Annotated in this window: 106 protein-coding genes (1 of these 106 only partly in view); 56 read left to right on the top strand and 50 right to left on the bottom strand. The window is 72.3% G+C overall.

Going from position 1 to position 111,765, the window contains the following annotated elements; genetic code table 11:
• From ABD371_RS03065 to ABD371_RS03055, 3 genes are all read left to right on the top strand, one after another.
• Positions 1 to 1,298 carry the 3' portion of an MFS transporter gene (locus tag ABD371_RS03065; RefSeq protein ID WP_344472387.1) on the top strand. Its footprint begins 193 nt before the window's first position, so only the last 1,298 of its 1,491 coding nucleotides appear in the window; its start codon lies off the left edge, out of view; the stop codon is at positions 1,296 to 1,298.
• Complete coding sequence (locus ABD371_RS03060) at positions 1,295 to 1,807, top strand: cupin domain-containing protein (RefSeq protein ID WP_344472385.1); 513 nt, start codon at positions 1,295 to 1,297, stop codon at positions 1,805 to 1,807. The genes ABD371_RS03065 and ABD371_RS03060 overlap by 4 nt, the downstream gene beginning before the upstream one ends.
• An 83-nt stretch (positions 1,808 to 1,890) precedes the next feature.
• Positions 1,891 to 2,934 carry a hypothetical protein gene (locus ABD371_RS03055; RefSeq protein ID WP_344472383.1) on the top strand — a complete coding sequence of 348 codons (1,044 nt, stop codon included), beginning with the start codon at positions 1,891 to 1,893 and terminating at the stop codon, positions 2,932 to 2,934.
• 23 nt (positions 2,935 to 2,957) lie between these two features.
• Here the strand turns inward: ABD371_RS03055 and ABD371_RS03050 are convergent, their stop codons facing one another.
• From ABD371_RS03050 to ABD371_RS03010, 9 genes are all read right to left on the bottom strand, one after another.
• Complete coding sequence (locus tag ABD371_RS03050) at positions 2,958 to 3,659, bottom strand: HAD family hydrolase (RefSeq protein WP_344472381.1); 702 nt, start codon at positions 3,657 to 3,659, stop codon at positions 2,958 to 2,960.
• 108 nt (positions 3,660 to 3,767) lie between these two features.
• Positions 3,768 to 5,327, bottom strand: coding sequence for an FAD-dependent monooxygenase (locus ABD371_RS03045; protein ID WP_344472379.1), 1,560 nt, complete (start codon positions 5,325 to 5,327; stop codon positions 3,768 to 3,770).
• A 1-nt stretch (position 5,328) separates the two neighbouring features.
• Positions 5,329 to 6,072 carry an SDR family NAD(P)-dependent oxidoreductase gene (locus ABD371_RS03040; protein WP_344472377.1) on the bottom strand — a complete coding sequence of 248 codons (744 nt, stop codon included), beginning with the start codon at positions 6,070 to 6,072 and terminating at the stop codon, positions 5,329 to 5,331.
• A 10-nt stretch (positions 6,073 to 6,082) separates the two neighbouring features.
• Complete coding sequence (locus ABD371_RS03035) at positions 6,083 to 7,069, bottom strand: 3-oxoacyl-ACP synthase III family protein (protein ID WP_344472375.1); 987 nt, start codon at positions 7,067 to 7,069, stop codon at positions 6,083 to 6,085.
• 126 nt (positions 7,070 to 7,195) lie between these two features.
• Positions 7,196 to 7,933, bottom strand: coding sequence for a 3-oxoacyl-ACP reductase FabG (fabG, locus tag ABD371_RS03030; protein ID WP_344472373.1), 738 nt, complete (start codon positions 7,931 to 7,933; stop codon positions 7,196 to 7,198).
• The gene (locus ABD371_RS03025; RefSeq protein ID WP_344472371.1) at positions 7,930 to 9,195 is read right to left on the bottom strand and encodes a beta-ketoacyl-[acyl-carrier-protein] synthase family protein; all 1,266 of its coding nucleotides are present in this window, start codon (positions 9,193 to 9,195) and stop codon (positions 7,930 to 7,932) included. Before ABD371_RS03025 ends, fabG begins: the two co-directional genes overlap by 4 nt.
• Positions 9,192 to 9,434: a phosphopantetheine-binding protein gene (locus ABD371_RS03020; protein ID WP_344472369.1), complete on the bottom strand. Its 243-nt coding sequence runs from the start codon at positions 9,432 to 9,434 to the stop codon at positions 9,192 to 9,194. The genes ABD371_RS03025 and ABD371_RS03020 overlap by 4 nt, the downstream gene beginning before the upstream one ends.
• A 91-nt stretch (positions 9,435 to 9,525) precedes the next feature.
• Positions 9,526 to 10,584 carry a beta-ketoacyl-[acyl-carrier-protein] synthase family protein gene (locus ABD371_RS03015; RefSeq protein WP_344472367.1) on the bottom strand — a complete coding sequence of 353 codons (1,059 nt, stop codon included), beginning with the start codon at positions 10,582 to 10,584 and terminating at the stop codon, positions 9,526 to 9,528.
• Positions 10,581 to 11,633, bottom strand: a complete 1,053-nt coding sequence (locus ABD371_RS03010; protein ID WP_344472365.1) for a ScbA/BarX family gamma-butyrolactone biosynthesis protein — start codon at positions 11,631 to 11,633, stop codon at positions 10,581 to 10,583. Before ABD371_RS03010 ends, ABD371_RS03015 begins: the two co-directional genes overlap by 4 nt.
• Before the next feature lie 299 nt (positions 11,634 to 11,932).
• Here ABD371_RS03010 and ABD371_RS03005 point away from each other — a divergent pair, with 299 nt between their 5' ends.
• Positions 11,933 to 12,751 (top strand): eCIS core domain-containing protein, encoded by an 819-nt coding sequence (locus ABD371_RS03005; protein WP_344472363.1) that lies wholly within the window; start codon positions 11,933 to 11,935, stop codon positions 12,749 to 12,751.
• A 29-nt stretch (positions 12,752 to 12,780) separates the two neighbouring features.
• Here ABD371_RS03005 and ABD371_RS03000 read toward each other — a convergent pair whose 3' ends face one another.
• Entirely contained in the window at positions 12,781 to 14,190 is a 1,410-nt protein-coding gene (locus tag ABD371_RS03000; protein ID WP_344472361.1) for a COG1470 family protein, read from the bottom strand.
• A 213-nt stretch (positions 14,191 to 14,403) separates the two neighbouring features.
• Between ABD371_RS03000 and ABD371_RS02995 the strand changes: the two genes are divergently transcribed.
• From ABD371_RS02995 to ABD371_RS02980, 4 genes are all read left to right on the top strand, one after another.
• A complete protein-coding gene (locus ABD371_RS02995; protein ID WP_344472359.1) occupies positions 14,404 to 15,036 on the top strand; it encodes a helix-turn-helix transcriptional regulator in 633 nt (210 codons plus the stop codon).
• Positions 15,037 to 15,197: 161 nt separating this feature from the next.
• Positions 15,198 to 17,396: a VWA domain-containing protein gene (locus ABD371_RS02990; protein ID WP_344472357.1), complete on the top strand. Its 2,199-nt coding sequence runs from the start codon at positions 15,198 to 15,200 to the stop codon at positions 17,394 to 17,396.
• Between the two features lie 31 nt (positions 17,397 to 17,427).
• Positions 17,428 to 18,144, top strand: a complete 717-nt coding sequence (locus ABD371_RS02985) for a Pvc16 family protein (RefSeq protein WP_344472355.1) — start codon at positions 17,428 to 17,430, stop codon at positions 18,142 to 18,144.
• Positions 18,141 to 20,195 (top strand): ATP-binding protein, encoded by a 2,055-nt coding sequence (locus ABD371_RS02980; protein WP_344472353.1) that lies wholly within the window; start codon positions 18,141 to 18,143, stop codon positions 20,193 to 20,195. The genes ABD371_RS02985 and ABD371_RS02980 overlap by 4 nt, the downstream gene beginning before the upstream one ends.
• A 12-nt stretch (positions 20,196 to 20,207) precedes the next feature.
• On the opposite strand, the gene ABD371_RS02975 is transcribed toward ABD371_RS02980, so the two are convergent.
• From ABD371_RS02975 to ABD371_RS02960, 4 genes are all read right to left on the bottom strand, one after another.
• Complete coding sequence (locus ABD371_RS02975; protein WP_344472351.1) at positions 20,208 to 20,354, bottom strand: hypothetical protein; 147 nt, start codon at positions 20,352 to 20,354, stop codon at positions 20,208 to 20,210.
• A gap of 86 nt (positions 20,355 to 20,440) precedes the next feature.
• Positions 20,441 to 21,103, bottom strand: a complete 663-nt coding sequence (locus ABD371_RS02970) for a leucine-rich repeat domain-containing protein (RefSeq protein WP_344472348.1) — start codon at positions 21,101 to 21,103, stop codon at positions 20,441 to 20,443.
• Between the two features lie 14 nt (positions 21,104 to 21,117).
• Positions 21,118 to 24,909 carry a phage tail protein gene (locus ABD371_RS02965; protein WP_344472346.1) on the bottom strand — a complete coding sequence of 1,264 codons (3,792 nt, stop codon included), beginning with the start codon at positions 24,907 to 24,909 and terminating at the stop codon, positions 21,118 to 21,120.
• A gap of 603 nt (positions 24,910 to 25,512) precedes the next feature.
• Positions 25,513 to 26,478 carry a DUF4232 domain-containing protein gene (locus ABD371_RS02960; RefSeq protein ID WP_344472344.1) on the bottom strand — a complete coding sequence of 322 codons (966 nt, stop codon included), beginning with the start codon at positions 26,476 to 26,478 and terminating at the stop codon, positions 25,513 to 25,515.
• A 239-nt stretch (positions 26,479 to 26,717) separates the two neighbouring features.
• Between ABD371_RS02960 and ABD371_RS02955 the strand changes: the two genes are divergently transcribed.
• The 13 genes from ABD371_RS02955 (at position 26,718) to ABD371_RS02895 (ending at position 38,509) form a co-directional block, all read left to right on the top strand.
• The gene (locus ABD371_RS02955; protein WP_344472342.1) at positions 26,718 to 28,271 is read left to right on the top strand and encodes a phage tail sheath family protein; all 1,554 of its coding nucleotides are present in this window, start codon (positions 26,718 to 26,720) and stop codon (positions 28,269 to 28,271) included.
• 35 nt (positions 28,272 to 28,306) lie between these two features.
• Positions 28,307 to 28,750, top strand: coding sequence for a phage tail protein (locus tag ABD371_RS02950; protein ID WP_190123253.1), 444 nt, complete (start codon positions 28,307 to 28,309; stop codon positions 28,748 to 28,750).
• On the top strand, positions 28,750 to 29,181 hold the full coding sequence (locus tag ABD371_RS02945; protein WP_344472339.1) for a hypothetical protein: 432 nt from the start codon (positions 28,750 to 28,752) through the stop codon (positions 29,179 to 29,181). The genes ABD371_RS02950 and ABD371_RS02945 overlap by 1 nt, the downstream gene beginning before the upstream one ends.
• Entirely contained in the window at positions 29,178 to 29,321 is a 144-nt protein-coding gene (locus ABD371_RS02940) for a DUF6760 family protein (RefSeq protein ID WP_344472337.1), read from the top strand. The genes ABD371_RS02945 and ABD371_RS02940 overlap by 4 nt, the downstream gene beginning before the upstream one ends.
• Positions 29,322 to 29,335: 14 nt before the next feature.
• Positions 29,336 to 30,970, top strand: coding sequence for a hypothetical protein (locus tag ABD371_RS02935; protein WP_344472335.1), 1,635 nt, complete (start codon positions 29,336 to 29,338; stop codon positions 30,968 to 30,970).
• Positions 30,971 to 30,999: 29 nt separating this feature from the next.
• Positions 31,000 to 31,437 (top strand): phage tail protein, encoded by a 438-nt coding sequence (locus tag ABD371_RS02930; RefSeq protein WP_344472333.1) that lies wholly within the window; start codon positions 31,000 to 31,002, stop codon positions 31,435 to 31,437.
• A 5-nt stretch (positions 31,438 to 31,442) separates the two neighbouring features.
• Complete coding sequence (locus tag ABD371_RS02925) at positions 31,443 to 32,264, top strand: CIS tube protein (RefSeq protein WP_344472331.1); 822 nt, start codon at positions 31,443 to 31,445, stop codon at positions 32,262 to 32,264.
• A 3-nt stretch (positions 32,265 to 32,267) separates the two neighbouring features.
• The gene (locus ABD371_RS02920) at positions 32,268 to 34,139 is read left to right on the top strand and encodes a VgrG-related protein (RefSeq protein ID WP_344472330.1); all 1,872 of its coding nucleotides are present in this window, start codon (positions 32,268 to 32,270) and stop codon (positions 34,137 to 34,139) included.
• A gap of 45 nt (positions 34,140 to 34,184) precedes the next feature.
• Positions 34,185 to 34,460 (top strand): PAAR domain-containing protein, encoded by a 276-nt coding sequence (locus tag ABD371_RS02915; RefSeq protein WP_344472328.1) that lies wholly within the window; start codon positions 34,185 to 34,187, stop codon positions 34,458 to 34,460.
• Positions 34,461 to 34,466: 6 nt separating this feature from the next.
• Positions 34,467 to 34,916, top strand: a complete 450-nt coding sequence (locus ABD371_RS02910; RefSeq protein ID WP_344472326.1) for a GPW/gp25 family protein — start codon at positions 34,467 to 34,469, stop codon at positions 34,914 to 34,916.
• Positions 34,913 to 36,922 carry a putative baseplate assembly protein gene (locus ABD371_RS02905; RefSeq protein WP_344472324.1) on the top strand — a complete coding sequence of 670 codons (2,010 nt, stop codon included), beginning with the start codon at positions 34,913 to 34,915 and terminating at the stop codon, positions 36,920 to 36,922. Before ABD371_RS02910 ends, ABD371_RS02905 begins: the two co-directional genes overlap by 4 nt.
• A gap of 4 nt (positions 36,923 to 36,926) precedes the next feature.
• Positions 36,927 to 37,499 (top strand): phage tail protein, encoded by a 573-nt coding sequence (locus ABD371_RS02900; protein ID WP_344472322.1) that lies wholly within the window; start codon positions 36,927 to 36,929, stop codon positions 37,497 to 37,499.
• Between the two features lie 212 nt (positions 37,500 to 37,711).
• A complete protein-coding gene (locus ABD371_RS02895; RefSeq protein ID WP_344472321.1) occupies positions 37,712 to 38,509 on the top strand; it encodes a discoidin domain-containing protein in 798 nt (265 codons plus the stop codon).
• Positions 38,510 to 38,527: 18 nt separating this feature from the next.
• Here ABD371_RS02895 and ABD371_RS02890 read toward each other — a convergent pair whose 3' ends face one another.
• The 7 genes from ABD371_RS02890 to ABD371_RS02860 form a co-directional block, all read right to left on the bottom strand.
• Positions 38,528 to 39,544, bottom strand: coding sequence for a CHRD domain-containing protein (locus ABD371_RS02890; RefSeq protein WP_344472319.1), 1,017 nt, complete (start codon positions 39,542 to 39,544; stop codon positions 38,528 to 38,530).
• A gap of 206 nt (positions 39,545 to 39,750) precedes the next feature.
• Positions 39,751 to 40,473: an anti-sigma factor family protein gene (locus tag ABD371_RS02885; RefSeq protein ID WP_344472317.1), complete on the bottom strand. Its 723-nt coding sequence runs from the start codon at positions 40,471 to 40,473 to the stop codon at positions 39,751 to 39,753.
• On the bottom strand, positions 40,470 to 41,036 hold the full coding sequence (locus tag ABD371_RS02880; RefSeq protein WP_344472315.1) for a sigma-70 family RNA polymerase sigma factor: 567 nt from the start codon (positions 41,034 to 41,036) through the stop codon (positions 40,470 to 40,472). Before ABD371_RS02880 ends, ABD371_RS02885 begins: the two co-directional genes overlap by 4 nt.
• 79 nt (positions 41,037 to 41,115) lie before the next feature.
• Positions 41,116 to 41,967 carry a DUF1996 domain-containing protein gene (locus tag ABD371_RS02875; protein WP_344472313.1) on the bottom strand — a complete coding sequence of 284 codons (852 nt, stop codon included), beginning with the start codon at positions 41,965 to 41,967 and terminating at the stop codon, positions 41,116 to 41,118.
• Between the two features lie 369 nt (positions 41,968 to 42,336).
• Positions 42,337 to 42,909, bottom strand: coding sequence for a rhodanese-like domain-containing protein (locus ABD371_RS02870; protein ID WP_344472311.1), 573 nt, complete (start codon positions 42,907 to 42,909; stop codon positions 42,337 to 42,339).
• A gap of 25 nt (positions 42,910 to 42,934) precedes the next feature.
• Complete coding sequence (locus tag ABD371_RS02865; RefSeq protein WP_344472309.1) at positions 42,935 to 43,702, bottom strand: sulfite exporter TauE/SafE family protein; 768 nt, start codon at positions 43,700 to 43,702, stop codon at positions 42,935 to 42,937.
• A complete protein-coding gene (locus ABD371_RS02860) occupies positions 43,699 to 45,081 on the bottom strand; it encodes an MBL fold metallo-hydrolase (protein ID WP_344472307.1) in 1,383 nt (460 codons plus the stop codon). Before ABD371_RS02860 ends, ABD371_RS02865 begins: the two co-directional genes overlap by 4 nt.
• Before the next feature lie 103 nt (positions 45,082 to 45,184).
• On the opposite strand from ABD371_RS02860, the gene ABD371_RS02855 reads away from it, so the two are divergent.
• The gene (locus ABD371_RS02855) at positions 45,185 to 45,472 is read left to right on the top strand and encodes a metal-sensitive transcriptional regulator (RefSeq protein ID WP_425575801.1); all 288 of its coding nucleotides are present in this window, start codon (positions 45,185 to 45,187) and stop codon (positions 45,470 to 45,472) included.
• Between the two features lie 108 nt (positions 45,473 to 45,580).
• A complete protein-coding gene (locus ABD371_RS02850) occupies positions 45,581 to 46,861 on the top strand; it encodes a DUF308 domain-containing protein (RefSeq protein WP_344472305.1) in 1,281 nt (426 codons plus the stop codon).
• Positions 46,862 to 46,867: 6 nt separating this feature from the next.
• On the opposite strand, the gene ABD371_RS02845 is transcribed toward ABD371_RS02850, so the two are convergent.
• The 4 genes from ABD371_RS02845 to ABD371_RS02830 all read right to left on the bottom strand — a co-directional run bounded on the left by ABD371_RS02845 (position 46,868) and on the right by ABD371_RS02830 (position 51,267).
• Positions 46,868 to 48,079, bottom strand: a complete 1,212-nt coding sequence (locus tag ABD371_RS02845) for a glycosyltransferase (protein WP_344472303.1) — start codon at positions 48,077 to 48,079, stop codon at positions 46,868 to 46,870.
• A 197-nt stretch (positions 48,080 to 48,276) separates the two neighbouring features.
• Positions 48,277 to 48,612, bottom strand: a complete 336-nt coding sequence (locus ABD371_RS02840; RefSeq protein ID WP_344472301.1) for a hypothetical protein — start codon at positions 48,610 to 48,612, stop codon at positions 48,277 to 48,279.
• A gap of 246 nt (positions 48,613 to 48,858) precedes the next feature.
• A complete protein-coding gene (locus ABD371_RS02835; RefSeq protein ID WP_344472299.1) occupies positions 48,859 to 50,361 on the bottom strand; it encodes an alpha/beta fold hydrolase in 1,503 nt (500 codons plus the stop codon).
• A gap of 105 nt (positions 50,362 to 50,466) precedes the next feature.
• A complete protein-coding gene (locus tag ABD371_RS02830; protein WP_344472298.1) occupies positions 50,467 to 51,267 on the bottom strand; it encodes a TSUP family transporter in 801 nt (266 codons plus the stop codon).
• A gap of 272 nt (positions 51,268 to 51,539) precedes the next feature.
• Here ABD371_RS02830 and ABD371_RS02825 point away from each other — a divergent pair, with 272 nt between their 5' ends.
• On the top strand, positions 51,540 to 52,430 hold the full coding sequence (locus tag ABD371_RS02825; protein WP_344472296.1) for a putative RNA methyltransferase: 891 nt from the start codon (positions 51,540 to 51,542) through the stop codon (positions 52,428 to 52,430).
• Here ABD371_RS02825 and ABD371_RS02820 read toward each other — a convergent pair.
• Positions 52,415 to 52,843 (bottom strand): RidA family protein, encoded by a 429-nt coding sequence (locus tag ABD371_RS02820; RefSeq protein WP_344472295.1) that lies wholly within the window; start codon positions 52,841 to 52,843, stop codon positions 52,415 to 52,417. The two genes, ABD371_RS02825 and ABD371_RS02820, sit on opposite strands and share 16 nt — an antisense overlap.
• A gap of 109 nt (positions 52,844 to 52,952) precedes the next feature.
• Between ABD371_RS02820 and ABD371_RS02815 the strand changes: the two genes are divergently transcribed.
• From ABD371_RS02815 to ABD371_RS02805, 3 genes are all read left to right on the top strand, one after another.
• Positions 52,953 to 53,336 carry a winged helix-turn-helix transcriptional regulator gene (locus ABD371_RS02815; RefSeq protein ID WP_190123229.1) on the top strand — a complete coding sequence of 128 codons (384 nt, stop codon included), beginning with the start codon at positions 52,953 to 52,955 and terminating at the stop codon, positions 53,334 to 53,336.
• Positions 53,337 to 53,465: 129 nt separating this feature from the next.
• Positions 53,466 to 54,074 (top strand): GNAT family N-acetyltransferase, encoded by a 609-nt coding sequence (locus ABD371_RS02810; RefSeq protein WP_344472291.1) that lies wholly within the window; start codon positions 53,466 to 53,468, stop codon positions 54,072 to 54,074.
• A gap of 327 nt (positions 54,075 to 54,401) precedes the next feature.
• Positions 54,402 to 55,220, top strand: coding sequence for an AfsR/SARP family transcriptional regulator (locus tag ABD371_RS02805; RefSeq protein WP_344472289.1), 819 nt, complete (start codon positions 54,402 to 54,404; stop codon positions 55,218 to 55,220).
• 46 nt (positions 55,221 to 55,266) lie between these two features.
• Here the strand turns inward: ABD371_RS02805 and ABD371_RS35820 are convergent, their stop codons facing one another.
• Positions 55,267 to 55,965, bottom strand: coding sequence for a nitroreductase/quinone reductase family protein (locus ABD371_RS35820; protein WP_381732935.1), 699 nt, complete (start codon positions 55,963 to 55,965; stop codon positions 55,267 to 55,269).
• A 20-nt stretch (positions 55,966 to 55,985) separates the two neighbouring features.
• On the opposite strand from ABD371_RS35820, the gene ABD371_RS02795 reads away from it, so the two are divergent.
• Both ABD371_RS02795 and ABD371_RS02790 read left to right on the top strand, forming a co-directional pair.
• Positions 55,986 to 56,570, top strand: a complete 585-nt coding sequence (locus ABD371_RS02795; protein ID WP_344472287.1) for a TetR/AcrR family transcriptional regulator — start codon at positions 55,986 to 55,988, stop codon at positions 56,568 to 56,570.
• Positions 56,571 to 56,619: 49 nt separating this feature from the next.
• Positions 56,620 to 57,507 (top strand): hypothetical protein, encoded by an 888-nt coding sequence (locus tag ABD371_RS02790; RefSeq protein ID WP_344472285.1) that lies wholly within the window; start codon positions 56,620 to 56,622, stop codon positions 57,505 to 57,507.
• Positions 57,508 to 58,174: 667 nt separating this feature from the next.
• On the opposite strand, the gene ABD371_RS02785 is transcribed toward ABD371_RS02790, so the two are convergent.
• The 9 genes from ABD371_RS02785 to ABD371_RS02745 form a co-directional block, all read right to left on the bottom strand.
• Positions 58,175 to 59,101, bottom strand: coding sequence for a class I SAM-dependent methyltransferase (locus ABD371_RS02785; RefSeq protein WP_344472283.1), 927 nt, complete (start codon positions 59,099 to 59,101; stop codon positions 58,175 to 58,177).
• Between the two features lie 23 nt (positions 59,102 to 59,124).
• A complete protein-coding gene (locus ABD371_RS02780; RefSeq protein ID WP_344472281.1) occupies positions 59,125 to 60,276 on the bottom strand; it encodes an endonuclease/exonuclease/phosphatase family protein in 1,152 nt (383 codons plus the stop codon).
• On the bottom strand, positions 60,273 to 61,277 hold the full coding sequence (locus ABD371_RS02775) for a glycosyltransferase family 2 protein (protein WP_344472279.1): 1,005 nt from the start codon (positions 61,275 to 61,277) through the stop codon (positions 60,273 to 60,275). Before ABD371_RS02775 ends, ABD371_RS02780 begins: the two co-directional genes overlap by 4 nt.
• A 32-nt stretch (positions 61,278 to 61,309) precedes the next feature.
• Positions 61,310 to 62,230 carry a UbiA prenyltransferase family protein gene (locus tag ABD371_RS02770; RefSeq protein ID WP_344472277.1) on the bottom strand — a complete coding sequence of 307 codons (921 nt, stop codon included), beginning with the start codon at positions 62,228 to 62,230 and terminating at the stop codon, positions 61,310 to 61,312.
• Positions 62,231 to 62,241: 11 nt separating this feature from the next.
• Entirely contained in the window at positions 62,242 to 63,264 is a 1,023-nt protein-coding gene (locus ABD371_RS02765) for an NAD-dependent epimerase/dehydratase family protein (protein WP_381732939.1), read from the bottom strand.
• Entirely contained in the window at positions 63,258 to 64,658 is a 1,401-nt protein-coding gene (locus ABD371_RS02760) for an aspartate aminotransferase family protein (protein WP_344472275.1), read from the bottom strand. Before ABD371_RS02760 ends, ABD371_RS02765 begins: the two co-directional genes overlap by 7 nt.
• Positions 64,645 to 65,646: a lysylphosphatidylglycerol synthase domain-containing protein gene (locus tag ABD371_RS02755; RefSeq protein ID WP_344472273.1), complete on the bottom strand. Its 1,002-nt coding sequence runs from the start codon at positions 65,644 to 65,646 to the stop codon at positions 64,645 to 64,647. Before ABD371_RS02755 ends, ABD371_RS02760 begins: the two co-directional genes overlap by 14 nt.
• Positions 65,643 to 66,662 carry a glycosyltransferase family 2 protein gene (locus ABD371_RS02750; RefSeq protein ID WP_344472271.1) on the bottom strand — a complete coding sequence of 340 codons (1,020 nt, stop codon included), beginning with the start codon at positions 66,660 to 66,662 and terminating at the stop codon, positions 65,643 to 65,645. Before ABD371_RS02750 ends, ABD371_RS02755 begins: the two co-directional genes overlap by 4 nt.
• 141 nt (positions 66,663 to 66,803) lie before the next feature.
• A complete protein-coding gene (locus tag ABD371_RS02745; RefSeq protein WP_344472269.1) occupies positions 66,804 to 67,748 on the bottom strand; it encodes an aldo/keto reductase in 945 nt (314 codons plus the stop codon).
• 215 nt (positions 67,749 to 67,963) lie between these two features.
• Between ABD371_RS02745 and ABD371_RS02740 the strand changes: the two genes are divergently transcribed.
• The 3 genes from ABD371_RS02740 to ABD371_RS02730 all read left to right on the top strand — a co-directional run bounded on the left by ABD371_RS02740 (position 67,964) and on the right by ABD371_RS02730 (position 72,834).
• A complete protein-coding gene (locus ABD371_RS02740; protein WP_344472267.1) occupies positions 67,964 to 71,299 on the top strand; it encodes a S8 family peptidase in 3,336 nt (1,111 codons plus the stop codon).
• A 171-nt stretch (positions 71,300 to 71,470) separates the two neighbouring features.
• Positions 71,471 to 72,511, top strand: a complete 1,041-nt coding sequence (locus ABD371_RS02735; RefSeq protein ID WP_344472266.1) for a VanZ family protein — start codon at positions 71,471 to 71,473, stop codon at positions 72,509 to 72,511.
• 11 nt (positions 72,512 to 72,522) lie between these two features.
• Positions 72,523 to 72,834: a hypothetical protein gene (locus tag ABD371_RS02730; protein WP_344472265.1), complete on the top strand. Its 312-nt coding sequence runs from the start codon at positions 72,523 to 72,525 to the stop codon at positions 72,832 to 72,834.
• Positions 72,835 to 72,849: 15 nt separating this feature from the next.
• On the opposite strand, the gene ABD371_RS02725 is transcribed toward ABD371_RS02730, so the two are convergent.
• Entirely contained in the window at positions 72,850 to 73,290 is a 441-nt protein-coding gene (locus ABD371_RS02725; RefSeq protein ID WP_344472264.1) for a VOC family protein, read from the bottom strand.
• Positions 73,291 to 73,361: 71 nt separating this feature from the next.
• Entirely contained in the window at positions 73,362 to 74,423 is a 1,062-nt protein-coding gene (ku, locus tag ABD371_RS02720; RefSeq protein WP_344473173.1) for a non-homologous end joining protein Ku, read from the bottom strand.
• A gap of 49 nt (positions 74,424 to 74,472) precedes the next feature.
• Between ku and ligD the strand changes: the two genes are divergently transcribed.
• From ligD to ABD371_RS02675, 9 genes are all read left to right on the top strand, one after another.
• Positions 74,473 to 75,348 carry a non-homologous end-joining DNA ligase gene (gene ligD / locus ABD371_RS02715; RefSeq protein WP_344472263.1) on the top strand — a complete coding sequence of 292 codons (876 nt, stop codon included), beginning with the start codon at positions 74,473 to 74,475 and terminating at the stop codon, positions 75,346 to 75,348.
• Entirely contained in the window at positions 75,345 to 76,316 is a 972-nt protein-coding gene (locus ABD371_RS02710; RefSeq protein ID WP_344472261.1) for an ATP-dependent DNA ligase, read from the top strand. The genes ligD and ABD371_RS02710 overlap by 4 nt, the downstream gene beginning before the upstream one ends.
• Positions 76,317 to 76,371: 55 nt before the next feature.
• Positions 76,372 to 77,103, top strand: a complete 732-nt coding sequence (locus ABD371_RS02705; RefSeq protein WP_344472259.1) for a class I SAM-dependent methyltransferase — start codon at positions 76,372 to 76,374, stop codon at positions 77,101 to 77,103.
• A 243-nt stretch (positions 77,104 to 77,346) separates the two neighbouring features.
• Complete coding sequence (locus tag ABD371_RS02700; RefSeq protein WP_344472257.1) at positions 77,347 to 79,521, top strand: PBS lyase; 2,175 nt, start codon at positions 77,347 to 77,349, stop codon at positions 79,519 to 79,521.
• Positions 79,518 to 79,880: a zinc ribbon domain-containing protein gene (locus ABD371_RS02695; protein WP_344472255.1), complete on the top strand. Its 363-nt coding sequence runs from the start codon at positions 79,518 to 79,520 to the stop codon at positions 79,878 to 79,880. Before ABD371_RS02700 ends, ABD371_RS02695 begins: the two co-directional genes overlap by 4 nt.
• 108 nt (positions 79,881 to 79,988) lie before the next feature.
• A complete protein-coding gene (locus tag ABD371_RS02690) occupies positions 79,989 to 80,753 on the top strand; it encodes a hypothetical protein (RefSeq protein WP_344472252.1) in 765 nt (254 codons plus the stop codon).
• Between the two features lie 92 nt (positions 80,754 to 80,845).
• Positions 80,846 to 82,072 (top strand): histidine kinase dimerization/phospho-acceptor domain-containing protein, encoded by a 1,227-nt coding sequence (locus tag ABD371_RS02685; RefSeq protein WP_344473170.1) that lies wholly within the window; start codon positions 80,846 to 80,848, stop codon positions 82,070 to 82,072.
• 45 nt (positions 82,073 to 82,117) lie between these two features.
• Positions 82,118 to 83,497: an FtsW/RodA/SpoVE family cell cycle protein gene (locus ABD371_RS02680; RefSeq protein WP_344472250.1), complete on the top strand. Its 1,380-nt coding sequence runs from the start codon at positions 82,118 to 82,120 to the stop codon at positions 83,495 to 83,497.
• The gene (locus ABD371_RS02675) at positions 83,494 to 84,954 is read left to right on the top strand and encodes a penicillin-binding transpeptidase domain-containing protein (protein ID WP_344472248.1); all 1,461 of its coding nucleotides are present in this window, start codon (positions 83,494 to 83,496) and stop codon (positions 84,952 to 84,954) included. The genes ABD371_RS02680 and ABD371_RS02675 overlap by 4 nt, the downstream gene beginning before the upstream one ends.
• Positions 84,955 to 84,957: 3 nt before the next feature.
• Here the strand turns inward: ABD371_RS02675 and ABD371_RS02670 are convergent, their stop codons facing one another.
• Together ABD371_RS02670 and ABD371_RS02665 are read right to left on the bottom strand one after the other, a co-directional pair.
• On the bottom strand, positions 84,958 to 85,563 hold the full coding sequence (locus tag ABD371_RS02670; RefSeq protein ID WP_344472246.1) for a Uma2 family endonuclease: 606 nt from the start codon (positions 85,561 to 85,563) through the stop codon (positions 84,958 to 84,960).
• Positions 85,564 to 85,668: 105 nt separating this feature from the next.
• The gene (locus ABD371_RS02665) at positions 85,669 to 86,565 is read right to left on the bottom strand and encodes an ADP-ribosylglycohydrolase family protein (protein WP_344472244.1); all 897 of its coding nucleotides are present in this window, start codon (positions 86,563 to 86,565) and stop codon (positions 85,669 to 85,671) included.
• A gap of 226 nt (positions 86,566 to 86,791) precedes the next feature.
• On the opposite strand from ABD371_RS02665, the gene ABD371_RS02660 reads away from it, so the two are divergent.
• Together ABD371_RS02660 and ABD371_RS02655 are read left to right on the top strand one after the other, a co-directional pair.
• A complete protein-coding gene (locus tag ABD371_RS02660) occupies positions 86,792 to 87,727 on the top strand; it encodes an AurF N-oxygenase family protein (RefSeq protein ID WP_344472242.1) in 936 nt (311 codons plus the stop codon).
• A gap of 49 nt (positions 87,728 to 87,776) precedes the next feature.
• A complete protein-coding gene (locus ABD371_RS02655) occupies positions 87,777 to 88,505 on the top strand; it encodes a TetR/AcrR family transcriptional regulator (RefSeq protein ID WP_344472240.1) in 729 nt (242 codons plus the stop codon).
• Between the two features lie 232 nt (positions 88,506 to 88,737).
• Here ABD371_RS02655 and ABD371_RS02650 read toward each other — a convergent pair whose 3' ends face one another.
• Complete coding sequence (locus ABD371_RS02650) at positions 88,738 to 89,271, bottom strand: DinB family protein (protein ID WP_344472238.1); 534 nt, start codon at positions 89,269 to 89,271, stop codon at positions 88,738 to 88,740.
• A 45-nt stretch (positions 89,272 to 89,316) separates the two neighbouring features.
• Positions 89,317 to 90,522: an MFS transporter gene (locus ABD371_RS02645; protein ID WP_344472236.1), complete on the bottom strand. Its 1,206-nt coding sequence runs from the start codon at positions 90,520 to 90,522 to the stop codon at positions 89,317 to 89,319.
• A 67-nt stretch (positions 90,523 to 90,589) separates the two neighbouring features.
• On the opposite strand from ABD371_RS02645, the gene ABD371_RS02640 reads away from it, so the two are divergent.
• The 3 genes from ABD371_RS02640 to ABD371_RS02630 all read left to right on the top strand — a co-directional run bounded on the left by ABD371_RS02640 (position 90,590) and on the right by ABD371_RS02630 (position 92,690).
• Entirely contained in the window at positions 90,590 to 90,976 is a 387-nt protein-coding gene (locus ABD371_RS02640; protein ID WP_344472234.1) for a MerR family transcriptional regulator, read from the top strand.
• A 51-nt stretch (positions 90,977 to 91,027) separates the two neighbouring features.
• The gene (locus ABD371_RS02635; RefSeq protein WP_344472232.1) at positions 91,028 to 91,339 is read left to right on the top strand and encodes a hypothetical protein; all 312 of its coding nucleotides are present in this window, start codon (positions 91,028 to 91,030) and stop codon (positions 91,337 to 91,339) included.
• 130 nt (positions 91,340 to 91,469) lie between these two features.
• Positions 91,470 to 92,690: a C40 family peptidase gene (locus tag ABD371_RS02630; RefSeq protein ID WP_344472230.1), complete on the top strand. Its 1,221-nt coding sequence runs from the start codon at positions 91,470 to 91,472 to the stop codon at positions 92,688 to 92,690.
• Here ABD371_RS02630 and ABD371_RS02625 read toward each other — a convergent pair.
• From ABD371_RS02625 to ABD371_RS02605, 5 genes are read right to left on the bottom strand one after another with little or no spacing between them, the layout of a single operon-like run.
• Entirely contained in the window at positions 92,618 to 93,874 is a 1,257-nt protein-coding gene (locus ABD371_RS02625) for a styrene monooxygenase/indole monooxygenase family protein (protein WP_344472228.1), read from the bottom strand. The two genes, ABD371_RS02630 and ABD371_RS02625, sit on opposite strands and share 73 nt — an antisense overlap.
• A gap of 29 nt (positions 93,875 to 93,903) precedes the next feature.
• Positions 93,904 to 94,569, bottom strand: coding sequence for a GTP-binding protein (locus ABD371_RS02620; protein ID WP_381732952.1), 666 nt, complete (start codon positions 94,567 to 94,569; stop codon positions 93,904 to 93,906).
• Positions 94,550 to 94,975 carry a DUF742 domain-containing protein gene (locus ABD371_RS02615; protein WP_344472226.1) on the bottom strand — a complete coding sequence of 142 codons (426 nt, stop codon included), beginning with the start codon at positions 94,973 to 94,975 and terminating at the stop codon, positions 94,550 to 94,552. The genes ABD371_RS02620 and ABD371_RS02615 overlap by 20 nt, the downstream gene beginning before the upstream one ends.
• The gene (locus tag ABD371_RS02610; protein ID WP_344472224.1) at positions 94,972 to 95,457 is read right to left on the bottom strand and encodes a roadblock/LC7 domain-containing protein; all 486 of its coding nucleotides are present in this window, start codon (positions 95,455 to 95,457) and stop codon (positions 94,972 to 94,974) included. Before ABD371_RS02610 ends, ABD371_RS02615 begins: the two co-directional genes overlap by 4 nt.
• The gene (locus tag ABD371_RS02605) at positions 95,454 to 98,261 is read right to left on the bottom strand and encodes a sensor histidine kinase (RefSeq protein ID WP_344472222.1); all 2,808 of its coding nucleotides are present in this window, start codon (positions 98,259 to 98,261) and stop codon (positions 95,454 to 95,456) included. Before ABD371_RS02605 ends, ABD371_RS02610 begins: the two co-directional genes overlap by 4 nt.
• Positions 98,262 to 98,635: 374 nt before the next feature.
• Here ABD371_RS02605 and ABD371_RS02600 point away from each other — a divergent pair, with 374 nt between their 5' ends.
• Complete coding sequence (locus tag ABD371_RS02600; RefSeq protein ID WP_344472220.1) at positions 98,636 to 99,421, top strand: hypothetical protein; 786 nt, start codon at positions 98,636 to 98,638, stop codon at positions 99,419 to 99,421.
• 31 nt (positions 99,422 to 99,452) lie between these two features.
• Here ABD371_RS02600 and ABD371_RS02595 read toward each other — a convergent pair whose 3' ends face one another.
• The gene (locus tag ABD371_RS02595) at positions 99,453 to 99,935 is read right to left on the bottom strand and encodes a MarR family winged helix-turn-helix transcriptional regulator (RefSeq protein ID WP_381732956.1); all 483 of its coding nucleotides are present in this window, start codon (positions 99,933 to 99,935) and stop codon (positions 99,453 to 99,455) included.
• A gap of 232 nt (positions 99,936 to 100,167) precedes the next feature.
• On the opposite strand from ABD371_RS02595, the gene ABD371_RS02590 reads away from it, so the two are divergent.
• A complete protein-coding gene (locus ABD371_RS02590; RefSeq protein WP_344472218.1) occupies positions 100,168 to 101,019 on the top strand; it encodes a lysozyme in 852 nt (283 codons plus the stop codon).
• 81 nt (positions 101,020 to 101,100) lie between these two features.
• Here the strand turns inward: ABD371_RS02590 and ABD371_RS02585 are convergent, their stop codons facing one another.
• Positions 101,101 to 101,937: a pentapeptide repeat-containing protein gene (locus ABD371_RS02585; protein ID WP_344472217.1), complete on the bottom strand. Its 837-nt coding sequence runs from the start codon at positions 101,935 to 101,937 to the stop codon at positions 101,101 to 101,103.
• Between the two features lie 82 nt (positions 101,938 to 102,019).
• Positions 102,020 to 104,431: an endopeptidase La gene (gene lon / locus ABD371_RS02580; protein ID WP_344472216.1), complete on the bottom strand. Its 2,412-nt coding sequence runs from the start codon at positions 104,429 to 104,431 to the stop codon at positions 102,020 to 102,022.
• A 222-nt stretch (positions 104,432 to 104,653) separates the two neighbouring features.
• Between lon and ABD371_RS02575 the strand changes: the two genes are divergently transcribed.
• The 8 genes from ABD371_RS02575 to ABD371_RS02540 all read left to right on the top strand — a co-directional run.
• On the top strand, positions 104,654 to 105,223 hold the full coding sequence (locus tag ABD371_RS02575; protein ID WP_344472214.1) for an RNA polymerase sigma factor: 570 nt from the start codon (positions 104,654 to 104,656) through the stop codon (positions 105,221 to 105,223).
• Complete coding sequence (locus tag ABD371_RS02570) at positions 105,220 to 106,095, top strand: zf-HC2 domain-containing protein (RefSeq protein WP_344472212.1); 876 nt, start codon at positions 105,220 to 105,222, stop codon at positions 106,093 to 106,095. The genes ABD371_RS02575 and ABD371_RS02570 overlap by 4 nt, the downstream gene beginning before the upstream one ends.
• A complete protein-coding gene (locus tag ABD371_RS02565) occupies positions 106,092 to 106,946 on the top strand; it encodes an ATP-binding cassette domain-containing protein (protein WP_344472210.1) in 855 nt (284 codons plus the stop codon). Before ABD371_RS02570 ends, ABD371_RS02565 begins: the two co-directional genes overlap by 4 nt.
• A complete protein-coding gene (locus tag ABD371_RS02560) occupies positions 106,943 to 108,346 on the top strand; it encodes a hypothetical protein (protein ID WP_344472209.1) in 1,404 nt (467 codons plus the stop codon). The genes ABD371_RS02565 and ABD371_RS02560 overlap by 4 nt, the downstream gene beginning before the upstream one ends.
• Positions 108,347 to 108,460: 114 nt before the next feature.
• A complete protein-coding gene (locus ABD371_RS02555; protein WP_344472207.1) occupies positions 108,461 to 109,165 on the top strand; it encodes a spermidine synthase family protein in 705 nt (234 codons plus the stop codon).
• Positions 109,166 to 109,266: 101 nt separating this feature from the next.
• A complete protein-coding gene (locus tag ABD371_RS02550) occupies positions 109,267 to 110,004 on the top strand; it encodes a response regulator transcription factor (protein ID WP_190123181.1) in 738 nt (245 codons plus the stop codon).
• Positions 110,001 to 111,089, top strand: a complete 1,089-nt coding sequence (locus tag ABD371_RS02545) for a HAMP domain-containing sensor histidine kinase (protein ID WP_344472203.1) — start codon at positions 110,001 to 110,003, stop codon at positions 111,087 to 111,089. Before ABD371_RS02550 ends, ABD371_RS02545 begins: the two co-directional genes overlap by 4 nt.
• Positions 111,090 to 111,366: 277 nt before the next feature.
• The coding region (locus ABD371_RS02540) for a 2-oxoglutarate dehydrogenase E1 subunit family protein (protein ID WP_425575800.1) at positions 111,367 to 111,765 on the top strand (399 nt) is incomplete at its 3' end.

The raw sequence follows: 111,765 nt of genomic DNA, 5'->3' as shown, positions 1-111,765 counted from the left end.
CGCTGCCGTCCGGCGGCTTCCTGCTGCTCTTCGGGCGCACCGCCGATCTCTTCGGCCGGCGGAAGCTGTTCATCGCCGGTATGGCGCTGTTCACCGTCGCGTCGCTGGTCGGCGGTCTGGCCACCTCCCCCGGCATGCTGCTCGCGGCCCGCGCCGGACAGGGCTTCGCCTCCGCGATGCTGACGCCGGCCGCCATGTCGCTGCTGACCACGTCCTTCCCCGAGGGGAAGCTGCGTGATCGCGCGCTCGGCATCAACGGCGCGCTGCTGTCGCTGGGCTTCCTCACCGGCGTCGTGCTCGGCGGTGTCATCACCGACCTGACGAACTGGCGTTTCACCCTCTTCATCAACCTGCCCATCGGCATCCTGGCCCTGATCGCCGCTCCGGCGCTCATCAAGGAGAGCCGGGGCGCGGACGCCCCCCGGCTCGACATCCCCGGCGCGATCACCGTCACCGGCGGTCTGCTGTCGGTGATCTTCGGCATCACCTCCGCCGAGCGGAACGGCTGGGGCAGCCCGGTCACCCTCGGCTCGCTGATCGCGGGCGTGGCGCTGCTGCTGCTCTTCCTGCTGATCGAGTCCCGCACCGCGCAGCCGCTGATCGATCTGAAGGTGCTGCGCCGCCGTTCGGTGGTCTGGGGCAATGTGACCGGTCTGGTCACCTTCTCGATGGTCACCGGCGCGGTCTTCCTGCTGACGCTGTACATGCAGCAGGTACGGGGGATGTCGCCGCTGGACACCGGTTTCTCCTTCGCCGCGCTGGGCGTCGCCGCCGTGATCGGCGGGGTGTTCGCCGCGCGGATCGTCGGCAAGCTCGGGGTGCAGATGACCCTGGTCGCCGGTCTGGCCCTCCAGGCGGTCAGCACCGGTGTGCTCTATCTGCTGAAGGCCGACGACGGCATGCCCATGCTGCTGGTCGCCACGGCGGCCGTCGGCTTCGGTCATCTCCTCGCGGTCGTCGGCTACATGATCACCGGCACCTCCGGGCTCGCGGACGGCGAGCAGGGCATGGCGACCGGCCTCACCTACACCGCCCAGCAGGTCGGACTGACCGTGGGCACCCCGGTGATGTCGACCATCGCCGCCACCCAGATGGACGGCGACGGCGTCGCGAGCGCCGCCCAGACCCTCGACGGCGTACAGCTCGGCCTGGTGGTCAACGCCGGTGTGGTGGCCGTGGCCGCCGTGATCGCCCTGCTCCTGCTCCGGCCCCGGCCGGCCGCCCCCGCCGCCGCCAACGCCCCCGCCGCCGCCGAGAACGCGCGGATCAACAACGTGCCTCAGGAGGCCACCCGATGAACCGAACCACCTCCCCGAAGACCGCTCGCCGGGGCGCGTTCGCCGCCGCGCTCGGCCTCGCCGCCGCGATGACCCTCACCGGGGCCACCACGACGTCCGCCGCCCCGGAGGAGACCCGGGCCAAGCCCGCGCCCGCGCCGGTGGTGAGCAAGACCCTCTCCGAGGGCGACACCTCGCTGCCGTTCGCCATCAAGGCCGACGACAACCGGCGCTTCGTGTACCGGAAGCTGACCGTCCAGCCGGGTGCGACGGGCGGCTGGCACACCCACGCGGGCGAGCAGGTCGCCGTCATCAAGTCGGGCGTGCTGACCCGTTACGACAAGGACTGCAAGCCGCATGTGTACCGGGCCGGCGACGCGCTCGTGGAGCCCGCCGAGCCGACCGACGTCCACATAGGCATCAACGAGGGCAAGAAGCCCCTCGTCCTCTATGTGGTCGACCTGCTGCCGCAGGGTGCGCCGGTGGCCACGCCCGCCGCCAACCCCGGCTGCGCGAACCTGCCGAACTGACCCCCGAGGTTCGGTTTCCCAGCGGCCGGTGGGCGGAGTTCTGGACTCCGCCCACCGGCCGCCTTCGTACATCTGGAGCAGAGTTGAACACCCCCCCGCTGGTCACCGCTCTCCTGTCGGCCGCTCTCCTGTCCACCGCGCTCGCGGCCACCACCCCGCACACCACGGTCTCCCCCTCCCTCTTGCCGCAGGCCTCCCTCTCGCTCGCCGTCACGGCCGGATCGCCCCCGCCCGCCGTGGTGCGGGGAACCCCGGCGCTCGTGCCGGAGGGAGCCGACTGGGATCCCCACCGCCGGGCCTTCGTGGTCGGATCGGCCCTGCACGGCACCGTCTCCCTGGTGGACGCCCGGGGCCGGGTCCGTACGCTGGCGAGCCCGCCGGGTCTCGTCTCGACCTTCGGGGTACGGGTCGACGCGGCGCGCCAGCGGCTGCTGGCGGCGTACTCCGACCCCGGCATGGGCACGGCCAGCGCGCCGGCCACCCGCGGCCGGCTCTCCGGGCTGGCGATCATGGACCTGCGCTCCGGCCGGCTGCTGCGCAAGGTCCCGCTGGATCTCGGGCCCGGCCCGCACGGCGCGAACGATGTGGCGCTGGACCCGGCCGGGCGCGCCTATGTCACGGACTCCCTCACCGGCACGGTGTACCGGGTCGACCTCCGGGGCCGGGTCTCGGTCGTGGTGCGGGACGGACGGCTCGCGGGCACGGGCGGCGCGCCCGGACTCAACGGCGTGGTCTGGCATCCGGACGGGCATCTGATCGTCGGCCAGTACGGGAGCGGCCGGTTCTACCGGGTGTTTCCGCACAGTCACCGGCGCGTCGGCGAAGTGGCGCTCGACGGTGCGGTGGTGGGCGCCGACGGCATGACGGTGCGCCCCGACGGCTCACTCCTCGTCGTGGCGAACGCGCTGGCCGCGCCGGACGGCCGGGCGGCGGTGTGGGTGCTGGAGTCGGAGGACGGCTGGCGGACCGCCCATGTCGAGTGCGAGGCCGGCCCCTGGACCGACGCCGCGCCGACGGCGGCCGTGCCCACCCCGTACGGCGTCTACGTCCTCGACGGCGGCCTGGACGCACTGGGCGGCCCGGAACCGGCGGGGTTCGTCCTGCGCCGGTTCGGGCCGCCCGAGTGACTCTCGTCCGGTCAAAGGTCCGTTCAGACGGGCTGGGGAACGCTTCCGGGGACCACGGTCGCCGGGAGCGTGGGCCAGCCGCGTTCGGCGGCCAGCCGGCTCATCGCCGGGTGGCCGCCGACCACGGTGGGGTGGCCGACGAGTTCGAGCATCGGCAGATCGCCCGGGTCGTCGGCGTAGGCGAAGCAGTCCTCGGCCGCGGCGTCGTAGGCGTCGAGCACCCGGTGCACCGCGAGGGCCTTGGCCGGGCCGAACATGGCTCCGGCCACCTCGCCGGTGAGCAGGCCCGCGCCGTCGACGGCGGGTTCGGTGCAGAGCACCACATCGACGCCGAGGTGGTCGGTGATCGGCTGGAGGCTCGCCCGCCAGGCTCCTGAGATCACGGCGATGACATGGCCGGCGGCCTGGTGGGAGCGGAGCGCGTCCAGGGCCGCGGAGACGAACGGCACTCCCCTGCTGTCGAGCTGGGCGTACCACTGCCGTCCCTCGGCCATCAGCTCGGCGACCGGGATCCCGGCGAGCGCCCGGTAGTACATCGCGCTGACCTCGGCCGGGGCCCCGCCCTGCCGTGCGTGCCGGCGCAGGGGTTCGACCAGGCGTTCGTACTCGGTGCCGTCGTCGCCGAGGCGGGCGAGGCGGTGCCGGAGGAGGGCGAAGGGGCTCTTCATCGCGACGAGGGTCTCGTCGGCGTCGAAGAACGCCACCACCCTGCGGGAGTGCGCCATGGTGTCTGGGTCCCTTTCGGGTCGTTCGGATCGGCGGGGGTACGACGCGGCCGAGGCAGGCCCGGGGTGGGCCTGCCTCGGACGGCGCCGGGGGGATTGCGGTGGCTTTCAGGCGGTACGGGTGCGGTGCGTGAGGTGGTGGGCGGAGCGCAGGGCGGCCCGGATCTCGTCGTCGCGGGCGTCCTTGAGCCGGGCCGCGAGATGGCCGTCGGGACGGACCACCGCCGCCGTCGGTCCGGGGCCCAGCGCCCGGGCGAGCGCGGGCGGGACGGGCCGGTCGAGTTCGAGTACGGCGGTGTTCCCGGGCAGCGCGGCGAGCAGCCCCGCGCCGGCCCGGTGGCCGCCGTGCAGCAGCAGGGTGTGCCGGTCGCGGGCGACCGCGGGCCAGCGGCCGTGCCAGCCGGGTTCGTCGGTGGCGGAGACCAGCAGCGGCAGCCGGGCCCCGGCCGGCGCCGGGCGGCCGGGGCGGGCCCGGGTGCCGTAGCTGATGTCGGTCTGGGCGAGCTGGGGCGCGACATGGCGCTGGAGCATGCCGGTGAGTCCCGCCGCCCGGAACGCCGTGTCGCGCACCGCCGTGCGGAGCGGGGTGGTCGCGAGACCGACCCTGGTGAGCAGCGCGGTGTTGCGGGAGACCTGGTGGGAGATCTGGCGGCGCTCGGAGTCGTAGGTGTCCAGCACGGTCTCGCCGAGCCGGCCGTGGATGACTCCGGCGAGCTTCCAGGCGAGGTTGAACGCGTCCTGCATGCCGGTGTTCATGCCCTGCCCGCCCGCCGGGCTGACGATGTGGGCGGCGTCGCCCGCGAGGAAGCAGCGGCCGGACCTGAAGGTCTCGGCGACCCGGCAGCGCACCCGGAAGGTGGCGCTCCACAGGAGTTCCTCGATGGTGCTGCCGTGCGCGCCGCGCTCGTCCACGACGCGCTGGAAGAGTGCGCGCGAGGGCGGCGGGTCGCCGTCCTCGGCGTGGGGGACGTTGACCGCGAGCCGGAAGACGCCGTCGCCCATGGGTCCGACGGCCATCGCGCCGCGCGGCGACCAGAGGTAGTGGGAGAGGTCGTCGGCGAGGCGGGTGGTCATGGCGGCGTCGGCGATGGCGAAGGTGACGTCGACCGTGGTGCCCGCGTAGCCGATGCCGAGCCGCTCCCGGACGGTGCTGTGCGCGCCGTCCGCGCCGACGATCCAGTCGGCCTCCGCGCTCTCGTGGCGTCCGCCGGGGTGTTCGAGTACGGCGACGGGTCGCGGGCCGCCGGGTTCCGCTGGGGAGCCGGTGCCCTCGGTGTGCAGCGAGGTGAGGCGTACGCCGTCCTCCACCGTGCCGCCGAGTTCGGCCAGCCGTTCGCGCAGGATCCGCTCGGTGTCGTTCTGGGAGATCATCACGGCGAACGGGTACGGCGCGCCGGGCATTCTGCTGACGTACGCGGTGCCGATCCGGCGGCCGGCGGAGTGGAACGCCGTGCCGCCGATGCGGTGGCCGCTCGCGATCAGCTTCTCGCTGACGCCGATTCTGCGCAGGAGTTCGAGGTTGCGCGGCCAGACGACATTGGCGCGGGAGTGGGCGGTGGCGCGGCGCTCGGCGTCGACGATCCGCACCCGGATGCCCTGCTGGAGCAGTTCGCAGCCGAGCACCAGACCGACCGGTCCGGCACCGACGACGATCACGGTGTCGGTCATCTCAGGCCGCCCACATCAGACCGCCGTTGACCTCCAGGACATGGCCGTTGACATAGGAGCTGTCGTCGCCCGCGAGGAAGACGGCGGCGGATCCCACCTCGTCCGGGCGGCCCAGCCGGCCGGCGAGCAGTCTGCGGCGGTAGGTCTCCCAGACCCGGCTGTCGGCGGCGACCTTCTTGCCCATGCCCTCGTCGATGTAGCCGGGCGAGAGGCAGTTGACGGTGATGCCCTTGGGGGCGAGTTCCACGGCGGAGGTACGGGTGAACATCTCCACGGCCGCCTTGCTGGCGCTGTAGGCGGCTGCTCCGGCGGCGGTTCGGGTGGCGACGCAGGAGGAGACGTTGATGATGCGTCCGCCGCCGCGCTCGGCCATGACCCGGATCACCGCGCGGGTGCAGAGGAAGACTCCGGTGAGGTTGGTGCCCACGGTGGCGTTCCAGTCGGCGGCCGAGAGCCGGCTGATGCTGCCGTCCCGGCTGAGCCCCGCGTTGCTGACCAGGATGTCGAGGGCCCCGAACGCCTCCAGGGCGACCTCCACCAGCTCGGCCACGGAGTCCTCGTCGGTGACGTCGGTCTCCTGGTAGCGGACCCGGCCGGGATAGACGTCGGCGAGTTCCTTGATGTCGTAGGGGTTCCGCGCGGCGCAGACCACGGACGCCCCCTCGGCGAGATAGCTCTCGGCGATGGCCCGGCCGAGGCCCCGGGTGCCGCCGGTGACCACGGCGGTTCTGTCCTGAAGTCGCATGAGGGTTCTCCTAGTACCAGGTGAGCAGGGCTGCTCCGGCGGTCATTCCGCCGCCGATGGAGGCGAAGAGAATGTGTTCGCCGCGCTCCAGCGGCCGGGTGCGGTGGGCTTCGTGGAGGGTGAGGGGTACGGAGGCCGCGGCCGTGTTGCCGAGGTGGGGGGCGGTGAGGACGACCTTGGCCGGGTCGATGCCCGCCTCGGCGGCGAAGGCCTCCAGCAGCCGGCGGTTGGCCTGGTGGAAGACGAAGCGGTCGATGTCGCCGAGGTCCGCGCCGCAGTCGGCGAGGGTCTCGCCGACGATCTTGTGGAGGGTGGTCATGGCGTACTCGCGCACGGAGCGGCCGTCCATCCGGAACAGCTGCTCGCCCGATTCCCTGGCGCGCCGGTCCAGCGCGGTCCGGGTGCCGCCCGCCTCGACGCCGACGTAGTGGTGGAGGTGGCCGTCCGTGCGCAGACTGCTGGCCCGGATGCCGTACCCCTCGGGCACTTCGCCGAGGACGACCGCGCCCGCGCCGTCGCCGAAGAGGCTGACCGTCCTGCGGTCGCCGCGGTCCATGATGCGGGAGAACATGTCGGCCCCGACGAGCAGCGCGTACGAGCCGGCCGCGCGGCCGGTCAGCAGTCCTTCGGCGACGGTGAGGCCGTAGAGGAAGCCGCTGCACACGGCGTTGAGGTCGAAGGCCGGGAGCGCGGGCAGGTCCAGCTTGTGCTGGAGGATGGCGGCGGTCGAGGGCTGCGGGTGGTCGGGGGTGCAGGTCGCGACGATGAGCGCGGCGAGCTTCTCCCGGGCCTCCGGGCCCAGCGCGTCGAGGGCTTCGCGGGCGGCGGGCAGGGCGAGATCGGAGGTGGCGTCGGTGTCCGCCGCGTAGCGCCGCTCCAGCACTCCGGTGCGGCTCTCCAGCCACTCCTCGGTGGTGTCGGCCCAGGCGGCGATCTCCCGGTTGGACACGATGCGTTCGGGGACGTGGGAGCCGATGGATATCACGCCTATGGGCACGTCTGGGCCTCTCTGTGATCGTGGGCATCGCGGGGTGGGGGGCGGATTTCCGGGGCGGGGGTGCGGGTGCGGGGGTACGGGTGCGGGGGGGGGGGACAGGTACGACGGAGGTCGGTCAGGTGCGGGTCAGAGGCCCATGCCGAGGCCGCCGCTGACCGGCAGGACCGCGCCGGTGATGTACGCGGCCCCGTCGCCGGTGAGGAAGCGGACGGCGGACGCGACCTCCTCGGGGGTGCCGGGGCGGCCCAGCGGCGTCCGGCTCAGATACTCCGCGCGGCGCTCGGGCCGCAGCCCGCTCGTCATGTCGGTCTCGACGAGTCCGGGCGAGACGACGTTGACGGTGATGCCGCGCGGTCCCAGCTCCCAGGCGAGCGAGCGGGCCAGACCGACGAGTCCGGCCTTGGCCGCGGCGTAGTTGACCTGCCCCGGCGAGCCGGTGAAGGCCGCGGAGGAGGAGATCAGCACCAGCCGGCCCCAGCGTTCGGCCAGCATGCCGCGCGCGGCGTGCTTCGCGAGCCGGATCGCTGCGCGCAGATTGGTGTCGATGACCTCGTCGACGAGGTCGTCGCCCATCCGCAGCAGCAGGGCGTCCCGGGTGATCCCGGCGTTCGCGACGAGGATCTCCACCTCGCCCTGTTCCTTCCGTACGGTGTCGAAGGCGTTCTCGACCGCCGCCGGGTCGGTGATGTCGCAGGCGACCCCGTACAGACCGGGGGGCGGCTCTCCCGTACGGAAGGTGACGGCCACCCGGTCGCCCCGCGCGGCGAGGTCGCGGGCGACGGCGAGGCCGATGCCCCGGTTGCCGCCGGTGACGAGGACGGAGCGGCCGCCGGCGGGCCGGTCGTTCACAGGGCGGTCGCTCACGCCGCGGTCACCACCACGACGGCGTTCTGCCCGCCGAAGCCGAACGAGTTGGAGACCGCGGCCCCGATGGCCGTCGGGCGCGCCTCCTTGGCGACCACGTCCGCCTCGATCTCCGGGTCGACGCCGCCGAGGTTGGCGGTGGGCGGCACGGAGCCCCGGGCCACGGCGAGCACCGTGTAGGCGGCCTCGACCGCGCCGGCCGCGCCGATCAGATGGCCGATGACGCCCTTGGCCGAGGTCACGGCGGGCGGGCGCTCGCCGAAGACACGGCCGATCATCCGGGACTCGGTCACATCGTTGAGCGGGGTGGAGGTGCCGTGCGCGTTGACGTGCGCCACTTCCCGGGCGGGGAGGCAGGCGTCGGCGAGCGCGGCGCGCACGGCCCGCTCGGCCCCCTCGCCGCCGGGGTGCGGCGCGGAGGGGTGGTGGCCGTCGGCGGAGGCTCCGAAGCCGCTGATCCGGGCGTGGATCCGCGCGCGCCGGGCCCGGGCGTCCGCGAGCCGTTCCAGGACGAGCACCCCGGCCCCCTCGCCGGCGACGAATCCGTCGCGGTCGGCGTCGAAGGGGCGGGACGCCTCGGCGGGGGCGTGCCCGCGCCGGGAGAGCGCGCCCATACGGTAGAGGCTGGCCATGCCGGTCGGGGTGAGCGCGGCCTCCGCGCCGCCGGCCAGCACGATGTCGCAGGCTCCGCTCTCCAGCAGCATCCGGCCGTAGCCGATGGCGGTGGTCCCGGAGGCGCAGGCGGAGGAGACCACCTGGTTGGGGCCGAGCGCCTGGCAGTCCATGGCGATGTATCCGGCGGTCATGTTGACCGGGGCCTTCACCATGAGCTGGGGCGAGACGACGGAGGCGCCGCCCTGGACGAAGGAGTCGTACTCCCGCTCGAAGCTGGCCGCGCCGCCGAACGAGGTGCCGATCACCACGCCGACCCGCGCGCCGTCCCAGGCCGCCGGGTCGAGCCCGGCGTCGGCGACGGCCTGCCGGGCCGCCGCCACACCGAGCTGGCTGACCCGGTCCATACGGAGCGCGTTGCGGCGGCCGAGCAGGGCGACGGGGTCGAAGCCGGGCACCCGGCAGGAGAAGTCGACCGGCAGACCGGCGAGGGCCTCGTCGCGGGTGGCGGTGGACTCGCCGGACCAGACGCGTGCCTCGTTGGCCGCGACCCCGATGCCGGCCGGGGTGAGCAGTCCGAGCCCGGTGACGGCGACGTCGTACCGCTCGGCACGGGTGGTGCGGATGGTGCGGGTGGTCGCCCCGGTCATGCCTGCACCGCCAGCTTTTCGTCGAGGGTGGCGAGGACGTCGCCGAGGGTGCGCTCGACGCTCAGCTCGGTCTCGTCGACGACGACGCCGAACTCCTTCTCGACGGCGACGCTCAGCTCGATGAGGAGGAGGGAGTCGAGGTCCAGCGATTCGAGGGTGGCGTCGGGGACGAGAGCGGCCGTCTCGATGCCGATCTTGTTGGCGAGGAGGCCGAAGAAACGATCCTGAACGCTGCTCATGGTGTTCTCTCCTGTCGGGTGACATGGGACATGTGCGGTGTGTGCGGCTCCGTGTGGGGGGAGGAGCCGCGGGATCTCCGTGGGGGGGAGTTCAGGGGCGGGCGGCGTCGCGGGACGCCTGCTCCGGGCGGCTGACGACGGCGGCGGTGAAGGTGAACCCGCCGCCCCCGTTGAGTACGACGGCGTACTGACCGGGCTCCAGCCAGGGGCCGGTGGCGAGATCGGCGAGGGAGGCGTTGAGGTCTCCCGCGCCCACGTGTCCGGTGGCCCGGCCCAGGTCCAGCGGCTCCGCCGGGGTGGACTGCACCAGCGGCGGGGTGTACGCCTCGGCCATGGCCTTGGCTCCGAGCCGGGGCAGCACCGCGTACCGCAGCCGCGGGTCGTCCGGGGCCACTCCGGCGTCGGCGAGCGCCTCGGTCACGGCGGCCCGGATCCCCTCGTGCGCGGCCTTGGTGAAGCGCTCGACGCCGAACGTGCGGATGAAGTGCCGCTTGGTGCGGCGGACGTCGATCATCGGACTGTGCCCGAGCGGCGTCGCGTTGAGCCCGTCGTCGCCCCGGTGCATGACTTCGAGTCCGGCGGCGACGGTGGTGGCGAGCGCGTGCAGGACGAGCTCCGACGGAAGTACGTCGCCCCGGTGCACGAGCACCGCCGTGCCCGCGTCGCCCGCGGCCATGCCGTAGTCGGTGCGCCAGCGGTGCCAGCTCGGCATCAGGAAGCGGTCGCCGGTGGTGACCAGCGCCGGGCCGGCCTGCGGATCGCCCTGGAGCCGGGTGACGGCCAGCTCCACGCCGATCGCTCCGCCGTTGCACTGCTGGAGCAGCCCGATCGGCACCGCGCCGTCCGCGCCCAGCTCATGGGCGATGTAGTGGGGCGCGGACCAGGCGTCGTGCCCCTGGTGGTGCACGCTGGCGTGCAGCACCGTCGAGAGCGCCCCGGCCGGGCAGTCCGCACCGGCCAGCGCCTCGCGGCCCGCCGCCACCGCCATGTCCGGCGGCGCGGTCTCCTCGCTCACCGGAAGCTCGGTGTAGCCGAGGTCGGCCGCCGTGCGCGCGTCGACGTCGCCCGCCGCCAGGGCCTCGGCCACGGTCTGCCGCGCGCTGGGGTACCAGGCCCTGGCCACCAGGCCGTACGGGGTGCGCAGCCTCATCGCCGGCCCTTTCCGCCGGGGCCGGACAGGGTCACTTCGGCCGTGCAGACCACCCCGTCCGACTGCCGGAACTCCACGGCCACGACATGGTCGTCGCCGTCGGCCGGGCGGGCGGTGGCCGGGGCGGCGGTGACGGTGGCCGGGGCGTCGTGCTCCACGAACCGCTGGAAGCGGGCCGTGACGGCGGTGACGTGTCCGGGCCCCCCGGCCGCCTCTCCCTCCGAGAAGATCGCGGCCTGGCGCGCGGCCTCCAGCAGGGCCATCGCGGGCACATGGTCGAGCGGGTGGTCGTAGAAGACCGGGTGGGCGACGGGCACATCGAGGACCGCCCTGCTCCGCCCGGCGTTCCGCTCGCCGTCCGCGAGGACGACGTTCTCCGCGCGCCGACGGCCGACGGCCCCCGGCGCGAGGGGCGATCCGGGCCCGCGCGCGGGCATCGCGTCCGAGAGCGGTGCCGGTGAGCTGCGCCGCAGCGTACGGAAGCCCGCGTACGCCTCCTTGTTGGGGTATCCCGCGCCGACGGTGCCGCGGGCCACCAGCTCGCCCCCGAGATACATCTCGGCCACCAGGGTCGCCCCCAGCAGTCTGCCGGCGCGCCGGTTGAGGTTCCTGGCCTCGATCGTCAGCAGAAGCCGGGCGGGGCCGTCGCCGTGGCTGCCGTGGCTGCCGTCACCGTCGCCGTCGCCCGGGGGCAGGGCCGCGGCGGCGGTGAGCCGGATGCCCCACTCCGTGATGAGGAACGCGGTGTCCATCGGCACCCCGAGATGGCGGTGGGCCACCACGGTTCCGGCCTGGCGGAAGCACTCCAGCAGCAGCAGGGGATCGACGGGTCCGGCGGCACCGGCGTGGTCGCCGAAGCAGGCGTGCGCCCGGGGGAGCAGCGCGGCCACCGCGTACCGGCCGGGGCCGGTCGCGGCGGAGTCGGTGACGAAGACCTCCGCGTCCGCGTGCCGGTGGACGACGGAACGCTCGACGGGACGGTCGTACGCGAGCACCGGGTCCCCCGGTCCCGCGGTGTCCGCCGGATGCTCCTGGCCCGTGATCGTCATGCCTGCCCCCACCTGATTCCCCTGCTCGGTCGTCTCACAGGCCAATCTGGCAGGCGGCACGCGCGAATCGGCTCAGGGAATGAGCAGGCCCGGACGAGCTCTCGCCCCGAACGCCTCTACGTTCACTCAAGAACCGCCAGTGACCGGCCGATGACCGACCGGTGACCGGCACGGTGACCGTGCCGGCGGCTGCCCGAAGAGGCAACACGGGTGCCCCCGGCGGGCGGGGCCCCGGGCTGGACGGGGCCGGGCGGGCGGGTCGAAGGTGGTGGGGCGGGGCCGCGGGCAGGGGGACGAGGATGGACGGGCACGAGCATCAGCAGGAGCATGAGCGGGAGTACGACCGGGAGTACGACCGGGGTCGTCCGCTCGACGGCGAACGGCGGGAGAGGGAGAGCGCCCCGGGGCCGGACGCGGGCACCGCGCATCTCTACCGGGCGGCGGCAGCCGGACGGGCCGATGTCGCCGGGGCGGCGGGGCTGAGCGCCCTTCAGCGGGCGGTGGGAAACGGCGCGGTGGGCACGATGGTCCAGCGGCAGAAGCGGGCCGGGGCCCCTGAGCAGGCGGAACCGGTCGGTGATGAGCAGCGCTCCCCGGTCCGCGATGTCATCGCCTCCGGCGGCGGAGCGCCGCTCGACGCCGGGGTGCGCGCCGATCTGGAGGGCCGGATGGGCGCGGACTTCTCCGATGTGCGCGTACACACCGACACGGCGGCGCACGAGTCGGCGAAGGGGGTCGGCGCGCACGCGTACACCGTCGGCAACAACGTGGTCTTCCAGCGCGACGCCTACGATCCGTCCTCGCCCCAGGGCCGTACGACCCTCGCCCATGAGCTGACCCATGTGATCCAGCAGCGGAACGGGCCGGTCGACGGCTCGGAAGCGCCCGGCGGGATCCGGGTGAGCGACCCGTCCGACCGCTTCGAACGGGAGGCCGTCGCCAACGCGGACCGGGTGCTGTCGGCCCCGGCGACCGCTCCCCCGGCCGCCGCCGGGCCCTCGGTGCAGCGCGCGGCGACGGAGGACGAGGAGGAGCGGCCGGCGGATGTGCAGGGGTCCTTCGTCCAGCGGACGGCCTCGGCGGGGGCCGAGGAGGAGGAAGAGGCCCCGCCCTCGTGACGAGCCCTTCCCTGGTTCCCCCAGCTCCCCTAGTTCCCCCGGTCGTCGCCGGACTGCATCGTTCCGCCGAGGAAGAGCGATTCGGCGCACCGCGAGGGCGTCGGCGCGTTCACCGGTTTGCCCACCTTGCGGCAGTTCACGGTCATGGTGACCCGGCCGCCCTCGGGTACGAGGATGGGCGTGACGAAGTGGTAGTCGGAGTCCCGGAAGTTCTCCAGGGCGAGGCTCAGCACGGTGCCGCTCTCACCGGCGGAGACGGTGACGGTTCCGGCGTCGCCCTGGGGGTTCTGGATCACGATGTCGGTCAGCCGGAAGGTCTTGCCGTCCGGCACCTCCAGCGCGGCCGCGGTGTTCGAGCCGCCTCCCACCGAATCCCTGACCTGGACCTGAGCACTGGTGGGGGCAGGTCCGCCGGATCCCTCGCCGGATGAGCCGTCCGGCGGGGAGGGGCTGGGCGAAGGATTCGGCCCGCCGGTGGCACCGGAGTTCGCGCCGCTGCTCGCACCACTGCTCGTGCCCGTACCGCTGCCCGGACTCGCGCCGGGCTGCCCTTCGGCGCCGCTGCTCGCGCCCGGCTCACCGCTCGCGCCGGAGTTCGCCTCCCCGCCCGGCGTCGGCATCCCCTGGGCGGTCGCCGACGCGATCGCCTCGGGGGTGATCGCCTCCCTGGCCGCCGACTTCACCGCCGGCCGGAGCAGCGCGTACCAGAGTCCGATCAGCGCGACGACCAGGAGCGCCGCGATCACGGCCGCCCTCGGCAGCCAGCGCGGCAGGAGCGCCTCCTGCTGGTACGAGCCGTCCAGGACCACCGGATCGAGCGCTTCCACCCCCTCCGGCGCGGCCGGGGTGACGAGCGCCTGGAAGGGGTGGGTGACCGGGGTGCCCCACCACAGCCGTTTGACCGGGGTGATCCGCAGTCCGCCGAACTCGGCCCGGCCGGGCTCGATCCGGAGTTCGGGCTCGTCGAAGGAGACACGGGCGCGCTCGGTGCCGGAGCGCGATCCGAGCCCCGCGACGATCGGTGTGTTGCCCCGGTTGTCCACGGCGAGCCGGTGTCTGCCCCGCAGGGCCCCGTGCGAGCTGTTCGGCACCAGCTCGGCGGTGACCTCGGTGAACGGCAGGACGATCACCCGCCCTTCGGGCACCACCGGCTCGCCCTGCCCGCTGGTCGGCACGACCCTGACGCCGAACGGCGTCTCGCCCGCCGGCACGGACGGATCGCGCGGCGGGCGCAGGGTGAGTGTCGCGCTCTCGGAGCTGCCGGGGTAGAGGGAGAGCGCGGCCGGTTCCACCGTCGCCCAGGCCGCGCAGGCTCCGACCACCTCGAACCGGTATTCCTCCACGGTGTCACCGGAGTTGAGGACCCGCAGGGGAAGGCCCGTCTCCTCGCCGGGTACGGCGGTGACGAACGGCTCCTGGAGACTTGCGGTGAGACTCATACCGCGCACCGTAGGGTCGTCGCCGATCCTCGGACATGGACCGCGCAGGAACACTTTCGGGCAGATCGCCTGCCCGCGGAAGCGTTCGAGTTTCCCTCTCCGGATACCCGGGAATCTTCTGTCCGCCTCGTACCATCTGAGGCCAACGAACGCAGCCGTGATGGTTGTGCCTTCCGTGACGCGACCCGGCTGTTGCTCAGGGGGAGCTTTGCCATGGAGCGTACAAGCGTCGCATTACGTGCCCAGGACCCGATCTCGCAGGCCGGAGTGGCCAGTCAGTTACGGTCCCGCCCCGAGGTCAGCATGACCGAGTGGAGCGAGGGCGAGCCTCCGCCACCGGTCGATGTGGCCGTGGTGGTCGTGGACACGGTGGACGAGACGGTGTTGCGGATGCTCCGCAACATCCAGCGGACCAGCCCTTCGCGCACGGTGCTGGTCACGACCGACATCGATGAACAGAAGCTGGTCAGCGCGGCGGAGTGCGGTGTCGCCGGGGTGGTCCGGCGGTCCGAGGCGACGCCGGAGCACCTGGTGCAGGTGATCGGGACGGTGGCGCGCGGCGAGGGTCATCTGCCGTCCGATCTGCTGGGGCGGCTGCTCGAAGAGGTGGGCCGGCTCCAGGGCCAGGTGCTGGGGCCGCGCGGGCTCCATTTCACCGGGCTGGCCTCCCGGGAGGTCGATGTGCTGCGGCTGGTCGCCGAGGGATACGACACCGCCGACATCGCCACCAAACTGGCGTACTCCGAGCGCACGATCAAAAACGTGCTGCACTCGGTCATGACACGTCTTCAACTGCGCAATCGCTCGCATGCGGTGGCATACGCGATGCGCCAGGGCCTGATCTGAGCCGAGCCCGGCCGACCCACGCGGGCCCGGCGGCCGGATCGGCTGCCCGAAAGGGCATCGGTGGCTTCCCACGCGTGTGGCCGCGCTCCCCTGTGGGGCCCGGGGCGGTACGGCACGGTGAACTGCGGCAGGCCGGCGCCGGTCTGAGGGGGAGGGATTCCGTGCGGGTTTTTCAGCCATTCCGACGGTCACCACAATCCCGGACGGAGCGGCCCCCGGGCCCCCTTGGAGTACCCGGCACCGCCCTCCGCCACCCGGCCGTCGCCCTGCTGCTTCTGGTCTCGGCCGTCGTCGCGCCCGGCTCGGGTCCGGCCGCCGCCGGTGCGGGTGCGGTCGCCGCCGGTGCGGGTGCGGTCGCCGCCGGTGCGGGTGCGGTCGCCGTCCCCGCGGACCCGGTCACCCCGGCCGTGGTGGAGGAGGCGGTCGACCCCGGCGGCTCGATCGGGGTGGACAAGGAGGTGCGTACGCCCGCGATTCCGCCCAAGCCGGATGTGATTCTGCTGGTGGACGGCACCTTCAGCATGACAGGCAGCATTTTGAACATAAAGGAAAATCTACGAAAAATCACCGAAAAGATTCGCGAGGCCCAGGAGGATTCGCGCTTCGCCGTGGCCACCTTCGGCGACCAGGAGGCCGACCCGGTCAACGCGCAGTTCAAGGTGTTCCAGGGGCTGACACACGATCTCGCCGCCGTACGGGAAGGCGTCAACCGGCTCGACTCCAACCTGGGCCGGCCGAGCCGCGGCCCCTCCGAGGACTGGATCAACGGGCTGTGGCAGATCGCCGATGGGGCCGGCGGCGAGACCGTCTTCCGTGAGGGAGCCAGCCCGGTCGTCGTCCTGGTCGGCGACGCCTCCAGTCACAACCCCAGCAACGGCCACACCATCGGCGACACCATCTCCGACCTCCAGGCCAAGAACGTCCGGGTGATCGGTGTGGATGTGGAGACCGAGATCGGCGACGGACTCAACGGCAATGGCGACGCCGGCGACCCCGACTATGTCGAGGACCCTCCCACCACCCCCGGACAGGCCACCCGGATCATCACCGCCACCGGCGGCAGACTGCTGACGGGCATCAAGGAGGACGAGGTGGCCGAGGCCATTGTCGAGGGCTTCGACAACCTCCCCACCAGCGTCGGCCACCAGCTCGCCGACTGCGACCCCGATCTGGCCGTCTCCCTCGAACCGCCGGTCCGCAAGGTCACCAGCGGTGCGGTCGCCGCCTTCGCGGAGACCGTCGACGTCGCCGCCGACGCGCCCCAGGGCGCGACGCTGACCTGCACGGTCCAGTTCCTGCTGGGCGCCCGGGCCCCCGGCGACGAGGAGATCGGCCCGGCCGCCGTGGCCGATCCCGGCTACCAGCAGAAGATCAGCGTCAAGGTGAACGACGTCAGCGGCCCCGAGGTCGTCGTGGACGACCGTACGGTCCGGGCCGAGGACGAGAAGGGCGCGCGGGTCGAATACCGGGCGACCGCGCGGGACGACATCGACGGCACGCTGCTCCCCCGCTGCTTCCCCGCCTCGGGATCGCTGTTCCCGATCGGCACGACGACCGTCGTCTGCACGGCCGTCGACTCCCGGGGGAACGCCGGCCGGGACACCGCCGTGGTGGAGGTGCTCGAAGTGCCGGAGGTGCCGGAGGATCCCCCGGGCGAGAAGCCCCCGGGGTCCCTGAAGCCCCCGAAGCCTCCGAAGCCCTCCGAGCCGCTGGCCGACGTGGCCGTGAGCGTGGACGTCAGCCCCGACCGTACGTACACCACCCGCCCCGCCCGTACCCGCTTCACCCTCACCAACGCGGGCCCCGACACGGCGACCGGTGTCGTCCTCCGCCCGGTCTGGCCCGAACCGGCCCGCGCGAAGGACCGCACTCTGCGCGCCCTGAACCGCTGCACGGCGGCCGTCCCCTGCACCATCCCGGCGGGTGAGCGGCTCCAGGTCACCCAGACCGGGACGTACCGTACGGCGGTGAACAGCGAGGTACGGGCCACCGTGCGCGGCGTCCGGACCGACCGCCGTCCGGTCAACAACAAGGACAGCGACCGGCTGCGCGTCCTCAAGCCCTCGCTGACCGTGACCCCCGAGGTCGCCAGGCCCGGCCAGCCGGTGCTGGCCCGGGGCAAGGACTATCCGCCGGGCACGGCCGTACGTCTCACCTGGAACGTGGGCATCACCGCGAGCACGGCCGCCGTGACCGTCGGACGGGACGGGACCTTCGAGGCGCAGGTCCTGGTCTTGCGCAAGGACCGTCTCGGCCCGCGCGAACTCCGGGCCGCCGCACGGAATCTGGCCCGGCTGAAGAGACCGGTGCTGGTGGTGCAGCGGAATCTCCAGCCGCCGGACTTCGCGGGCCGCTCATGAGCGGGCGGGTGCACGGACCGGGGGTGCTCAAGTGATCCATGAGGTGGACGACGTACTGCGCACCCTGATCAGGTCCGAGGTGCTCGAAGGCGGCCAGATCTCGGTGGTCTTCGACGCCCCGACCCGGGAGTGGGCGGCGAAGGTCAACGCGCCGATGGTCAATCTCTATCTGTACGACATCCGCGAGGACATGCGGCGGCGCGAACGCGGTCTGCACAATGAGTACGACGAGCGCGGCACGGTCGTCGCGCGCCGCCGGCCGCCGCGCTTCTTCAAGCTGTCGTACCTGATCACGGCCTGGACGAAGCGGCCTGAGGACGAACACCGGCTGCTCTCCTCGTTGTTGGCCTGCCTGCTGCGGTACGAGGCGCTGCCGCCGGAGCGGCTGACCGGCTCGCTGGCCGAGATCGGACTCTCCGTACCGATGTCGATCGCGCTGCCGCCGCCGGAGGACCGCTCCTTCGCCGATGTGTGGAGCGCGCTCGGCGGCGAGCTGAAGCCCTCGCTCGACCTGGTGATCAGCGTCCCGGTGACCGCCTCGCCCGTCTACACGGCGGGTCCGCCGGTCGAGGACGAGGGGATGCGGGCACGGTTCGGGGACGCGCCGGGGAGGCCGGAGGGGCGGAAGGGGCCGCCGGTGTACGGGGGCAAGGGCGATGAGCGGGTGCGTTCCGGCGCATCGCGCGCTTCCGGCGCGGGGCTCTCGCGGCGGATCGTGGAGGCGCGCGGAACGGAGACCGCCGAGTGACGGACCCGGCCGGGAGCCTGCGCCAGCTGCTCGACCGGGCGGTGGCCGTGGAGCGGCGGGTGCGGCGGGCGGTCGAGGCACGGTCGGCGACGGATCCGGATCCGGAGGACGCCTTCCGAGGTCTGTATCTCACGGAGGAGAACATCGCCCGGCTCCTGGACGACCAGGACGCCCGCGCCTTCCCGGGCCCTGGCCCTGCGCCTGGCCCTGCCGATCCGCCGCCGGAGGCGGAGCCTTCGCGGCTCACCGACCTGGTCCGGGAGTTCGAGCTCACGCCGCTGGACACGGAGATCCTGCTGATCGCCCTCGTACCCGATCTGGACGACCGTTTCGAGGCGTTCTACGGGTATCTCAACGACGATGTGACCCGTCGGCGTCCCTCCATCGGCCTGGCCCTCGGGCTGTGCGGGCTCTCCCCCGCCGACCGGGAGGCCCGCGCCCGGCTGAGCGCTCAGGCACCGCTGCGGGCGGGTCGGCTGCTGCTGGTGGAGGATCCGGAGCGGCCGTTCCTGAGCCGTGCGCTCCGGGTGCCGGACCGGGTCGCCGCGCATCTGCTCGGCGACGACACCCCCGATCCCCGGCCGGCCGATCTGCTCGCGCCCTGGCACCCGGCACCGGGTGCCGGCGACCCCGCGCCGCTGGCCGGGGCCCTCGCCGAGGGCGTCGCGCTCGCCTACCTCCGCGAGGACCAGGGCGGCGCGGGCACCGCGCTCGCCGCCTCGGCGCTCGGCCTCGCGGGCCGCCGGGTGCTGGGGCTGGATCTGGCCCGGCTCGCGGAGGACCCCGCTCCGGCGGAGGCGGTGCGCGCGCTGGTGCGCGAGGCCCGGCTGACCGGGGCCGGTCTGGTCTGCGCCCCGATCGACGCGGTGGCCCGCGAACACCCCCGGCTGCTGCGGCTGCTGACGGCCACTCCGGTGCCCGTGATCCTGGTCGGGCGGGTGCCCTGGGACGCGTCCTGGTCGGCCGCCCCACCGCTCGCCCTGCACGCCCCGAGGGTGGAACCGGCGGCGCGCGCGGCCCTGTGGACCCGGGCGTACCAACGGCTGGCGACCGCGCCGGTCCCCGATTCCATCGACGCCGGACGGCTCCTCTCCCCCTTCCTCCTCACCCCCGAACAGATCACCGGCGCGGCCCACTCCGCCGCCCAGACGGCCCGGCTGCACGGCGGCGTCCTCACCCCCGACCAGGTCCGCCACGGCGCCCGCGCCCAGAACGCGGCCGGGCTCGACCGGCTGGCCCGCCGTATCGAACCCACCGTGACCTGGGACGACCTCGTCCTCCCCGCCGACACCCACGCCCAGCTCCGCGAACTCACCGCCCGCGCCCGCCACCGCGACCAAGTCCTCGGAGCCTGGGGCATGCGCCCCGGCGGCGGTCGCGGCCGAGGTGTCTCCGCGCTCTTCGCCGGGGACTCCGGTACGGGAAAGACCATGTCCGCCGAGGTGATCGCGGCCGATCTGGGGCTGGACCTCTACACGGTCGACCTCGCCACCGTGATCGACAAATACGTCGGCGAGACCGAGAAGAACCTCGAACGGATCTTCTCCGAGGCGGCCGGCGTCAACGGCGTCCTCCTCTTCGACGAGGCCGACGCCATCTTCGGCAAACGCTCCGACGTCAAAGACGCCCACGACCGCTACGCCAACGTCGAGAGCGCCTACCTCCTCCAGCGCATGGAGTCCTTCGACGGCCTCGCCATCCTCGCCACCAACCTCCGCGCCAACCTCGACGACGCCTTCACCCGCCGCCTCGACCTCGTCATCGACTTCCCCGTCCCCGCCCCACCCCAACGCCTCCTCCTCTGGCACCACTCCCTCGGCCCCCACCTCCCCCGCGCCCCCGACCTCGACCTCCCCTTCTGCGCCGACAACTTCGAACTCGCCGGCGGCAACATCCGCTCCATCGCGGTGACAGCCGCGTATCTGGCGGCGGAGACGGGGGAGCCGGTGTCGATGGGGACACTGATCCATGCGATCCAGCGGGAGTATCAGAAGCTGGGGAGGCTGACGCTGGCTTCGGAGTTCGGGCCGTATCTGGGGTTGCTGAGGTGAGCCGGGGGGCGGTCAGACTTTGATGATCCGTACGCGGTCGCCGCAGAACATCGCCAGATCCTCCGGGTCCGAGGTGACGACCACGGCCGCCGTGCTCCACACTTCATGCTCCGCGGTCAACTCGGCGATGTTGCCCGTATAGACGCTGTCGTCACTCACAAAGCCATTCCAATACATGAAGCATGAGAGCGCTTTTCAAATCCGACAGTTCATACGATCGAAGGCGAGGGGAATCGCCTGCGCGATTATACGAGTCTTGGCCGGCCCTCGAAATACCGATGCGCCGCCGATGGATCTCCGGCCAAGAGTTCGCGGACATCTTCAAGGGAGACGATCGGGTGTGCATATTGAGGTAAATCCGTCAGGCCGAGCCCAGGACGACAGAGTCGATAATCTTCCGAATTCTTGTAGCAGGAGATGCGCACCCCGGCAGAGTGGAGGTGGACCGTAAGCCTCCATTCCAGTTCACCCGAGGCCTTGACACGGCAGCCCGAGTCCCTCATCGCCGGAATCACATGGCGCCACGAATGCTCTGACAGTGGATTTCCAGTGACATCGATCTGGAGAAGAGTCGACATATTCAGTACCGGACTGATATCAGTCACCCAGTTCCTGGGAATGGCGAGACTCAGGAGCGACAGAGATTCAATGCCCGAGAGATCGGAGAACCCACTGTCCTCCAATGTCAGAGTGCGCAGCCCTTCAATCATCGAGAAGTGACCGACCGAGACCGGATCGGATCCGGTGATGATGAGACGCTGAAGTGATGTGAACAGCCCGAGGTCAGTGATCTCTTTGGCATTTCTGAGATTGAGACTGTCGACGGATTCGCGCTCTTCTTCAGTCACTGGAAGGCCATGACCGACCGCCCGACGAATTGCCTGATCTACCGCTGGATCGATCCTCATCCGCAACGCTCCCATCATGGCGCTTGCAGGATTTTCTTTACACTCGATTCGGCCTCTAAGAAATCTTGCTCGATTCGTGCATACGAGTCCTTCTGGAAAACGCTTAGATCCTCAACGGTAATGGGATCAATCCGCTGCTCCTCTTCAGTTATTTTTCCGCGTATGTGAATGGACTTGTAAATCGCCCTGATCGGAAGAGCGCACTGCTCCGCGCTGAAGTTAGAGACATCCCCGTCCCACATCAACTTACCGGACTGAAGAAGTCCCCTGAGTTCCGCCAGATACTCAAGTGGCGTGCCCATCGGATTTTTCTTTATGAAGTTATCAAAATATTCCCTCAACGGCTTGTGCCACTTCTGGTCCCTGCCGTTGTAGATAGGGTTACCGTCATAGTTAACAAAAGCCCCCACATGGGCATCCATGTCATGACTACGGATCTCCGTCATGTTTCTCGTTACACGCAGATCCCAGATGACATCCGTAGTGAATGAGCGAAGCTTGTCCTGAAGCTCTATCCAGGCGACAGCCGTGCCCAGCCCCTCCTTCTTTTGCCTGACGCCCGTATCAAGCATTTTGATCATCTGATTTGTCGGGATCCACTCATGGAGCCCTCCAGCCCCTCTGAACTCGTCCTTCAGCCATGCTCTGTGCGGGTTCCTGCCTGCACCCGGCTCATCCCAAAGTTCCACAAGTCTCTCCATTGCCATTTCTTTCGACTTTCCATACTCAGCCATCTCCTTGAGGAATTCCACAACCCGTCCGCCAGCCGCCTGCTTCAACTGGGGGTCGAGCTCTCTTTCCGGCACCGGAAGGGACGAGAACCTGCCGAACTGTTCGTTTGTATGGAAATCTAGACTGTTTAGCTTGCCGGCCAGTTCGCCAGCTTTAACCTCCGGCTTGGCGTTCTCCTTCAGGTTCGCCTTTGCCTTGTTTCCAATCTTCTCGTAGAAGCCATCCCTGATCGAATGCTTGGGGCTCGGACGAAGTTCGTGCAGGGCATATTTTCTGAATGAATCCGATGTCGCTCCCTCCAGGCGCCTCCTGGAGCGGTTCGATCCGTCTACAAAGAACCCCTTCAGATCCTCACGCGTGCCATCCGTTCCCAGTTCATCGATCGCATCAATTTCAAATTCACCTAGAGCATCTTTACTCTCCCACGCCCCAGTGGCTTTCAGCTGGCCTTCCCACCACCTGTTGGACACCCTCTCCGAGAGATGCTTCCCATAGGGCGGAAGGTGTACCGAGATGCCTTTCACATAGTCCTCGTCAACCTTCCTCTTTTTGGGATTATCTCGACCGGTGGAATTGCTGCCAGATTCATCCAATTGGGCCTGGCTGCGCTTTTCACTCTCCGGGTTGATCTTCCCGCGCACCCCCCACAGGGATCCCATCGGCACAGGCTCCAGCTGTCGGAGGCCGTACCTCACACGGATGGCAGCCAGAATGGGGGCCACAAAACTCCGCGCCACCGGTCGGCCGCGGTATCGGTTGAGAGATGTGACTGCGGCATCCAGAGCGCTCTCCAGTCGCTGCCTCTTTTCAGCGGAAGTGGCGCCCTCATCCCTGGGCTTTCCCTTGAGCCTCCCGCCAAGGGCTCTTCCTTTTCCGGCAAGGAAGTCGACGATTTTGTCGATGGCGCGGTTGACAGGACGGGCCGCTGCCTGGAAGACGCTTCTGACCTTGTTGGCCAGGCCGCCGATCCCGAGAAGAGCCGCCAGGAAGCCGATGAGGAGCGGGACGCTCGCGGCGAGGGCGGCTTCGATCATTTTGGGGACGCCGGCCTGGCCGCCGTTGGCGATGGCGATGACGGCGTCGAGGACGGCGTGGACGAAGTCGGCGAGTTGGGCGCCCTGGGTGACGACGAAGGTGGTGATGTCGATGATGGCTTTGACGGCGCGGACGAAGGCGGAGGCGGGGTTGAGGAGGGAGAGGATCCAGGTGATGCCGGCGATGAGGACGGTGGGGACGAGGTAGGTGGTGAGTTTGGTGAGGATGGTGGATTTGAGGTCGCCGGTTTCGGCCTGGATTTCCTTCGCCGCGCCGGACGGGCCCTCGCGGGCGAGGGATTGGGCCAGTGGGACGGAGGACTCGACCTTGGTCATGGCTTGGTCGGGGACGCCTTTGCGGGTGACGCGGGCGCGGATGGTGTCCCAGGTCAGGCCGAGGAGGGAGGCGATGATGTGGATGATGCCTCTGAGGTCGAAGCGCGGGGGGAGGTCGAGGCCGGCGCGGAAGGCGGTGCCCAGGAGCCAGGAGACGAGGCCGGTCTTGAGGTGGTCGCCGATGTTGGTGATGAAGAGCTGGAGGCCGGCTCCGACGGCGCGGACGAGGTTGCCGAGGAAGCCGATGGGATCCTTGAGGATCTTCATGACGGCGGTGGCGGCCTTGGCGAGGATGCCGAGGAGGAGGTTCTTCAGCTCGTTGATGGTCTTGATGGCGCCGACGATCGCGTCCTTGGCCTTGCCGATGAGCCCCTTGTTGGCCTCCTGGAGCTTGGTGATCTCCTCGTCGATCTTGTTCAGGGCGGCCGTGTACCGCTGGGCGAGGTCCTGGACGAGCTGCTCGGACTTCTCGTTCACGGTGGTTTCGAGGTCGTCGAACTTCCCCGCGAAGTCCTTGGCCGCCTCTTCGCCGTAGGCCTTCAGCTCGGCGGGGAGCCTGTCGACCTCCGCCTTCAGCTCGGTGCGGCCCTGAGCGATACGGGCCTTGGCCCGGCCCAGCTCCGCGCCGATGATGTCGGCGACCGAGGAGATGACGGTCCGCATCCGGGAGACGTAGAGCTTGCGGGCCTCCTGGTAGAGGCTGTTGGCCTCGTCGGGCAGACCGGCGAGCTTGTCCTTCACCCAGCGGGCCTTGCCCATCAGACCCGAATAGCGCTTGTCCTTGTACTTCTTCATGCGGCGCTTGTGGTCCGCAGTGAAAGCGTCCCGCGCGGCCTTCTCCCCCGAGGTGAAGGCCGCGTCGACCTTCTTGTCCAGCCCGGAGAGGATGGACTCGACATCCGTCTTCGTCCCGTCGAAGACCTTCTGGAGCTTCGCGGTGACCTCGGCCCGCTTCTTCTCGTCCTTGGACCTGGTCTCGCCCTTGCCCCCGTCGACCTCCTGGCCGGCCGCCGCACGGGTGGCCGTCAGACCGGCCATCGCCTGAGCGCCCGCGCCCGCAGCGCCCGCCTTCGCCGCAGAGAGCTGCCGGTCCTCGGCCGCCAGCCCCTGGGCGGGGGCCTTCGCCGAGTCCGCCTCGGAGGTTCTCTTCGCGGACAGCGCCTCGTCGAACTGAGGCTCGTTGCCCTTCGCCAGCTGCTCCTCGGTGACCTCGGCGTCCGCCATCGCCCGGTCGTTCTCCGCCGGGCCCTCGGAGAAGTCGGTGACCTCGGCGGGCTGCCTGGCCGGGACCGCGTCCGCCGCCGGGGGCGGACCGGGGTCGCCGGGGGGACGGTCGGGGGTGAGCGGGGTGACCGGTTTCTCCACCGCCGCCGAAGTGTCCGGAGGAGCTTTGGTGGTGGATTCGATGTCCTTGGCGGACGCCTCACGGCCGTCGGTGACCTTCCCGTCCACCTCGGCCCGGACCCGGTCCGCCTTCCCGGACGTGGAGAACTTGTCGGCCTCGTCGAGGTTCTTCGGGGCCTGCGCGTCGACCGCCCGGTCCACCGCCGCGATGAACGCCGCCCTGTCGAACTCCCCCGCCTTCGCCGCGTGCATCTTCTCGGCGTTCGCCGCCTTGCCCTGCGCCTCCCGGTCGTCCGGCGGCGCGACCGCCGCGTCCTGCGCCGCCCGCGCCTCACCCGCCGCCGGGGGATGCGCGGCCACACGCGACTTCTTCGCCGCGACATCGGCCCTCACCCTGCGGAAACCGACCGCCTGAGACGGAGGCGGCTTCACCGGGGCCATCAACCGCTGCGCCATCAGCCGGGACACCGCCGCGTTGCCCGCCGCACGCTGAAGCCGCTGAAGGCCGTGCCGCTCAAGAGCCGGGGACCCGTTGGGCCGGGCCGGCGCGGGGGCGGGGGTCGGCCGGTGCGGCCGGTCGCTGTCGGGGGCCTTCTCCGGCACAGCCTTCACCGCGTCACCCCCTCACCCCGCTCACCCAGCCGTGCGCCCACTCAGAGTCCGGGGCGATGAGGAGTCCGGACAGCACCACTCAGGCAGCGAGAAGGGCAGAGACAGTTGCCTGTTGGGGAAGATCACGCGGTGCGGCACCGTGAGGAGAGGCCCGGGGCACGCCCTCGGCATTTCTGCGATATATTGATCATGTGCTCGCGACCGGGACTCCCGGTGGTGGGACCGGCGTTGGTGGTCCAAGGAAAGACACCCCACTTCCCGTGGGGGGATGCAGGTGCAAGGCCTGCCCAGCGCTCGAACAAGGCCCCGGCCTCCTCACGGAGACCGGGGCCTTTCGCATGGAGGCGACTCCTAGCGCCCCGCCTTTCCCCAGGGCCTGACCCCCAGCTTCCCGGTGGTTCCGAGGTCGAGCTTCGGGGTCACGGTCACAGGGTCGGCGCCCGCCTTCGCCCGGACCTGCACATAGGGCACGTTCACGGGGGTGCCGGACTCGGTCGTGTTGCGCCACACCAGGCCGGCGGTCGCCGATTCGCCGGGGGCGAGCGTGATGTGCCGGGGCGGCTCGTCGGGCCCGGCGCCGGTGGTGATCTCGCCGCTGCCGTCGAGGATCTCGATCCCGTCGACGGGCTCGCGGTCCTCGTCCAGGAGTTCCAGCAGCGGGTAGCCCTTGACGGTGTAGGGGCGGGTGCCGCAGTTGTCGAGGCGCAGACCGACGACGCGCAGTCCCATCGCCGCGTCGCCCTGGTCGGCGCTGACGCGGATCCCCGAGGCGGGGCAGGTGCCTGCCTCGGCCGGAGCCTCACCCGCCGGGACCTTGGTCACTTCGAGCACCTTGGCCTGTGTCACCCTCGGCGTGGTGGGCGGCAGCGCTCCGGCCAGGACCGTGCCTCGCACGGTCTTCCCGGGGCCGACGTCGCGCACGGTCACGGTCTGGTTGGCCATCGCTCCGCCGTCACCGCTCATGAAGGTGAAGATGACCGTGTAGGTCAGAGCCCCGGCACCGTGGTTGGTGACCTCGTAGGCGGCCGAGATCCCCGAGTCCGAGCCGAGACGGTCGGCCGAGGGGAAGGGACCGCCGGTGGGTGAGGGGGAAGCGGGCGGGAGGGTCAGCGAGGTGACGCGTACGCCGTCCTTGCCCGGGTCGTCGACCTGAGTGGTGGAAGCCGACGGCGCGGGCGCACTCGCGCCGGAGTGCCCCGCGTCGGGGCGTTCGGTCCCGCAGGCGGTGAGCAGCAGAGCGATCGCGGCCAGGGACACGGGCAGGGGCAGGGGTGCGGTCACGGCAAGGGCCGGGCGGCGAAAGGCCAGTCTGCTCATTCGGCCATCTCATCAGGGCGTTGACCCGGCGCGCGTGATGGCGGTCACAGTCCCGAGTCACAGGGGTGTCACAAGGGGGGCCGGACCGCGGCGGGTTCAGGCCCGGCACGGTTCGAAGAGAACATCGGGGCTGCCCCATCGGGCAGCTCCCGGTGCCCGGCGGGGCGACCGAGTATCCGTTCCCGGTGATCGGTTCGATGACGACAATTGCCCGCGTTCCCCGGTGAAAGCGAGCTGATATGCCGTCGTACCTGTCCCCGGGCGTCTACGTCGAAGAGGTCGAGTCCGGGTCGCGGCCGATCGAAGGGGTGGGCACCTCGATCGCCGCCTTTGTGGGCTTCGCGCAGAAGGGACCGTTCGACGAGCCGACGCTGATCACGAACTGGAGCCAGTTTGTGAGCCGGTTCGGTGACTTCATGGAGGGTGCTTATCTCGCCGCCTCCGTCTACGGGTTCTTCGCCAATGGCGGCGGCACTTGTTATGTGGTGCGCATCGGCGATGGAACAGCGGTCGAAGCAGCAGTCGATGCAGCGGCCAATGAGGGGGGAAATGAAGAGGCGGGGGCGGAGACGCTCCTCGGGCCGTACGCCGTGACCGCCCGCCCCGGAGTCAGTGGTGAGATCACGGTCGAGGTCGCGGACGCCGAGGGCGACGATCCGCCGTCCGACGTCTTCCGGCTGATCGTGAAGCGGGACGGCCGGGTCGCGGAGACGTATCCCTCCGTCACGACGAAGCGCAGCAAGGAGAATGTCGCCACCCGGGTCAATGCGCAGTCGGCGCTGATCGAGGTGAGGGAGACGGGTCAGGGGGCGGCTCCCGCCCGGCCGGCGGCACAGTCGGTGACGCTCGCGCCCGCGGGGCCGGCGGTCGGCGGGGCGCCGGGGCTGGTGCCCGAGGTGTATGTGGGCGACCCCGACCGGAGGACCGGCTTCGGCGGGCTGGAGGCGGTCGAGGACGTCACGATGGTCGCGGTGCCGGATCTGATGAGCGCGTACCAGCGCGGGCTGCTCGATCTGGACGCGGTGGTCGCGGTGCAGCACGGGCTGATCAGCCACTGTGAGCTGATGGGCGACCGGGTCGCCATTCTGGACCCGCCGCCGGGGCTCAGCCCCCAGCAGGTCAGGGGCTGGCGTACGGACCGGGCGAACTTCGACTCCAAGTACGCGACGCTCTACTACCCGTGGATCAGTGTGGCGGTGCCGTCGTCGGCGCGGGCGTCCCTCGTACCGCCGAGCGGGCACATCGCCGGTGTCTGGGCGCGCAGCGACGCTTCGCGCGGGGTGCACAAGGCCCCGGCGAACGAGGTGGTGCGCGGGGCGGTGTCGCTTCAGACGCAGCTGACGAAGGGGGAGCACGATGTGCTCAATCCGATCGGTCTGAACTGCATCCGCTCCTTCCCGGGCCGGGGCATCCGGGTCTGGGGGGCACGGACGCTCGCCTCCGGGCAGGAGTGGCGTTATCTGAATGTGCGGCGGCTCTTCAATTATCTGGAGGAGTCGATCCTGGCCGGTACGCAGTGGGTGGTGTTCGAGCCGAACGACGACGCGCTGTGGGCCCGTATCCGGCGTACGGTGTCGGCTTTCCTGGTCAATGAGTGGCGCAAGGGGGCGCTGTTCGGGCTGACCCCGGACGAGGCGTTCTATGTCAAGTGCGACCGCGAGACCAATCCGCCGGAGAGCGTGGACGCGGGCCAGGTCATCTGTGAGATCGGGGTCGCGCCGGTGAAACCGGCGGAGTTCGTGGTTTTCCGGCTCTCGCAGCTGACCGGCGGCACGGGCGGAATCGACGAATGACCGGTCAACTCTTCAGCGTGCGTTAGGAGTCTGTTGTGCCACTGCCCGATCTCGACAGTTCCGTGGGGCATTCCTTCGGCCTTGAGTTCGACAGCGTCGTCATCAAGCAGATCACCGAGGTGAGTGGTCTGAAGATGGAACAGGACGTCATCGAGTTGAAGCAGAACACCGCGGACGGAAAATACGCCATCAAGAAGCTGCCCGGCCGGCCGAAGGCCGGAGAGGTGACGGTGACGCGCGGTCTCACCGAGGACAACAGTTTTGAACTCTGGATCAGGGACTCGCGGTTCGGCCGGATGACGGACGCCCGCCGCAATGGCGCGGTGATCGTGTACGACTACGAGGGAGTGCCGATCAAGCGGTACAAGCTCATCAACGCGTGGCCGAAGTCGCTGGAGATCGGCACGCTCAAGGCCGGGGACACCTCGGTGCTGACGGAGAAGCTCTCGATCACCTACGAGAGCATGGAACTCGACTGATGCGCCGTACGGTCCAGACCCCGGAACGGCCGCCGAACGACCGGGAGGAGTCCCGGGACACCCTGCGGACCGAGTTCGCCTTCGAGCTGCCCCGGGGCTATGTGGACGATTCGGGCACCGTGCACCGCTCGGGCGTGATGCGGCTGGCGACCGCCCGGGACGAGCTGGTGCCGCTGCGGGACGACCGGGTACGGGAGAACTCCGCCTATCTGTCGGTGGTGCTGATCGCCCGGGTGGTGACCCGGATCGGCGCGGTCGATGATGTCCACCCGGGGATCATCGAGGATCTGTTCGCCTCCGACCTGGCCTTTCTCCAGGATTTCTATCGGCGGATCAATGCCGAGGGGCACACTCGCGCCGCTGTCACCTGTCCCTCCTGCCAGGAGGAGTTCGCGGTGGATCTCGCCGGTGGACGCCTGGGGGAATCGTGACGTACGCGGCCGACCTGCTCTACGAGGAGGTCGCGTACCTCGCCCATCACTTCCACTGGCCGCTGGCTGAGCTGCTGGACCTGGAACACCCGGAGCGGCTGCGGTTCGTCGCCGAGGCCGCTCGCCTCAACGGGCAGTAAGGACGGGGGAAACCATGGGTCTGATGTCCTGGCTGCGCGGCGCGGGGTGTACGGAGCGGGAGACTCCGGGGGTACGGGGGGAGGCGGCCGGGCCCGTGGCGGTACGGCGGCCACGGCTGGATCTCGGCGCGCTGCCGCCGCTCCAGCGAAGCCTGGGCGGCCAGGAGCTGATCAGCGATCCCGCCGCCTTCCGCGGTTCGCTCACCACCCGGCGCGACACCGCGCTCACCACCCCGCTGGGGCATCTGGTCAGCGCTGACGCCCCGACCGGGATCGTGCACGGGATCACCGCGCCCGTGCGGGAGGTGCGACCGGCGCAACCGGCGCAACCGGTGCGGTCGGTTCAGCTCGTAGGCGCTCCGGTGCAGCGGTCCCTGGGACCCGCTGTGTCCGTGCGCCCGGGGAACGGGGGCGACTCGCCGCCCCCGGTGTCGCCGCTCCTCGTGTCGCCGTCCCTGGTGTCGGCGGGCGGGAGTACGGCTGTCGCCGCGTCGGAGTCGCCGGTGCGGCGGCTCGTGGGCGAGCGGCCCGTACTGCCTCCGGACGCCCCGCAGGTCCAGACCGAGATCCAGCCCCGGCCCCGGGCCCAGCCCCAGGTGCGGGCCGAGGCGCAGAGGGCGGCGGAGCCCTCTCGTACCCCGCCCGCCGGGCGGGCACCCGGGCTCGGGGCTCCGCTGCCCGCGCTGCCGCCCACCGCGCAGCGGCGGACGGCAGCCACCTCGGCCCCGGGGGAACGGCCTCCGGTGGCACGGACGGAAGCAGAACCGGAAGCAGAACCGGAAGCAGTGCAGGCGGCGGCGGCGGAAACCGAGCCGGAGACGGCAGCCCCCACCGCGCCCCTGCTGGGGGACGACCCGCTGCTCCCCGCACCGCAGGTGCCCGTGCCGGTACCGGAGCCGGAGCCCGGACCGCCGGTCCGGCTCCAGGCCTCGCGGTCACCGGTTCCGGCACAGGCGAGAGCGGTGCCGCTGCTCGGGGACCGCCCCCTGCCGCTGCAACTGACCGAAACCGGAAGAGCGACGGCGGTGCCGCGCACACCCGGTCCCCAGGTGCCCGCACCGGCGGCCCCCGTGCCCGTCCGATGGGCCCCGGCCGGACCGGGCGCGGCAGGGACCTTCGTACAGCGGACGGCCGTACCCCTGAGTGGCACAGCCCCGGCCCCGCCCCCACCCCCGGCCCCCGTACAGCGGCGGCGGTCGCCGGCCGCCGCCGGGCCGCCGGTGCCGCGTTCGGTCGCGGCGCCCTCGTACGCCGTACCCCCGCTCTCCGCAGGGGAGGTCGCGGTGGCCGCCGGGGTGGCGCAGCGGATGGCGGACGGGAGTGTGGTGTTCGGGGCTCCGCCGGAGCCCGCCGTACGGCCGCCCGTGCTCGTCCAGCGTGGGACGGAGACCGCCGGGCCCCCGCCGCCCGACCCGCCCCCGGCCCCCGATCCGGAACCAGAACCAGAACCGGAGCCAGGACCAGGGCCAGGGCCAGGGCCCGAACCGGAGCAGGGCGCGGGTGCGGGGCCGGGGGCTTCGAAGGCGGCTTCGCCTCAGGTCACGGATGAGCTGGTGCGTGCCCTGTACGCGCCGCTCAGCCGGCTGTTCAAGGCGGAGCTGCGGCTGGAGCGCGAGCGCGCCGGCTTTCTCATCAACACCAGGCACTGATCGATCCCCGAGACCGAAAGGCAGGTGTCATGGCCGGCGTCCAGGACGACGACCCCGCCGTCAGCGTCAGTTTCGTCGTCACCGTCGACGACATCGAGCTGGGTTCCTTCAACACCTGTGAGGGGCTCGGCTGCGAGGTCGTGCTCGAAACGCGGGAGGAGGGCGGGAACAACGGGCATCTGTGGCAGCTGCCGACCCGGCTGAAGTACTCGCATGTGAAGCTCTCCCGGCCGCTGACGCGCGAGACGGAGAAGGTGGCCCGCTGGTTCGCCACCATGACCACCGGTTTCAGCCGTAAGACGGCCCATATCGAGGCGCGCACCGGGGACGGCCGGAAGGTCGCCCAGTGGGGGCTGCTGGAGGTCGTGCCGGTCCGCTGGACCGGTCCTTCCTTCAGCCCGGAGTCGCCGAAGGTGGCGATGGAGACGATCGAGATCGCCCATCACGGCTATGTGATGGAGGGCTGAGCGCGATGAGCGGCGCGGGACCCATCGCCTTCAGCGCCGCCGGTACGCCGGGGGTCGCGGCGGCCGGCAGGGGCGGCGCGGGGCGGCCCAAGCTGGAGCACGCCTATCTGGAGCTGCGGACTCCGCCGACCGGCGGCGGGCTCACCCCCGGCGGCCCCTGTGGACGGATCGACTTCCAGTTCAACCCGAAGGAGCTGAGTCTGACCAAGGCGGCTTCGTGGAAGCGGACTCCGGCCAAGGGGGCGAAGAGTTCGGGGCCGCCGGAGTACCAGGGCTCGCAGCCCAGCAAGCTCACGGTCGAGATGTTCTTCGACGCGAGCGACACCCAGGACACCCGGGTGGTGACCTCGGTGGAGCAGCTGTTCGCGTGCTGTGTGCCGACCAGCGAGACCCGGCAGCGGCAGCGCGCCTCGCCGCCGTGGGTGGTGTTCCACTGGGGCGGGCTGACCGGCTTCCCCGGCTATGTGAGCCAGGTGCAGGCGAAGTACACGCTGTTCACCACCTCGGGGGTGCCGATCCGGGCGATCTGCCAGGTCACCATGGAGGAGATCAGCGGGGAGACGCCGGGGCAGAATCCGACCTCGGGCGCGCTGGCGGCCCGGCGGGTGCACCGGGTGGACGCGGGCGACTCGCTCCAGTCGCTCGCGCAGCGCGAGTACGGGGACCCGGCGGCCTGGCGGGTGATCGCCGAGGCGAACGGGATCGACGATCCGATGCGGCTGGCCCCCGGCCGGCAGCTGCTGCTGCCCGCGCTGGACGAGCTGGGCAGACTGGGCGGGGCGGGCGGACCGAACGGGCCGGCCGGACCCGTCGGCCGGGGGGTGTGAGGGATGGCCGGGCAGGGCGTCGCGTCGGCGCTGGTGGTGGAGTTCGGCGGCACACCGCTCCCCGCCGAGCTGGCGAACACCCTGGTCGAGGGGTATGTGGACGACAGCCGTACGCTCCCCGACCTCTTCGTGCTGCGCTTCCGCGACCCCGGCCGGGTGCTGCTGGCGCGGACCGGTCTCGCGATCGGCGGCGAGGCGCGGCTGCTGGCCCGCGCGGGCGGCGACAGTGCGCCGAACCCGCTGCTGACGGGGGTGGTGACCGCGCTGGAGGTGGAGCTGGACGAGACGGGCACCTTCACCGTCGTGCGGGGCATGGACGAGTCGCACCGGCTCTTCCGGGGCCGCCGGGTGGCCAGCTACCAGAACATGACGCTCGCCGACGTCTGCGCCCAGGTCGCCCGGCGCGCCGGGCTGAAGCCGGGGCCGGTGGACGTGGCCGGGCCGGTGCTCGAACACCTCGTACAGCCGAATGTCACCGACTGGGAGTTCGTGCGCGGACTCGCGGAGGAGGCCGGGGCCCAGGCGTATGTGCGCGACGGGAGCCTGCACATCACCCGGCCCACCGGGGCGGGCGGCGCGCCCGGCGGATCGGCGCGGGCCGAGCGCGATCCGCTGGTGCTGGAGATGGGGGCCAATCTGCTGCGCTGCCGGGCGGGGGTGTCCTCCGCCGAGCAGGTCTCCGAGGTCGAGGTGCGCGGCTGGGACGTGCGGACGAAGGAGCCGCTGGTGGGGCGGGCCCCGGCGGGCAGGTCCGCCACCCTGGAGCTGGGGGTGACGGCGGCCGAGGTGTCCGCGCCCTTCGGCGAGGCGCGGTTCGTGGTGACGGACGCGGCGTACGGGACACAGGAGCAGGTGGATCTGGCGGCCAGGGCGCTCGCCGAGCGGATCGCCGGGTCGTTCGCGGAGCTGGAGGCGGTGATCCGGGGGAACCCGGAGGTCAGGGCGGGCAGTGCGGTGGCGCTCAACGCGGTGGGCGCGCCCTTCGAGGGGCGGTACACGGTCACGTCGACGCGCCATGTCTTCGACCCGGTACGCGGTTACGAGACCTGGATCACCGTCTCGGGTCAGCAGGAGCGCTCGCTGTTCGGGCTGACCGGCGGCGGCGCGCCGGGCGGCGGCTCGCGCCCGCAGGGGCTGGTGAACGGGACGGTGACGGACACCCAGGACCCGGAGGGGTCGGGGCGGGTGAAGGTGCGGTTCCCGTGGCTGTCCGACGAGTACGCGAGCGACTGGGCGCGCACCGCGCAGTCCGGCGGGACCGGCGGCGGGGAGGCGTTCATTCCGGAGGTCGGCGACGAGGTGCTGGTCGGCTTCGAGCACGGGCGGCTGGACCGGCCGTACGTCCTCGCCGGGCTCTACAACGGGAAGGACCGGCCGGGCGGAGGGTCCCCCACCGCGGGGAAACCGGGCGGCGATCTGGTCGACCCCACCACCGGCGCGGTCAACCGCCGCGCCTTCGCCTCCAAGAGCGGGAACCAGCTGGAGATCCTGGACCACGCCGACGGCCCGCAGGGCGTCCGGCTGCTCACCGGCGACGGCAGGCTGACCATCGATCTCGACCGCCGGGGCACCGTGATCGTCATCAACAGCGACGGCGGTGTGACCATCGAGGCCAAGGAGAAGGTCTCCATCAAGGCGGCCCGGGGCGTCGCCCTGGACGCGGGCGAGGGGCCGCTCGAACTCGCCGGGCAGAGCCTCGCGCTGACCTCCCGCACCGGGGTGGTGGTCGACGGCGGCAGCGGCCGGGTACGGCTCGCGACCGGCGGCACGGTCGAGGTGCAGGGCGCGCGGGTGGCGGTCAACGGCACCCAGAGGACCGACATCAAGGCAGGCGGCTCGCTCTCCGTCAACGCCCCCATGGTGCGCATCAACTGAGACAGCTGAGATCGACCGAGACCGAACCCCAGGAGGAGGAACGTCATGTCGGCAGCAGCCGCCCGCGTCGGCGACCCCACCGGACACCCCGGCACGATCGGGCCGCCCGGTGTCCCGTCCGTACTGATCGGAGGACGGCCCGCCGCCACCGTCGGCGGCGCGCACCAGTGCGCGGCCCCGGGCCATCCGCCGTCCGCGCTCGCCCCGCCCGGCAGCTCCACCGTGCTGATCGGCGGGCGGCCCGCCGCCCGTGCCGGTGATCTCGCGGGCTGCGGCTCCCCGGTGGTCTCCGGCTGCCCGACCGTGCTGATCGGGGGCTGAGCGGCGATGGGACAGCAGTTCATCGGCGCGGGCTGGGCCTTTCCGCCGCGTGTGGACGCCACCGGCTCGATCGCGCTGGTACGCGGGGAACACGAGCTGGAGGAGTCGATCCGGCTGATCCTGGCGACCTCGCCGGGCGAGCGCCCGATGCGGCCGGAGTTCGGCTGCGCGATCAACGACTATGTGTTCGCGCCCGCCGACGCGGGGACGGCCGGGCAGCTCGCGTACGAGGTGCGCCTCGCGCTGGAGCGCTGGGAGCCGAGGATCGAGGTGACCGAGGTGGCCGTCCGCTTCGACGCGGCGGACCAGGGGGTGCTGTACATCGACATCGGCTATACGGTCCGGGGGGCCAACGACCCCCGGAATCTCGTCTTCCCGTTCTATGTGATCCCGCAGCACGAACAACCGCAGTCGTACGGCGAGTACGGCGGCCACGGCGAGGGGGCGGGCGCGTGAATCTGCCCAGCCCGCATCTGGACGACCGGCGGTTCCAGGATCTGGTGGACGAGGCCAAGCGCCTGGTGCAGCAGCGCTGCCCGGAGTGGACCGACCACAATGTGTCGGACCCCGGGGTGACCCTGATCGAGGCCTTCGCGACCATGGTGGACCAGTTGGTCTACCGGGTGAACCGGGTCCCGGAGAAGAGCTATCTGACCTTCCTCGACCTGATCGGGGTCCGGCTCCACCCGCCCACCGCCGCGCGGACGCGGGTGACCTTCCGGCTCTCCGCGCCCCAGCCGGAGCCGGTGCGGGTGCGGGCGGGCACGGAGGTCGCCACCGTCCGTACCGCGACCGAGGAGGCGGTGGTCTTCACCACCGTCGGCGAACTGTCCGTGGTGCCCTGCGCCTACGCCCATCTCGCCACCCGGCCGGTGTCGGGGGAGGCCGTGGACCGTACGGAGGAGCTGGCGCTCGGCCACGACGTACCGTGCTTCGGCACCGGCACCGGCACCGGCACCGGGAGCGGCCCGGCCCCCGGGGACGCGCTCTACGTCGGTCTGTCGGCGGCCGTGCCGTCCGGGGTCGTCGCCCTGCGGCTGGACTGCACGGTGGAGGGCGTGGGCGTTGACCCGCTGCGACCGCCGCTGGTGTGGGAGGCCTGGGACGGCGAGGCCTGGCGGGTCTGCGAGGTCGAGAAGGACGACACGGGCGGCTTCAACAAGTCCGGGGAGCTGATCCTGCATCTGCCCCGGGCCCACGCCCCGACGGCCGTCGCCCGGCGCACCGGCGGCTGGCTGCGCTGCCGGCTGACCGAGGCCGAGCCGGGGCAGCCGACGTATGTGGCATCGCCGGTGGTGCGCGGGGTGACCGCGTTCACGATCGGCGCGACCGTCGGCGCGGAACACGCGGAGACCGTCACGGACGAGGTGCTCGGGGCGGCGGAGGGGGTGCCGGGCCAGGTGTTCGCCGTCGCCCGCCCGCCGGTGGTCCCCGGGGAGTTCGTCGTCGAGATCTCCGAACCGGCGGCCGGAGCGGAAACCGGTTCCGGCAGCGGTGCGGACGGTACACGGGAGTGGACCCGGGTCGACGACTTCGCCCACTCCGGCCCCGAGGACCGGCACATCACCCTGGACCCCAACTCGGGCCGGGTCGAGTTCGGCCCCGCCGTGCGCGAACGGGACGGCGGGATCCGCCACTACGGCGCGGTGCCGCCGAAGGGCGCCACCGTACGCGTGCGGTCCTACCGCACCGGCGGCGGGCTGCGCGGCAATGTCGCCCGCTCCACCCTGCGGGTGCTGCGCGGCGCGATCCCCTATGTGGCCCGGGTGGAGAACCGCGTACCGGCGCTCGGCGGCGTCGACGGCGAGAGCGTGGAGAGCGCGCGGGTGCGCGGGCCGATGACGCTGCGCACCCTGCACCGGGCCGTCGTGCCGCACGACTACGAACTCCTCGCCCGGGAGGTCGCGCCGGACGCGGCCCGGGTGCGCTGCGTGCCCGCCGGGGAGGAGCCGGGGGCCGAGGCCGGGGTGGTACGGCTGCTGGTGGTGCCGGCGGGCAGCGGGGACGAGCGGGGCCGGATCGCGTTCGACGAACTGATCCCGCCGGAGTCCACCCTCGCGCGGATCGCCCGCCATCTCGACGAGCGCCGGCCGATCGGGGCCCGGCTGGTGGTCGAACCGCCCTTCTACCAGGGCGTCACCGTCGTCGCCACGGTGCTGGCCCGCCGGGGCGCGGTCCCGGAGCGGGTGCGGGAGACGGCCCTGGCGGCGCTGTACGGCTACTTCAACCCGCTGACCGGCGGCCCGGCCGGGCAGGGCTGGCCGTTCGGCAGACCGGTCCAGTCGGGCGAGGCGTTCGCCGTGCTCCAGCAGGTGCCGGGGGTCGATCTGGTCGAGGACGTACGCCTCTTCCCCGCCGACCCGGTGACCGGCCGGCGCACCGAGGCCGCCACCAGGATCACGCTCGACCGGCACGCGCTGGTCTTCAGCCATGCCCACCAGCTCCGGGTACGGGAGGGCTGAGGCCGTGCGAAGGGCCGTGCCCGGACTGCCGAGCCCGCACCCGCTGATCGACCGGCTCCCCGCCGTCTATCTGGAGCAGGACTTCCTCCGGCGCTTTCTGGGGGCGCTCGACGAGGTGCTCGCGCCGGTCCTGCTCGCCATCGACAACCTCCCCGCCCATCTCGACCCGCGCAGCGCGCCCGAGGACTTCCTCGACTGGCTGGCCCGCTGGGTGGCGGTCGAACCGCGCGCCGAAGGACCGCCGGAGCAGCGCCGGGCGGCGGTGCGCGGCGCGGTCTCCCGGCACAGCGCGCGCGGGACGGCGCGCGGGCTCGCGGAGGCGGTGCGGCTGGAGACCGGCGTCGAGCCGGAGATCGTCGAGAGCGGGGGTACGGCGTGGTCCACGCGGGCCGGGACCGCCGCGCCGGGGGCGGCCCGCCCCTGGGTGACGGTCCGGCTCCGGCTCGGGGCGACCCCGGTCGAGCGGGTGCGGCTGGAGGAGTTGCTGCGTACGGAGGTGCCCGCGCATGTCGGCTTCGATCTGGAGCTGCTGCCGGACGGCAACGGGGACGGAGACGGGAACGGGGGCGCGGAGTGATCTGTGAGGCGTGCGGGCAGCGGAACGCGCCGGGGACGGCGTTCTGCACTTCGTGCGAGGCCTTCCTCGACTGGGAGCCCGCGCGGGGTACGGGCGCGGGCGCGGCCACACGTACAGAACCGGAACACGAACCGGAGCCGGAACCGAATACCCCGGGCGATGACCCGGTAGCGCCGAGGCGGCCCGGGGACGAGGAGGGGCCCCTGCCGCCGGTGGCCGGCGCGGGGGCGGACGCTCCCGCCCCCGCCCCCGCGCCGCCGGGGAGGAGTGTCCGCTGCCCGGCCTGCCGGGCCGAGAACCCCCCGGGCCGTACGCTCTGCGTCCGCTGCGCGCTGCTGCTCGACCCAGGACCCGGGCCCGGGCCGGCGGTACGCCTCCCCCGGTGGCGGCGGGTGCTGCGCCGTAGGCCCCGGGCGGCTCCGGTCGCCGGGACCAGACCGCGCCGGAGGCTGTGGCGGCGGCCGGGGCTCGGGCTGCCGCTGGCGCTGGCCGTGGTGGCGGCGGCGGTGTGGTTCGGGCTGCCGCACCTCCCGTGGGCGATCGGGTTCGCGAAGGAGGAGACCGGGGCCCAGGAGCCGCTGCCGCCCGCCGTGTTCCGGGCCTCCAGCAGCGCGCCGGGGCATCCGGCGAGCGCCGCCTTCGACGGCTTCAGCAACCGCTACTGGGCCCCGGGGAGGGCCGGGCAGGACGTCGGCGAGTTCGTGGAGTGCGACTTCGAGCAGCCGGTGAAGGTCAGAAAGATCATCGTCTTCTCCGGCACGTCGGCGCGGCGGGACGAGTTCCTCACCCGGGCCCGCCCGGCCAGGATCACCGTGACGCTCGTCGCCGAGTCCGGTGGGCGGACGACGAAGCGGATCCGGCTCAAGGACCAGCCGGGCGAGCAGACCTTCGAGGTGCGGGGGGACCGGGTGGTCGGGGTCCGGCTGACGACGGACGCGGCCTACGGGACCGGGGCCGGCGGACGGCCGGCGATCGCGGAGGTCGAGTTCTTCGGCAGCCGGCACCACTGACCACCGGCGGCTGTCCGATCAGCGGAAGAACTGGCCGCGTACCGCCCCGTCGCGGAAGTCCTCGGTGTGCAGACTGGCGTAGAACGCCTCGGGGTTCGAGGTGAGCTGCTGGATCAGCTCGGCGCGCGGCACCGGGACCGTGCCCGACACGGCGAAGATGTTCGGGGGCATCGGGGTGCCGAGGAGCGAGAGCGCCATCGGGCCGTTTCTGCCGAGCGCGCCCCTGTGGAGGTGGACCGAGAGCGGGGGCGTGATGTTGACCCAGGTCAGGGAGTAGCCGATGGATCCGCTGCCGGGCCGGAGGAAGACGACGGCGTGACCGTCGGGGTCGGCCACGGCGCGCGCCCCGGCGGCCGGGACCTCCTGTCCGCCGTCGGCCTGGGCGCGCGGCTCGCCGCCCCGGATGACGCCGAGCGGGTTGATCTCCCGGTCGTACGGTTCGAGCTGGGCCCGGACCGCGCCGCCGGGGAACTCGTCGGTGTGGAGGCTGACGTAGTGGCCGCCGGGGTCGGTGCGCAGCAGTTCGGCGAGGTCGGCGTCGGTGACGGTGGTCTGTCCCGCCGCGGAGTGGACGCCTTCGGGCATCGCCTTGGTGAACAGCCCGGCGACGAGGTCGCCGTTGGCGCCCGCCTCGCCCCGGTGGATCCGGGCGAGGGTCGGGTTGGAGAGCCCGCTCCAGGTGAGGGAGAAGGTGATCCGGTCGCCCTTGACCTCGGCCTTGACGACGGCGCGGCCGTCGCGGTCGCCGCGGTCGCCGCCGGCCGGGCCGCCCCCGACCGGTACGTGCCCGGAGCCGTCGAGCCGGGCGATCAGGGATACGGGGGTCTCGCCCGGGAGGTTCTGGAGGGCGCTCGCCCCGCCCCCCGGCGCCGCCGGCGGGGCGGGCGTGGTCCGGTCCGAGCCCGCCGGGCTGGGGATGCCGTGGACCGGCCGCGCGCCGCCCCCGCCGCCGGCCACCGGGGCGGGATCGGTGCAGGCCGCCGCCCCGACGGCGAGTGAGACGGCGGCAGTGGCGGCCGAGAGGAGTCTGCGCATCGTGGGCGTCCTTTCGCGGACGGGTGCGGGGCGGGTACGGGGGCGGGGTGCGGGTGCGGGCCGGACCGTCGGGTAGGAGGTAGGGGGCTGGGGCGCGGAGCGGGAGTGGGAGCGGGGGCGGGAGTGAAAGCCGGCGCAACCGGTCCACGTACGAAAGGGCCGGACGGTTCACCGCCCGGCCCCTTCAAAAAGGAGGACCTCACCCTTCAGGTCCTGAGGGGTGTGGCCACATAGGTTTTGCCCGCCTCGTTCTCCACCACGATCGAGGCGACGTCCTCCCGGGGGACGGCGGCGGAGCCGTCGAGATTGGCCCCCTTCTCCGCGCTGCCGACCAGCCAGCTCCCGGCCACTTCACGGGTGCCGTCCCTGCTCACCACCACGATTCTGCACCGCTCCCCCGCCGGGATCCCGCTGACGGAGACATTGAGCCGCACCCACTCGGCGGCCGGGGTCATCCGTACCGCCATCCTGGCCCCGGTGCCCCGGTCCCGGGCGGAGGCGACCACGACCCCGGTGGGGGCCGGAGCGGCCGGCGCGGACGAGACGGCGGACGGGCGGGCGGCCGGTGGCGTACGGTCCTCACCGGTCGAGCGGCCGAGGACGAATCCGCCGCCGAGGACGGCCGCCGCCGCGACGACCGCGGCGGCGGTCAGGAGGGAGCCCCGCAGACGCTCGGCCGTGCCGCGCTCCTCGCGGGCCTGCCGCAGGGTCCGCCGGAGCAGCAGTTCGCCGTCCTGGGGGGGACCGTCGAGAAAGGCCTCGGGCGGGACCTCGCCGAGGGCCGTCTCCCATTCCCTGAGCACGGAGACCTCTTCGCGGCAGATCTCGCAGGATTTGACGTGCTCTTCGACGGCCTGTGCCTCCCGTTCGTCCAGAGCGCCGAGCACATAAGCGCCCAGCATTTCATTGTCGTGCTGCCGGGTGCTCATGCCGCCGCCTCCTTCACCATGACGAGCTTCGCCGTTCCGGGCTTCTCCGTGTACAGCTCTCTCAGGGACTTCAGCGCGTAGTGGGAACGGGACTTGACGGTCCCGGCCGGTATTCCGAGGGTGGTGGCGGCTTCGGCGACGGTGTGTCCGCGGAAGTAGATTTCCAGCAGCACCTCCCGGTGGTCGGGCGAGAGCCGGTCGAGGGCCTCCATCACCATCATCGAGTCGACCACGGCCTCGGCGTGGTCCGCCTCCACCGGCCCGTTGGTGGGCGACGGGGCGACCTCGGGCGGACGGGCGGCGCGGGCGCGGAAGCGGTCGGTGACGATGTTGCGGGCCACCGTGAGGAGCCAGCCCCGTACCGATCCCTTGCCGTTGACCAGCGCGTCGGGGTGTTTCCAGGCCCGGATCAGAGTCTCCTGCACCACGTCCTCGGCGGCGCTGCGGTCTCCGGTGAGCCGCTGCGCGTAGGCGAGGAGGGCTCTGCCGTGTTCCTCGTAGAGGGCCCGTATCAGCACTTCGTCACTCGCCTTCTGACGAGTGCGGGACCATAGTGCCGCCATCCACTCACTCCGTCCTCTGCTTGGCCATGCGCTCAACACGGCCCTGGTGCGGGGTCGGTTCAACGGCGGGGCGAAGGCTTCAGGAGTCGGTGCCGCAGCGGCGGCCCTCGTTCAGACACGCGGTCAGCCGGGCCTGCTGTCGTTCCGTCATCACGTTGATGAACATCGCGTGGTCGGTCTTGGGGTGACGCTTCTGCGCGGGGAAGGAGTCGAGCGCGAAGGGCACGGAGCGCGGCAGCTCGTAGCCGAGGACGATCCTCAGCCGGGGCACCGGGAAGGTGGCGGCCGGGCAGCCGCCGCCCGCCCCGGGGAAGGCCACATGCGCCCGGTGTCCTTCGCTGTCGGTGTGCAGTCCGTTCCAGCAGCTGGGGAAGTCGAGCGTACGGGTGGGCCCGTGGCCGGCCGGGCAGACCGGGTACTTCACGGTGAAGCGGCCGGGGTGGCCCGCGCATCCCCACTGGGCGCGTACGCGCGCGTCGCCGCCGGTCGCCGCCACCGGGTCGCCGGTGACCATCCGCAGGAAGCGCGGCATGGGGATCACCCGGCTCACCGGGCTGCCGTGGTACTCCAGCCGTACCGAGGAGGGGGTGAGGATCTCGCCCGTGTTGCCGTGCGCACCGCCGCCGTGGGCATCGCCGTCGGTCCCGGCGCGGTCCAGCCTTCGCAGCACCGGCCAGAAGTAGGTGGAGAGGTCGCCGTTCGCGCACGTGGTGCCTGCGGCGGCCAGACTCCGGTCGGTGGAGCGGGCGTTGGTCGAGGTGTTGCCGACATAGTCGTGGGTGTGGTGTGCGCCGCCGACGATTCCCGGCGAGGTCACCACATTGTCCGTGTTGTACTGCCGTCTCTCATTGCGCCCGCATTCCTCGGTGAAGACACCGGTGGAGGCGTCGGGGCCCGGCGGGGGATCCGAGGCGAGCGAAAAGTCGGCCAATTCGGCATATTCCCCGGCCGCTGCCGAAGAGCCGGGTGAAGAGCCCGGCGAAGAACCGCTCTCCGTCGCGGTCAGGGCGACGACAACCCCGATGACCAGAGTAAGACACAAGGTCAATAAGAGCGGCGGGGTCTGCATCAGTGCGGCTCCCTGACGGCGCGGATTTTTCACCACGGGGTCAGAATCCCAGCACGGACCCGCATCTTCAATATCAACGCGTTGAACCGTTCCCGCCCTCCTTCCGTGTGCGGGGGGCGGGAAGAGCAATGGATCTTATAGCGGCCGGGGCGACCGCCGGCCGCTATGGGAAATTCGCGCGGGAGAAGGGGACGGCGGCCGTTCGCGGTTCACCCGCTACTGTGCCGCCGGTCAGCCCCGCCGCAGGTTCGCGAGGGTGGTGTCCAGATCGGCCCGGCCGGGGCGGTTGTGGGGCAGCTTCCCGAGGAGGGCGGCCATCGCGCAGGTGTTGGAGAGGGCGGAGAAGACGAGTCCCGCCGCGATGCCCGCCGAGAGCAGCTGGAAGGCGGGGTGCACGAGCAGGGCGAGGAGCAGACCGAGGAGTACGAGGGAGCCCGCGGTGAAACGGACCTGACGGTCCATCGCCCAGACGGTCCGGCCCGTGGTCGCGGGCCGGTGGATCTCGCCTCCGGCGGCGGCCCAGGCCGTGGTCCCGCCGTCCAGGGTCGCGGCGGTCACACCGTCGCGGGCCAGCAGGGCGCAGGCGTTGAGCGAGCGCGCCCCGGAGGCGCAGACCATGAGGAGTTCGCCCCGGCCGGCGGCTTCGCGCAGGGCGGGCAGGGCGCGGCCGAGGGCGTCGAGGGGGATGTTGTGGGCGGTGGGCAGGTGTCCCGAGGCGTACTCGCCGGGGGTGCGCACATCGATGACGGTCAGGGTGTGCAGACGCTCGCGGGCGGTGTCGGTGGTGAGGGCGGTGGTGCTCATGGCTGGTTCCTTTTCGGGGTGGTGACTAGGAGGTTCGGAGGAGGACGTCGAGGAGCATGAAGGCGGCCACGGCGAGCAGGACGTACGCGAACACGCGCCGCAGCCGGTCGCCGGAGAGCCGGGCGGCGAGGCGCTTGCCGTCCCACGCGCCGAGGATCGCGGCCCCGGTGAAGGGGGCGACGACGGCCCAGTCGAGGCCGTCGGCGGTGCCCGCGCGGGTGGTGAGCGCGGCGGTGGAGGTGATGGCGATGACCAGCAGGCTGGTGCCGACGGCGGCCTTCATCCGCAGCCCGACCACGCTCACCAGCGCCGGCACGGCGAGAAAGCCGCCGCCCACGCCGAGTACGCCGGTGACCGCGCCGAGACCGGCCCCCGCACCCAGGGCACGGGCCGGCCGCACGGGAGGGCTCTCACGGCCCTCGTCCGGATGGCCGCCGGGCGCGGACGGCCGGAGCATGCGCCAGGCCGCGAGGGCGGCGATCACGGCGAAGGCCGCGGTCAGGACGGGGCCGGGGACCCGGCCCGCCGCGTACCCGCCGAGCGCGGCGGGGCCGATGCCCGCGCCCGCGAAGAGCAGCCCGGCCCGCCAGCGGACCTCGCCGTCCCTGGCACGGGCGACCAGCGAGACGAGCGAGGTCACGGCGACGATGATCAGACCGGCGGTGGTGGCGGCGGCCGGGCTGAAGCCGAGCAGATAGATCAGCGCGGGGACGGCCAGCACACCGCCGCCCCCGCCCAGCCCGCCGAGGGCGAGACCGACCACGGCCCCGGCCGCCAGGGCGAGGACGGTCATATGGCGTCCGCGGCGGTTCGGACGACGGTCAGACCCGCGTCGACGGCGCGGTCGAAGCCGTCGTCCACGGCGACCACGTCCCGGCCGGCCGCGTCCAGCAGCGAGGCCGCGATCCCGGCCCGCATGCCGCCCGCGCAGTGCACCCAGACGGTCCCGGCGGGCACCTCGTCGATCCGCCGGTGCAGCGCGTGCACCGGGATGTGGACCGATCCCCCGACATGTCCGCCCGCCCGCTCGGAGTCCCGGCGCACATCCAGGACCACCGGCCGCTCCCCCGCCCCGCGCAGCTCCTCGGCCAGCTCGGCGAAGCCCGCCCGGCGGAACGAGACCGGGGCCTCGCCGGGGCGCACCCAGTCCGCCGGGCCGCCGGTCGCGGCGGCGGCGGGCCGGTCGATGCCGACCCGTACCAGCTCGCGCTGCGCCTCGGCGAGCTGCCGCGGGGAGTCGGCGAGCAGCGTGACGGGCTTCCCCCACGGGATCATCCACGCCAGATACGTGGCGATCTTGCCGTCGGCCTCGAAGTTGAACGATCCCGCGACATGCCCCTCGGCGAACGCGACCCGGTTCCGCAGATCCACGACCCACTCCCCGGCCGCGAGCCGCGCCGCGATCTCCTCCGCGTCGGCGCGTGCCGGCGCGGTCAGATCGACCGGGGCGGGGCCCGCCGCGTTGGCCGGGCCCATGTGCGCGTAATAGGCGGGTACGTCCTCCAGCCCGGCCAGCAGTCCGGCGACGAAGGTGTCGACGTCCTGGGCCAGCGCCGCGTTGAACGTCTTCTCCCGTCCGATGGTGCTCGCGTCGCCCCCCGCCTGACCCGAGGAGCAGAAGCTCCCGAAGCCGTGCGTGGGCAGCACCGAGGCGCTGTCGGGCAGCTCCTCGGCCAGCCGCCGCGCCGAGGCGTGCTGCGCGCGCGCCAGCCGCTCGGTCAGCCGGGGCTCGACCAGATCGGGCCGGCCCACCCCGCCGATCAGCAGCGAACCGCCCGTGAACGCCGCGACCGGGGAGCCGTCCTCCTGGAGGACGTACGCGGTGTGATGCGGGGTGTGGCCCGGGGTGGCCAGGGCCCGCACCGTCACTCCCTCGTCGACGTCGATCACATCTCCGTCGCGGACCGGCACCCGGGCGAAGGAGACCTGCGCGGCGGCCGGCACCAGATAGGCGGCCCCGGTCAGCCTCGCCAGCTCCAGCCCACCGGTCACATAGTCGTTGTGGATGTGGGTCTCCACGACATGCGTGATCCGCACTCCCCGGCGGGCCGCCGCCGCGATCACCTGATCGATGTCGCGCGGCGGGTCCACCGCGACCGCCGTACTGAGGCCTCCGGCCAGGTAGTGCCGGTTGCCCAGCCCTTCGATCTCGATGGTGTCGACGAAGAACACGTGCCGCTCACTTCCTCACAGATTACCCCCCGGGGTATTAATTCGACCGTAACAGATTACCCCCCGGGGTATGCTGGAGACCCCGCACCGAGGAGCCCGCCCCATGGACACCGCCGCCATGACCCCCGACGAGGAAGCCGCCGCCCGCGCCGTCCTCAACCGCCTGCGCCGCGCCCAGGGCCAGCTGACCGCCGTCATCTCCATGGTCGAAGAGGGCCGCGACTGCCGCGACATCGTCACCCAGCTCGCCGCCGTCAGCCGCGCCCTGGACCGCGCCGGCTTCAAGATCATCGCCACCCGTATGCGCGAATGCATGACCACCCGCGAAGAGGGCGGCGAGCCCAAGATCAACGAGGAAGAGCTGGAGAAGATCTTCCTCACCCTGGCCTGACCGAGGCCGGGGCGACCGGGCCGGGCCGGGGTCGCCGGGGCCGGGCGGGATCCTCTGCTTGGAGCAGCCCGGGAAGCGCGTCCTCCGCCTCCGGTCGACCCTGCTCCCATGAGCCACCCCAGAGCGACCACGGAAGCCCCGGACGGCGACGGCCCGTGCGAGGTCCGCTTCAGGCGGGCCGTCACCGCGCTCATGATCGCGGGCCTGCTGGGCTCGATGATCCTGCTCATCGTCATCGGCAGCGCGGACGCCTTCGCGGCCCTGACCTTCGCCGGGCGGGTCACCGGATTCCTCTTCGTCGCCTCGGGCCTGGTCCAGGGGGCGGCGGCGGCCGCCGCCTTCGACTACTGGGGAAAGCGCCGCTGGAGGCACTCCGGCGCGGTGACGCTGATCGGTGCGCTCATCGCGCTGTTCACGAGCGGGCTCCTGGTCCTCCTGTGGTTCCAGGAGAGGGAGTACACGCCTTACGCGCTGGCCTACTTCCCGCTGCTCTGCTGGTCGCTGTGGGCGCTCCGGCTCCTGGGCGGGGAGAGGGCGTGGCGGGGGATCCCGCACCCCAAGGGGTTCGCGGCGGGGGTGACGGCCACGGCGCTGCTGGCCAGTACGAACCTGGCGTACTCCGCCGTTTACCAGCCCTACTCCCTGCCCGTCCAGTTCGCCGTTGACATCACATTCGGCAATCCGGTGATGGACCCCGGAAGGAAGATCGTCAACCTCCCGGTGACCATCCGCACAGAGAATACCGGGAAGGTCGCTTCCTATATCCTCAACAGTTCCTACCAGGTCATGGGGCGGTCGGCCGCATTCGAGGAGAAATCTCGGGATCTGACGGGCTGGAAAACCGATGTGAAACGCAGGTTCGACGCCGAGCGTTACGTCGGACCCGCCAGGGAGGAGATCATCAACACCGGCCCGGTGATCCGTGCCGGCACCTGGCTGGAGACCGGAGACGTGCAGGTCGAGCAGAGAGTCGCGCAAATCCCGGCGAATGCCGGATACGACCTGGTGCGGGCCACCACCGTGATCGCCCTGCTGCGGAAGGACCGCGGGAAGATCGGCCCCGAGTTCGAGATTCCCCGGCACTCCTGGGATCCGGATCAGGCGCGGTTCTTTGCATGTCCGCCCGAATGCGAGGACCAGGTCCTGCACAGCGGCAGAGTGGTGCACAACAACAATATCGTCAACGTGACGAGGGAGCCCCGCCATGTGTATTCACGATGGACGACGGGGAAGGACTCCACTCACGTCCGGCTGACCATCTCCCCCGCGAAATCAAAGGGAAAAGCGTCGGCCGACGACGAATCCTACGACCAGTACGGAGTCTTCTGGGTGGGGTCGGGGGTGGCCACCGTGCCCTTCGCCGCGCTGACGGACCCCGCCCCCGAATGAACCCCCTCACCCCACCCCGCCGAGCAGCAGTTCCGCCGCCACCGTCGTCCCGTCCGTACGGACCGTGCCCGCGACAGCGGTCGCCCGTGCGAGGGTCTCGGGCAGCAGGGCCGCGTCGAGGGCGGCGGAGAGGGACTGGAAGGTCGGGGTCGGACCGGGGTGGGCCGCGCCGATGCCGAGGGTGGTGACGCGGGTGGCCCAGTAGGGCTGGTCGACGGCCTGGGGGACGACGACTTGGGGGGTGCCGGCGCGGGCGGCCGTGGTGGTGGTGCCCGCGCCGCCGTGGTGGACGACGGCGGCGACGCGGGGGAAGAGGGCCTGGTGGTTGGCCTCGCCGACGGCGAAGCAGTCGGCCTGGCCGTCGATCGGGGAGAGGTCGGCCCAGCCGTGGGAGAGGAGTACGCGGCGGCCCTGGGCGCGGACGGCGTCGATGGCCACCCGCGCGGCGTCCGAGGAGGTGTGCATGGGCATGCTGCCGAAGCCGACGTAGACCGGCGGTTCCCCGGCCTCCAGGAAGGACAGCAGCCCGGCGTCGAGCGGGCGTTCGTCCGGCTGGATCCACGCACCGGTCTGGACGGGATCGAGGTCGGCGGGGGTCAGCCACGGGTCCAGGACCGGGTCCGTCGCGAGCCAGGGGCGGTCGCCGACGACATAGTCGCGCACGTCCGCCACCGGCGGCAGCCCGATCGACGCGCGGCCGGCGTTCAGAGCCTCGCCGAAGAGCGCGTTGACGCTCTCCGCGTCCAGCTCCCACAGCTTCCGGCTGTCGGTCACCCCCGGCGGGAAGGGACGGCCCGGATACGCCAGCGGCGCATGGTGCGGCGAGGGGAGCGTGAGCTGCTGAAAGGTCACCGACACGGCGGGGACGCCCAGCTTCTCCGCCACCGACAGCGCCCCCGCCATCGCAGGCATCGCACCGGTCGCCACCAGCACGTCGCACCCCTCGCCCGCCTCCCTCAACGGGTCCAGCTGACCGGCGATCAACTCGGCCGCGCTCCTGGGCAGATCCCCCGGCGCGTGCACGGCCTTCGTCAGCGCCCGCGCCGACCGATGAACCGGCGTCATCGGCACCCCGACCCCGGCCAGCCTCCGCGCGAAGTCCTCGTCCGGCGGCGCGCACACCCGCACCTCGGCACCGAACTCCCGCAGCCGGACGGCGAGTCCCACCAGCGGCTCGACATCGCCGCGCGATCCGTAAGTGGACAGTAAAACGCGCATTCGTCACTCCTGAATCCTGGTTTCCACGGATTCCGAACCGCTCGGATTTCCGGCTCAGGCCGACGATTCTGCGGGACGAACGGGGCCTTGCCGCAAGCCCCCCACTGCGCTATAACTTGAGAGTGGCAAGGAGAGGATTCCCTCCTTGCCTTTTGTTTTTGCCCCGGGCCCCCGGTTCCCCGGGCCCCGCCGCCCGGTCAGCGATTCCCTTCCGCCGCCTCCGGCGCCCTGCCCGGCCGGACAGTGGCCACGATTGGCCACATGAGGCTGTACACAAGGACCTTGGTCAGCGGGTTGAGCCAGACCAGCAGCGGGGCGCCTTCGTCGAGGGTGCCGACCAGCACCACCAGGCCGAAGATCATGCCGACGCTGATCGCATAAGCCAGCAGAAACCTGAGCCAGGACTTCCAGGCGTCCGCGACGGCCGCACGGCCGTACAGCTCGGGACGGGGCTCGGCGACGGCCCCGCCGAAGCGGCGGGCGAACTTCGCGTCGGCCCAGCGGACGACGCCGTGCCCGTAGACCACGGTCATACCGAGGTAGGCCGCCGGCAAGGAAGACCCAGAAGAGCACGTCGCAGGCGAGAATCAAGGAGAAGATGACACGGCCCCCGTACATAAGGCGATTCGGTCTCCATTGTCCCGGGCGGCCCCGGTCCGGCTCCGGATTCGGCCTCCGGATTCGGCCTCCTGACCGGGTCGGCCCGCGCGAGTCGCCCTCCCGGACGGAGATCCGCGTCACGATCTCCGCGAATCGGCGGCCGTCGGAAACACCCGCTCTCACGCGGCGCAGACGATGTCCCGGGCCGGCAATTCACCGTGCAGCAGATAGGCGTTGACGGCCCGCCGGGCGCATTCGCCGGGGTGGTGGAGGTAGATCGCGTGCGCCCTGGCGGACACGGTCACCAGCTTTGAGGCGCGCATGGCCCGGTGCATTCCGAGCCCTGAGGCATAGGCCGTGCGGGTGTCCCCGGTCGCCTGGAGCTGGAGTGCCGGGATCGTGTTGTCGATGAGGGTCGGGGATTCGCGCGGCATGTCCTTCCAGAACGCGCAGGGCAGTGGCGCGTGGGTCAGCGGGCCGAAGACCGGCTGGGAGCGGCGGCTGCGTTCCACCGCCCGCCAGTAGTGCTCGGGATCGCGGGGCATGGCGGCGTCGGCGCAGAAGATTCCCAGCTGGGCCGCGTAGTCCGCCGTCCGGGCGGTTCCGGCTCCGGTGAGGAGCAGGTCCAGGACCCCGGCCAGCCGGCCGGGCACGGTGACCGGTTTCCCGTCGGCGGCGTCCCGCAGGAGCCGGAGCAGGGTGGCGAACTCCGGGTTCAGGGTGTCGTCGCCGACCGCGACCAGAAGCAGCAGGGGCAGCTCGTGGTCGGTGAGCCGGTGTCCGCCGAGAGTGATCGGCTCCCGCGCCGCCCGGTCGATCGTCGCGTGGACCCCGGCGCGGACGGCCGTGGGCGTGGAGCCGAGTCCGTACTCCCGGTGCCTCGGCGCGGCCCAGGCCGCGAAGTCGTCGAGGGCGCGCTCGTTGGCGGGGCCCGAGCGGCGCACCGTCACCAGCGGGTACTCGGCGGGGTCGGGGGCGCTGTCGAGGACCAGCCGGTCGACCCGGTGCGGGAACAGCTGGGCGTAGACGGAGCCCAGCACCGTCCCGTACGACTGTCCGAACCACGAGGTTCTCCGCTCGCCCAGCGCGCCGCGGACGATGTCCACGTCCCGGGCGATGTTCCGCGTCGACAGATGCGGCAGCAGGTCGGGGCGCTTCTCCCAGCACGCGCGCGCGTCCTCGCGGGAGCGCCGCACGCTCTCCTCGAACCCCGGCCGGTCCGCCCCCGGCGCGTACAGCAGCCAACTGCTCCGCGTCAGACCGCAGTCGAGAGGGCTGCTCTCGCCGATGCCCCGCGCGTCCATGCCGATGATGTCGTACGCGGACGCCACCTCCGCGGGCATCGTCCTCTGCAACTCCCCCGGCATCCCCAGCCCCCGTTCCCCGGGCCCGCCCGGATTGGTCTGGAGGATCCCGCGCCGCTTCGAGGGGTCCGTCGACGCGATGCGCGAGACGGCGATCCCGATGGTCCGCCCCGCCGGCTCGCCGTAGTCGAGCGGGACGGTGATCCGGGCGCACTCCGTCCCGCTCGCGGCGAGAGCGGCGTCCGCGCACACGGCCCATTCGACGGACTGGTTCCGGAAGCGGTCCAGCCCGTCCCGGCCGTCGACTCCCCCGCCCGGCGCGGGGCCGAGGGCGGCGAGCGAGAGAGCGAGCGCGCCGAGGGTCGCGATTCTCTTCATGATTCGGGACGTTAGCGGGCCCGAGCGGGCCCACGGCGAAGGATGTCCGCCGCCCGGCGACGTGTCGTGGCAGGCCGTCGCGGGAGTGGACGCGGGCCGAGGGCCTCAGCTCAGCGTCTGCACCGCGTAGAGAGCGCCGATCGCGGCGGCGAGGGTCCCGAGGAGAAGACGGAGCGCGGTTTCGGGGAGGTGAGGCTGAAGGCGGGCCCCCAGATAGCCGCCGAGAAGGCCGCCGAGGCCGCAGGAGAGGCCGAGGTACCAGTCGGGGGCGATGTCCGTGCCGCCGGTGAGGGAGAGGAGGGCGAAGGTGGCCGCGCCGAGGAGGGAGGTGGCGAAGGTGGCCGCGAGGGCGGCGGGGGCGACGCGGGAGACCGGCATGCCCCGGCCGACGAGGAGGGGGCCGAGGAGGGAGCCGCCGCCGATGCCGTAGATGCCGCCGACGATTCCCACGGCGACGGCGAGAACGGTGACGGTACGGGCGGGAGGCTCGGCGGCACCCGTGGCATCGGCGGCGGGCCGGTCGCGTACCGGCCGCAGGGTGCGGGCGCACAGCCACAGGCCGAGCGGGAGCAGGAGGCCGGCGATGAGGAGCCGGAAGACGGTGGGGCCGGGCAGGGCGAAGACCCGGATCACCGCGCCGATGACCACGCCCGGGAGGGTGCCCAGGACGAGCCGCCGGGTGAGGGGGCCGCGCAGGGCCCCGGTGCGCCGGTGCCGCCACAGCGCGCCGGGCCCGGCGACGACGTTGAAGAGAAGGTTGGTGGGGGTGACCGCCGGGTTGGGCACGGCGAACACGCTGAGCTGGACGGGCAGCAGGAACACCGCCCCCGAGACCCCGACCGGCGCGGTCACGACCGCTATCGACAGGCCCGCGAGCAGCCCGCCCAGCCCCAGCCACCAGTCCACCCGCTGCCCCCGCCCCGGAATCGTCGGGTCAGTATCGGCCCGAACAGCGGGGGAACGGCCGCTCGGCAACACGGTGTTCACGAACGGGGCCATCGTCGGGGCCCTCGCCGGGGCCCGTAAACTCGCGGCGTGGCATTTCTGAGCACCCCGCACTACTGCTTCCTCTGACCGGAAGGGACTGAGGGCGATGCCGACCGGCATCGCCCTCCTCGTCATGCCCGCGCAACGCGGGCAGCATCCCCCCCTTCCCCTCACCGTCGCCGGAGTGCCTTGTGCCCGTGTCGCTTCCCCCTGCCCTCGAACAGTTCCTCGACTTCCTGCGCTGCCCGCTGTGCCGCTCGCGCCTCCACCCGGACAGCGGCGCGTCGCTGCGCTGCCCGGCGGGCCACACCTTCGACCTGGCCCGCCACGGGTACGCCGCTCTCCTGACCGGTGCCCGCGCCACCAGCGGCGACGACGCGGCCATGGTGCGGGCCCGGGACCGGTTCCTGGCCACCGGCAGATATCTCCCCATCCGCCGGGCCGTGGCCCGACTGGCGGTCGCTGGTTCCGGTACGGGCTCCGGAACCGGCTCCGGAACCGGCGTACAGCGGACGGTCGTCGACGTCGGATGCGGTACGGGCTACTACCTGGCCGGTGTGCTCGACCGCCTCCCCGACGCCCGTGGCCTGGGGCTGGACACCTCGGTACGGGCGCTGCGCGCCGCCGCCCGGTCGCATGAACGGGCCGCCGCCGCGAGCTGGGACGTCTTCCGCCCCTTCCCCCTGGCCGACGGGACGGCCGATGTCGTGCTGAACGTGTTCGCCCCGCGCAACCCGTCCGAGTTCCACCGGATACTGCGTCCGGCCGGCGCGCTGATCGTCGTACGCCCGACCGGACGGCACCTGGCCGAACTGCGCGGCCGGGTACGGGCGATGGTCGCCGTCGACCCGGCCAAGGAACAGCGTCTGCACCGGGCGCTCGACCCGTACTTCGAGGCCGTCGCGACCGAGCGGGTCGAGTACCGCATGTCCTCCCTGACCGGGCTGGAGACCCCGGACCTGGTGGGGATGACGCCGAGCGCGCGCCACATGACGGACGCCGAGGGCGATGACGAGGACCGCCTGCCCGACCGGGCCACCGCCACCGTCTCCGTACTGGCCGGTGTCTACCGGCCCCGCTGACCAGGGCCGGACGGCAGCTTGGTGTCCACGACGAAGCTGATCTCGACCACCTGGCCGGGGAAGGTGAGGTCGGTGACGCCGAAGGCCGTGGCGGCCGGGCGGTGGGCACCGAAGTACGCGAGGTTGCCCTCCGCCATGGCCGCCGCGTTCTCCCGGAGGTTCACCAGGTACAGGACCTGTGAGACGACCTGGTTCCGGGTGACGCCGTAGTGGTCGAGGATCTTGTCCGTGTTGGCGTGGGTCTGCCTGAGCTGGGCGGCGAAGTCGTCCGGGTGGAGGAGTTCGCCCGCCTCGCCGAAGGAGAGCTGTCCGGAGATGTAGATCAGATCGCCGGACCTGATCGCCTGTGAGTAGCCGAAGTCGCTCTCGGCCGGCACGTTGTGGTTGAAGACGTCGACGGTGGTGGTGGTCATGGTGTGTGCTCGCCCTTCCGAAGGTTTTGCTCTCTTGTGGTTACTCGGAAACCATAGGAGAGTGATGGCTGACCTGGAAGAACGCACTTTTCGGTGACTGAGGAACCTCATGGTGACCAAGCGACTGCTCAAGGACCTGCCCGAGGACGCCGACCTGCGGCGCGCGGACTCGCTGGCGCGGGAGATCTTCTCGGACGTCGCCAACAAGTGGGCGCTTCTGATCATCGAGGCGCTCGGTGAGGGGACGCTGCGCTTCAGCGGGCTGCGGAACGAGGTCGAGGGCATCAGCCACAAGATGCTCACCCAGAATCTGCGCATGCTGGAGCGGAACGGCCTGGTCGACCGGAAGGTGTACCCCACCGTGCCGCCGAGGGTCGAGTACACCCTGACCGAGTCGGGCCAGGGGCTCCGGGCGACGGTCGACGCCCTGTGCGGCTGGACCCATCGGCACCTCGGCCACATCGAGGACGCGCGCCGCCGCTTCGACGCGTGACAGGTCCGGCCGCAACACCGGCCGCCGGAAACCCGGTTGCGGGGAGCGCGCCCCCTGCTTGATCGTTTCTCCCGGGCCGTTCCCTCCGGCGCGGCCCGGGAGAAACGACACCCGAGGAGCAAGACCTCTATGACACCCCCCGCCCCCGGCCTCGTACGCCCCGCGACCCAGGAGGACGTCCCCGCCGCCGTCCGTACCCTGGCGGGCGCGTTCGCGGACTACCCGTACACCCGGCACGTGGTGGCCGCCGACGGCCACGAGGAGCGGGTGCGACGGCTCCAGGAGCTGTTCCTGACCCGGATCGCGATGCCGTACGGCCGGGTGTGGGTCGGCGGGGAGGGCCGCGCGGTCGCCGTGTGGACCACCCCCGAGAAGGACCCGACCCCCGGGTTCGCCGAGGTCGGTCCGCTGATCGCCGAGCTGGCGGGCGACCGGGCGGCGGCCTACGAGGCGGCGGAGGCGGCGGTGGAGCCGCACCGTCCGCAGGAGCCGGTGTGGATGCTGGGGGCCGTCGCGGTGGACCCCGAGGCGCAGGGCCAGGGGCTCGGCGCGGCCGTGATCCGCCCCGGCCTCGCGGCGGCCGATCTGGCCGGGCAGGCGTGCTACCTGGAGACCGCGACCGGGCGCAATGTCCGGCTGTACGAGCGGCTGGGCTTCCGCACCACCGTGGAACTGCCGGGCGTCGACGGCGGCCCCCGCGTGTGGTGCATGCGCCGCGAGCCGGGTGCCGGAGCCTGACACCCTCGCTCCGGCCGAGAACCCGCCAGTGCCCCGCCCCGGAACCTCGGGCGCGGGGCACAGCCATGGTTACCAGAGGGGATTTTCCGCCAACTCGTCGCGATCGGGCTGAAGGCAACCGTCTGTACCGATATACGCTTGACAGCTTTTCTGGTCTACACCAAGATTCCGTCAGTGCTCTTCGAGTCAACTCCAGCTCCACAGGCGGGCCTTCGGCGATTTCAGGCGTCGGGGTGGGGGCGGCGGAGGCGCTGAGCAGCTTCATCGGGGGGATCGGGGGGATCGGTTCGGATGACTGCTTGAAAGAAACAGACTGGGGAATCTGCTGTGCTCTTTCATGTTCTCGGCCCGCTACATGTCACCGTCAAGGGGACTCCCGTCCCCGTCGGCGGTCGCCGCTCACAGATAATCCTGGCCATTCTGGCGCTGGAGGCCAATTGGGCTGTCCCACTCGACCGGTTGGTGGACGCGGTGTGGGGCGCCTCTCCCCCCGCGAGCGCCCGGACCCAGATACGCATCTGCGTCTCCGCCCTGAGACGCGCCTTCGCCGAAGCCGGCGCACCCGACCTGATCGAAACCCACCACTCCGGGTACCGCCTCCGGCTGCCGCCCGGCGCACTCGACTCCACCGTCTTTGAGGCCGAGGTCGCCCACGCCCGCACCCTCGCCTGCGAAGGCCTCACCGCCGAAGCCGTCGTCGAACTGCGTCACGCCCTCACCCGCTGGTCCGGCCCCGCCCTCGCCGGGCTCGACTGCCCGGCCGTCGAATCGGCCGCCCGCCGGCTCGAAGAGGGCCGACTCCGCGCCGTCGAAGAGCGCGTCCGCCTCGAACTCGACCTCGGCCGCCACGAGGACCTCGTCGGCGAACTCGCCGAACTCGTCCGCGAACACCCCTTCCGCGAACACCTCCACGCCCAGCTGATGCTCGCCCTCTACCGCTCCGGCCGAACCGCCGAAGCCCTCGCCGTCCACCGCAGGATCCGCTCCGACCTCGCCGAGGAACTCGGCGTCGACCCCGGAGCCGAGTTGCGCGGCCTCGAACAGACCATCCTCCTCGGCGTCGAGGCCCAGTCCGACCGCCGCCCGCCCCGGTGGACCGCCCAGCTCCCCCGAACCTCCCGTACCCCGTACCCGACAACCCACTGAGCACCGAGCGCCGAGGGCCCGCCCGGCCATCGCGGTCCGGGCGGGTTCACGCGGCAGGCGCGTGCCGGGCCGCCTCGGCCCCGTACGCCCGGTCCACCGGTTCGTCCGGGCTCCGCCCATCGCGCCGGGAGATGTCGTGCAGGTCGATACGGACGGTCATCATCTCGGTGGTCCCCATGACGCGTACGACGACGGCGTTGAGGGCGCGCAGAGGGTGGAAGCGGCCGAGTTGCCGCTGCCGCGCGTAGGGGTCGTCGCCGGGGAGCAGGTGGGCCGTGCCATTCCTCCAGACGAAGCGCAGGCCCTGGCGGAGCCTGACGCGGACCTGCGGATCCTTCTGGATATTGCGTACGTATCCGGCGCGCCGGCCGTGTTCGGCGATGATCCAGAAGGTGTCTCCCCGCCGCCCGTTTCCGACGGGGGTCGTACGACGCCGGCCGCTGACGCGTCCGCGGGTCTCCAGCAGGGCGTAGCCCAGCGGCATCAGCCCGAGGCGCAGCAGCAGCCGGACGGGCGGGTTGATCAGGTATCGCTGCACGGGAGCGACCAGGGCGCGTTTGAACCGCGCACTGGCCAGCGTCAGAGCGACATTGGCCGCGAGGACGGCGGTGAGGACGGCGGGCAGTGCGGCGCCCCGCGGTGCGGTGGGGTCGACGAGCCACCAGATCCATACCAGGCCGGCCGCGATCACGGTGCCGGTGAGCAGTCCGAATGCTCTCTGCGGATGGAATCGATAACGTCCCATACAGTCGTATTGTAGTCGGTATGAGCGAATTGCGTCAGATGGAACTGACCGACGCCCTGCTTCGCATCGCCGCCGATCGCGGGCTCGACCGGGTCAGCGTGCGGGAGGTCGCCTCCGCCGCCGGGGTGTCCATCGGAGCGGTTCAGTACTACTTCTCGACCAAGGACGAGATGCTCGCCTTCGCCTTCCGGCAGGTCGTGGACCGCACACGCGCCCGCGTCTCCGCCCTGGAGCCCGCCGCAGGGCCCCGCCAGACCCTGGCCGCCGCCCTGCGGCAGCTGCTGCCGCTGGATGCGCGACGCCTCGCGGAATGCCGCGTCTACCTCGCCTTCGCCACCCGCGCCACCACCTCGCCCACCCTGGCCGCCATCCAGAACGCGACCCTGGCCGCCATCCACGAAGAGCTGCGGCAGACACTCGCCTCCCTCCCCGCCCCGCCCTCCGGCCACCCCGTTCTCCACCCGGCCCGGGACGCCCGGCTGCTGCTCGCCCTGGTCGACGGCCTCATGTTCGACGCGGTCACCGCCCCCACCGCGCTGCCCCCGGCGACCGCGGCCAAGACCCTGGACCTCTACCTGGAGCGGCTCCTGCCGGGCAGTCCCTGACCGCATCCGCTTCCGGCCCGGCCGAACCAGGGCCGCCTATCATCGGCCCATGTCTTCAGACAGCCCCTTACCCGGGGCCCCGGTGACCGTCCTCGCCCGTGGCGGGACCACCGCGCGCTTCGACGGCGAACACCTCACCGTCGCGCGAGAGCGCTCGACGTGGACCGTGCCGGTCCGGGCCCTGGACTCCGCCGATCTCTCGGCAGACGGCACGATACGCCTGACGATCTCCGGCCCCGCCGACGCCGCGACCCACGGCCTGGGGCCGCTCATCACCCTGCGCGGCCCCAACCGGTCCGCCGTCGAAGCCTTCTTCGGCCGGCTCGGCCCCGCCGTCGCCCGGACTCCGTCCGCCCCCGACGGCCATGCGCTGATAGACCACCATGTCCGGCGGCAGGCGGCCCGCGCCCGGCCGGGCCCCGCCCGGCGCAAGGGGCTCACCGTCACGGGCCTGCTCCTGCTCCACCACCTCCTCCTCACCGTGATCGGTCTGCTCGCGCTGGGAGACCTCGGACCGGCCGTCCTCGCCGTGATCGCGCTGGGCACACCAGGACTCGGGGGCACTGTCATCCTCTGGCGGGCCGGACGGCGGTTCAGGTCGCTGTGGCTGCTGCGCAGACGGGGGATCGGCGTGGTCGGCAAGTGCACCGGCCATGTGTTCATGTCCAAGGACCCGCACCTGTGGGTGTTCTCCACCATGGACTTCACCACCGCCGACGGCCGGCGGATGACTCATGTCCCGTCCGTCGTGTCCATCCGGAGACTCTCGAACAACCCCCTCGGACAGGTGGAACTGAGCTACGACCCCGAGCACCCGAGCCGCGCGAGCCGCCCCCTCACGGCCGGTTTCATCGTCCGGACCCTGATCCTCGCCGTACCCGGCGCGTCGCTGCTCTCCGGGTACGCGTACCTGTTCGCCGTATTCCTGGAGTCCTGAACCCGCCCCGGCCCTCGCTCATACGTCCCGGTGTCGCACCACGCGCACCGCGACGGCCACAGTCGGGGGCGTCCCCGGTAGCCTCCGCGGTCGCTCCTCGCCGAGATCCTGACCTGGTGTGCGGGCATCGTCTAGGTCGTCCTGCTGTACGTCGTCCTGCTGTACGTCGTCGCGCTGAACACGGCCGCGAACTGACCGGTACGCGGCTGCTGCCGACCGACTTCCTGACGCTGACGATGATCACCGCCTGGACGGTCGGCCACTCGGTCCGCCGGCGTCACCAGCAGATGGCGGACCCGCCCGGAGTGCCGGACCGCAGTCGGGAACTGGCTGGTCAGAGCCCTCACCGCTGAGGGAGAATGACCCTCATGCCCGTAATGACCTTCCCTTCGCTCGTGTTCGAGCCAGACCGGCCCCAAGGCGGGGCGTCTGGGGAAGGACTCGAACGATGGCGCATTCACCGCATCGGCGATGGAAGGGCTGCTGCCTGCTGTGCGCGGGGCACAAGGTGCGGGGCACCGGGCGGTCGGAGAAGGATCCGGCGGCTGTGCGGAGGCGGCTGGGGAAGTCCCGGCGGCTGAGCAGGCGGGATCTGGGGGATCAGGGGGAACAGGGCTGAGGTGTGGCGCTCGGGCCGCGGTCGTGGTGACCGCGGCCCGAGGGTTTCTCAGGCGGAGTGACGCCACCAGAAGGAGCCGGGGTCGTAGTGGTGGGTGACGCCGAGGCGGTTCCAGAGGGGGGCCAGGAGGCGGCGGAGTTCGGCGTCGGCGTGGATGAAGGCGTTGGGGAGCTGGATGTCGAAGCGGTGGGGGGCGGCGGTCATGAGGGCGGCGAGGAGGTACTGCTCGGAGTAGTGACGCCAGCGCCAGGACTCGGGGTAGTCGGCGGGGAGCATGATGTCGTGGACGTGGACGAGGACGCCGGGCTTGAGGCGGGGCAGCAGCTCGAAGAAGAAGACCATGACGTCGGAGCCCATGTGGAGGCGGTGGGAGCCGTCGAGGAAGAGGATGTCGCCGGCTTCCAGCTCCTCGAAGACGCGGAGGTCCGCGTTCTGGAGGGGGACCCGCTCCAGGCGGTCGCAGAGGTGGTCGATGCCGGCGCGGGGCTGGGGGTCGATGGAGATGATCTCGGTGGGGAGGCCGAGGTCGTCGATGGCGCGGCGGGCGAACTTGGTCGAGTTGCCGGAGCCGATCTCCAGATAGCGGGCGGGGCGCTCGGCGGCGAGGAAACCGTAGAGGGAGAGGGCGTCCAGCGGGGAGAGCCAGGTGTTGCCCCAGTAGGCCGTGGACCCCTTCTCGACGCCGCGCAGCGGAATACGGGCGAGCAGATCGCCGTGTTCGAGGAAGCCGCGCAGCCGGTCGGCGTAGCGCTCGCGGTTGCGCTCCAGCAGCTCGCGGACCTCGGTGAGTTCGGCGCGCGGCTCGGGGGTCACCACATGGTCGAGGAAGACGGGCTTCGCGAGGCCGAAGGCCCACATGAGCAGGCCGAAGGGCAGGGGTTTCCGCTCCAGCCGGTTCATGGCGCGGCGCAGTACGGGGGCCTTCTCCAGCAGGGTGCGGGAGGGCTCCGGGGTGGTGGAGGGAGGCGTACGCATGGCGGTGGTCCTTTCGGCGCGGGTCAGTCGGCGAGGGAGATCCACAGGTCCTGCATGCGGTGCTCGGAGATGCCGTCGGTGGGGCGGAAGTCGTAGCGGTGTACGTGTACCGGTCCGGCGGTGAAGCTCCAGTCCAGCCGCCACAGGGGGTATGCCCGGTGGATCGCGGCGTTTCCCGCGAAATCGGCGCGGGCGGGGAACTTCCAGCTCAGGGGGGCGAAGTCGGTGTTGGCGCGGAGTGCGTCGGAGGCGCGGTCGCGGAGGGGGCGCAGCTCGCGCATGGAGTCGGAGGAGTTGAAGTCTCCGGTGATGAGCTGGGGGTGGGGGTTGGCGGCCATGTCGCGGTCCAGGCCCCGGAATTCGGCCTGTCGCCAGGCGTGCTTGCGGCGGAGGTAGGCGTCGAGGCCGAGGCCGGAGAAGGGGTTGAGGTCGAGGGCGAGCTGCACGGTGATGTGGACGTTGTAGACGCTGAGGGTCTTGTCGCCGACACGGAGGTCGGTACGGAGGATCTTGTCGCGGAGGAAGACCCGCTCGAAGGGGGCGTCGGGGCCCAGTTCGGCCCCGGGGCCGACCGGGGGGCGGGCGGTGATGGGGTGGCGGGAGAGGGTGAGGAGTTCGCCGCGCCGGGCGATGTGGTGGCCGGGGAACTCGGCGCGGAGGCGTGTGTCGTCGTCGAGGCGGGCGTAGCCCTTCTCGCCCCGGCCGGGGGTCCAGCGGACGTGTTCCTGGAGGAGGTAGACGTCGGCGTTCTGGCGGTGGAGGAGGGCGTAGAGCTTGTCGGTGCCGGCGCTCTGGCCCCAGTACTGCGTGTTGAGGGAGACGATGTGCAGCGCGCCGGGCGGAATGGGGTGTTCGGCGCGCCACAGGGCGGGCCAGTTGAGTCCGGAGCCGGTGGTGAGGGCGAGCAGGAGGGCGGTGGCGGACAGGAGCGCCGCCCGGGTGCGGCGGGGGCCGCAGGCGGCCGGGGCGCAGAGGAGGAGGAGTGCGGGGACGGCGGTGAGGAGGAGGGGCGGGGTGGCGTCGAGCGGGATGGACCAGTGCCATCGGCCGCTGAGGAGCCGGCGGGCGGTGGCGTACAGCAGCCAGAGGGCGGCGAGGGCGAGCAGGGTTCTCCCGTACCAGAGGCGGGCGGTGCGGGCGGCGCGGCGGCGGCGGGAAGGGAGCGGCCCCGTCATGCGGCGGGGGCCTCGGTGTAGAGGCGGCGGAAGCGGGGGCTGACGGCGTACTGCGCGAGCCCGGTGGCGAGTCCGGCGGTCACGGCGGCGTTGACGAGGAGATGGGCCAGGGTGAAGCGGAGGAGGAAGCCGGTGCCGCGTTCGCGGTGGACGAAGCGGTACTGGCCGAGATCGGCGAGTACGGAACCGGCCAGCGCCAGGGCGGTGACGAGGGCGGCCGACGGCTGCCGGGGGATCAGCGGCAGGGTGGCGAGGGCGACGGCGGCGAGCAGGGAGGCCACCGCCCGGCCGCCGGTCTCCATGCCGCGCATCGCCCGGCCCCGGTCGAGGTAGAAGGGGACGCGCAGCCTGCTGCGGACGAAGGCCTTGCGGAGCAGCGGGCGCAGTCGGCTCTCGTCGGAGAGCCGGCCCCGGACGCGGGAGGTGAGCAGCAGGGAGCAGCGGGCGGCGAGGCGTTCGGCGTGGTCGATCTCCTCGGTCTGGCGCAGTGCCGGGTTGAAGGGCCCGGCCTGTTCGAAGGCGGTTCTGCGGACCGCGCCGAGGGCGTAGAAGCCGCCGCTGACCAGGCCTTCGGCGCTTTTGCGCCAGTAGTGGTACTGGAGGATGCGGTACTGGCCGATGAAGCCCTCGGGGAAGAGGGGCTCCTTGTCGGGGATGCCGAACACGGCTCCGTAGGAGGGGTTCTCGGCGAAGAGGGCGACCGCTTCGGCGACCGCGTCCTCGTGCATGGTCAGATCGGCGTCGAGGAAGAAGACGATGTCGCCGGTGGTGTGGTGGACGCCGAGGTTGCGGGCGGCCCCGGGGCCGCCGTTGCGCTCGGCGCGGACGAGGGTGACGGGGTGGGCGGCAGCGAGTTCGGCGGAGCCGTCGGTGCTGGCGTCGTCCACGACGACGACTTCCAGCCGGGGGTGGCTCTGGGCCTGGATGGATCTCAGACAGAGGTCGACGGTCCGGCGGTCGTTGTAGAGGGGGACGACCACCGAGACGAGAGGGGTGGGCATACGGGTCCTCGGGGTTCTCTCCGGAAAGGAGGTCAGAGGAAGAGGTGGGCGGTGGTGAGCAGGCCCGCCCAGAGGGCGAAGGCGGCGGCCATGACCCGGTCGAGGAGAAGGGTGCGTACGGGATCGCCCCCGCCGCTGTGCACGGTCACGATCTGGAGGTACCGGAAGAGCGCGAAGAGGGCGCAGGGCGCGGTGAGCGGGGCGGCGACCGCCGTCAGGCCCGATTCGAGGCGCAGATGGAGCAGATAGCCGACCGTGGTGAGGGCGGCGCAGAGCACGAGGACGAGATCGAGGAAGTGGGCCGAGTACCCGGCGAGGGCCGGGCGGTGGCCGGTGCCGGAGACGCCCAGCTCATGGCGGCGTTTGCCGAGGATCAGCAGCAGGCAGAGGGTGAGGACGGTCAGCACCAGCCAGCCCGCGACCGGGCGGCCGGTGGCCGCGTAGCCGCCGAGGAGCCGCAGGACGAATCCGCCGGCGACGGTGAAGACGTCCAGCAGGGGCAGATGTTTGAGCCGCCAGCTGTAGGCGGCGTTCAGCGCGAGATAGCCGAGCACCGGCCAGGATCCGGCCGATCCGAGCGCGATCAGCGCCCAGGTCAGCAGGGCGGCGAGGAGCGCGCCCAGGGCGAGGGCGGTACGGGTCCGCAGCCGGCCGGAGGCGAGGGGGCGGTGGCGTTTGACGGGGTGGCGGCGGTCGCGCTCCACATCGGCGATGTCGTTGACGATGTACACCAGCGAGGAGGCGAGGACGAAGGCCGCCGTCGCGAGGGCGACGCGTACGGCCGTGTCCCACTGGGCGGTCGCGCCCAGCAGCGGGAGCGGGACGACGAGCAGGTTTTTCGGCCACTGGCCGGGGCGGACGAGGGCGAGCGGGGCGGGAAGCCTTCGGCGGGCTCCCGGCCCGGGGGACGCGGGCGGCGGTGTCGTGGGGCGGGCGCGGCTCACCAGGGTCATCGCGCGCCTCCTCAGAAGAAGATCTTCGCGGCGGACAGCAGGCCCTGGCTCCATGGGTCCCGGCTGGTGCGGCCGGTGGAGCCGCCGCCGGGGCGCTCGTGGCGGGCGGTGCGCCACCACTCGTACGTCCGCAGGATCGCGTCCTGGTTGGAGAGCCTGGGGGTGAAGCCGAGGCGGTCGGCGGCCTTGTCGATGCTGACGTACGAGTCGCCCGTCAGCTTGTGGAGGAGCCGCCCGTACACCGGGGACAGCCTGGCCCGCTGGAGCCCGGCGAGCACGGTGAGCGCGGGGCGGGCGGGGAGTCCTATGACGCGTTTGCCGTGGCCGGCCGCGTCCAGGACGGCCTGGAAGTCCTCGCGGAGGGTGCGGAATTCGGCGGCGGCGAGGTTGTAGGTGTCGTTGGCGACCGGGTCGGGGGCGGCGAGGACGGTGGTGACGGCGTCGGTGAGGTCGTCGATGCCGAACATCTGGATGCGGACGTCGCCCTTGCCGAGGACGGGGAAGTTGCGGCCCTCCTCGGCCCATTCGAAGAGCATGGAGAAGAGGCCCATGCGGCCCGGTCCCACGAAGGTCTTGGGCCGCAGGATCGGTACGCACATGCCCTCGGCGCGGTGGCGTTCGGCGATCTCCTCGGCGGCGGCCTTGGCGCGGCTGTAGGTGTCGACCGGTTCGCGGGGGTGCGCCTCCGGGGTGGGGACCCGTTGGGGGAGCCCGTACACGGCGGTGGAGGAGATGTGGACGACGCGCGGGGTGCGGGCTGCGCGGGCGGCGGCGAAGACGTTCTCCGTGCCGCCGACGATGATGGAACGTATCTGCTCGTCCGGGTAGCTGGGCAGCGCCGCCGCCGCGTGGACGAGCGCGGCCGAGCCGTGCAGGGCCCGGTCCATCAGGGCGCGGTCGCGGATGTCGCCGACGAGCTCCACCCCGGGGGCCGCGCGCAGATCGACGCCCCGGACGCGGTGGCCGTCGGCGGTCAGGCGTTCGGCGAGCCGTGAGCCGAGCATGCCGGCGGCGCCGGTGATCGTGATCACCACTGGGATCTCACCTTCTGCTTGATGAAGCGGGTCACCAGCCGGGTCAGCCCCGCGTCCAGCACCTCGCCGAGCGCTTCGACGGCGCGCTTGGCCTCGGTGGGCGGGGTGACCAGGGAGGGGCCGAGGACCAGCGGATTGAGGCCGTTGAGGGTGTAGTACGCGTAGATGTCGTGGTCCTCGTAGAGGGCGTTGATCACCGCGCAGGTCACCAGCTTGGTCTTGAAGCGCGGGTCGCGGGCGAGGCCGCCGGGGGCGAGTTTGGCGACCAGGTCGAGCAGCCGGGGGCCGCCGTCGACGAAGACGCCCCAGAGCGCGCCCGCGCCGGTGACCCGGCCGATGGCGTCGGGGTACTCCTTCGCCAGGGCGTTCAGGCCCGGTCCGAGGACCGCGCCGAGCGCGCGGGCGCGGGCCGGATAGTCGTCCTCGACGGCGATGTTGACCGCTTCCAGCGCGGTCGCGCACTCCTCGCCGAAGCCGTAGTAGGTGGTGGAGGTGGACTGGAGGAGCGCGTCGCCGAGATTGTCGTAGGCGCGGCGGAGCACGGGCTCGCGGGCGATGTAGGCGGAGACGGAGGACTTGCCGCCGCCGAAGGACTTGGAGGTGGTGAGGATGTCCGGGACGAGCCCCTCGTACCGCATGAAGTGGAAGAGCGAGCCGGTCTTGCCCCAGCCGCTGTAGATCTCGTCGAAGATCAGCACGATGTCGTGGCGGGTGCACAGCTCGCGCAGGCCGCGCAGGAACTCCTCGGAGCACTGCTGGACGGTGGAGGCGCTGAACGGCTCGATGAGGAGGGCGTAGACATCGCCGGGGTGGGCGGCGACCGCCGCGCGGACCGAGTCGAGGTCGCCGTAGCGGAAGGTGCCGATGCCGGGGATGGTGGGGAAGGGGAACCGGCTCTGGCCGGTCAGCCCGCCGGAGCCGAGCAGTTTGCCGTGGAAGGCGCAGTCGGCGCGGAGGACGGTGCCCCGGCGGCCGTTGTGGTACTTGTACGCGAGTTTCACCGCGCCCTCGACGGCCTCGGCCCCCGAGTTCGGCAGGAAGGACATGGTCAGATCGCCGGGGAGGACTTCGGCGAGATTGGCGGACAGGGCGGCGAGATAGGGCGAGAAGTAGGTCTTGTGGACCTCCATCCGCTTCTCGCGGGCGAAGCGCTCGCGGACGGCGAGGATGCGCGGGTGGTTGTGGCCGTGGTTGAGGACGCCGACCCCGCCGGTGAGATCGAGGACGCGGCGGCCGTCGGTGAGGGTGAGATAGGGGCCTTCGGCGTGGTCGACCAGCTCGCGGCCGAAGCCGAAGGAGGTCATCAGGGACACCTGGCTCTTGTTCACATGGCGTCGGTAGAGGTCGTGGACCTCGCCGATGTCCAGGCGCTGGGCGTCGTCAAGGGTGTACACGGGGGTCTCCCACGGGGGTCGGGTTCTTGAGGTCTCTGTGCCGTGCCCAGGTGAGGACCACGGCCGAGCCGCCGAGTTCGGCGGCCACGCACACGGCCCGGCTGGCGATCGCGGCCGTGGCGGCGGCCCCCGCCGGGAGCACCGCCGACAGGGCGGCGGTGATCGTCAGCTCCCGTACGCCCCAGCCGTCCGGCACGATCACGGCCAGGCTGCTGACCACCGCCGCCAGCGCGAACGCGCCGACCGCCGCGGTCAGTCCGGACCAGGGCGGGGCGTCCAGGGCGAGCACCAGGAACCACAGATGCAGGCCGGAGATCAGCCAGGACGCGAGGGCCAGCAGGATCGACCGGCGTACGGCGCTGTCCGGCGGCGGCTGGACCGACTGGCCGAAGAGCCGCAGCAGCGCGGTGACCGGGCGGGTCGCCAGCGCGGGGCGGACCGTGCAGGCGAGCAGGGCGAGCGCGGGGAGGCAGAGCCAGGGCCAGTGGCCGCCGCCGGGCAGGGCGGCGGGCGCGGCGAGCAGGGCGATGCCCGCGCCGGTCACGACGGTCAGGGCGAGGGCCAGCAGATAGGCGGAGGTCATCCGCGCGCCGGTGACGCCGGCCGCCCGCCCGTGGGTGACATGGGCGAGCAGTCCCCAGATCCGGCCGGGGACGTACTTGCCGAGCTGGCCCAGGAAGAAGATCCGGGCCGCTGTCAGGCCCCTGACCCGGTGCTCGCCGGGGACGAGCGCCCGCCAGGAGCGCACCGCGAGGAACAGCCCCGCGAGATACGCCGTGAGGGAGGCGGCCAGCAGCGGCAGCGCCTCGGCCCGGCCGAAGGCGCGGGCGGCGGCCGGGCCCTCGTCGCGCAGCAGCAGGACGAGGCCGGTGAGCGCGGCGAGGATCACGACGGGGGTGAGGAAGCGGCGTACGGCGCGGTCGACGGCCGGGGAGAACAGCCGGGCGGCGAGGCCTGTGCCGGGACCCGCGCCGGGGTCGGTGCTCATGCCGGGCTCCGGTCGCGGGTCGCCGCCGGGGCGGGCTCCGGGGCGGGCTCCGGGGCGGGCTTCGGGGCGAGGGCCGTGCGTACGGCGCCGGTGGCCGCGCCGGCCAGCAGGGCGCCGTGGACGAGGAGATGGAGCCCGGCGACGTACGGCGCGAAGGCCGGGCCCCGGTGCCGGGCCGCGAAGCGCAGCAGGCCGAGATTGGCCCCGCAGAAGGCGAGGGCGGCGAGGGCGGGAACGGCGGGGCGTACCGGGAGCAGGGGCAGGGTGGCGAGGGTGAGGGCGGCGGCGGCCACCGAGGCGGGGGTGTTGGCGGTGAGGTTGCGCCGGCCGCTCCGGCGGGCCGAGACGAGCGCCGGCACCAGCAGCAGCGCCCGGCGGTAGGTCTCGGCGAGCAGCGGGAGCAGCCGGTGCTCCTCGTCGTGGTGGGCGACGATGCGGTCGGTGAGCACGATCCGGTAGTGGGGGGCGAGCCGGTCGCTGAACTCCAGGTCCTCCGAGTCGCGGAGGCTCTCGTCGAAGCCGCCCACCCGTTCGAGGACCGCGCGCGGCAGGGCGGCCTGGGCCAGGAACGCGGTCTGCGTCTCGCCCACTCCGCGCGCCCGCCACCAGTGGGCGTGGAGCACCTTGTACCGCTCGACGGGGCCGTCGTCGTACAGCGGATCGGGGGCGATGACGCCGTGGACGCAGCCGCAGCGGGGGTCGGAGCCCAGGATGTCGACGGCGGCGGCGACCGAGCCGGGGGTGAGGGCCTCGTCCGAGTCGAGGAAGAAGACGATGTCGCCGGTGGCCGCGGCGACACCGGTGTTGCGGGCCGCCGACACGCCCCTGTTCCGTTCGTGGCGCAGCAGGGTGCAGGGGCGGGCGCGGGCGATCTCGGCCGTACGGTCGGTGCTGGCGTCGTCCACCACGATCACCTGGTGGATCCGGGAGGTCTGGGCGTAGACCGAGTCCAGGCAGGCGGCCAGGGTCCGGGCGGAGTTGTGGGCCGGTATGACAACCGATACGGAGAGCGTCATACGGACAGTTCAGTCGCGCGCCGTATCGGTTGCGTATTCCGTGGCTATCGTGCGGTTATCACGTGACTATTGATCAGCTATCGGACGATTATCAGTCGATTATCGGTCGGCTATCGGCACGATATCGATCACTGGGGTTCTTCAGCGGCCCGCGCCGTCCAGACGGCGGCGCTGGCCCTCGTCCAGCCGGAGGGCGAGCGAGCCCATGACCTCCTCCAGCTGGGTCACGGAGCTGACGCCGACGATGGGCAGGGCGGCCGGGTCGCCGTCCAGCAGCCAGGCGAGCACGGTCTGGTTCACGCTCGCGCCCAGTTCGTCCGCGACCTCGCTCAGGGCGGCGAGGCGGGGGCGGGTGCCGGGGTGGTCGTAGGCCGCCGGGAGTCCGACGTCCTTCCGGGTGTAGCCGCCGGAGAGCAGCGCGCTGTAGACCCAGAGCCGCAGATCGCCCTCGGCGCCGACGTAGTCGAGGAGTTCGGGGGTGACGTGCCGGTGGCCGGAGGAGGGCAGCGGCATGTCGAAGCGCGGCTGGAGATAGGAGTGGCGGTACTGGAGGTGGGTGTAGCGCGGCCGGTCCCCGGCGAGCGCGCGGGCCCGCTCCACGCTCCACACGGCGTGGTTGCTGACGCCCAGCTCCGCCGCCTTGCCCTCGTCGACCAGGGCGGCGAGCGCGCCGACGGTCTCGGCCAGGGGGACGCCCCGGTCCTCGACATGGGACCAGTAGACGTCGATCCGGTCGGTTCTCAGCCGGCGCAGGCTGTCCTCGGCGGCGGACCGGATCGCCTTCGCGGAGAGGCCCTCGGTGCCGCCGGGGCCGGGGCCGGTGCCCGAGGCGGCGGGCCGGCCGCCGGCCTTGGTGCTGATGACGAAGTCCTCGCGGACGCCACGCCGGGCCAGCCAGTTCCCTACTGTGATCTCACTCTCGTCACCTGTGCCTCCCTCGACCCAGTAGGCGTAGTTGTTCGCGGTGTCGAGCACCGTGCCGCCCAGCTCCGCGAAACGGTCGAGAATCGCGAAGGACAAAGGCTCGTCCACGGTTGTGCCGAAGGCCAGGGTGCCGAGGGCGATGGTGCGATCAGGTGTCGTCATGCGGCCACTCTGGCAGTTAGAGCTGACTCTCAGTCAATTGATGGCGCAGCTGAGCCCGTTGAGTTCGCGTGTTCTCTCGCGGCATACTGCGAGGCCCGGGGGGACGGGCTGCGTACAGCCTGTCGACCAACCCCCCGGACGGGTGAACGAGCCACGTTCGCCCTCTTCGCTCATCTCCAGGGGGAGACTTGCGTAGTCAAGTAAGCAAAGTGGCCGTGACCACGATCGCCGCGGCGGCAGCCGTGGCACTGACGGCGGGCATGACCGGCCCGGCGTCAGCGATCGAGGAGCGTGCCGAGACCCAGAGCGCCGCCTTCGCCCCGTCGGGCAAGGCCGGTGCCGGGCGTACCGAACACCGGATCACCCTGATCACCGGCGACCGTGTGCTGGTGGACGCCAAGGGCCGGGTCGCCGGTCTGGAGCGTGCCAAGGGCCGCGAGGACATACCCGTGCAGACCCGCACGGTCGACGGCGACACCTATGTCATTCCGCTCGACGCCGCCGAGCTGATCAGCTCGGGCAAGCTCGACCGCCGTCTCTTCAACGTCACTCAGCTGAGCAAGGCGGAGAGCCGCAAGGCGTACCGCGACGGCCTCAAGGTCATCGTCAGCTACCGGGGGGCCTCGGCCCAGGCGGCCAAGGCCGACGTCCGGTCGGCGGGCGACACCGAGGTGCGCCGCAGCCTGAAGACGCTGAACGCGGACGCGGTCACCACGCCCGAGCAGGACGCGACCTCCCTGTGGGAGGCCCTCACCAGGCCCGGCGACAACGGGCGCGCCACGGCGGCGGGCATCAGCGGGGTGTGGCTGGACGGCGTCCGCCGCGCCCACCTCGACAAGAGCCGCGCGCAGATCGGCACGCCGAAGGCGTGGAGCGCCGGTTACAAGGGCAAGGGCGTCAAGATCGCGGTGCTCGACACCGGTGTCGACACCACCCACCCGGACCTCAAGGACCAGGTCGTCGGGGCGAAGAACTTCACCGCCTCCCCCGACACCAAGGACCGCTTCGGCCACGGCACCCATGTCGCGTCCATCGCGGCGGGCACCGGCGCGAAGTCGGGCGGCAAGTACGCCGGCGTCGCCCCCGAGGCCAAGGTCCTCAGCGGCAAGGTGCTCGACGACAACGGCTCCGGCGACGACTCCGGGATCATCGCGGGCATCGACTGGGCGGTGGAGCAGGGCGCGAACGTCATCAACCTCAGCCTCGGCGGGTACGACGGCCCGGAGCTGGACCCGCTGGAGATCCACGTCAACAAGGTGACGGCGGAGAAGGACGTCCTCTTCGCGATCTCCTCCGGCAACGAGGGCCCCGGCGCGGGCTCGGTCGGCTCGCCCGGCAGCGCGGAGGCCGCGCTGACCGTCGGCGCGGTCGACGACAACGACAAGCTGGCGAGCTTCTCCAGCATCGGCCCCCGGGTCGGCGACGGCGGCATCAAGCCGGACGTCACCGCCCCCGGTGTGGACACCACCGCCGCCTCCGCCCCCGGCAGCCTGATCGCCAGGGAGGTCGGCGAGAAGCCCGCCGGATACTTCTCGATCTCGGGTACGTCGATGGCGGCCCCGCACGCGGCCGGCGCGGCGGCGCTGCTCAAGCAGCAGCACCCGACGTGGAAGCCCGCGCAGATCAAGGGCGCGCTGGCCGGTTCCGCCAAGGGCGGCAAGTACAGCGCCTTCCAGCAGGGTTCGGGCCGTATCGCGGTCGACCAGGCCATCAAGCAGACCGTGATCGCCGAGCCGGTGTCGCTGAGCTTCGGGGTGCAGCAGTGGCCGCACACCGATGACAAGCCCGTCACCAAGCAGGTCACCTACCGCAACCTGGGCACCACGGACATCACCCTGAACGTCTCGGCCACGGCGACCGACCCGAAGGGCAAGCCCGCTCCGGCCGGCTTCTTCACCCTCGGCTCGAACAAGGTCACCGTCCCGGCCGGCGGCACCGCGACCGTCGACCTGACGGCCGACACCAGCCTCGGCGGCAAGGTCGACGGGCACTACTCGGCGACCGTCGTGGCGACGGGCGGCGGCCAGACCGTCCGCACGGCCGCCGCGGTCGAGCGCGAGGTCGAGTCGTACGACGTGACCGTCAAGCACACCGGACGCGACGGCAAGCCCTCGCCCAACGGCCGCACCAGCCTCTTCACCTTCGCCGACGGAGCCCGCTGGTACGACGTCAGCGACCCCTCGGGCGAGCAGACGATCCGGGTGCCCAAGGGCGAGTACATCGTCGACGGCATCGTCGTGGTCGACCCGCAGACCTGGAACAAGGGCGTCGACGTCCTCGTCCAGCCGAAGCTGAACGTCAACAAGAAGACGACGCTCAACATCGACGCCCGTGCCGCCAGGCCGGTCGACGTCAAGGTGCCGAACGCCAAGGCCAAGGCCTCGTACGGCGTCTTCGAGTACAGCCTCGACTTCAAGGACGGCGGCTACGGCAGCGGCTACTTCGCCGACAGCTTCGATCAGTTCCGGACCGCCCACCTCGGCCCCGAGGTGACGGACGGCTCGCTCTCCCAGGCCTTCGCCACCCAGTGGCAGGCCGGCGCGGGCACGGAGTACAACACCATCTCCGGCGGCAAGACGAAGAAGATCGCGGCCGGATACACCAAGCACTACAAGGCCGCCGATCTGGCCACCTTCAAGGCCGGGCTCGGCACCTCGGCCAAGAACAGGCAGGCCGAGCTGCGGTTCTGGGGCTTCCTGCCCGGTGGCGGCGGCGTCTCCTCCGCCGGTCCGGTCAAGGCTCCCAGCACCCGGACGGTTCACCTCTCCACCGACTCCAAGGTCCAGTGGAACGTGAACTACAACCAGGTCGCCGGCGTCGACCCCGACGGCTGGCCGCTCTACGACGGTGGATACCAGATCCCCTCCACCACGTACAAGGCCGGCAAGACCTACTCCGCGAACTTCAACACCGGCGTCCACGGCCCGGTCGTCGGACCGGAGTTCGGCGTCTTCCGCGAGGGCAACGAGCTGGGCGGCTCGGTCCCGGTCTTCGGTGACGGCGCGGGCCACGCGGGCTGGTCGGAGCTCTCCTCGGCCAAGACCACCCTGCACCGCGGCAAGACCAAGGTCGGCGAGAACGACGACCCGCTGTACGGCGAGAAGACCTTCAAGGTGGGCGCGGCCGATGCCGAGTACACCCTGGCCACCTCCCTGAAGCGCGACGCCAAGGCCGGTGCGGCGGCCAGCCGCATCGACGCCAGCTGGACCTTCCGCTCCAAGAAGCCCGCGGCGAACAAGACGTCCCAGGTGCTTCTCTCCACCGCGCACTTCGGTGCCAAGGTGGGCCTGGACAGCACCGTCCCGGCCGGCAAGACCCAGTCGGTGCCCGTCACCGTCCACGGTCCGGCCGCGGGCAAGAACCTCAAGTCCCTCACCGTCAAGGTCTCCTACGACCAGGGCAAGACCTGGAAGAAGCTGACCGTCACCAAGGGCAAGGTCAGCGTCAAGAACCCGGCGAAGGGCAAGGGCATCGCCTACCGCGCCGAGGTCGCCGACAAGAAGGGCAACAAGTCCTCCTACACGGTCTACAACGCCTACCTCGGCAAGTAACCACCAGCATTACTTGTACAACTGACTGAGCGCCGGGCGATCCGGCGAACGAGGGCGGCCCACCGGAGACTTCTCCGGTGGGCCGTCGCTCTGTGCGGCAACGGACCTTCCCTCTTCTGTGAGAACACCTTCGCCATGCTGACCGCTGTGTTTCGAGGCCACGGAGCATTCGTGGCCCTCGCCCTCGTGCTCACCCTCCTCGCCGGAGGCCTCGCCCACCGGGCCGCCCGCGCCCGGGGCGATCGTCCGGTGGTCACGGCCCTGTGGGTGGCCTGCACCACCGCGATCCTCTCGCTGACGCTCTGGACCACGGGCGGCGCGACCGATCTGCGGTGTGTCGTCGACAGAGAGGTGCTGGAGCCCTTCCGGCACCTGGAGGGCAGACTCAGCGCGGGAATGTTCGTCCCCTTCGGATTCCTGGGCGTCCTGGCCACCCGCCGGGTCGCCCTCATGGCGTGTCTCGCCCTGGTGCTGCCCGTCTCGATCGAGACCATCCAGGTACTGGCCTCGCCCCTCAGCGACGGCTGCGACCCCAGCGATCTCGTCGCGAACGCCTTCGGCGCGATCTGCGGGGTGGGCCTGGGGGCCGCGGTCAACAGGATGCGCAGAAGCCCCTGTGCCCCGACGCCGCGCTACGCGCTGGTCGCCTGCGGGGTGACCTTCGCCCTCATGGGCGCATCGTGGGCGGCATGGATGAACGCCACCGTCTGGGACCGGACGATGACCCTCGCCTCGGCGAGCCCCGCGCAGAAGGCCGCCGTCTCCGATGCCCTGGACCGGGCCTTCGGAGACCACTACCCGATCACGGGCGTCGACTTCACCCACTGGGAGGGCGGCACCGGAACGGTCACCGCGCATTTCAGCGCCGGAGCGGCCGAGTTGTCATGGCCCGACCTTGAGCATTTCACGGTCAACCTGATCCCCCGGCGTGTCGAGGAAGGGCACGCCTTCCCCGTACCCGGCACCAGTGGACCCGTCAGAACGGAGAAGGAGGCGGAGCGCGTCGCCCTCGCCTATGCCAAGCGGTTCGCCCCCTGGGGGCTGAGGCGATCGGTCGTGGACGTCGAGCGCCTCGGCGAGGAATCGTCCCCCGGCTGGCTGGTCAGCTGGCGGCACCGGGACGGAGACCTGCCGGCGCCGACCCGTCTGGATGTCCTCGTCGACTCCGAAGGGCACATCAGCGACCTGATCACACGCCGTGCCGGCGAGTAGGATTTCCGCGTATGAGCCCCCCGCAGCCCCCCGGTAAGCGCCCCCTGGATCCGGCCGGAGCGATCATCCGCTCTGTCGCGTCGCGCATGGCGCGCCGCCTCGCGGACCGTCTGTTGCCGGTGAGGGCGCTGTCGTCGGTCATGGAACTGACGGAGAACGACGAGACCGAGATGGCCATGGACGAGATCGGACGGGTGATCGAGTACTACCGGCTCCCGGTTCTCCGGGCGGAGTACGGGGAGCTGCTCTTCGCCGCCGAGCAGCTGGACTCGCTGGACTCGCTCACCGACACCGGGGTCGAGCGGTTCGTCGTCGACGACTAGGCCGTTTCTTACGGCCTAGCCGATCTGTTCGGCGAGGGCGAGGACGATGCCCGCGGGGCCCCGGAGATAGCAGAGGCGGTAGGCGTTCTCGTAGCGCGCCACCTCGCCGAGGAGTTCGGCACCGTGGGTACGGAGACGGGCGAGGGTGTCGTCGATGTCGTCGACGGCGAACATGACGCGGTGCAGGCCCAGCGTGTTGGGGGGCGGGGCCGCGGGCTCGGGGCGGGTGGCCGCGGGGCTGTGGTACTCGGCCAGTTCGAGTCTGCCGCGGCCGTCCGGGGTCCGCATCATCGCGATGTCGCTCAGGATGCCGTCGAGGCCGACGGTGCGGTCCGCCCAGGGGCCTTCGATCCGTGCCGTGCCCTCCAGCTCCATGCCCAGCTCGGCGAAGAAGGCGACGGCCGCGTCCAGGTCGTCCACGACGATGCCGACATTGTCCATGCGCTCAACAGCCATGCCTCCGACCATAAGGACCGGGGCGAACCGCCGCCTCCGGAGCCGCCTCCGGAGCCGGAGCGGGCCGGTGGCTAGGAGGCGTGGCGGCCGGAGGTCTTCTTGGCCGCCTTCTTGGCGGTCTTGTCAGTCTTGGCGGTTTTGGCGGTCTTGGCGGTCTTCTTCGCCGTCGACGTGGTCTTCGTGGCCGTGGGTTTCCGCTCCGCGCTCTTCGCAGCGGTCGACTTCTTCGGCGCGGCCTTCCTGGCCGCGGCCTTCCTCGCGGTGATCGTCTTCTTCGCCCCCGCTCCCCCGCCGGAGGCGCTCCCCCGGCCCTTGAGCGGCGTCACCTCCGCGACCCGCTCCCCGTCGCCCCCGCGCGACTGCCGGGCGGCCCGCACACTGTTCTCCAGCGCGGCCATGAGGTCGATGACCTGCCCGCCGCCGGGCTCCTCGCCGGCCGTGGCGGGAAGGGCCGCGCCGCCGTCGGCCTTGGCGGCGATCATGGATTCGACGGCCTCGCGGTAGTCGTCGTGGAGGGAGGACATGTCGACTTCGCCGAGGGTGTCCATCAGGGCGTCCGCGAGATCGAGTTCCGCGTCGCGGACGGTCACCTCGGACTCGGGGGCGATGCCCTCGGGGCGGCGGATCTCGTCGGGCCAGAGGAGGCCGTGCATGGCGATCACGTCGTCCACCACACGGAGCATGCCCAGGCGCTCCCGGCCCCGGAGGGCGAATTTGGCGAGGGCGACCTTCTGGCTGCGCTTGAGGGCCTCGCGGAGCAGGGTGTAGGGCTTGGCGGCGGGGACGCCGTTGGCGGAGAGATAGTAGGCGGCGTCCATCTGGAGGGGGTCGATGGAGGCGGCGGGGACGAAGGCGACGATCTCGATCGTCTTGGCCGTCGGCAGGGGCAGCGCCGCCAGGTCCTCGTCGGTGATCGGGATGATCGACCCGTCCACGTCCTCGTACCCCTTGCCGATCTCGGCCGACGGGATCTCCTTCTCCTCCAGCTCGCAGACCTTGCGGTAGCGGATCCGGCCGCCGTCGGCGGTGTGGATCTGGCGGAAGGCGACGGAGTGGTTCTCGGTGGCGTTGACCAGCTTGATCGGGATGCTGACCAGGCCGAAGGAGATAGCGCCGTTCCAAATGGATCGCACCATTGATCCCTCTCCTCCGAAAAATCCTTATTCGTGGGATTCTCATCGTATGACGCCGATCACCGAGGTGGCCGGGCGGCGGCTGGCGCTCAGCAATCTCGACAAGGTCATCCACCCCGCGACCGGCACCACCAAGGGCGAGATGCTGCACTACTACGCCCTCACCGCCGATGCCCTGCTCCCCCACCTCCGCGACCGGCCGGTCTCCTTCCTGCGGTATCCGGACGGGCCCGGGGGCCAGCTGTTCTTCACCAAGAATCCGCCGCCCGGTACGCCATCGTGGGTACGGACCACCCCCGTGCCCCGCTCGGAGGACCCGGGCGCGCGCCAGATCGTGGTGGACGATCTCCCGTCGCTGATGTGGGCGGCGAACCTGGTGGTGGAGTTCCACACCCCGCAGTGGCGGGCCGGGGAGCCCGCCGTCGCCGACCGGCTGGTCCTCGATCTCGACCCCGGCCCGCCCGCCACCGCCGCCGACTGCTGCGCCGCCGCCCTGTGGCTGCGGGAGCGGCTGGCGGCGGACGGGCTCGAGGCCTGGGTGAAGACCTCGGGCTCCAAGGGGCTGCATCTGATGGTGCCGATCACACCGACCGGCTCCCGGGAGGTGTCCGCGTACGCGAAGGCCCTCGCCGTCGAGGGGGAGGCCGCGCTGCCCCGGCTGATGCTGCACCGGATGGCGCGCGCCCTGCGGCCCGGGAAGGTCTTCGTCGACCACAGCCAGAACGCCGCCGCGAAGACCACGGCCGCGCCCTACACCCTGCGGGCCCGTGCCGAGCCGACCGTCTCCACTCCGCTGACCTGGGAAGAAGTGGCGGACCGCCGGAATCTCAGCTGCTCGCTCGCCGATCTCGCCCCCCGGCTGGAGCGGTACGGCGATCTCTTCGCCCCGCTGGCCGACCCCGGCCGGGCCCGGCCGCTGCCATGAATCCGGCCACCCGCCCCGACTCGCCGCTCCGGCCGCCGCTGCGGGTGGCCCGCGCGGAGGCGGTCAGCGTGCTGCCGCGCGGCGCGAACCTCGCGTACGAGCCGAAATTCGACGGCCATCGGATGCTGATCTTCCGGGTGGACGGGGAGACGGTCCTCCAGGCGCGCTCCGGGCGGATCGTCACCGGCGCGTTCCCGGATCTTGCGGAGGCGGGGCGGGCGCTGCCGGAGGGCTCGGTGCTCGACGGCGAGGTGGTCGTCTGGACCGGCGGGCGTACGGATTTCGCCGCCGTCCAGCGGCGCGCCACCGCGACCCCGGGGCGCGCGCCCGCGCTGGCGCGCCGGCTGCCCGCCTCGTACGCCGCCTTCGATCTGCTCGCGGAGGGCGGCGAGGATCTCCGGGGCCTGTCGTACGAGGCGAGACGGCGGCGGCTGGTGGCGCTGCTGGCCCCGCTGGGGCCGCCGCTCCAGGCGGTGCCGATGACCCTGGACCCGGAGGAGGCGGCGAACTGGTACGCCTCGCTGCCCGCGATCGGCGTCGAGGGGCTGGTGATCAAACGGCTGGACCAGACGTACCAGACCCACCTGGGCGGGGCCCGTGCCTGGCGGAAGCTGCGGCACACCGCCGTGCGCGACGCGGCGGTCGTCGGCTTCACCGGCCCGCCGGAGCGCCCGGCGGCCCTGGTGGTGACCGTGCCGGACGACGACGCCCCGGTGGTGACGGCTCCGCTGACCCCGGCGCTGCGACCGCAGGCCGCGGCGGCCCTGCCCCCGCTCGCGGCGGTGCCGGGCGAGCCGCCCCGGGCGATGGCCGTCGGGATCGGCGCTGTCGCCTATCTGCCGGTGGAGCCGGGGCTGATGGCCGAGGTCGAACAGCGCACCACCCGGCACGGCACGACCTCGGTGGTGCGGCTGCGGCTGCCGCAGGACCTCGACGCGGACGACGCGGAGACGGACGACGGCCCCTGATTCGGGGCCGAAAATGGCGGCGACGGCCAGCTGGTTGAAGCGTAAAGTGCGGGCCGTGGACCCAGCTGACTTCTACACCGGTATCGTCGCCGACCTGTACGGACCGCTGAAAGCGGTCTCCCAGGACCCGGCCCCCTACGCGGCGTTCGTCCAGGAGGCGGGCGCTCCGGCGCTCGAACTCGGGTGCGGGGACGGCGATCCCCTGCTCGGTCTGCGCCGGCTGGGACTGGATGTCGAGGGCGTCGACTCCTCGGCGGACATGCTCGACCGATGTCGTCGCCGGGCGCGGCAGGAGGGCCTGGACGTCACCGTCCACCATCAGCGGATGGAGGCGCTCGACCTGCCGCGCCGCTACCGCGCGGTCTTCCTCGCCGGGCCGACCTTCAATCTCCTCCCCGACGACGCCACCGCGCTGGCCGCCCTCCGGGGCGTCCGGAGCCATCTCGCCGAGGGCGGCACCGCCCTCGTGCCCCTGTTCGTCCCCTCGCCCACCCCCGCCGAGCAGTTCGGCCGGGTGCGCACCGCCACCGCCGACGACGGCGCCGAACTGCGGGTGTCGGTGGTGTCCGAGGAGCGGGACGAGTCCGCGCGCACCCAGACGACGCTGTTGCGCTACGAGCGGCACCACGGCGGCGGAAGCACTGTCGTCGACCGCCCCTGGACGATCCACTGGCACAGCCGCGAGGGCTTCGAGTCCCTCGCCGCGACCGCCGGTCTCACCGCGGTCTCCGTCCGGGACACCGCGGAAGCCACCCTTCAGGAATACCGTCTGCGAAGCGCCGGCTGAGGTGCCGGTCCCACCGGGACCGGCATTTGTTGGTACGGACTTATTCACGGCATAGCGTGCTGCCCATACGCGCGATGCCCCGGTCCGGCGACAGACGCTATCGACCATGAAATCAGGCCGGGGGCCTTCTGGGCAATATCCCCTCGATGTCCTGGGAGTGGTGCACACTCTCCCCAAGCACTCGGTTCCGACAGGTGGTTCCGAGCGCGGAAGAGTTTCGCACGGCTCTTGGGAGGGGGCGGCGTGTTCGGGGGAATCGACGAGGTCGACTGGGCCGCGCTGGAGCATGCCTATGGACCGGCGGATGATGTGCCGGGCCTGCTGAGGGGCCTGGCGTCCGCCGATCCGGCGGAGCGCGAGGCCGCGCTCGACGGTATGTACGGCGCGGTTCATCATCAGGGCGATGTGTATGACGCGACATTGGCCTGTATACCGTTCCTGCTCGAATTGGCGGCGGATCCGGCGATCCAGGATCGCGGTGGCATTGTCGAGCTGCTGACCAGCATCGGCGGGATCGATCTGGACGGAGACGAAGAACTCGACCCGGATGACGAGGAGTTCGAGTACGCGGCGAATTACGCCATGGCCTCTTCGGCGGTGACGGCGGGGGCCGATGTCTTCCTCGCGCTCGTCGACTCGGACGACCGGGGGGTGCGGCTCACCGCCCCGCTGGCGCTCGCCGCCCTGCACGGCGAACCGGAGCTGGTGCTCGGCCTGTTGCGCGAGCGGCTGAAGATCGAACAGGACCCCGAGGTGCGGTTCGCCTGTGTGGAGGCGGCCGGGCGGATAGCGCTGCGGCACGGCCGGCTGGCCCCCGATGTGGTCGAGTGGCTGATCGAACTGGCCCATCTGCCCTACGAGCCGACTCCCGGCCACACCCCCGGCCCGGCCGCCGGTTCGGCTTCCGGACCGGCCGCGGGTGAAGGCGTGCCCCCGGGCACCCCGGGAGCCTGGGACGCCCGGGGTTCGTACGACGCCGGGCTCCGGCTCTCCGCACTCGCCCAGCTCGCCCGGTGCGCGCCCCACGCGCTGCCCGCCGATGTGGTGCCGGGCGTCATGGGCCTGCTGCGGGAGGCCAGGGCGGAGACCGTCCCCGCTCGCGGGGAGACCGGCGGGGGCGGGGAGGACGGGCCGCACGCGCCGTGGACCGGCGATCTCCTCCGTACCCTGCACTCCGGCCTCGGCGACCGCGTCGCCGACCGCACGGCCCTCCTCGCCGGACAGCTGCGCAGCCCCGACCCCGCCCAGCGGATCGACGCCATCCGGATGAGCAGCGGGCTGCTGCGCTCCTGGCGCGGCGAGTACGGCGAGCTGATCGGCCTGATCGGGGAGCAGCTCGACGCGGCGGAGCCCCGGCTGGCGAACGCCGCCGCCACCGCGCTCGGGGAGCTGTTCAAGCTGGCCGCGCCCGCCACGGACGCGCTCGCGGAGTTCGTGAGCGCCGAGCCCGCGCACTGGGTGCAGGAGTGGGCGAGCGGCCCCCGGATGCTCGGCAACGCGGTGGCGGCGCTCGCCCGCGCCGGTGACGCTCGGGTGGTGCCGGTGCTGGGGCGGATGCTGGAGCTGCCGGAGGCCCCGCAGGATCTCGGCTATGTGCTGGACCATCTGGGCCCGGCGGCGGCCCCGCTCGCCCCGGCGCTGCGCGGCCGGCTGGCCGAGACCCGGCTGGACCACCGGCTCTACGACGTCGCGGGGCCGCTGCTGTACGGGCTCACGGCGCTGCGGGCGGTCGACGCGCTGCCGGAGGTGCTGCGGATACTGCGCGGCGCGCCCGAGTACCGCAGGGAGTGGGTGGAGGAGCTGGTGCTGCGGGCGCTCGCCGCCTTCGGCCCGGCCGCCGGGGAGGCGGTGCCCGATCTGCGGGCGCTGCTCGGCCGCGCGGACCAGCTGCCCGGGGGGTTCGAGGTGAAGGTCGCGGCGGCGTTATGGGCGGTGGAGGGCGACGCGGACGCCGTGCTGCCGACGCTGCGCGCGGCGCTGGCCTCGACGGACGCCGGGACGCGCCGCTCGGCCGCCTGCACGCTGGGGTCGATGGGTCTCACCGCCAATCCGGCCTTCCCCGAGCTGCGGCTGCTGCTGCGGGCCTCCGATCCCTGGACCCGGGTGGACGGGGCGCTGGCGCTGTGGCGGGTGACCGGCTATCCGGAGCCCGCCTGGCGGCTGCTGCGGACCTCGTGGGGCGCGATGCCGTTCACCAGGGTGCCGATAGCCGAGCGGCTGGCGGAGCGGGCGTGGACCGCGGGCCCGCCGGTCGCGGAGTGCGCCGAGGGCGCGGAGCGGGTGCTGAGCGCCGAGCTGTCCCGGGCGAGGCGTCACAACGCCGTGGACGGGGGATACGGCAGCCATGACATCGTGAGGGACGAGAGGCTGCTGGCCCTGTGCCGGCGGGCGCTGACGAGGGAGAGACCGGGCGCATGATCATTTTCGGTACCAAGGGGTACATCCACCAGCTGGCGATACTCACCTTCGTGTGCGGCTTCTGCGGCAACCCGGCCGCGCACACGCTGCGGAAGCGGATCACCAAGTTCACGCTGTTCTTCGTGCCGCTGTTCCCCGTCTCCACGAAGTTCGCGACGCAGTGCACGTTCTGCGGCGCGGAGCGGAAGGCGAGCCAGGAGGAGGCGGACCGGCTGCTGGCGCAGAGCGCGGCCGGGCCCGGGCTCTCCGGTTTCGGCCCCTCGGCCCCGGGGGCGCAGGGCTACGCCGGCGGCGCGCAGGGCCAGGGGCAGGGCCAGGGGCCGCAGGGTCCGCAGGGGGGCAATCCGTACCAGCGTTGACGCGCCGGGGCCCGGCCCACGGGCTGCCGGGCGGTGCGCAACGTTTCCGAAATCTCCCTGCGCATATGGTGGACGGACCGACCGGCCGTCCACCCGACGAGGAGAGCCTTGCGCGCCCGCCCGCCCCGACCTCCGTACGCCGCGCTGCTCGCGGTGACGGCCGCCGTCGCCGCGCTGGCGGGCTGCGGCGACGCGGGCGGGTTGAAGAGCGCCGGTCCGACGGAGACGGCCACCGGTCCCGTACGGCTGTGGCCCGGGCTGCCGCCGGTCACCGCGCCGCCGTACGACTACGGCGAGGCGGACACCGCGCTGGTCCGGGGGGTGAGGGTGCCCCCGGGCGGGGTGCGCGGGCTGAATCCGGTCGCGGTGCTGCGGGCCGAGGAGACCGTCGGCCCCGACGGCAGGCGCGGCATCGACGGGATCTACCAGGAGACCTCGGCCAAGCTCCGCGACTGCGGGAGGAGGCCGGGGCGGAAGGCCGGGGAGAAGCCGGGGTCGTGCCCGGTACTCGTGCCGCACCACCGCGATCTGACCGGCGACGGCCGCGAGGAGCTGATCATCGGGATCACCATGCCGGAGCAGCAGACGGCGGTCCGCTGCTACATGCCCGACGCGAAGGGCCGGCTCACACGGATCATGGCCACCTCCGACCAGCTGGTGAGCGTGCGGCTGGCGGGCCGGGACATCATTCTGCGCTCGGTCTCGGCCGGGATCCCCGGGTACGAGTACCGCACGGTCTGGTCCTGGGACGGCCGGCACCAGGCGATGCTCCAGACGAGTGACGAGATCGTCCGGGTGAAGCCGCGCTCCGCCGAGCGCCCCCCGGCCCCGAAGCCCTCCGACGCCTCCGGACCCCCGGCGGACCAGCGGTGAGGCGGACCGCCCGCCGCGCCGGCCGCCCCCGGCTCCCGCTGCCCCACTGGACGGCGACGCTCACCTGGAAGGCCGCGCTCTTCATCACGGTGATGTGCTGCGCCCTCGCCGCGCTGCTGGGGGCCCTGGTGCACGCGGCGGTGACGACCCAGACGGTGGACCGGGCCCGGGAGAAGGCCCTCGGCAAGCTGGCCGAGGTCACCGAGGCGTACGAGGCGGGCGAGCCGCTGCCCCCGTACGCGGGGGTGAATCCGCCGGGGCTGCCCGACGCGCTGCGCGAGCTGGCGCTGCGCGGGGAGCACGGCACGATGGTGAGCACCCATCAGGACCGTCCGACCATGTGGGCGGCGGGCCCGGCCGACGGGCGGGCGCTGTCCGTGCGGATCGACTACACGCTGAGCGCGCGGACGATCACCGGTCTCGACCACGCGATCGTGGGCTCCTCGGTGCTGGCGATCGGGGCGACGCTGCTGGTGGGCGCGTTCGCGGTGACCCGGGTGACCCGCCGGCTGCATCTGACGGCGCAGGTGGCGCGGCGGATCAGCGCGGGCGATCTGGACGCCCGGGTGAACGATCCCCGGACCGCGGATCCCCGCAGGCCGCAGGACGAGGTGGCGACGGTGTCCGGGGCGCTGGACACGATGGCGTCCTCGCTCCAGAACAAGCTGCTGAGCGAGCAGCGTTTCACCGCGGACGTGGCGCACGAGCTGCGTACCCCGCTGACCGGTCTGTCGGCCGCCGCCGAGCTGCTGCCGGAGGGGCGGCCCGCGGAGCTGGTGCGGGACCGGGTGCGGACGATGCGCTCGCTGACCGAGGATCTGCTGGAGATCTCCCGGCTGGACGCGGGCCGGGAGAGGGTCGATCTGGACGTGTACGAGCTGGGGCGGCTGGCCGAGCGGGTGGTGCGGGCCTCGGGCACGGAGACCGAGGTGCGGGTGGTGCGGGACACCGCCGTGGAGACGGACCGGCGGCGGCTGGAGCGGGTGCTGGGGAATCTGGTCGTCAACGCGCACCGGCACGGGCGGGGTCCGGTGGTGCTGACCGTGGACGGTCCGGTGGTGACGGTCGAGGACCGGGGGCCGGGCTATCCGGCGTATCTGCTGGAGCACGGTCCGGCGCGGTTCCGCACCGAGGGCGGCAGCGGCAAGGGGCACGGTCTGGGGCTGACGATCGCGGTGGGGCAGGCGGCGGTGATCGGCGCGGAGCTGCGGTTCCTGAACGCGGCGGAGGGCGGGGCGGTGGCCCGGGTGAAGCTGGCCCACGCGTGTCCGGCACAGCCGGCGCACGGCATGACACACGGCATACCGCAAGGCACATAGGGAACATCGGGGACATAAGCATGCGGTCTTGCTACGTTGCGCAGCATGACCGCAACGACGAGGGCCGCGGACGCTCCCCCGCCCGCCCCCCGCCTGCCCAAGCGGCGCGGCGTCGAACTCTCCCTCCTGCTCGGCGCCGTCCTCATCACCGTCCTCGGCTACACGATCGTCGGCGTCACCCGCGATCACGCCGTGCCCCCGGACATGCCGCGCCACGGCGCGGGGCTGGCCGCGCTCGCGCTCCTGGCGCATCTCGCCGTACGCCTGTGCGCCCCCTTCGCCGATCCGCTGCTGCTGCCCATCGCGCTGCTGCTCAACGGCCTCGGGCTGGTGCTGATCTTCCGGCTCGATCTGGAGACCCCTCAGTCGGTCGCCGCCCCCGCCCAGCTGATCTGGTCCACGCTCGGCATCGCGCTGTTCATCGCCGTCGTCGCGGTCCTCCGCGACCACCGGGTGCTCCAGCGGTACGCCTATCTCTCGGTCGCCGCCGCGCTGGTGCTGATGACCGTGCCGATCTTCTTCCCCGCCGTGAACGGCGCGCGGATCTGGATCCGGGTCGGCGGACTCTCCTTCCAGCCCGGCGAGTTCGCCAAAATCCTGCTGGCCGTCTTCTTCGCCGCGTATCTCGCCGCCAACCATCACACCCTGGCCCTCGCGGGCCGCCGCTTCTGGCGGCTCCAGCTGCCGACCGGCCGGGTGCTGGGACCCATCGCCGCCATCTGGCTGATCAGCGTGGGCGTCCTGGTGCTGGAGCGGGACCTGGGCACCTCGCTGCTCTTCTTCGGGCTCTTCGTGGTGATGCTCTACGTCGCCACCGGCCGGACCGGCTGGATCGCGGTGGGGCTCACCCTCGCCGCCGCCGGGGCCTTCGCCGTCGGCACGCTGGAGCCGCATGTGCACGGGCGGGTCGAGGACTGGCTGAACCCCTTCGCCTCCATCGAGGCGGGCGAGGGCCCCAGCCAGGTCGCCCAGTCGCTGTTCGCGTTCGGCGCGGGCGGGATGCTCGGCACCGGACTCGGGCTCGGCCACTCCACACTGATCGGCTTCGCCGCAAAGTCGGACTTCGTCCTCGCCACCGCGGGCGAGGAGCTGGGACTCGCGGGGCTGAGCGGGATCCTGCTGCTGTACGCGCTGCTGGTGGCCCGCGGCTACAAGTGCGGGCTCTGTCTGCGCGACCCCTTCGGGCGGCTGCTCGCCGTCGGGCTCGCCTCCATCGTCGCGCTCCAGGTCTTCGTGATCACCGGCGGGGTGACCGGGCTGATCCCGCTGACCGGCATGGCGATGCCCTTCCTCGCCCAGGGCGGCTCCTCCGTCGTCACCAACTGGATCATCGTGGCGCTGCTGATCCGGGTCAGCGACTCGGCCCGCAGACCGCTGCCCGGGACGACCGGCCCCCTGGTCCTCGCGGCGGGAGAGCGCCGGTGATCCGCCACGCCCGGCGGGCCGCCGCGCTCTGTCTGGTCCTGCTGGCCGCGCTGCTGGTCAACGCGGCCCGGGTGCAGCTCATCGAGGCCGATTCACTGGACCGCAACCCGGCCAACCGGCGCTCGGTGATCGCCCGTTACGCCGAGCCGCGCGGCGACATCCTGGTCGGCGGCCGGCCGGTCACCGGCTCCCGGGACAGCGGCCAGCAGCTGCGCTTCGAACGCACCTACACCGACGGTCCGCTGTACGCGCCGGTGACCGGGTTCTCCTCGCAGACGTACGGCACCACCCTGGTGGAGAGCGCCGAGGACCCGCTGCTCTCGGGCACGGACCCGCTGCTCTCCCCGTTCCCGCTCTGGAACGACCTCAGCCGGGGCCGGCCCGCGGGCGGGCGGGTCGTCACCACCCTCGAACCGGCGATGCAGAAGGCCGCGTACGCGGGGCTCGGCGGCAAACGCGGCGCGGTGGCCGCCGTCGAACCCTCCACCGGCCGGATTCTCGCGCTGGTCAGCAGCCCCTCGTACGACCCCGGCGCCCTCTCCGGCACCGGGCGGGCGGTACGCGAGGAGTGGGCGCGGCTCAACGCCCTGCCCACCCAGCCGATGCTGAACCGGGCGATCCGGCAGACCTATCCGCCCGGCTCCGCCTTCAAGATCGTGACCGCCGCCGCCGCGCTCGACGCGGGCGTGGTCACCGACCCCGAGGCCCCCACCGGCACCCCCGACCCGTATCTCCTCCCCGGCACCCGCACCACCCTCCCCGACGCGGCGGCCGGCTGCGGCGACGCCTCACTCGCGTACGCCCTCCAGTGGTCCTGCAACACCGTCATGGCCGAGCTGGGCGTACGCGTCGGAGGGCCCGGAATGCTCGCCGCGGTCCGCCGGTTCGGCTTCAACGACCACACCCTGAGGATCCCCTCGGCCGTCGTCCCCTCGAACTTCGACACCCATATGTCGGTGGACCAGCTCGCGCTCTCCTCCATCGGCCAGTTCAACACCACCGCCACCCCGCTCCAGATGGCCATGGTCTCGGCCGCCGTCGCCAACGGCGGCACCCTCAAACACCCCCACCTCGTGGACCGCGTGACCTCCGGCAGCGGCGCCCGCACCGTCACCCAGGCCCACCAGCGCTCCTACCGGCAGGCCATGACCCCCTCCACCGCCCACCGGCTCCAACGCCTCATGATCTCCGCCGTCGAGCAGGGCACCGGCTCCCCCGCCGCCATCCCCGGCGCCACCGTCGGCGGCAAGACCGGCACCGCCCAGCACGGCCTCGGCAACTCCGGCACCCCCTACGCCTGGTTCATCTCCTGGGCCCAGAGACACGGCTCCGTCCAACCCGCCGTCGCCGTCGCCGTCGTCGTCGAGGACGCCGAAGCCGTCCGCGGCCACATCAGCGGCGGCGGCAGCGCGGCCCCGATCGCGCGGGCGGTGATGGAGGCGGGGCTGCGGAGGTGAGGGTTACGGGGTGGGACGGGGGCTCAGCGTGGACAGATCGACGTCCAGGGGGAACGGACGTTCAAGCTTGAGCTGCTTGTGGTGAATCCCCATGAAGCTGTACGACCTGGCGGCCGGGTCGAGTTCGTAGACGTGCACGACGGGAAGGCCGTCGCTCTCCTCCACGCGCCAGAAGTGCGGGATGCCCGCGCGGGCGTACTTGTGGGGCTTGACCTCGCGGTCGCGGTCGATGGAGTCGGCGGAGACGATCTCGACGGCGAGAAGAACGCTCTCCGGTTCGTACCACGTCTGTCCCGGGCCCGTGAGCGCGTCCTCCGACACCACCATCAGATCGGGCTCCGGGCGGTCTCGTGCGGTCAGTTTGGTGGTCATCTCCCGAATGACGGCGAATCCCTCCGGCACTTGGGCCAGCATGGCGTTCTCCAACAGGCGCAGTACGGCCATGTGGAAGAAGGTCTGCGGACTCATGAGGATGAGGCTCCCGTCGATCAGCTCCGTGTGCGGAGGAAGATTCGGAAGCTTGTCGAGGTCGTCCGCTGTCCAGCCGCCGGCCGGCGGCCGCAGCCACTCGACGTGCTCGTGGTGCACGTACTCGCGTGCGGCGCTCATGATTGCTCCCATGCGACGGAGTCTGCCCGGCAGTGCCAGCGTACCCAGGAGAGATGCCATAAAGCCGCCCATACGGGTGAGCGAGACTCGCACACATTGACGCCCTCACCACTCGGGGAGTGCCTCGCGGCGGGCCAGCCAGGCCGGGGGGACGGAGTCGACGCCGGTGGCGGAGGAGACGATGCCGCCGGTGATGGCGCAGGTGGTGTCGGTGTCGCCGAGGGCCTCGGCGGTGGACCAGAGGGCGGCTTCGAGGTCGTGGGGGTGGCGGGCGGCGGTCCAGACGGCGAAGGGGACGGTGTCGTCGGCGCGGGTGTGGCGGCCGTTGCCGAGGAGGGCGGCGGCCCGGTGGGGCGGGGTGGTGAGGGGGAGGGCGGCGGCGCGGCGGAGGCCGTCGTGGACGGTGCCGAGGGGAGTGCGGTCGGCGACCGCGTCGACGGAGAGGGCGTGGCGGGCCGAGAGCGCTGCGGCCACGGCGACCGCGACCGCGCCCGCGACGCCCTCGGGGTGGGCGTGGGTGACCCGGGCCGAGAGTTCGGCCTGCGCGGCGGCGCGGTCCAGGTCGGCGGAGAACCAGGCGCCGAGCGGGGCGACCCGCATCGCCGCGCCGTTGCCGAAGCTGCCGCCGTCGAAGAGCCGGGGCGCGAGCGTCCGCCAGCTCCCGGGCTCCGCCAGCAGCCGGGGCAGCAGCAGCCGCATCCCCCGGCCGTAGCCGCGCGCCGGATCGTCCTCGTAGGTGCGGGCGAAGGCGTCCGCCAGCCGGTCCTGGTCGATCTCGCCGCAGCGCGAGAGCGTCTGATGGACCGCCAGTGCGAGGGCGGTGTCGTCGGTCCAGCGCCAGTCGGGCTCCTCGGGGGTACGGCGGGCCCTGATCTCGTCGAGCGCGCGGGCGGGGTCCCGGAGGAGCGGGAACCAGCGCTCCCCGAAGGCGTCGCCGAGGGCGAGCCCCTGGAGGCTGCGGCGGGCGGCTTCACGGTTGGCCTGGGTAACGGTCGAGGTCATGACGCCATGCTGCCGGAGCGGGTACGCGCCGTACATCCGTCTCCCCGGCCGGGAACCGGGCCGATTCCGGCCCGGTCGCGGACGGTCTCCGGGCGTTTTCCCGCCGGGTGTTGACGGGCTTGCTGACAGCGAGTCTCATAAGGGGTGCCGGGGACGCGCCCGCACCCCGGACGACGAGGCCGGACCCGATGCGGCGTCCGGCCAACGCCCACGAGGGGCCGCCCGTATGACAACCGCCGGCGCACGCGACCCACGCCTCCGACACGACGCACTCGGCCCGCTCCGCGACCGCGAATCGGTCGCCCGGCGGCTGCTGGAGGCCTCCGCCAAGCACTCCTTCGACCCGGACCGGGAACTCGACTGGGACGCGCCCTTCGAGGACGGCAAATGGTTCCTTCCGCCGGAGCTGGTCTCCCTCCACGACACCCCGCTGTGGCGGCGGATGCCCGAGGAACAGCGCCAGGACCTGGCCCGGCACGAGGCCGCCGCGCTGACCTCGCTCGGCATCTGGTTCGAGATCATCCTCATCCAGCTGCTGGTCCGGCACATCTATGACAAGCCTCTGACCAGCCGGCACGTCCGCTACGCGCTCACCGAGATCGCGGACGAGTGCCGGCACTCCATGATGTTCGCCCGCATGATCGAGCGCCTCGGCACACCCGCGTACCCCGTCCCCCGGCGCTACCACGGCATCGCCCGCGTCCTGAAGACCTTCTCCACCACCCCCGGCTCCTTCGCCGCCACCCTGCTCGGCGAGGAGATCCTCGACTGGATGCAGCGGCTGACCTTCCCCGACGAGCGGGTCCAGCCGCTGATCCGGGGCATCACCCGGATCCATGTGATCGAGGAGGCCCGCCATGTGCGCTACGCCCGCGAGGAGTTGCGCCGCCAGATGGCGACCGCGCCGCGCTGGGAAAGGGAGTTGACCCGGATCAGCTGCGGCGAGGCGGCGCGGGTCTTCTCGGTCTGCTTCGTCAGTCCCCGGGTGTACACGGACGTGGGCCTCGACCGGCACGAGGCCGTCGCCCAGGTGCGGGCGAGCGGACACCGCCGCGAGGTGATGCGTTCGGGGGCGCGCCGGCTGACCGACTTCCTCGACGACACAGGGGTGTTGGGCGGGGCCGGCCGCCGGCTGTGGAGAAGCTCGGGACTGCTGGCGTGAGCAGGGGCGACGGCGTTCGATGTCATATCCAAGGCCTAGGCTTTCCGCCATGACGACACCCGTGACCACCACCCGTGCGTACCGACGGCTGAGCGTCGAGGAACGCCGGGGGCAGCTGCTCACCGCCGCGCTCAGGCTGTTCGCGCACCAGCCGCCGGAGGAGGTCTCCCTCGACGACGTCGCGGAGGCGGCGGGGGTGTCACGGCCGCTGGTCTACCGCTACTTCCCCGGCGGGAAACAGCAGTTGTACGAGACGGCCCTGCGCTCCGCCGCGGACGAGCTGCGGCGCTGTCTGACCGAGCCGCCCTCCGGACCGCCGACAGAACGGCTGGCGCGGCTCCTCGACCGGTATCTCGCCTTCGTCGACGCGCGCGACACCGGCTTCAGCGCACTGCTGCGCGGCGGCAGCGTCGCCGAGACCTCCCGTACGACCGCGATCGTGGACGAGGTCCGGCGCACCGCCGCCGACCAGATCCTGGTCCACCTCGCCGCCGCCCGCCCGGGCCCCCGGCTGCGCATGCTCGTCCGCACCTGGATCGCGGCGGTCGAGGCGGCCTCCCTGATCTGGCTGGACGAGAACAAACAGCCGCCCGCCGAGGAGCTGCGCGACTGGCTCATCGACCATCTGATCGCCCTCCTCGCCGCCTCCGCGACCACCGACCCCCAGACCGCCGCCGCCGTACGCGGACTCCTCGCCCTCGAACCCGGCGACGGCCGCGCGGCCCGGCTGGCCCGCCGGGTGGGGGCGACACTGCGCGGGGCGGCGAGCCTGTCCTAGGTCGTTTCTTACGGATCTGGCTGGATCAGGGAGCGGGGCCTGGTGCTCCCCCTGGGCCTTCGGCCAGGGAGGTACCCCCCGATCGCAAGGCGGAGGATGGGGGCACCTCCCGGGCGAAGCCCAGGGGGAGCACCCCCACCCGGGCCGCCAGGCCCAGGGGGCGTCCGGCCCGCGCCGGGTCCGCCCCGGTGCGCCCGCCTCGACCCGGCGGGCCCCGCCAGGGCCCTCCCGGTCAGAAGCCGACGGCCCCGTCGATGCGCTCCCTCAGCAGATCCGCGTGCCCGTTGTGCCGGGCGTACTCCTGGTTCAGATGGACGAGGATCCAGCGGAGGGAGACCGTCGTGGAGCCGCTGAGATCCACCACCCGCCCGTCGATCGCGCCGGTCTCGTCCAGCGACCCGGCGGCGGCGCTCAGCTCGCGGCTGCGGGCCGTCTCCGCACGCCAGACGGCCAGGACCTCCTCGTACCCCCGCTCCGGATCGAGGGCGAATCCGCCGCCGGCCGCGCGCCCCCCGTACAGCTCGGGGACGTCGAGTGCGGCGAACACGCGCTGGAACCACTGACGCTCGACGGCGGCCAGATGCTGGAGCAGCCCGAGCAGGGTCATCGTGGAGGGCTCGGCGGCCGGGGTCCGGAGCTGGGCCTCGGTGAGGCCGGCGCATTTGAGGGCCAGGGTCTCGCGCTGGAAGTCCAGCCAGGCTTCGAGCATGGCGCGTTCGTCGGCGTGCGGGGGCGGGAAGACGCGTCCGTCGGGAAGTGTGGGCATGGGTTCCAGCCTGCCACAAGGGCTGTGGCGGCGAAGGGGAGTTGATCAGGGGCGGCGCGCCGGGAAGCCGTGGCTGCGGGCGGCGGTCACCACGATGAGGGAGGGGATCAGGAGGGCGAGCACGGCCCAGGGGAGGGAGGAGGGACCGGCGGCGGTCAGGAGGAGGGCGCCGATGGCGCCGCCGGCGGCCATGGCGATGTTCCAGAGGGTGACGAGCATGGCCTGGGCGGTGTCGGCGGCGGGGCCGGCCGCTTCGGCGACGGCGGTTTGGAGGAGGGCGGGGATTCCGCCGAAGCCGAGGCCCCAGAGGATCACGGCGGGGTAGACGAGGGCGGGGGTGCCGGAGGTGACCGCGAGGACGGTGGTGGCGGTGGCGAAGAGGGCGACGGCGGCGAGGGTGAGGGCGCGGAGTCGGCGGTTGATGTGGACGCCGACGATCCAGATGGCGGTCAGGGAGGCGAGGCCGAAGGCCAGGAGGACGAGGTCGATGGAGTCGCCCATGCCGAGCCGGGCGAGGAAGGCGGCGATGTAGGTGTAGAGGACGGTGTGGGCGAGGACCGTGGCCAGGGTGATGAAGAGGACCGGGACGACGCCGGGTACGGCGAGGGCGCTCCGGACGGGGATCCGGTCGCCGCTCGCCTGTCCCGGGCGGTCGGGGACGAGGGCGGCGATCCAGCCGATGAGGATGACGGCGAGTACGGTCACCGCCCAGAAGGCGGCCCGCCAGCCGGCCCGTTCGCCGAGGAAGGTCCCGGCGGGCACGCCGAGCGAGAGGGCGGCGGGTATGCCCGCCATGACCACCGCGACGGCCCTGCCCCGGAGCGGGACGGGGGCGATCCGGCGGGCGTACCCGGCGAGCAGGGCCCAGACCAGGCCCGCCGCGACCCCGGCGAGGAAGCGGGCGGCCATGGTCAGCGGGTAGTGCGCGGAGAACGCCGTGACGGTGTTGGCGACGGCGAAGCCGGCCATCCCGGTCAGCAGCAGGCGTTTGCGCGGCAGGCGGGCGGTGGCGACGGAGAGCGGGATCGCGGCGGCGGCGGAGCCGATCGCGTAGACGGTCACCGCCTGTCCGGCGGCGGACTCCCCCACGCCGAGTCCGGCGCTCATCCCGGGGAGCAGCCCGGCGGGCAGCGCCTCGGTCAGTACGGTGAGGAAGGCGGCGGTGGTGAGTGCGGTCAGCGCTCCGAGCGGGAGCTTCCCGTCCTCGGCGGCGGGGCTGGGAACGGCGGTTCGAGCCGTGTTCGCGGTCATGCCGCGTATGCTCGAACGCTGACACTGATGTGAAGGTCAAGCGACGACGAGACGCGAGGGCGGTCACATGCGCATCGGAGAGCTGTCCGAACGCACCGGAACCCCACGCCGGCTGCTGCGCTACTACGAGGAACAGGGGCTGATCCTCGCCACCCGGGCGGCGAACGGCTACCGCCACTACGACGAGCCCTCCGTCGACCGGGTGCTCCAGATCAGGGGGCTGCTGGACGCGGGGCTGCCCACCCGGATCATCAAACAGATCCTGCCCTGTCTGGACAAGCCCCGGATCATCCACTTCCCGGACGCGACACCGGAGATGATCGGGACCCTGGAGCGGGAGCGGGACCGGATGACCCGCCGCATCGAGTGTCTGACCCGCAACCGGGACGCGCTCTCGGAGTACCTCGACGTGGTCTGCCCCGAAGGCGGTCCGGTCGGCAACCCCGTCGGCTGATCCGCGTGCCCGGTGGCGGGCCGGGGCCGGGGCTGGGCGAGACTGGCCGGTGTGAGAAGCGAGAACACCCCCTTTGTCGGCGGTCCGCTGGACGGGCGCGTACTGCCCGTGCTCGTCGGACCCACCGGCCACCCGCCGAAGTGGTACGAGATCCCCGTGCCGAACGACGACGGCCGCCCGCCGACCGCGCACGCCTACCGGCGGGAGCCCCTCGGCCACACCAAGCGGCTCGGCCTCCAGCGGGGGTGGAAGTACGTCTACGCGCCCGACGGCCGGGAGCGGCGCGAGCTGAAGTGGCCGTGGTCGAAGCCGGGCGGCGGGGACGGCGGCGGCACCGGCGGCACACGAGCCGACACGCCGTAGCCGGGGCGGACTCCGACCCGACGGGTGACCCGGTTGCGCCGATCCGGCCACCGGCGGGGCGGCCCGGGTGGCGGCCCCGCACGATCGGTGCGCGGGGCGGACCGGCCGCCCGGCGACCGGAGGTGATGTGGTGTCAGGCCGACTGCTGCGTACGGTGTGCACGGCGGCGCTGGTGACGGCCGTGGCGGTCCCGGCCGCCCCCGCTCCCCCCTGGGCGGCGGCGGCGCACCGGCACCCCGGGGACGCCGCCGTACCGGTGCCGGGCGAACAGGACGCCGCCGGGGCCGAGGCGGTGCCGGAGGCGCTGACCCGGCTCCAGACGCTGTACCGCGAGGCCGAGGAGGCCGGCGCGGCCCACGGGAGTGCCGAGCGGCGGCTGAAGGCCCAGCGGGCCAGGACCGCCCGGCTCGGGCGGGAGCTTTCCCGCGCGCGGGAAGAGCTCGGCCGGAGCCGGGCGGCGGCGGGCCGGCTGGCGCGGGAGCAGTACCAGGGGCACTCCGAGCTGTCCTCGCTGCTGAGGGCCCTCCTCGCCCGCCACCCCGACCAGGCCTTCGCGGAGGCCCATCTGCTGGAGCGGGCCGCCGCCCACCGGCTCACCACCACCGCCCGGCTGGAGAAGGGGGCCGAGCGCGCGGCCGGCCTCGAACGGGACGCGCGCGCCGCGCTCGCGCGGGAGCGGGACCTCGCCTCGGCGCGGAAACGGGCGCGGGACACCGCCACACTGCGGCTGAGGGCGGTGGAGGAGTCCCTCGCCTCCCTCACGGCCGCCCAGATCGCCCGGCTGACCTCGCCGGGGGTACGGGACCGGATCACGGCGGCGGGCGGCCCTGGCACCTTCGGACGGCGGCCGACGGAGCGGGGCGCGAAGGCGGTGCGGTACGCCGTCGGGCAGATCGGGAAGCCGTATGTGTGGGGCGCGGAGGGGCCCTGGTCGTACGACTGCTCCGGGCTGACCTCCCAGGCGTGGGCGGCGGCCGGCCTGCGGATCCCGCGTACCAGCCAGGAGCAGTGGGCACGGCTGACCCGGGTCCCGCTGGGCGAGCTGCGCCCCGGCGATCTGGTGGTCTACTTCCCCGGGGCGACCCATGTGGCGATCTATCTGGGCGAGGGAACGGTGGTCCAGGCCCCCCGTCCGGGCGCGGTCGTGAAGGTCTCCCCCGTCGCCGCCAACCCGGTGCTGGGGGCGGTGCGGCCGGATCCGGACGGAGCGGTGCTCGGCGAGGGCGCGTACGTCCCGCCGCCGCTGCCCGAGGGCGCGGCGGCGGGGGACGACACGGGCTACTCGGCGGCGGAGGCGCCCGCCGAGGCGGTGACCTCGGCGAGGTACTCCCCGGCGAGTGCGGGGTCGTAGAAGAAGTTCTCGAAGTCGGCCGGGTTGTTGAAGCCGTTCGCGACCCGGTCCGCCACCGGCTGGAGCTGTCCGGCCGCGCCGAAGAGGTTCAGCACATGCTCGGGCGGGGGCGCGAGCATGGTGTTGGTCCACTTGGTGACGTGCTGGGCGGTCTCCCAGTAGCGGTCGAACGCGGACTGCATCCACGCGCCGTCGAAGGGCTTGTCCCCGTGCTCCACGATCGCCCGGAGGTAGGAGGCGGCGCACTTGGACGCGGAGTTCGAGCCCTGGCCGGTGATGGGGTCGTTGGCGACGACCACGTCGGCGACGCCGAGGACCAGTCCGCCGCCGGGCAGCCGGCCGATCGGCTTGCGCACGGTGGGGGCGTAGCGGCCGGCCAGGGTGGCGCCCGAGTCGGTCAGCTCGACCTTGGAGGCACGCGCGTACTCCCAGGGGAGGAAACGTTCCAGCAGTTCGAGTGTGAGCTTCAGGTGCTCGGCCGGGTCCTTGACGCCCTGGAAGACGTCGAGCGGTCCGCCGGGGATGCCCTCCCAGAAGAGGATGTCGGCGCGGCCGGAGGTGGTGAAGGTCGGCATGACGAACAGCTCGCCGACGCCGGGGACCAGATTGCAGCGGACCGCGTCGAACTCGGGGTGCTCGGGGCGCGGTCCCATGCCGTGCACATAGGCGACGGCGAGGGCGCGCTGCGGGGCGTCGTACGGGGAGCGGGCGGCGTCCCTGGCGAACATCGAGACCAGCTCGCCCTTGCCGGCCGAGACCATGACCAGGTCGTAGGCGCGGGAGAAGTAGTCCAGGTCGCCGACGGCCGCGCCGTGGATGACCAGCTGTCCGCCGCGCTGGGCGAAGGCCTCCATCCAGCCGGCCATCTTCACGCGCTGGTCGACGGATTGCGCGTGGCCGTCCAGCCTGCCGACCCAGTCGACGAGCCGCTGGGACTCCGGTCCGGCGACGGAGACGCCGAGGCCCTCGATCCTCGGGGCCTGGGACTCCCAGAAGTTGATGCCGAGGTCGCGCTCGTGCTGGAGGGCGGTGTGGAACATGCACTGCGTGGACATCACACGGCCGGTACGGATCTCCTCGGCCGTGCGGTTGGACATCAGGGTGACCTCGTAGCCCTTGGACTGGAGGCCGAGGGCGAGCTGGAGGCCGGACTGACCGGCTCCGACAATCAGTATCTTCCGCATCCGGGGGGAGTCACCTTCGTCTGTCTCGGCTATTCGGGAGTGGTTTCGAGCGCGTGGGCCACCAGTCCGAGCAGGGACTCGATCACGGTGGTCCGGTTGCGTGCGTCCATGATCACAATCGGTACACGCACCGGTATGGTCAAGGCCTCCCGCACATCCTCGGTCTCGAAAAGCTCCGATCCGTCGAAATGGTTGACGGCGACGAGATAGGGCAGCCCGCTGCTCTCGAAGTAGTCGAGCGCGGGGAAGCAGTCCGACAGCCGCCGGGTGTCGGCGAGCACGACGGCGCCGATCGCGCCGCGCGCGAGGTCGTCCCACATGAACCAGAAGCGCTGCTGTCCGGGCGTGCCGAACACGTACAGCACCAGGTCCTCGTCCAGGGTTATCCGGCCGAAGTCCATGGCGACGGTCGTGGTGAGCTTCTCGGGCGTGGCGGAGAGATCGTCGGTCTCCTCGCTCGCCTGGGTCATCAGCGCCTCGGTCTGGAGCGGGGTGATCTCCGAGACCGCTCCGACGAAGGTCGTCTTGCCGACGCCGAAGCCGCCCGCCACCACGACCTTGGCGGCGGTGGGGGCCCGGGTGTGGTCCAGCTGCCAGGCCTGGAGTCCGTCCTCGGCGGGATCGGGCCGCGGGTCGGGCCGGGGCTCGGGGCCCCGTATGCCGGAGCCGAGCGTGTCAGAGGCGGCGAAGTCCACTCAGCACCCTTTCAAGCAGTGCGCGTTCGGGCCGTCCCGGGCCGTGCCCGGTGCCGTACACACGGATCTTTCCCTGGTCGGCGAGGTCGCTGAGAAGCACCCTGACGACGCCCAGCGGCATCTTGAGGATCGCCGAGATCTCGGCGACCGTACGCATTCTCCGGCACAGCTCGACGATGGCCAGCAGCTCGGGCATGACCCGGCTGGAGAGGTCGCCCTTGGGCAGCTCCCGGCGCTCCTCGGGAGCCTCCAGGGCGGCCACGAAGGTCTCCACCAGCAGCACATGGCCGAAGCGGGTACGGCCGCCGGTGAGCGAGTAGGGGCGTACGCGGGCGGGGCGGCGGCCCTCGCCGCGCACCGGGAGCCCGGCGGGGGTCGAGGAGGGCGGGGGCGGTGAGGCCGTCACAGGGAGCCCTCCAGGGACTGACGGAGTTCACTGCGGAGTTCGGGGGTGAGGACATGTCCGGCCCGCCCCACGAAGAGCCCCATGTGGTAGGCGACGACCGACATGTCGCAGTCGGCCTCCGCCTGCACCCCGAGCAGTGAGCCGTCGCTGATCGACATGATGAACACGCAGGCCCCCTCCATGGCGACCATCGTCTGTTTGACGCCGCCGCCGTCCATGAGCCGGGCGGCGCCGATGGTGAGGCTGCCGATGCCCGAGACGATGGTGGCGAGATCGGCGCTGGAGCCTCTGGGGCTCTCCTGGCGGGCGGCGCTCGCGGGCCGCGCGGTGTTCTGCTCCGGGTCGGAGGAGAGCAGCAGCAGTCCGTCGGACGAGACGACGGCCACCGAGCGCAGTCCGGGCACCTCCTCCACCAGATTGCTCAGCAACCAGTGCAGATTGCGGGCCTCACTGCTCAGGCCGAACGTGCCGGTCGCGGTCAACTGCGTGCCTCCTCGACTGTGTCCCCCGCTTCTTGGACGGTCGTGCCGGTCGTGCCCGCGATCTCCGCCTCCGCCTCCTGACGGCCCTTGTCCGCCCCCTGCTGAAAGCCCCCCAGCTTGCGGCGGAGTGCGTCGGCGTCGACGCTGCCGGTGCGTTCGCCCGGCGCGGCGACGGGCTTGACGATCTTGGGTGTGCGCTTGGGCAGGCCCTTGTCGGTGACCCGGTCCCAGGCGGGCGCGGGTCCGGCGGCGGGCGGCTCGGCGACGGCCGCCGGGGCCTCGGCGGTCTCGGCGGGCTCCGGGTCGGGGGCCGCCGGGGCCTCGGCGGGCTCGGCGGGCTCGGGAGCGGGCTGCTCGGGCAGCCGCATGGTGAAGGTCGGCTCGTCGGTCCCGGAGGCCTCCGGGTCGCCGTCGGCGGTCCGCTCGTGCGTGTCCGGCTCGGGGTCCCGCTCGTCCCGCTCCCGCTCCCGTTCCCGCTTCTCCTCCGAGGCGCGGACCGCCGCCTCGGCCGCCGCGACGAGCGGATCGGCGGAGTCCTCGGCCGTCGCCCCCCGGGGGGCCAGCGGCCGGCGCCGGCCGGCGGGCAGGGCGTTGGAGTTGACCTCGGCGACCGATCCCGGCAGCTGGACCTGGGTGGAGCCGGTGTCCGACATGGACGCCGGGCTCTCGGCCGGCGGCTCCTCGGGCAGCAGCCCCTGCGGCAGCACCACGACGGCGGTGATCCCGCCGGGCGACTGCTCGCGCAGCTGTACGCGCACCCCGTGACGGGCCGCCAGCAGCCCGGCGACCCGGAGCCCCAGCCCCTCGGCGTCGCTGTCGGAGGGAGCCGTCTCGTACGCCTGCGGGTCCTCCAGCCGGGCGTTCAGCTCGGCGAGGCGCCCGGCGGTCATCCCGATGCCGCCGTCCTGCACGGAGAGCATCACCTCGCCGCTCTCCAGCAGCCAGCCCGACAGCTCGACCTGGGCGTCCGGCGGGGAGAAGGAGGTGGCGTTCTCCAGCAGCTCGGCGACGAGGTGGCTGAGGTCGTCGGCGGCGAAGCCCGCGACCTGGGAGTGCGGCGGCAGGGACTGGATGACGACCCGCTCGTACCGCTCGATCTCGCTCACGGCCGCGCGCAGCACATCGACCAGCGGCACCGCCCCGACATGTGCGTGGCCGTGCTCGGCACCGGCGAGGACCAGCAGGTTCTCGCTGTGGCGGCGCATGACGGTGGCCATGTGGTCGAGCTTGAAGAGGGTGGCGAGGCGCTCGGGGTCCTGCTCGCGCTCCTCCAGCTTCTCGATCACCGAGAGCTGGCGCTCGACCAGGCCGAGGGTGCGCAGCGAGAGGTTGACGAAGGTGTGGTCGACGGTGTGGCGCAGCCGCCGGAGTTCGGCGGTCAGCTCGCCGGTGGTCTCGCGCAGCTCGGCGCGGGCCTCGGAGAGCTTGGCGGCGAGGGCGTCGCGGGAGCCGATGGCTTCGGCGCGCTCCCTCTCGGTGTCCGCCGAGCGCTCGGCGAGCCCTCGGACCGCGCCGTGGAGGGTGTTGAGGGAGCGGACGACCTGCGCGAACTCGTCGTTGCGGCCGGTGAAGCCGATGGGCTCGGCGCTCTCGGGGGCGGCAGCGAGGCGGGCCGCGCCGATCCGGAGGACGGCGAGCGGACGGGTGAGGGTGCGGGCGACGGCGGCGGAGACGCCGATGGAGAGCAGTACCAGGCCGCCGAGGACGGCGACCTGGATCTCCAGGGCGGTGACATCGTCGTCACGGAGCCGTTCGAGGCCGGTGATGCGCTGGGAGGCGAGGGTGGACTCGACGCCGCGCATCTGCTCGATACGGGCGGTGAGCGCGGTCTCCAGCTTCTTGTGGTCGGTGTCGCGCTCGCCGCCGGACAGCTCGGGCTGGTCGGTGAGGCGGGAGAGATGGCCCTCGGCGGACTTGACCTCCGCGCCGGTGACGGTGGCGGCCAGGGAGTCGCGGGCGTCCTTGGCGGCGGCCTGGTCGAAGTCGGCGAGGGCGGCCAGCTCGCGCACCCGGGCCTGCTGGGCGGCGGCGCTCAGTTCGCCCCGGGTCCGCCGGGCCTCCTCGCTGTCCTCGCCCTCGGTCTCGACGGGCAGTCCGGTGACGGAGTCGACGGCGGTGACCGGCGGGGGGCCGGGCACGGCGAGCGCCGCCAGCAGCAGCCCCCGGGTGGCCGAGGCCTGTTCGACGGCGAGGCCCAGTTCGGCGGAGGCGCGGGCGGCCTTGGCGGCACCGGCGGCGCGCGGCGGGGACGTGTCGGCGAGTTCGTCGGCGAGGGCCTGGAGGGTGCCGATGACGGTGGTGTACGCCCGGTGGGCGTCGGTCGCGGAGCCCTTGCCGGTCAGCGCGGTGCGGCGGACCGAGGGGACGGTGGCCAGCTCGCGGCGGAGTTCGGCGCGGTCCTCGGGGGCGGCGGCGCGGATCTCGTCTATCTGCCGGTCGACCCGGGCGGCGCGCGCGTCGGTGACCTGGCGGCGGTCCTTCTTGGGGCCCTGCTGCTCGTCGCGTCCGGCGGCGATGTACGCGGTGACCTCGTCGCGCTCGTCGGAGAGCGAGTGGGCGAGGGTGACCGCCTGCCGGTTCAGCTCGGCGAGGGTGACCAGCCGCTGGGACTCGCTCAGCTCGGCGGAGCCGGCCAGTATCCCGGGGACGCCCGCGCCGACGACGACGAGGCTGACGACCGCCACGCCTATGACCAGCCGGTTCCGCACCCGCTTGGCCCGGCCTCCGGCGACGGGGACCGGCGCGGGGCCCTGTGCCGGATACGTCTCAGGGACCAGGGGGGCCTGAGGCCGCTTCTTCTGCACCGGTGCTCGCAATCCTGCTTGACTCGTCCACCTTTTGAACCGTGAAGCAGAGATGACGACCGGTCACACACGTGATCCCACCCCTGGCACGACATAAGACCATTCCAGTGCATTTGGGAAGGGAGGCGCGCATCGGCCGCTCCGCCACCTGAACGAGTGAACATCACTGGGGAGTTGGCAAACAACTCCTCTCGGTTGCCGTCGGGGGCATTCCGCGGACGCTGACTGGATCTTCCGGCCGGGCTTTGGCAGGATGCGCGCCCGCAGCTTCACCCGATGGTCCGTCAGTCTTTTCGAACACCTGCTGACCTGCCCGTACGAATTGTTTGTGCGTTTGTGCAGGACGCGTGAACGAGTCATGCAGACTGGGGTCCATGCGCATGGATCTGGCCACTTCCCCCGGCTCGCCCGAACGCCCCAACGAGGACTGGGCATCCGTGGCCCTGCCCGCTTCGGGCCAGGGAGGATCACTGGTGGTGCTGGACGGAGTGACTCCTCCGAGGGGGGAGTACGGCTGTGAGCACGGCGTCCCCTGGTTCACCGCCCGGCTCGGGGGCGCGCTGCTCGAACTGTCCGCTTCTCGGCCGGATACGCCCTTGGCCGGGATTCTCTCCGGGGCAATCAGGCGCACCGCCGACGCCCACCGTAAGAGCTGTGACCTTTCTCACGTTCGAACTCCACAGGCAACGGTCGTCCTCGCCCGCTGGGGAGATCCTTCCGGCGATCTGGAGCATCTGGTGCTCTCGGACTCGGCGCTGCTGATCGAATCGCCGGAGGGCGAGGTGCGCGCGGTGCTGGACGACCGGCTCGACCGGCTGCCCCGCGAGGCGCTGCGCACCCACGCCTCGGCGGACGCGCTGCGCAACGCGGAGGGCGGCTTCTTCACGGCGGCGGCGGACCCGGGGGTGGCCGCCCGCGCGGTGACGGGCCGCACCCCGATGGCGGCGGTCCGCTCGGTGGCGGCGCTGACCGACGGGGCTTCGCGGTGGGTGGAGATGTTCGGCCGGGGCGACTGGGCCCAGTGCCTGGGGGTGCTGCGCAAGGAGGGGAGCCAGGGGCTGATCGACCGGGTGCGGGAGCTGGAGTCGGCGGCGGTGCGCGGGGGCACGGCCCGGGGGAAGGCCCACGACGACGCGACGGCGGTCCTGGCGGAGTTCTGAGAGCGCGGGCGTCCTGACGCTCCGCGGGCGTTCAGTCCTCCGCGCGGGTGTTCAGCTGATGCAGCAGCCGGGCCAGTTCCGAGATCTCCGCGCGGTCCCAGCCGGCGAGCTTGGCGACATAGCGTTCGCGGCGGACGTCCCTCACTCGGCGGAACCGGGTCAGACCTTCTTCGGTGAGCCGTACGAGTGACGCCCGGCCGTCCGCCGGGTCGGGCTCCCGAACCACCAGGCCCAGCCCCTCCAGCGCGCGCAGCTGGCGGCTCATCGTCGCCTTGCCGACGCCGAAATACCCCGCGAGATCGGTGGCGCGCAGCGAGCCCGACTCCTCCAGGCGGACGAGAAGGCCGTAGGCGGCGGCCTCCAGATCGGGGTGGAGCTGACGGGCCATCTCACCGGCCGAGGCCCTGGCGCGGCGGTGGAAGACGGCCAACTCCCTTTCCAGTGCGAGGAATACCGGGTCGGCCCCGCTTTCCTCCCGGGCTCCGACCTCGCTTCCCGTACTGCTTCCGTGCACGTCAGCACCCCTCGTACGCTTTCCGAATCCTGAAAGTTCCCGCCAACGGCACCGATAGCCGCAGCTCGTTAAGTATTTCGCAGGCATAGACCAACGGCGGCACTTCGCGCCTCTTCCCGGACGGGTTTCTCCGCGCGTAGCGTCCTATATGACATGCCCACACCATATTGCTCCATCGCGGTATGCCGGCTCATCGTCATATCCCCCCACCGAAGGTCTTCAGAGGCACGCTATGTCCGTGCACAGATCCGGAACGACCGTTCCCCTCAGCTCGTCGGGGAGACCCCGCCGCTCGCTCCTGGCGACGGCCGGCGCTCTCCTCGCGGTCCTCTCCCTCCTCCTCACCCTCCCCGGCCCGGCCGGGGCCTCCGAGGCCCCGCCCCGAGGCTCCGCCCATCTGGGCATCGGGGTCATCGAGCACGACGGCCAGGGCGGCCTGCCGCCGGAAAGCCGCGCGGCCCAGACGGAAGGCGTCGACGTCGCCAGCCATCAGGGCAACGTCGACTGGCCGACCCTGTGGAACAGCGGGGTGAAGTGGGCCTATGTGAAGGCCACCGAGGGCACCTACTACAAGAACCCCTACTTCACACAGCAGTACGACGGCTCCTACGACGTCGGAATGGTGCGGGGCGCGTATCACTTCGCCACTCCCGACACCACGAGCGGCGCGGTCCAGGCCGACTACTTCGCCGACAACGGCGGGGGCTGGGCCCGGGACGGCAGAACCCTGCCGGGGGCGCTCGACATCGAGTGGAATCCGTACGGCGACGCCTGTTACGGCAAGTCCCAGTCGGGGATGGTGACCTGGATCCGGGACTTCCTGAACCGGTACAAGGCCCGCACCGGACGGGACCCGGTGATCTACACCGCGACCAGCTGGTGGACGCAGTGCACCGGCGACTACGCGGGCTTCGGCGCGAGCAATCCCCTGTGGATCGCCCGCTACAACACCACCCCCGGGACGCTCCCGGCCGGCTGGAGCGCGCAGACGATGTGGCAGTACACCTCGTCCGGGCCCCACGTCGGGGACCACAACAAATTCAACGGGGCCCACGACCGGGTCGTGGCCCTCGCGAACGGCTGACCGCCCCACCCGCCCGAGCGGCCGGCCGTCCCGGAACGGCCGCCCCGCGCTTCCCCCCTGGCCCGGGGCCCGTTATGCGGTTCAGGACCAGTGCGCGGGGCGGTCCAGTGCCGGCGGCAGCCGGGTGGCGGCATCGCCCCGCGCCGCGTTCACCTGCGGCTGGGTGAGGAAGATGCTGCCGGTGAGATCGGCTCCCGACAGATCGGCGGCCCGCAGGTCCGCCCCGATCAGATCGGCCAGCCGGAGATCCGCGCCCCGGAGGTCGGCGGCGATCAGATACGCGCCCCGCAGGCTCGCGCCCCGCAGATCCGCGCCCTTGAGCCTGGCCCCCATGAGGTCGGCCCCCCTGCGGTCCTTCTTCTTCCGGCCGCCGCCGGCCCCCGCCCGGACCAGCTCACTCGTACGGAGCAGCAGGGTGTTGACCCGCTGCCGGTGGGCGGCGACGTCGAGAGCGGCGAGTTCCTGTGGGCCGAGCAGGGTCAGGGCCCCGGTCTCCGCGAGCAGGGGCCGCAGCTCGGCGTGGAGGGAGCGGGCGGGGGCGAGGGTGAGCGCCTCGGTCAGATACCAGAGCAGTTCCTGGAGCTGCCGTACGACGGGGAAGACCGCGAACATCGAGGCCGCCGTCGCCGGGGAGCCGCGCCAGTCGGCGCCGCCGAAGGTGACCAGCGAGACCTTCCGGCCCGCGCCGAAGCAGTCGTAGACGGTGCAGCCGGTGAATCCGCTCGGACGCAGCCGGGTGTGGATGCCGCAGCGGAAGTCGTCGCCGAGATTGCGGCACGGCTCTCCGGCCCTCTTGTCCACGGCGAAGTCCGCCGACGCGGAGAAGGGGAGGGCGACACAGCACAGGCCCGCGCAGTTCGCGCAGTCGGCCTTCAGCTCGTGTCCGGCTCCGGAGGCCCGGCCGGTGATCGATTCCATCGGCCCATTGTGAGGGGGACGGCGACCGCCGCCGGCCGCCGCCCCTCGCGGGGACGGCGGCCGGCCGGAACGGTCCCGGGAGTCAGGCCGCCTCGGCGAGGACGGGCGCGGCGGCCGGGGAGAGGGCGATCTCCAGCACCTGGCGGACGTCCGTCACCGGGTGGATCTCCAGCTTCGCCAGGATCTCCGCCGGGACGTCGTCCAGGTCGGGCTCGTTCCGCTTGGGGATCACCACGGTGGTGATGCCCGCCCGGCTGGCGGCCAGCAGCTTCTGCTTCAGACCGCCGATGGGCAGCACCCGGCCGGTCAGCGACAGCTCACCCGTCATCGCCACGTCCGTGCGCACCGGACGCCCGGAGAGCAGCGAGGCCAGCGCGGTCGTCATGGTGACGCCGGCGCTCGGGCCGTCCTTGGGGACCGAGGCGGCCGGGAAGTGGATGTGCACGCCCCGGTCCTTGAGGTCGGCGACCGGAAGCTCGGTCTCCGCGCCGTGCGAGCGCAGGAAGCTGAGCGCGATCCGGGCGGACTCCTTCATCACGTCGCCCAGCTGGCCGGTGAGGGTCAGCCCGGACGCGCCGGTCTCCGGATCGGCGAGCGACGCCTCCACGAAGAGGACGTCGCCGCCCGCGCCGGTCACCGCGAGTCCGGTGGCGACACCGGGCACGGCGGTACGGCGCTCGGCCGGGTCCTGGGCGGACTCGGGCACATGGTGCGGCCGTCCGATCAGGTCGCGCAGCTGCTCCGCGCCGATGGTGAACGGCAGCTCCCGCTCGCCCAGCTCGTGCTGTGCGGCCACCTTGCGCAGCAGCCTGGCGACGGCCCGCTCCAGGTTTCGCACACCCGCCTCACGGGTGTACTCGCCCGCGAGCCGGCGCAGCGCCGAGTCCTCAAGGGCGACCTCGCCGCTCTCCAGCCCTGCCCGCTCCAGCTGGCGCGGGAGCAGGTGGTCCCGGGCGATGACGACCTTCTCGTCCTCGGTGTAGCCGTCGAGGCGGACCACTTCCATCCGGTCGAGCAGCGCCTCCGGAATCGCCTCCAGCACATTGGCGGTGGCCAGGAAGACGACATCGCTCAGATCGAGTTCGACCTCCAGGTAGTGGTCGCGGAAGGTGTGGTTCTGCGCGGGGTCCAGGACTTCGAGGAGGGCGGCGGCCGGGTCGCCCCGGAAGTCCGAGCCGACCTTGTCGATCTCGTCCAGCAGGACCACCGGGTTCATGGAACCGGCCTCCTTGATCGCCCGTACGATCCGGCCGGGCATGGCTCCGACGTAGGTGCGCCGGTGGCCGCGGATCTCCGCCTCGTCGCGGACGCCGCCGAGCGCGACCCGGACGAACTCGCGTCCCATCGCGTGCGCGACGCTCTGGCCGAGGCTGGTCTTGCCGACTCCCGGCGGGCCCACGAGGGCCAGCACCGCGCCGCCGCGCCGTCCGCCGACCACGCCGAGCCCCCGGTCGGTGCGGCGCTTGCGCACCGCCAGGTACTCGGTGATGCGTTCCTTCACGTCCTTCAGGCCCGCGTGCTCGGCGTCCAGCACGGTCCGCGCGCCCCGGATGTCGTACGCGTCCTCGGTGCGCCTGTTCCAGGGCAGTTCGAGCACGGTGTCGAGCCAGGTGCGGATCCAGGAGCCCTCGGGGCTCTGGTCGCTGGCGCGCTCCAGCTTCTCGACCTCCTTGAGCGCCGCCGTACGGACGCTCTCCGGCAGGTCGGCGGCTTCCACCCGGGCGCGGTAGTCGTCGGACTCCTCGCCCTCGCTCTCGCCGTTGAGCCCGCGCAGCTCCTTGCGGACGGCGTCGAGCTGACGGCGGAGGAGGAATTCGCGCTGCTGCTTGTCGACGCCCTCCTGGACGTCCTTGGCGATGGACTCGGCCACGTCCTGCTCGGCGAGGTGCTCGCGGAGCTGGTCGGTGGCGAGCTTGAGCCGGGCGACCGGGTCGGCGGTCTCCAGCAGCTCGATCTTCTGGGCGGTGGTCAGGAAGGGGGAGTACCCGGCGTTGTCGGCGAGCTGGGAGACGCCCTCGATCTGCTGGACGCGGTCCACGACCTGCCAGGCCCCGCGCCGCTTCAGCCAGTCGGTGGCGAGCGCCTTGTACTCCGTGACCAGCTCGGCGAGCTGGCCGGGCAGCGGCTCCGGAAGCGTCTCGTCGATCCGGGTGCCCTCGACCCAGAGCGCCGCCCCGGGTCCGGTGGTGCCCGCGCCGATGCGCACCCGGCCGCGGCCCCTGACGAGCGCGCCGGGGTCTCCGTCGGAGAGCCGTCCCACCTGCTCGATAGTCCCGAGGACGCCGATCGCCGCGTACTTTCCGTCGACCCTCGGAACAAGGAGCAGCTCCGGCTTGCTGCCACCGGTGTGACCGGCCTGGGCGGCTTCCACCGCGGCCCTGACCTCGGTGTCGATCAGGTCGAGCGGCACCACCATTCCGGGCAGCACGACCTCGTCGTCGAGCGGCAGCACGGGCAGGGTGAGCGGTGTGAACGTCTGGGACTCAGCAGCCATGATCTCCCCTTAGGCAGTGAAGTTGAGCTATGTGGACTCAATGCATGAGAGCCTCCGGATGTTCCCGAACCCTCGTTCGCTGTCAGCGATCGGCCGGGCGAACGGCCCGGGGCGGCGTGATCCCGGGCACCGTGAACCGGGCGCGGGCCCGGCGGCGATAGACCGGTCGTGAGATGGATCCGCCCCGCGCGGGCTGACACAGGAGACACGGACCCGGGGCCGGTGGAGCGGGACCTCGACGACGCCGCGCTGTTACGGGCCGTGGCCCAGGGCGACGCGGACGCGCTGGCGACGCTCTACGACCGGCACGCGGGCTGGCTGCACACCCGGCTCATCCGCCGCTGCGACGATCCCGAGACCGTACGGGAGGTGCTCCAGGACACCTTCGTCGCCGTCTGGCGCTCCGCCGCGTCCCACCGGGGCGGCGAGGCGGGCGGCTGGCTCTGGGTGATCGCCGCCCGCCGGCTGGTCGACGCCCGGCGGGCGCACGCCAGGGCGGAGCGCCGGCCGACCGTGCGGACGGCCGCCCTGACCGCCCCGTCCGCCGAGGACCGGGTGCTCGCCGGGCTGGAGTACGGCGATGTGGGCGCGGCCCTGGACCGGATCTCCCCCGAGCTGCGGGAGGTCCTGCGCGCCACCGTCATCGACGGCCTCACCACCCGTGAGGCGGCCGGGCTGCTCGGGATACCCGAGGGCACCGTCAAGACCCGGGCCATGCGGGCCCGCCGCGAGCTGCGGGCCGCGCTGGCCCTGCTCGCACCCGACACATCCCCGCTGGGAGGCACGGCATGAGCGGCTGGCACGTGAGCGGGCCGCTGGCCGAGCGGTACGCGAGCGGCACGGCCGCCGAGGCCGAGGCCTGGTCGCTGGAGAAGCACGTGGAGTCGTGCGGACGCTGCGCCGCCTCGGTCTCCGCCGCCGTACGGGCGGGCACGGCGGGGCCCGCGCTCGACGGGATCCGCGCGGCGGTGCTCGCCGGGGCCCGGCGCTCCCCCGCCCCGGCCGCCGTCCGGGCCGCCCGGCCGGGCCCCGGGCCGGTCGCCCGGCTGCTGTGGGCGGCCGGTCCGGCGCTCCGCCCGTCCTGGCTGACCGCGCTGGCCCTGGTGCTCGGGGGCTCGCTGTTCCTGGCGTACGGGGTGGGCTACGACTCCACCCGGCCGCTGCTGCTCGCGCTCTCCCCCGCGCTGCCGCTGACGGGGGTGGCCATGTCGTACGGGCGGTACGCCGACCCGCTGCACGAGATCGCCGCATCGACCCCGTCGGGCGGGCTGCGGCTGCTGCTCACCCGTACGGCGGCGGTGACGCTGGTGAGCGTGCCGGTGCTGGCGGCGGCGGGCGCGCTGCTGCCGCCGCCCGCCACCGAGGTGCTGAATGTGCCGGGGCCGTCCGCCTGGCTGCTGCCGAGTCTGGCGCTGACGCTGGCGGCGCTCGCGCTGGGCTCCTTCGTGGGCTGCCGGTACGCCGCCCTCGCGGTCGCCGGGGTGTGGGCGGCGCTGACGCTGACGCCCCGACCGGGGAGGCCGGGGCTCCCGTTCTTCGTCACGGAGCTGCCGGACTGGGTCTCCGGACCCTCCCCGCAGACCTGCTGGGCGGTCGCCGCCGTGGTCTGCGCGGGGCTGCTCGCCGTACGCCGTTCATCCTTCAATCGACTGGAGACGCTGTGACAGGGACGGGTGCGAGGGTCACGGGACTGACCGTCACCCACCGGAAGACGATCGCGCTGGACAGCGTGGACCTGGACTTCGGTACGGGGGTGCACGGGCTGCTCGGTCCGAACGGGGCGGGCAAGACCTCGCTGATCCGGGTGCTGGCGACGGTCGCGGCCCCCGCCGGCGGCCGGGTGGAGCTGCTCGGGCAGGACATGACGGCGCACCGGGAGCGGTCGCGGGTGCGGCGGCGGCTGGGCTATCTGCCGCAGGAGTTCGGTTTCTACCCGGGGTTCACGGTCCGGGAGTTCGTGGCCTACGTGGCCTGGCTGAAGGAGATGCCGGCCGGCTCGGTCGCGGACGCGGTCGAGCGGGCGGTGGAGAGGGTGGGGCTCATGGACCGCATCGACGCCAAGGTGAAGACGCTCTCGGGCGGGATGGTCCGCCGGGTCGGCATCGCGCAGGCGATCGTGAACGAACCGGATCTGCTGCTCCTGGACGAGCCGACCACCGGTCTCGATCCGGAGCAGCGCGTCGATTTCAGAGCACTGCTCCGCGAAGTGGGCACCGCCTGCGCCGTCATCGTCTCCACCCATCTCGCGGAGGACGTCGCCGCCGCCTGCGAGCAGGTCACCCTGATGGAGTCCGGCCGGGTCGCCTTCCGCGGCACCACCAGCGAGCTGCGGGAACTGGGCGAGGCCACCCCCCACGACGCGCCCGACGGCACGGTCAGCCCGATCGAGCGCGGCTACACGGCGGCCCTCCGGATCCACCGCGCCTCCAGCTGGGACCCGGGCACGGCCCCCGGCTCCGGGTCCGGGTCCGGGTCCGGGTCCGGGTCCGGGTCCGGCTCGAAAGCGGGCCGATGACCTCCTTGCCCACCTGGCGGGCCCACCCGGTCCGCGCCGAGCTGCTGCGCGGATCCGCGCCCTGGGCGGGGGCCGCCGTCCTGGTGGTGCTCGCCGTGCCGCTCGTCCTCACCGCCGACGAGTGGCAGGGCGGCTGGGGTCAGACCCAGAGCCTGCTGCGCAGTCTGATCACCCAGCTCGCGGCCCCGGTGGCCACGGCGGCCGGGTGCTGGCAGGGCCAGCGGGAGCACCGCCGGGGCACCCGGGAGTTGCTGCTGAGCGCGGCCCGCACCCGGCTGGCCCGGACGCTGACGGCGGCGCTGCCCACCGCGGTCTGGGTCTCCGGGGCCACCCTGGTCGCCTCCGCGGGCGCGCTGCTCGCCTGCCGGCCGTACGCGTCGGCGGGCGGTCCGGCGCTCTCCGCCCTGTGGTCCGACGCGGGGCTCGTGGCCTCGCTCTCCCTCTTCGGCCATGTGGTCGGGGCGGTGCTGCGCTGGCGGCTGACGGCCCCGCTGCTCGCCCTCTGCTCGCCCTTCGCCCCGCTGCTCCCCGTGCTGCCGCTGTGGCCGATCCCCTCCAGTCCGCTGGTCCCGGGCATGTCGGGGCCGATGCTCCACACCTCGGTCCCGGTGTGGTGGGAGCCCGTGGCGACGGTCGGCTGGCTGGGCGGTCTCGCCGCCACGGCGCTCCTGCTGTACGCGGCACGCCGCCGCGTCTACGCCCTGCTGCCGCTGACGGCGGCGCTCGTGGCGGCGACGGTCCTCGTCCAGGGCGGCGACCGCGCCTGGCGCCCCAACCCGCTGGTCTCCCGGACGGCTTGCGACACCAGCGTCCGGCCCGAGATCTGCGTCTCGGGCCTGCACCCCGGGATGCTTCCGGAGGTACGGAGAGCGCTCTCCGGTCTCACCTCGCGTCTGGAAGGGGTCGAGAACGCTCCCACCCGTCTCTCGGACGCCCACCATCTGATGATGCGGTCCCACGCGCTCCTGGGCCGGGAGGACGAGGTGCCGGAGCCCGACCCGTACGAGGCCGCGACTCCCACCATCGTCCTCTTCGGCCAGGGCGTGATCCGCAGCAGGCTGGTCGACCCCGAGAGATTCGCCTGGGACACCGCCCGGTCCATCACCGGGGACACCGTCTCCTGCGAGGCGCGCCGGAAGCACCCGGAGGTCCACCGGATCGACCGGGCCGTCACCGAGTTCCTCGCCCCGAACCCCGCCGGGGACGGGGCCGAGAACTGGAGCGGCTCCTGGTCCCCGTCGGCCGGGTACGGAGAGCCGGCGGACCGGGACGCGCTCGTCGCGGCCCTGGACCGGCTCAGGGCCATGGGCGGCGAGGAGCGCCGGCGGTGGCTCTCCGCGTACTTCGCGACCTCTCGCGTCTGCGAGGACGGAGTGCCCGCCAGGGTGCCCGCGCTCTGAGAGCACCGGCCGGGTATGCCGTCCGGGGCGGCATACCTGGCCAAAACCGCTTGCCCGGCCCGCTTCCGGACACCAGCATGACCCCCACCGCCCCACCCCTGCCCGGAGGTCACGTTGTCCCTGAGTGCTCCCGTCGGCTCCGCCGACCCCGCCCATCCCGTCACCCTCGACCGGCGCGAGGGACCGTACGGGGAGGTCGTCCTGCGCCGCCGGGGCGAGCATCACGAGATCATCGCCAATGGCTGCTTCCTGATGGACACCTCCGACGGGCGCTCGGAGCGGCTGCTCATCGACGCCGCGCACGAGGCGCTGCGGGCGGCGGGCCGGGAGAGGCCCTCGCTGCTCATCGGCGGGCTCGGCGTCGGCTTCTCGCTGGCGCACGCGAGCGTCAATCCCGAGTGGCGACACATCGCCGTCGTGGAGCGAGAACAAGCCATCATCGACTGGCATCTGAGCGGCCCACTCGGCCGATTCTCGGCTTCCGCGCTCGCCGACCCCCGGACCGTGATCCTCCGCACGGACCTGCTGACGCACCTCCGTGAGACAGAAGTCCGCTATGACGCACTCTGTCTGGATATCGACAATGGACCCGACTGGACGGTCACCGAGGACAACGAAACGCTCTACTCCCCGGCCGGACTCGCCTTGTGCCAGCGGGGGTTGACCCCCGGAGGGGTGCTCGCCCTCTGGTCCGCGCAGCCCTCCCCCGCTTTCGAAGAGACATTGCGGAATGCCGGATTCACCGGGGTAAGAACCGAAGAGATCCAGGTTGCCCGAGGCGTACCGGACGTGGTCCACCTCGCCGTCCGGTCCGCGTAGCCCGAAGTCTCCAACTGCCTTTACGCTGCTGAGCTACACAACTCTCACACCACAGATCTACCTAGCGCTGCGAGCACAGACAGCGCTTACAGGGGCGGGCGATGGAACAGACACACACCACCCACAACGGCGTGGCGGCCACGCCCGGCGCCCAGCGCAGAGTGCTGGTCGTGGAGGACGACTCGACCATCGTCGACGCCATCGCCGCCCGGCTGCGGGCGGAGGGCTTCCTCGTCCAGACGGCCGTCGACGGGCCCGCCGCCGTCGACGCCGCCGAGGCCTGGCAGCCCGATCTGATGGTGCTCGACGTGATGCTCCCCGGCTTCGACGGCCTGGAGGTCTGCCGCCGGGTGCAGTCCCAGCGCCCCGTCCCGGTGCTGATGCTCACCGCGCGGGACGACGAGACCGACATGCTGGTGGGGCTCGGCGTCGGCGCGGACGACTACATGACCAAGCCGTTCTCCATGCGGGAGCTGGCCGCCCGGGTGCATGTGCTGCTCCGCCGGGTCGAGCGGGCGGCGCTCGCCGCCGTCACGCCGCGCAGCGGGATCCTGCGCCTGGGCGAGCTGGAGATCGACCACGCCCAGCGCCGGGTGCGGGTCCGGGGCGAGGACGTGCATCTGACGCCCACCGAGTTCGATCTGCTGGTCTGCCTCGCCAACACCCCCCGCGCGGTCCTCTCCCGCGAGCAGCTGCTCGCCGAGGTCTGGGACTGGGCGGACGCCTCCGGCACCCGGACCGTCGACAGCCACATCAAGGCGCTCCGCCGCAAGATCGGGGCCGAGCGGATCCGTACCGTGCACGGCGTCGGCTACGCGCTGGAGACGCCGGCCCCATGAGGTGCGGCCCGGAGCAGCGGCGGCGCAGGGGCGTGTCCATCTCGATCAAGACCAAGCTCGGCACCCTGGTCGTCGTCTCGGTCTTCATCACCACCGGGCTGCTGCTCGTCGCCCTGGAGACCTCCACCGAGCTGCGTTTCATCACGGTCTTCTCGGTGATCGCCACCCTGCTGATCACCCAGTTCGTGGCGCACGGCCTGACCGCGCCGCTGGAGGAGATGAGCACGGTGGCGAAGGGGATCTCGCACGGCGACTTCACCCGCCGGGTGCGCGGCGCGGACCGCCGGGACGAGCTGGGCGACCTGGCCTCCACGATCAATCTGATGGCGGACGACCTGGAGGCGGTGGACCGGCACCGCAAGGAGCTGGTGGCCAATGTCTCGCACGAGCTGCGCACCCCGATCGCCGCGCTCCGGGCCGTCCTGGAGAACGTGGTGGACGGGGTCTCGGCGGCCGACCCCGAGACGATGCGCACCGCGCTCAAGCAGACCGAGCGGCTGGGCCGGCTGGTGGAGACCCTGCTGGACCTGTCGCGGCTGGACAACGGCGTCGTACCGCTGCGGGCCCGCCGCTTCGAGGTGTGGCCCTATCTCTCCGGGGTGCTGAAGGAGGCCAACCTCGCCGCGGGCCGGCGCGGGCTGGCGTCCGGCTCCGGGCGGCACACCCGTACGGACGTCCATCTGCACCTGGACGTGGCACCGCCGGAGCTGACCGCGTACGCGGACGCCGAACGGCTGCACCAGGTGGTCGCCAATCTGATCGACAACGCGGTGAAGCACTCGCCGGCACACGGCCGGGTGACGGTACGGGCCCGGCGCGGGGCCCAGCCGGAGTCGCTGGACCTGGAGGTCCAGGACGAGGGGCCGGGCATTCCGGAGCAGGAGCGCCATCAGGTCTTCGAGCGGTTCAACCGGGGGGCCGTCAGTTCTCCGCACGGAAAGGGGAGCGACGGCGGCACCGGGCTGGGGCTGGCGATCGCCCGCTGGGCCGTCGATCTCCACGGCGGGCGCATAGGGGTGGCCGAATCGGCCCGGGGGTGCCGCATCCTGGTCACTCTTCCGGGGATCCACCAAGCCCGGGGTTGACGTAAGGTTCGAGCGGAAGCGAGCCTTCAGCCGAAAGATGATCAGGTCGGAGCCCCTGTGCGGGGGGACGGACCGGTGGATTCGCCGCCGCGTGGTGCCTCATACCAGCGGCGTGGCGCAACCGTGCTTATTTCCCGCCATACCAAGCCTCGAAACCCGTCTTTCGGTGTGACTTGCGCGACTGTCGCCCGCCCGGCCTGCACCTCTCGGCCAGGGAGGCGTAGCCTTGATTCCCGCTGTCCATCACCTTGTGAAGCGGAAGAGGGCGGTTGCCGCCGTGTCGTCTCAGTCCCCCAGTAACTCCAGCACTCCGACCGACCAAAGCGCTCAGGGAATCGACCCTGCCGCCGCGTTCGGCCCCAACGAGTGGCTCGTCGACGAGATCTACCAGCAGTACCTCCAGGATCCCAATTCGGTCGACCGAGCCTGGTGGGACTTCTTCGCCGACTACAAGCCCGGCGCGAAGAACACCGCCGCCCCCGGAGCGGAGTCCGAGGGCACGCCCCCGGCCGCCCCGGCAGCGCCGGTGACCCCTCAGGCCGCGACGCCCGCGCCCCGCGCGGCGACCAACGGAGCCGGCCCCGCGACTCCGCCGGCCGCCCCCGTGCCGCCCGCCGACGCCCCGGTGGCCCCGCCCGTGGCCCCCGCGCCCGCGCCGGTCGTGGCGGCCCCGGCC

It is taken from the genome of Streptomyces amakusaensis (assembly GCF_039532665.1).
Lineage (GTDB): Bacteria > Actinomycetota > Actinomycetes > Streptomycetales > Streptomycetaceae > Streptomyces > Streptomyces amakusaensis.
The sequence above is the reverse complement of the archived record's forward strand: the minus strand, read 5'-3'. Positions and strand labels throughout refer to the sequence as shown.

What these genes read in the sequence shown, in the direction of transcription:
- ABD371_RS03060 (WP_344472385.1), top strand. Translation starts at nt 1,295, where the DNA reads ATGAACCGAACCACCTCCCCGAAGACCGCTCGCCGGGGCGCGTTCGCC.
- ABD371_RS03050 (WP_344472381.1), bottom strand. Translation starts at nt 3,659, where the DNA reads ATGGCGCACTCCCGCAGGGTGGTGGCGTTCTTCGACGCCGACGAGACC.
- ABD371_RS03045 (WP_344472379.1), bottom strand. Translation starts at nt 5,327, where the DNA reads ATGACCGACACCGTGATCGTCGTCGGTGCCGGACCGGTCGGTCTGGTG.
- ABD371_RS03040 (WP_344472377.1), bottom strand. Translation starts at nt 6,072, where the DNA reads ATGCGACTTCAGGACAGAACCGCCGTGGTCACCGGCGGCACCCGGGGC.
- ABD371_RS03025 (WP_344472371.1), bottom strand. Translation starts at nt 9,195, where the DNA reads ATGACCGGGGCGACCACCCGCACCATCCGCACCACCCGTGCCGAGCGG.
- ABD371_RS03020 (WP_344472369.1), bottom strand. Translation starts at nt 9,434, where the DNA reads ATGAGCAGCGTTCAGGATCGTTTCTTCGGCCTCCTCGCCAACAAGATC.
- ABD371_RS03015 (WP_344472367.1), bottom strand. Translation starts at nt 10,584, where the DNA reads ATGAGGCTGCGCACCCCGTACGGCCTGGTGGCCAGGGCCTGGTACCCC.
- ABD371_RS03010 (WP_344472365.1), bottom strand. Translation starts at nt 11,633, where the DNA reads ATGACGATCACGGGCCAGGAGCATCCGGCGGACACCGCGGGACCGGGG.
- ABD371_RS03005 (WP_344472363.1), top strand. Translation starts at nt 11,933, where the DNA reads ATGGACGGGCACGAGCATCAGCAGGAGCATGAGCGGGAGTACGACCGG.
- ABD371_RS03000 (WP_344472361.1), bottom strand. Translation starts at nt 14,190, where the DNA reads ATGAGTCTCACCGCAAGTCTCCAGGAGCCGTTCGTCACCGCCGTACCC.
- ABD371_RS02995 (WP_344472359.1), top strand. Translation starts at nt 14,404, where the DNA reads ATGGAGCGTACAAGCGTCGCATTACGTGCCCAGGACCCGATCTCGCAG.
- ABD371_RS02970 (WP_344472348.1), bottom strand. Translation starts at nt 21,103, where the DNA reads ATGAGGATCGATCCAGCGGTAGATCAGGCAATTCGTCGGGCGGTCGGT.
- ABD371_RS02960 (WP_344472344.1), bottom strand. Translation starts at nt 26,478, where the DNA reads ATGAGCAGACTGGCCTTTCGCCGCCCGGCCCTTGCCGTGACCGCACCC.
- ABD371_RS02955 (WP_344472342.1), top strand. Translation starts at nt 26,718, where the DNA reads ATGCCGTCGTACCTGTCCCCGGGCGTCTACGTCGAAGAGGTCGAGTCC.
- ABD371_RS02945 (WP_344472339.1), top strand. Translation starts at nt 28,750, where the DNA reads ATGCGCCGTACGGTCCAGACCCCGGAACGGCCGCCGAACGACCGGGAG.
- ABD371_RS02935 (WP_344472335.1), top strand. Translation starts at nt 29,336, where the DNA reads ATGGGTCTGATGTCCTGGCTGCGCGGCGCGGGGTGTACGGAGCGGGAG.
- ABD371_RS02930 (WP_344472333.1), top strand. Translation starts at nt 31,000, where the DNA reads ATGGCCGGCGTCCAGGACGACGACCCCGCCGTCAGCGTCAGTTTCGTC.
- ABD371_RS02925 (WP_344472331.1), top strand. Translation starts at nt 31,443, where the DNA reads ATGAGCGGCGCGGGACCCATCGCCTTCAGCGCCGCCGGTACGCCGGGG.
- ABD371_RS02920 (WP_344472330.1), top strand. Translation starts at nt 32,268, where the DNA reads ATGGCCGGGCAGGGCGTCGCGTCGGCGCTGGTGGTGGAGTTCGGCGGC.
- ABD371_RS02915 (WP_344472328.1), top strand. Translation starts at nt 34,185, where the DNA reads ATGTCGGCAGCAGCCGCCCGCGTCGGCGACCCCACCGGACACCCCGGC.
- ABD371_RS02910 (WP_344472326.1), top strand. Translation starts at nt 34,467, where the DNA reads ATGGGACAGCAGTTCATCGGCGCGGGCTGGGCCTTTCCGCCGCGTGTG.
- ABD371_RS02890 (WP_344472319.1), bottom strand. Translation starts at nt 39,544, where the DNA reads ATGCGCAGACTCCTCTCGGCCGCCACTGCCGCCGTCTCACTCGCCGTC.
- ABD371_RS02885 (WP_344472317.1), bottom strand. Translation starts at nt 40,473, where the DNA reads ATGAGCACCCGGCAGCACGACAATGAAATGCTGGGCGCTTATGTGCTC.
- ABD371_RS02880 (WP_344472315.1), bottom strand. Translation starts at nt 41,036, where the DNA reads ATGGCGGCACTATGGTCCCGCACTCGTCAGAAGGCGAGTGACGAAGTG.
- ABD371_RS02870 (WP_344472311.1), bottom strand. Translation starts at nt 42,909, where the DNA reads ATGAGCACCACCGCCCTCACCACCGACACCGCCCGCGAGCGTCTGCAC.
- ABD371_RS02865 (WP_344472309.1), bottom strand. Translation starts at nt 43,702, where the DNA reads ATGACCGTCCTCGCCCTGGCGGCCGGGGCCGTGGTCGGTCTCGCCCTC.
- ABD371_RS02855 (WP_425575801.1), top strand. Translation starts at nt 45,185, where the DNA reads ATGGACACCGCCGCCATGACCCCCGACGAGGAAGCCGCCGCCCGCGCC.
- ABD371_RS02850 (WP_344472305.1), top strand. Translation starts at nt 45,581, where the DNA reads ATGAGCCACCCCAGAGCGACCACGGAAGCCCCGGACGGCGACGGCCCG.
- ABD371_RS02845 (WP_344472303.1), bottom strand. Translation starts at nt 48,079, where the DNA reads ATGCGCGTTTTACTGTCCACTTACGGATCGCGCGGCGATGTCGAGCCG.
- ABD371_RS02840 (WP_344472301.1), bottom strand. Translation starts at nt 48,612, where the DNA reads ATGACCGTGGTCTACGGGCACGGCGTCGTCCGCTGGGCCGACGCGAAG.
- ABD371_RS02835 (WP_344472299.1), bottom strand. Translation starts at nt 50,361, where the DNA reads ATGAAGAGAATCGCGACCCTCGGCGCGCTCGCTCTCTCGCTCGCCGCC.
- ABD371_RS02820 (WP_344472295.1), bottom strand. Translation starts at nt 52,843, where the DNA reads ATGACCACCACCACCGTCGACGTCTTCAACCACAACGTGCCGGCCGAG.
- ABD371_RS02815 (WP_190123229.1), top strand. Translation starts at nt 52,953, where the DNA reads ATGGTGACCAAGCGACTGCTCAAGGACCTGCCCGAGGACGCCGACCTG.
- ABD371_RS02810 (WP_344472291.1), top strand. Translation starts at nt 53,466, where the DNA reads ATGACACCCCCCGCCCCCGGCCTCGTACGCCCCGCGACCCAGGAGGAC.
- ABD371_RS35820 (WP_381732935.1), bottom strand. Translation starts at nt 55,965, where the DNA reads ATGGGACGTTATCGATTCCATCCGCAGAGAGCATTCGGACTGCTCACC.
- ABD371_RS02795 (WP_344472287.1), top strand. Translation starts at nt 55,986, where the DNA reads ATGAGCGAATTGCGTCAGATGGAACTGACCGACGCCCTGCTTCGCATC.
- ABD371_RS02790 (WP_344472285.1), top strand. Translation starts at nt 56,620, where the DNA reads ATGTCTTCAGACAGCCCCTTACCCGGGGCCCCGGTGACCGTCCTCGCC.
- ABD371_RS02785 (WP_344472283.1), bottom strand. Translation starts at nt 59,101, where the DNA reads ATGCGTACGCCTCCCTCCACCACCCCGGAGCCCTCCCGCACCCTGCTG.
- ABD371_RS02780 (WP_344472281.1), bottom strand. Translation starts at nt 60,276, where the DNA reads ATGACGGGGCCGCTCCCTTCCCGCCGCCGCCGCGCCGCCCGCACCGCC.
- ABD371_RS02775 (WP_344472279.1), bottom strand. Translation starts at nt 61,277, where the DNA reads ATGCCCACCCCTCTCGTCTCGGTGGTCGTCCCCCTCTACAACGACCGC.
- ABD371_RS02770 (WP_344472277.1), bottom strand. Translation starts at nt 62,230, where the DNA reads ATGACCCTGGTGAGCCGCGCCCGCCCCACGACACCGCCGCCCGCGTCC.
- ABD371_RS02755 (WP_344472273.1), bottom strand. Translation starts at nt 65,646, where the DNA reads ATGAGCACCGACCCCGGCGCGGGTCCCGGCACAGGCCTCGCCGCCCGG.
- ABD371_RS02750 (WP_344472271.1), bottom strand. Translation starts at nt 66,662, where the DNA reads ATGACGCTCTCCGTATCGGTTGTCATACCGGCCCACAACTCCGCCCGG.
- ABD371_RS02745 (WP_344472269.1), bottom strand. Translation starts at nt 67,748, where the DNA reads ATGACGACACCTGATCGCACCATCGCCCTCGGCACCCTGGCCTTCGGC.
- ABD371_RS02730 (WP_344472265.1), top strand. Translation starts at nt 72,523, where the DNA reads ATGAGCCCCCCGCAGCCCCCCGGTAAGCGCCCCCTGGATCCGGCCGGA.
- ABD371_RS02725 (WP_344472264.1), bottom strand. Translation starts at nt 73,290, where the DNA reads ATGGCTGTTGAGCGCATGGACAATGTCGGCATCGTCGTGGACGACCTG.
- ligD (WP_344472263.1), top strand. Translation starts at nt 74,473, where the DNA reads ATGACGCCGATCACCGAGGTGGCCGGGCGGCGGCTGGCGCTCAGCAAT.
- ABD371_RS02710 (WP_344472261.1), top strand. Translation starts at nt 75,345, where the DNA reads ATGAATCCGGCCACCCGCCCCGACTCGCCGCTCCGGCCGCCGCTGCGG.
- ABD371_RS02695 (WP_344472255.1), top strand. Translation starts at nt 79,518, where the DNA reads ATGATCATTTTCGGTACCAAGGGGTACATCCACCAGCTGGCGATACTC.
- ABD371_RS02685 (WP_344473170.1), top strand. Translation starts at nt 80,846, where the DNA reads ATGTGCTGCGCCCTCGCCGCGCTGCTGGGGGCCCTGGTGCACGCGGCG.
- ABD371_RS02680 (WP_344472250.1), top strand. Translation starts at nt 82,118, where the DNA reads ATGACCGCAACGACGAGGGCCGCGGACGCTCCCCCGCCCGCCCCCCGC.
- ABD371_RS02670 (WP_344472246.1), bottom strand. Translation starts at nt 85,563, where the DNA reads ATGAGCGCCGCACGCGAGTACGTGCACCACGAGCACGTCGAGTGGCTG.
- ABD371_RS02665 (WP_344472244.1), bottom strand. Translation starts at nt 86,565, where the DNA reads ATGACCTCGACCGTTACCCAGGCCAACCGTGAAGCCGCCCGCCGCAGC.
- ABD371_RS02660 (WP_344472242.1), top strand. Translation starts at nt 86,792, where the DNA reads ATGACAACCGCCGGCGCACGCGACCCACGCCTCCGACACGACGCACTC.
- ABD371_RS02655 (WP_344472240.1), top strand. Translation starts at nt 87,777, where the DNA reads ATGACGACACCCGTGACCACCACCCGTGCGTACCGACGGCTGAGCGTC.
- ABD371_RS02650 (WP_344472238.1), bottom strand. Translation starts at nt 89,271, where the DNA reads ATGCCCACACTTCCCGACGGACGCGTCTTCCCGCCCCCGCACGCCGAC.
- ABD371_RS02645 (WP_344472236.1), bottom strand. Translation starts at nt 90,522, where the DNA reads ATGACCGCGAACACGGCTCGAACCGCCGTTCCCAGCCCCGCCGCCGAG.
- ABD371_RS02640 (WP_344472234.1), top strand. Translation starts at nt 90,590, where the DNA reads ATGCGCATCGGAGAGCTGTCCGAACGCACCGGAACCCCACGCCGGCTG.
- ABD371_RS02625 (WP_344472228.1), bottom strand. Translation starts at nt 93,874, where the DNA reads ATGCGGAAGATACTGATTGTCGGAGCCGGTCAGTCCGGCCTCCAGCTC.
- ABD371_RS02600 (WP_344472220.1), top strand. Translation starts at nt 98,636, where the DNA reads ATGCGCATGGATCTGGCCACTTCCCCCGGCTCGCCCGAACGCCCCAAC.
- ABD371_RS02590 (WP_344472218.1), top strand. Translation starts at nt 100,168, where the DNA reads ATGTCCGTGCACAGATCCGGAACGACCGTTCCCCTCAGCTCGTCGGGG.
- ABD371_RS02585 (WP_344472217.1), bottom strand. Translation starts at nt 101,937, where the DNA reads ATGGAATCGATCACCGGCCGGGCCTCCGGAGCCGGACACGAGCTGAAG.
- lon (WP_344472216.1), bottom strand. Translation starts at nt 104,431, where the DNA reads ATGGCTGCTGAGTCCCAGACGTTCACACCGCTCACCCTGCCCGTGCTG.
- ABD371_RS02570 (WP_344472212.1), top strand. Translation starts at nt 105,220, where the DNA reads ATGAGCGGCTGGCACGTGAGCGGGCCGCTGGCCGAGCGGTACGCGAGC.
- ABD371_RS02560 (WP_344472209.1), top strand. Translation starts at nt 106,943, where the DNA reads ATGACCTCCTTGCCCACCTGGCGGGCCCACCCGGTCCGCGCCGAGCTG.
- ABD371_RS02550 (WP_190123181.1), top strand. Translation starts at nt 109,267, where the DNA reads ATGGAACAGACACACACCACCCACAACGGCGTGGCGGCCACGCCCGGC.
- ABD371_RS02545 (WP_344472203.1), top strand. Translation starts at nt 110,001, where the DNA reads ATGAGGTGCGGCCCGGAGCAGCGGCGGCGCAGGGGCGTGTCCATCTCG.